General features: G+C 63.6%; 101 protein-coding genes. 74 read left to right on the top strand and 27 right to left on the bottom strand.

Annotated elements, in window-relative coordinates:
- The first annotated feature begins 45 nt into the window (after window positions 1-45).
- The 5 genes from C501_RS0111180 to pdxS all read left to right on the top strand — a co-directional run bounded on the left by C501_RS0111180 (window position 46) and on the right by pdxS (window position 4,829).
- Window positions 46-348 (top strand): putative quinol monooxygenase, encoded by a 303-nt coding sequence (locus C501_RS0111180; protein WP_018135719.1) that lies wholly within the window; start codon window positions 46-48, stop codon window positions 346-348.
- A gap of 137 nt (window positions 349-485) precedes the next feature.
- Window positions 486-2,501 carry a threonine--tRNA ligase gene (gene thrS, locus C501_RS0111175; protein WP_026174862.1) on the top strand — a complete coding sequence of 672 codons (2,016 nt, stop codon included), beginning with the start codon at window positions 486-488 and terminating at the stop codon, window positions 2,499-2,501.
- Window positions 2,502-2,559: 58 nt separating this feature from the next.
- A complete protein-coding gene (locus tag C501_RS0111170; protein ID WP_018135717.1) occupies window positions 2,560-3,120 on the top strand; it encodes an HIT family protein in 561 nt (186 codons plus the stop codon).
- A gap of 7 nt (window positions 3,121-3,127) precedes the next feature.
- The gene (pgsA, locus tag C501_RS0111165; RefSeq protein WP_018135716.1) at window positions 3,128-3,748 is read left to right on the top strand and encodes a phosphatidylinositol phosphate synthase; all 621 of its coding nucleotides are present in this window, start codon (window positions 3,128-3,130) and stop codon (window positions 3,746-3,748) included.
- 145 nt (window positions 3,749-3,893) lie between these two features.
- Window positions 3,894-4,829, top strand: coding sequence for a pyridoxal 5'-phosphate synthase lyase subunit PdxS (pdxS, locus tag C501_RS0111160; RefSeq protein WP_018135715.1), 936 nt, complete (start codon window positions 3,894-3,896; stop codon window positions 4,827-4,829).
- 88 nt (window positions 4,830-4,917) lie between these two features.
- On the opposite strand, the gene C501_RS0111155 is transcribed toward pdxS, so the two are convergent.
- Window positions 4,918-5,781, bottom strand: coding sequence for an SDR family oxidoreductase (locus C501_RS0111155; RefSeq protein WP_018135714.1), 864 nt, complete (start codon window positions 5,779-5,781; stop codon window positions 4,918-4,920).
- A 92-nt stretch (window positions 5,782-5,873) separates the two neighbouring features.
- Here C501_RS0111155 and C501_RS13325 point away from each other — a divergent pair, with 92 nt between their 5' ends.
- Complete coding sequence (locus tag C501_RS13325) at window positions 5,874-6,314, top strand: winged helix-turn-helix transcriptional regulator (RefSeq protein ID WP_211206376.1); 441 nt, start codon at window positions 5,874-5,876, stop codon at window positions 6,312-6,314.
- A gap of 210 nt (window positions 6,315-6,524) precedes the next feature.
- Here C501_RS13325 and C501_RS14335 read toward each other — a convergent pair whose 3' ends face one another.
- Complete coding sequence (locus tag C501_RS14335; protein WP_156807751.1) at window positions 6,525-6,935, bottom strand: hypothetical protein; 411 nt, start codon at window positions 6,933-6,935, stop codon at window positions 6,525-6,527.
- 162 nt (window positions 6,936-7,097) lie between these two features.
- Window positions 7,098-7,679: a sugar O-acetyltransferase gene (locus C501_RS0111135; RefSeq protein WP_026174861.1), complete on the bottom strand. Its 582-nt coding sequence runs from the start codon at window positions 7,677-7,679 to the stop codon at window positions 7,098-7,100.
- Between the two features lie 227 nt (window positions 7,680-7,906).
- Here C501_RS0111135 and C501_RS0111130 point away from each other — a divergent pair, with 227 nt between their 5' ends.
- Window positions 7,907-8,092 carry a YegP family protein gene (locus C501_RS0111130; protein ID WP_018135709.1) on the top strand — a complete coding sequence of 62 codons (186 nt, stop codon included), beginning with the start codon at window positions 7,907-7,909 and terminating at the stop codon, window positions 8,090-8,092.
- A gap of 21 nt (window positions 8,093-8,113) precedes the next feature.
- On the opposite strand, the gene ggt is transcribed toward C501_RS0111130, so the two are convergent.
- Together ggt and asnB are read right to left on the bottom strand one after the other, a co-directional pair.
- Complete coding sequence (gene ggt, locus C501_RS0111125; protein WP_083906627.1) at window positions 8,114-9,979, bottom strand: gamma-glutamyltransferase; 1,866 nt, start codon at window positions 9,977-9,979, stop codon at window positions 8,114-8,116.
- Between the two features lie 112 nt (window positions 9,980-10,091).
- Entirely contained in the window at window positions 10,092-12,776 is a 2,685-nt protein-coding gene (gene asnB, locus C501_RS0111120; protein ID WP_018135707.1) for an asparagine synthase (glutamine-hydrolyzing), read from the bottom strand.
- 146 nt (window positions 12,777-12,922) lie between these two features.
- Here asnB and pdxT point away from each other — a divergent pair, with 146 nt between their 5' ends.
- The 9 genes from pdxT (at window position 12,923) to C501_RS0111075 (ending at window position 22,858) form a co-directional block, all read left to right on the top strand.
- A complete protein-coding gene (pdxT, locus tag C501_RS0111115) occupies window positions 12,923-13,573 on the top strand; it encodes a pyridoxal 5'-phosphate synthase glutaminase subunit PdxT (protein ID WP_018135706.1) in 651 nt (216 codons plus the stop codon).
- A 29-nt stretch (window positions 13,574-13,602) separates the two neighbouring features.
- A complete protein-coding gene (locus tag C501_RS0111110) occupies window positions 13,603-14,385 on the top strand; it encodes a YebC/PmpR family DNA-binding transcriptional regulator (protein WP_018135705.1) in 783 nt (260 codons plus the stop codon).
- Between the two features lie 26 nt (window positions 14,386-14,411).
- Window positions 14,412-15,050, top strand: coding sequence for a crossover junction endodeoxyribonuclease RuvC (gene ruvC / locus C501_RS0111105; RefSeq protein WP_018135704.1), 639 nt, complete (start codon window positions 14,412-14,414; stop codon window positions 15,048-15,050).
- Between the two features lie 120 nt (window positions 15,051-15,170).
- Window positions 15,171-15,815 carry a Holliday junction branch migration protein RuvA gene (gene ruvA, locus C501_RS0111100; protein ID WP_018135703.1) on the top strand — a complete coding sequence of 215 codons (645 nt, stop codon included), beginning with the start codon at window positions 15,171-15,173 and terminating at the stop codon, window positions 15,813-15,815.
- Window positions 15,816-15,852: 37 nt separating this feature from the next.
- A complete protein-coding gene (gene ruvB, locus C501_RS0111095) occupies window positions 15,853-16,947 on the top strand; it encodes a Holliday junction branch migration DNA helicase RuvB (protein ID WP_051064541.1) in 1,095 nt (364 codons plus the stop codon).
- An 87-nt stretch (window positions 16,948-17,034) separates the two neighbouring features.
- Complete coding sequence (gene yajC, locus C501_RS0111090; protein WP_018135701.1) at window positions 17,035-17,460, top strand: preprotein translocase subunit YajC; 426 nt, start codon at window positions 17,035-17,037, stop codon at window positions 17,458-17,460.
- Window positions 17,461-17,600: 140 nt separating this feature from the next.
- Window positions 17,601-19,397: a protein translocase subunit SecD gene (secD, locus tag C501_RS0111085; RefSeq protein ID WP_018135700.1), complete on the top strand. Its 1,797-nt coding sequence runs from the start codon at window positions 17,601-17,603 to the stop codon at window positions 19,395-19,397.
- Complete coding sequence (gene secF / locus C501_RS0111080; protein ID WP_018135699.1) at window positions 19,397-20,395, top strand: protein translocase subunit SecF; 999 nt, start codon at window positions 19,397-19,399, stop codon at window positions 20,393-20,395. Before secD ends, secF begins: the two co-directional genes overlap by 1 nt.
- A gap of 99 nt (window positions 20,396-20,494) precedes the next feature.
- On the top strand, window positions 20,495-22,858 hold the full coding sequence (locus C501_RS0111075; RefSeq protein ID WP_018135698.1) for a RelA/SpoT family protein: 2,364 nt from the start codon (window positions 20,495-20,497) through the stop codon (window positions 22,856-22,858).
- A gap of 657 nt (window positions 22,859-23,515) precedes the next feature.
- Here the strand turns inward: C501_RS0111075 and C501_RS0111070 are convergent.
- A complete protein-coding gene (locus tag C501_RS0111070) occupies window positions 23,516-24,850 on the bottom strand; it encodes a DUF349 domain-containing protein (RefSeq protein WP_156807750.1) in 1,335 nt (444 codons plus the stop codon).
- Window positions 24,851-25,163: 313 nt separating this feature from the next.
- Window positions 25,164-25,916 carry a peptidylprolyl isomerase gene (locus C501_RS0111065; protein ID WP_051064540.1) on the bottom strand — a complete coding sequence of 251 codons (753 nt, stop codon included), beginning with the start codon at window positions 25,914-25,916 and terminating at the stop codon, window positions 25,164-25,166.
- A 417-nt stretch (window positions 25,917-26,333) separates the two neighbouring features.
- On the opposite strand from C501_RS0111065, the gene hisS reads away from it, so the two are divergent.
- Together hisS and aspS are read left to right on the top strand one after the other, a co-directional pair.
- On the top strand, window positions 26,334-27,686 hold the full coding sequence (hisS, locus tag C501_RS0111060) for a histidine--tRNA ligase (protein ID WP_018135695.1): 1,353 nt from the start codon (window positions 26,334-26,336) through the stop codon (window positions 27,684-27,686).
- 93 nt (window positions 27,687-27,779) lie between these two features.
- Complete coding sequence (gene aspS, locus C501_RS0111055; protein ID WP_018135694.1) at window positions 27,780-29,579, top strand: aspartate--tRNA ligase; 1,800 nt, start codon at window positions 27,780-27,782, stop codon at window positions 29,577-29,579.
- Here aspS and C501_RS0111050 read toward each other — a convergent pair whose 3' ends face one another.
- Window positions 29,580-30,272, bottom strand: a complete 693-nt coding sequence (locus C501_RS0111050) for an acVLRF1 family peptidyl-tRNA hydrolase (RefSeq protein WP_026174856.1) — start codon at window positions 30,270-30,272, stop codon at window positions 29,580-29,582.
- A gap of 108 nt (window positions 30,273-30,380) precedes the next feature.
- On the opposite strand from C501_RS0111050, the gene C501_RS0111045 reads away from it, so the two are divergent.
- From C501_RS0111045 to pyrF, 21 genes are all read left to right on the top strand, one after another.
- Window positions 30,381-31,745 (top strand): replication-associated recombination protein A, encoded by a 1,365-nt coding sequence (locus tag C501_RS0111045; protein ID WP_156807763.1) that lies wholly within the window; start codon window positions 30,381-30,383, stop codon window positions 31,743-31,745.
- Window positions 31,746-31,980: 235 nt separating this feature from the next.
- The gene (rpsD, locus tag C501_RS0111040; RefSeq protein ID WP_026174855.1) at window positions 31,981-32,607 is read left to right on the top strand and encodes a 30S ribosomal protein S4; all 627 of its coding nucleotides are present in this window, start codon (window positions 31,981-31,983) and stop codon (window positions 32,605-32,607) included.
- A 210-nt stretch (window positions 32,608-32,817) separates the two neighbouring features.
- Entirely contained in the window at window positions 32,818-33,183 is a 366-nt protein-coding gene (locus tag C501_RS0111035) for a DUF948 domain-containing protein (protein ID WP_018135690.1), read from the top strand.
- Between the two features lie 139 nt (window positions 33,184-33,322).
- Window positions 33,323-33,547 (top strand): hypothetical protein, encoded by a 225-nt coding sequence (locus C501_RS0111030; RefSeq protein WP_018135689.1) that lies wholly within the window; start codon window positions 33,323-33,325, stop codon window positions 33,545-33,547.
- A 72-nt stretch (window positions 33,548-33,619) separates the two neighbouring features.
- On the top strand, window positions 33,620-36,334 hold the full coding sequence (gene alaS, locus C501_RS0111025; RefSeq protein ID WP_018135688.1) for an alanine--tRNA ligase: 2,715 nt from the start codon (window positions 33,620-33,622) through the stop codon (window positions 36,332-36,334).
- A 53-nt stretch (window positions 36,335-36,387) separates the two neighbouring features.
- Entirely contained in the window at window positions 36,388-36,930 is a 543-nt protein-coding gene (gene ruvX / locus C501_RS0111020) for a Holliday junction resolvase RuvX (protein WP_018135687.1), read from the top strand.
- Window positions 36,931-36,939: 9 nt separating this feature from the next.
- Window positions 36,940-38,139 carry an endolytic transglycosylase MltG gene (gene mltG / locus C501_RS0111015; RefSeq protein ID WP_018135686.1) on the top strand — a complete coding sequence of 400 codons (1,200 nt, stop codon included), beginning with the start codon at window positions 36,940-36,942 and terminating at the stop codon, window positions 38,137-38,139.
- A 6-nt stretch (window positions 38,140-38,145) separates the two neighbouring features.
- Window positions 38,146-39,027 (top strand): shikimate dehydrogenase family protein, encoded by an 882-nt coding sequence (locus tag C501_RS0111010; RefSeq protein ID WP_018135685.1) that lies wholly within the window; start codon window positions 38,146-38,148, stop codon window positions 39,025-39,027.
- A 31-nt stretch (window positions 39,028-39,058) separates the two neighbouring features.
- Window positions 39,059-40,255 (top strand): chorismate synthase, encoded by a 1,197-nt coding sequence (aroC, locus tag C501_RS0111005; protein ID WP_018135684.1) that lies wholly within the window; start codon window positions 39,059-39,061, stop codon window positions 40,253-40,255.
- Complete coding sequence (locus C501_RS13315; protein WP_156807749.1) at window positions 40,252-40,896, top strand: shikimate kinase; 645 nt, start codon at window positions 40,252-40,254, stop codon at window positions 40,894-40,896. The genes aroC and C501_RS13315 overlap by 4 nt, the downstream gene beginning before the upstream one ends.
- A gap of 4 nt (window positions 40,897-40,900) precedes the next feature.
- Window positions 40,901-42,052, top strand: coding sequence for a 3-dehydroquinate synthase (gene aroB, locus C501_RS0110995; protein ID WP_018135682.1), 1,152 nt, complete (start codon window positions 40,901-40,903; stop codon window positions 42,050-42,052).
- Window positions 42,049-42,609, top strand: a complete 561-nt coding sequence (locus tag C501_RS0110990) for a hypothetical protein (RefSeq protein WP_018135681.1) — start codon at window positions 42,049-42,051, stop codon at window positions 42,607-42,609. The genes aroB and C501_RS0110990 overlap by 4 nt, the downstream gene beginning before the upstream one ends.
- 184 nt (window positions 42,610-42,793) lie before the next feature.
- Window positions 42,794-43,357 carry an elongation factor P gene (efp, locus tag C501_RS0110985; protein WP_018135680.1) on the top strand — a complete coding sequence of 188 codons (564 nt, stop codon included), beginning with the start codon at window positions 42,794-42,796 and terminating at the stop codon, window positions 43,355-43,357.
- Between the two features lie 2 nt (window positions 43,358-43,359).
- Window positions 43,360-43,818: a transcription antitermination factor NusB gene (gene nusB, locus C501_RS0110980; RefSeq protein WP_018135679.1), complete on the top strand. Its 459-nt coding sequence runs from the start codon at window positions 43,360-43,362 to the stop codon at window positions 43,816-43,818.
- An 88-nt stretch (window positions 43,819-43,906) separates the two neighbouring features.
- On the top strand, window positions 43,907-44,542 hold the full coding sequence (pyrR, locus tag C501_RS13310) for a bifunctional pyr operon transcriptional regulator/uracil phosphoribosyltransferase PyrR (protein WP_156807748.1): 636 nt from the start codon (window positions 43,907-43,909) through the stop codon (window positions 44,540-44,542).
- Window positions 44,542-45,567 carry an aspartate carbamoyltransferase catalytic subunit gene (locus C501_RS13305; RefSeq protein WP_051064537.1) on the top strand — a complete coding sequence of 342 codons (1,026 nt, stop codon included), beginning with the start codon at window positions 44,542-44,544 and terminating at the stop codon, window positions 45,565-45,567. Before pyrR ends, C501_RS13305 begins: the two co-directional genes overlap by 1 nt.
- Window positions 45,564-46,934 carry a dihydroorotase gene (locus tag C501_RS0110965; RefSeq protein ID WP_018135676.1) on the top strand — a complete coding sequence of 457 codons (1,371 nt, stop codon included), beginning with the start codon at window positions 45,564-45,566 and terminating at the stop codon, window positions 46,932-46,934. The genes C501_RS13305 and C501_RS0110965 overlap by 4 nt, the downstream gene beginning before the upstream one ends.
- Window positions 46,922-47,506, top strand: coding sequence for a PH-like domain-containing protein (locus C501_RS0110960; protein WP_018135675.1), 585 nt, complete (start codon window positions 46,922-46,924; stop codon window positions 47,504-47,506). The genes C501_RS0110965 and C501_RS0110960 overlap by 13 nt, the downstream gene beginning before the upstream one ends.
- Window positions 47,503-48,750, top strand: a complete 1,248-nt coding sequence (carA, locus tag C501_RS0110955; RefSeq protein ID WP_018135674.1) for a glutamine-hydrolyzing carbamoyl-phosphate synthase small subunit — start codon at window positions 47,503-47,505, stop codon at window positions 48,748-48,750. Before C501_RS0110960 ends, carA begins: the two co-directional genes overlap by 4 nt.
- Window positions 48,750-52,115, top strand: a complete 3,366-nt coding sequence (gene carB / locus C501_RS0110950; protein ID WP_018135673.1) for a carbamoyl-phosphate synthase large subunit — start codon at window positions 48,750-48,752, stop codon at window positions 52,113-52,115. Before carA ends, carB begins: the two co-directional genes overlap by 1 nt.
- Entirely contained in the window at window positions 52,108-52,956 is an 849-nt protein-coding gene (pyrF, locus tag C501_RS0110945) for an orotidine-5'-phosphate decarboxylase (RefSeq protein WP_018135672.1), read from the top strand. Before carB ends, pyrF begins: the two co-directional genes overlap by 8 nt.
- 96 nt (window positions 52,957-53,052) lie before the next feature.
- Here the strand turns inward: pyrF and C501_RS0110940 are convergent, their stop codons facing one another.
- Window positions 53,053-54,546: a DHA2 family efflux MFS transporter permease subunit gene (locus C501_RS0110940; RefSeq protein WP_018135671.1), complete on the bottom strand. Its 1,494-nt coding sequence runs from the start codon at window positions 54,544-54,546 to the stop codon at window positions 53,053-53,055.
- 324 nt (window positions 54,547-54,870) lie between these two features.
- Here C501_RS0110940 and mihF point away from each other — a divergent pair, with 324 nt between their 5' ends.
- From mihF to C501_RS0110910, 6 genes are all read left to right on the top strand, one after another.
- On the top strand, window positions 54,871-55,197 hold the full coding sequence (gene mihF / locus C501_RS0110935) for an integration host factor, actinobacterial type (RefSeq protein WP_026174853.1): 327 nt from the start codon (window positions 54,871-54,873) through the stop codon (window positions 55,195-55,197).
- A 97-nt stretch (window positions 55,198-55,294) separates the two neighbouring features.
- Window positions 55,295-55,909 carry a guanylate kinase gene (gmk, locus tag C501_RS0110930; RefSeq protein WP_018135668.1) on the top strand — a complete coding sequence of 205 codons (615 nt, stop codon included), beginning with the start codon at window positions 55,295-55,297 and terminating at the stop codon, window positions 55,907-55,909.
- Window positions 55,910-55,928: 19 nt separating this feature from the next.
- On the top strand, window positions 55,929-56,201 hold the full coding sequence (gene rpoZ, locus C501_RS0110925) for a DNA-directed RNA polymerase subunit omega (protein WP_026174852.1): 273 nt from the start codon (window positions 55,929-55,931) through the stop codon (window positions 56,199-56,201).
- 33 nt (window positions 56,202-56,234) lie between these two features.
- Window positions 56,235-57,548 carry a bifunctional phosphopantothenoylcysteine decarboxylase/phosphopantothenate--cysteine ligase CoaBC gene (coaBC, locus tag C501_RS0110920; RefSeq protein WP_018135666.1) on the top strand — a complete coding sequence of 438 codons (1,314 nt, stop codon included), beginning with the start codon at window positions 56,235-56,237 and terminating at the stop codon, window positions 57,546-57,548.
- A gap of 9 nt (window positions 57,549-57,557) precedes the next feature.
- On the top strand, window positions 57,558-58,763 hold the full coding sequence (gene metK / locus C501_RS0110915) for a methionine adenosyltransferase (RefSeq protein ID WP_018135665.1): 1,206 nt from the start codon (window positions 57,558-57,560) through the stop codon (window positions 58,761-58,763).
- 43 nt (window positions 58,764-58,806) lie between these two features.
- Window positions 58,807-60,906 (top strand): primosomal protein N', encoded by a 2,100-nt coding sequence (locus C501_RS0110910; protein ID WP_018135664.1) that lies wholly within the window; start codon window positions 58,807-58,809, stop codon window positions 60,904-60,906.
- A 26-nt stretch (window positions 60,907-60,932) separates the two neighbouring features.
- Here the strand turns inward: C501_RS0110910 and C501_RS0110905 are convergent, their stop codons facing one another.
- From C501_RS0110905 to C501_RS0110890, 4 genes are read right to left on the bottom strand one after another with little or no spacing between them, the layout of a single operon-like run.
- On the bottom strand, window positions 60,933-62,009 hold the full coding sequence (locus C501_RS0110905) for a glycosyltransferase family 4 protein (protein WP_018135663.1): 1,077 nt from the start codon (window positions 62,007-62,009) through the stop codon (window positions 60,933-60,935).
- Window positions 62,006-62,977 (bottom strand): alpha/beta fold hydrolase, encoded by a 972-nt coding sequence (locus C501_RS0110900; protein WP_018135662.1) that lies wholly within the window; start codon window positions 62,975-62,977, stop codon window positions 62,006-62,008. Before C501_RS0110900 ends, C501_RS0110905 begins: the two co-directional genes overlap by 4 nt.
- Entirely contained in the window at window positions 62,974-63,807 is an 834-nt protein-coding gene (locus C501_RS0110895) for an aldo/keto reductase (RefSeq protein ID WP_018135661.1), read from the bottom strand. The genes C501_RS0110900 and C501_RS0110895 overlap by 4 nt, the downstream gene beginning before the upstream one ends.
- 42 nt (window positions 63,808-63,849) lie before the next feature.
- Window positions 63,850-64,812 carry a sugar-binding transcriptional regulator gene (locus C501_RS0110890; protein WP_026174851.1) on the bottom strand — a complete coding sequence of 321 codons (963 nt, stop codon included), beginning with the start codon at window positions 64,810-64,812 and terminating at the stop codon, window positions 63,850-63,852.
- Between the two features lie 138 nt (window positions 64,813-64,950).
- On the opposite strand from C501_RS0110890, the gene C501_RS0110885 reads away from it, so the two are divergent.
- From C501_RS0110885 to glpK, 3 genes are all read left to right on the top strand, one after another.
- Window positions 64,951-66,750, top strand: coding sequence for a glycerol-3-phosphate dehydrogenase/oxidase (locus tag C501_RS0110885; protein ID WP_018135659.1), 1,800 nt, complete (start codon window positions 64,951-64,953; stop codon window positions 66,748-66,750).
- Window positions 66,751-66,823: 73 nt separating this feature from the next.
- Window positions 66,824-67,576: an MIP/aquaporin family protein gene (locus C501_RS0110880; protein WP_026174849.1), complete on the top strand. Its 753-nt coding sequence runs from the start codon at window positions 66,824-66,826 to the stop codon at window positions 67,574-67,576.
- Between the two features lie 65 nt (window positions 67,577-67,641).
- Window positions 67,642-69,165 carry a glycerol kinase GlpK gene (gene glpK / locus C501_RS0110875; RefSeq protein WP_018135657.1) on the top strand — a complete coding sequence of 508 codons (1,524 nt, stop codon included), beginning with the start codon at window positions 67,642-67,644 and terminating at the stop codon, window positions 69,163-69,165.
- Window positions 69,166-69,247: 82 nt separating this feature from the next.
- Here glpK and C501_RS0110870 read toward each other — a convergent pair whose 3' ends face one another.
- Window positions 69,248-72,769: a bifunctional proline dehydrogenase/L-glutamate gamma-semialdehyde dehydrogenase gene (locus C501_RS0110870; protein WP_018135656.1), complete on the bottom strand. Its 3,522-nt coding sequence runs from the start codon at window positions 72,767-72,769 to the stop codon at window positions 69,248-69,250.
- 379 nt (window positions 72,770-73,148) lie between these two features.
- Here C501_RS0110870 and leuS point away from each other — a divergent pair, with 379 nt between their 5' ends.
- The 5 genes from leuS (at window position 73,149) to holA (ending at window position 80,376) form a co-directional block, all read left to right on the top strand.
- Window positions 73,149-75,641: a leucine--tRNA ligase gene (leuS, locus tag C501_RS0110865; RefSeq protein ID WP_425393278.1), complete on the top strand. Its 2,493-nt coding sequence runs from the start codon at window positions 73,149-73,151 to the stop codon at window positions 75,639-75,641.
- Complete coding sequence (locus tag C501_RS0110860) at window positions 75,638-76,618, top strand: DegV family protein (protein WP_018135654.1); 981 nt, start codon at window positions 75,638-75,640, stop codon at window positions 76,616-76,618. Before leuS ends, C501_RS0110860 begins: the two co-directional genes overlap by 4 nt.
- A gap of 69 nt (window positions 76,619-76,687) precedes the next feature.
- A complete protein-coding gene (locus C501_RS13300; protein ID WP_083906622.1) occupies window positions 76,688-77,578 on the top strand; it encodes a ComEA family DNA-binding protein in 891 nt (296 codons plus the stop codon).
- Between the two features lie 89 nt (window positions 77,579-77,667).
- Complete coding sequence (locus tag C501_RS13680; RefSeq protein WP_156807747.1) at window positions 77,668-79,290, top strand: ComEC/Rec2 family competence protein; 1,623 nt, start codon at window positions 77,668-77,670, stop codon at window positions 79,288-79,290.
- A gap of 48 nt (window positions 79,291-79,338) precedes the next feature.
- A complete protein-coding gene (gene holA, locus C501_RS0110845; protein WP_018135651.1) occupies window positions 79,339-80,376 on the top strand; it encodes a DNA polymerase III subunit delta in 1,038 nt (345 codons plus the stop codon).
- 498 nt (window positions 80,377-80,874) lie between these two features.
- Here holA and rpsT read toward each other — a convergent pair whose 3' ends face one another.
- On the bottom strand, window positions 80,875-81,141 hold the full coding sequence (rpsT, locus tag C501_RS0110835; protein WP_018135649.1) for a 30S ribosomal protein S20: 267 nt from the start codon (window positions 81,139-81,141) through the stop codon (window positions 80,875-80,877).
- 318 nt (window positions 81,142-81,459) lie between these two features.
- Between rpsT and lepA the strand changes: the two genes are divergently transcribed.
- A complete protein-coding gene (gene lepA / locus C501_RS0110830) occupies window positions 81,460-83,328 on the top strand; it encodes a translation elongation factor 4 (protein WP_026174848.1) in 1,869 nt (622 codons plus the stop codon).
- Between the two features lie 3 nt (window positions 83,329-83,331).
- Window positions 83,332-84,561 carry a radical SAM family heme chaperone HemW gene (gene hemW, locus C501_RS0110825; protein ID WP_018135647.1) on the top strand — a complete coding sequence of 410 codons (1,230 nt, stop codon included), beginning with the start codon at window positions 83,332-83,334 and terminating at the stop codon, window positions 84,559-84,561.
- 1 nt (window position 84,562) lies between these two features.
- On the opposite strand, the gene C501_RS0110820 is transcribed toward hemW, so the two are convergent.
- Window positions 84,563-85,000 carry a DUF4870 domain-containing protein gene (locus C501_RS0110820; protein WP_018135646.1) on the bottom strand — a complete coding sequence of 146 codons (438 nt, stop codon included), beginning with the start codon at window positions 84,998-85,000 and terminating at the stop codon, window positions 84,563-84,565.
- Between the two features lie 41 nt (window positions 85,001-85,041).
- Entirely contained in the window at window positions 85,042-85,950 is a 909-nt protein-coding gene (locus C501_RS0110815; RefSeq protein ID WP_018135645.1) for a DUF3097 domain-containing protein, read from the bottom strand.
- Between the two features lie 217 nt (window positions 85,951-86,167).
- Here C501_RS0110815 and hrcA point away from each other — a divergent pair, with 217 nt between their 5' ends.
- From hrcA to C501_RS0110800, 3 genes are read left to right on the top strand one after another with little or no spacing between them, the layout of a single operon-like run.
- Window positions 86,168-87,181, top strand: a complete 1,014-nt coding sequence (gene hrcA / locus C501_RS0110810; protein ID WP_026174846.1) for a heat-inducible transcriptional repressor HrcA — start codon at window positions 86,168-86,170, stop codon at window positions 87,179-87,181.
- 52 nt (window positions 87,182-87,233) lie between these two features.
- A complete protein-coding gene (gene dnaJ / locus C501_RS0110805; protein WP_018135643.1) occupies window positions 87,234-88,364 on the top strand; it encodes a molecular chaperone DnaJ in 1,131 nt (376 codons plus the stop codon).
- Between the two features lie 20 nt (window positions 88,365-88,384).
- On the top strand, window positions 88,385-89,224 hold the full coding sequence (locus tag C501_RS0110800) for a 16S rRNA (uracil(1498)-N(3))-methyltransferase (RefSeq protein WP_026174845.1): 840 nt from the start codon (window positions 88,385-88,387) through the stop codon (window positions 89,222-89,224).
- Window positions 89,225-89,277: 53 nt separating this feature from the next.
- Here C501_RS0110800 and C501_RS13675 read toward each other — a convergent pair whose 3' ends face one another.
- Together C501_RS13675 and C501_RS13670 are read right to left on the bottom strand one after the other, a co-directional pair.
- Entirely contained in the window at window positions 89,278-89,961 is a 684-nt protein-coding gene (locus C501_RS13675; RefSeq protein WP_018135641.1) for a GerMN domain-containing protein, read from the bottom strand.
- A gap of 51 nt (window positions 89,962-90,012) precedes the next feature.
- Window positions 90,013-90,237, bottom strand: a complete 225-nt coding sequence (locus C501_RS13670) for a hypothetical protein (RefSeq protein WP_018135640.1) — start codon at window positions 90,235-90,237, stop codon at window positions 90,013-90,015.
- A gap of 273 nt (window positions 90,238-90,510) precedes the next feature.
- On the opposite strand from C501_RS13670, the gene C501_RS0110790 reads away from it, so the two are divergent.
- The 4 genes from C501_RS0110790 to era are packed head-to-tail and all read left to right on the top strand — an operon-like array spanning window position 90,511 to window position 94,413.
- On the top strand, window positions 90,511-91,581 hold the full coding sequence (locus C501_RS0110790) for a PhoH family protein (protein ID WP_018135639.1): 1,071 nt from the start codon (window positions 90,511-90,513) through the stop codon (window positions 91,579-91,581).
- Window positions 91,578-92,051 carry an rRNA maturation RNase YbeY gene (ybeY, locus tag C501_RS0110785; RefSeq protein WP_018135638.1) on the top strand — a complete coding sequence of 158 codons (474 nt, stop codon included), beginning with the start codon at window positions 91,578-91,580 and terminating at the stop codon, window positions 92,049-92,051. Before C501_RS0110790 ends, ybeY begins: the two co-directional genes overlap by 4 nt.
- 15 nt (window positions 92,052-92,066) lie before the next feature.
- Window positions 92,067-93,446, top strand: coding sequence for a hemolysin family protein (locus C501_RS0110780; protein ID WP_018135637.1), 1,380 nt, complete (start codon window positions 92,067-92,069; stop codon window positions 93,444-93,446).
- Window positions 93,439-94,413: a GTPase Era gene (era, locus tag C501_RS0110775; protein WP_018135636.1), complete on the top strand. Its 975-nt coding sequence runs from the start codon at window positions 93,439-93,441 to the stop codon at window positions 94,411-94,413. The genes C501_RS0110780 and era overlap by 8 nt, the downstream gene beginning before the upstream one ends.
- A 30-nt stretch (window positions 94,414-94,443) precedes the next feature.
- On the opposite strand, the gene C501_RS0110770 is transcribed toward era, so the two are convergent.
- The gene (locus tag C501_RS0110770; protein WP_018135635.1) at window positions 94,444-96,465 is read right to left on the bottom strand and encodes a M13 family metallopeptidase; all 2,022 of its coding nucleotides are present in this window, start codon (window positions 96,463-96,465) and stop codon (window positions 94,444-94,446) included.
- Between the two features lie 267 nt (window positions 96,466-96,732).
- Here C501_RS0110770 and leuA point away from each other — a divergent pair, with 267 nt between their 5' ends.
- The 4 genes from leuA to C501_RS0110750 all read left to right on the top strand — a co-directional run bounded on the left by leuA (window position 96,733) and on the right by C501_RS0110750 (window position 101,311).
- Window positions 96,733-98,478, top strand: coding sequence for a 2-isopropylmalate synthase (leuA, locus tag C501_RS0110765; RefSeq protein WP_026174844.1), 1,746 nt, complete (start codon window positions 96,733-96,735; stop codon window positions 98,476-98,478).
- 67 nt (window positions 98,479-98,545) lie between these two features.
- Window positions 98,546-99,310 carry a DNA repair protein RecO gene (gene recO / locus C501_RS0110760; protein ID WP_026174843.1) on the top strand — a complete coding sequence of 255 codons (765 nt, stop codon included), beginning with the start codon at window positions 98,546-98,548 and terminating at the stop codon, window positions 99,308-99,310.
- A gap of 73 nt (window positions 99,311-99,383) precedes the next feature.
- Window positions 99,384-100,178, top strand: coding sequence for an isoprenyl transferase (locus C501_RS0110755; RefSeq protein WP_018135632.1), 795 nt, complete (start codon window positions 99,384-99,386; stop codon window positions 100,176-100,178).
- A 50-nt stretch (window positions 100,179-100,228) separates the two neighbouring features.
- Window positions 100,229-101,311 (top strand): quinone-dependent dihydroorotate dehydrogenase, encoded by a 1,083-nt coding sequence (locus C501_RS0110750; RefSeq protein WP_018135631.1) that lies wholly within the window; start codon window positions 100,229-100,231, stop codon window positions 101,309-101,311.
- Between the two features lie 61 nt (window positions 101,312-101,372).
- Here the strand turns inward: C501_RS0110750 and C501_RS0110745 are convergent, their stop codons facing one another.
- Window positions 101,373-102,086, bottom strand: a complete 714-nt coding sequence (locus C501_RS0110745) for a DUF3043 domain-containing protein (protein WP_018135630.1) — start codon at window positions 102,084-102,086, stop codon at window positions 101,373-101,375.
- A 45-nt stretch (window positions 102,087-102,131) separates the two neighbouring features.
- Here C501_RS0110745 and C501_RS0110740 point away from each other — a divergent pair, with 45 nt between their 5' ends.
- The 6 genes from C501_RS0110740 (at window position 102,132) to C501_RS0110710 (ending at window position 108,296) form a co-directional block, all read left to right on the top strand.
- Window positions 102,132-103,586, top strand: a complete 1,455-nt coding sequence (locus C501_RS0110740) for a dipeptidase (RefSeq protein WP_018135629.1) — start codon at window positions 102,132-102,134, stop codon at window positions 103,584-103,586.
- Window positions 103,587-103,738: 152 nt separating this feature from the next.
- Window positions 103,739-104,107: a HesB/IscA family protein gene (locus C501_RS0110735; RefSeq protein ID WP_018135628.1), complete on the top strand. Its 369-nt coding sequence runs from the start codon at window positions 103,739-103,741 to the stop codon at window positions 104,105-104,107.
- Between the two features lie 302 nt (window positions 104,108-104,409).
- Window positions 104,410-105,288, top strand: coding sequence for an aa3-type cytochrome oxidase subunit II (gene ctaC / locus C501_RS0110725; protein WP_026174841.1), 879 nt, complete (start codon window positions 104,410-104,412; stop codon window positions 105,286-105,288).
- A gap of 12 nt (window positions 105,289-105,300) precedes the next feature.
- Window positions 105,301-107,070 carry an aa3-type cytochrome oxidase subunit I gene (gene ctaD, locus C501_RS0110720; protein WP_026174840.1) on the top strand — a complete coding sequence of 590 codons (1,770 nt, stop codon included), beginning with the start codon at window positions 105,301-105,303 and terminating at the stop codon, window positions 107,068-107,070.
- A gap of 21 nt (window positions 107,071-107,091) precedes the next feature.
- Window positions 107,092-107,493 (top strand): cytochrome c oxidase subunit 4, encoded by a 402-nt coding sequence (locus C501_RS0110715; RefSeq protein WP_018135624.1) that lies wholly within the window; start codon window positions 107,092-107,094, stop codon window positions 107,491-107,493.
- A gap of 35 nt (window positions 107,494-107,528) precedes the next feature.
- Entirely contained in the window at window positions 107,529-108,296 is a 768-nt protein-coding gene (locus C501_RS0110710; protein ID WP_018135623.1) for a GntR family transcriptional regulator, read from the top strand.
- 105 nt (window positions 108,297-108,401) lie between these two features.
- Here C501_RS0110710 and qcrB read toward each other — a convergent pair whose 3' ends face one another.
- From qcrB to ctaE, 4 genes are all read right to left on the bottom strand, one after another.
- On the bottom strand, window positions 108,402-110,138 hold the full coding sequence (qcrB, locus tag C501_RS0110705) for a cytochrome bc1 complex cytochrome b subunit (protein ID WP_026174839.1): 1,737 nt from the start codon (window positions 110,136-110,138) through the stop codon (window positions 108,402-108,404).
- Between the two features lie 2 nt (window positions 110,139-110,140).
- The gene (gene qcrA, locus C501_RS0110700) at window positions 110,141-111,184 is read right to left on the bottom strand and encodes a cytochrome bc1 complex Rieske iron-sulfur subunit (protein WP_018135621.1); all 1,044 of its coding nucleotides are present in this window, start codon (window positions 111,182-111,184) and stop codon (window positions 110,141-110,143) included.
- A 66-nt stretch (window positions 111,185-111,250) separates the two neighbouring features.
- The gene (gene qcrC / locus C501_RS0110695) at window positions 111,251-112,036 is read right to left on the bottom strand and encodes a cytochrome bc1 complex diheme cytochrome c subunit (protein ID WP_018135620.1); all 786 of its coding nucleotides are present in this window, start codon (window positions 112,034-112,036) and stop codon (window positions 111,251-111,253) included.
- Between the two features lie 94 nt (window positions 112,037-112,130).
- Entirely contained in the window at window positions 112,131-112,769 is a 639-nt protein-coding gene (gene ctaE, locus C501_RS0110690) for an aa3-type cytochrome oxidase subunit III (RefSeq protein ID WP_406566332.1), read from the bottom strand.
- Window positions 112,770-113,038: 269 nt separating this feature from the next.
- On the opposite strand from ctaE, the gene trpD reads away from it, so the two are divergent.
- On the top strand, window positions 113,039-114,058 hold the full coding sequence (gene trpD, locus C501_RS0110685; RefSeq protein WP_018135618.1) for an anthranilate phosphoribosyltransferase: 1,020 nt from the start codon (window positions 113,039-113,041) through the stop codon (window positions 114,056-114,058).
- Between the two features lie 31 nt (window positions 114,059-114,089).
- On the opposite strand, the gene C501_RS0110680 is transcribed toward trpD, so the two are convergent.
- Together C501_RS0110680 and C501_RS13285 are read right to left on the bottom strand one after the other, a co-directional pair.
- Window positions 114,090-114,371 (bottom strand): Lrp/AsnC family transcriptional regulator, encoded by a 282-nt coding sequence (locus tag C501_RS0110680; protein ID WP_018135617.1) that lies wholly within the window; start codon window positions 114,369-114,371, stop codon window positions 114,090-114,092.
- A 4-nt stretch (window positions 114,372-114,375) separates the two neighbouring features.
- Window positions 114,376-114,852: a DUF3054 domain-containing protein gene (locus tag C501_RS13285; protein ID WP_245532472.1), complete on the bottom strand. Its 477-nt coding sequence runs from the start codon at window positions 114,850-114,852 to the stop codon at window positions 114,376-114,378.
- Window positions 114,853-115,159: 307 nt separating this feature from the next.
- On the opposite strand from C501_RS13285, the gene C501_RS0110670 reads away from it, so the two are divergent.
- The coding region (locus C501_RS0110670; RefSeq protein WP_026174836.1) for a transposase at window positions 115,160-115,343 on the top strand (184 nt) is incomplete at its 3' end.

Here is a 115,343-nt window from a genome sequence, read left to right as displayed (position 1 = left end):
TCGGGGAAGCAGGCAGCGGAAAGCACAGAGGAATATCCTGAAGGCATGGTTTTCGTCAATGCCGGCACGCTCGGAGCCCGCCCTGGGAAGCGTGATGAACTCGTCGCCCAGCTCAGCCGGCGCAATCCGGTGCTGGCAGAGCTGGGTTGCCTGGCCTATGAGGTCGGTACGAATGACGACGAGCCGGATACCGTGTTCGTCGTCGAGCTCTGGTCGAGCGCCCAGGCGCATCGGGCTTCGCTCCAGCTGCCCGAAGTGCAGCAGGCGATCACCGAGGCGCGAGCGCTGCTATCCGGGACTTTCGGAGGCTTCAGATTCGAGGTCGCCGGATCCCCGTTACGAGAGTAGTTGGGGGACTATGAGGTGAAGTGACTTTGCTGGCAGGGTGCCGATACCATCGAGGAGGCCAGCCGGCCTGAGAATCCGAAGAGAAGAGAAAAGCCGTGCCGAACGAAGCAACCGCCTCCCGGGCGGAGGATTTCCAGATCACCGTCGAGGGCGAAACCCGGCAGGTCGCGCACGGCACCACTGGAACCGATCTCTTCGCGGATCAACGCGATATCGTCGTGATGTGGGTCAACGGCGAACTCACGGACTTAGCGCAGCCGGTTCCGGAAGGTGCCGAGGTCGCCTCGGTGCGCATCGGCTCTGCGGAAGGCCTTGAAGTGTTGCGGCACTCCGCAGCCCATGTGATGGCCCAGGCCGTGCAGCAGCTGCGCCCCGAGGCGACACTCGGCATCGGCCCGTACATCACCGACGGCTTCTACTTCGATTTCGATGTCGCCGAGCCCTTCACACCGGAAGACCTCAAGCAGCTCGAGAAGATGATGCTGAAGATCGTCAATGCCAACCAGCGCTTCGTGCGCCGGGAGGTCAGCGAGGCTGAAGCCATCGACGCGATGCGTGATGAGCCCTACAAACTCGAGCTCATCGGCCTGAAGAAGGACGGCGTTCAGGACGCCGCGGAGGGCGCTTCCCAGGAAGTCGGCAGCGGCGGTCTGAGCATCTACGAGAACGTTGATCGCGACGGCACTGTGGTCTGGCAGGATCTCTGCCGGGGCCCGCACCTGCCGAACACCAAGCTCATCTCCAACGCCTACGCGCTCACCCGGAGTGCGGCGGCATACTGGCGGGGCAACGAGAAAAACAAGCAGCTGCAGCGCATCTACGGCACGGCCTGGCCCAGTAAAGAAGAGCTCAAGGCTTATCAAGAGCGCTTGGCGGAGGCCGAGCGCCGCGACCACCGCAAGCTCGGTGCGGAACTGGATCTGTTCTCCTTCCCGGACGAACTGGGCTCGGGCCTACCGGTTTTCCACCCCAAGGGCGGTATCATCCGCAAGGAGATGGAAGACTACTCGCGCGCCCGGCACACCGAGGCCGGTTATGAGTTCGTGAACACTCCGCACATCACCAAGGGCAGGCTCTACGAAGTCTCCGGCCACCTGGACTGGTACCGGGACGGGATGTTCCCGCCGCTGCATATCGACGAGGAACTGGATGCGGACGGCACGGTTCGCAAGCCCGGCCAGGACTACTACCTCAAACCGATGAACTGCCCCATGCACAACCTGATCTTCGCCGCGCGCGGCAGATCCTATCGGGAGTTGCCGCTGCGGCTCTTCGAATTCGGCTCGGTCTACCGGTACGAGAAATCCGGAGTGGTGCACGGGCTGACCAGGGTCCGCGGGATGACCCAGGACGACGCGCATATCTACTGCACCCGAGAGCAGATGAAAGACGAGCTCACCGGAACGCTCAACTTCGTCCTGGGCTTGCTCAAGGACTACGGCCTGGACGATTTCTATCTGGAACTGTCCACCAAGGATCCGGAGAAGTACGTCGGCTCCGATGAGGCCTGGGAGGAAGCCACCAGCACCCTGCAGGAGGTGGCCGAGGCCTCCGGGCTGGAGCTCGTCCCGGATCCGGGCGGCGCCGCGTTCTACGGGCCGAAGATCTCCGTGCAGGCGCGGGACGCCATCGGCCGGACCTGGCAGATGTCCACGATCCAGCTCGACTTCAACCTGCCGGAGCGCTTCGAACTGGAATACCAGGCCGCGGACGGCTCCCGGCAGCGCCCGGTGATGATCCACCGTGCGCTTTTCGGATCGATCGAGCGCTTCTTCGGGGTACTCACCGAGCACTATGCGGGAGCCTTCCCGGCCTGGCTAGCTCCGGTGCAAGTACGGGCCATTCCGGTGGCCGAGGCCTTCGACGAGCAGATCCTCGATGTGGTGCGCCAGCTGCGGGCGGCAGGCATCCGGGCTGAGGCGGACCTCGGTTCGGACCGGTTCCCGAAGAAGATCCGCACCGCGAGTAAGGAGAAGATCCCCTTCGTGCTGATCATCGGCGGCGAGGATGCTGAGGCCGGGGCGGTTTCCTTCCGTTTCCGCGATGGCAGCCAGGACAACGGCGTGCCGGTCGCCGAGGCGGTCGAGCGGATCCGGATCGCGGTATCCGAGCGCTGGAGCGATGAGCAGATTCTGGGCGAGAATAGATCTTAGGACTGAGTAGGTAATGCGTAGGTAGGACCGGCAGAGCCGATAGAGGCAGGGGCTGAGGATGGCGGAAGATCATAACGCTGAAACGAGCGACGATTTCGCCCTGCCCGGAGTTCCGGATGCTTTCCAGCGCTTGTGGACGCCGCACCGACTGGCGTACATCAAAGGCGGTCAGGAGCAATACAAGGACCAAGAAGACGATTGCCCGTTCTGCCTCGCGCCGCAACGCTCCGATGCGGAATCGCTGATCGTCCATCGCGGGGAGTCCTGCTACGTGATCCTCAACCTCTTCCCGTATAACCCGGGGCACCTTTTGGTTTGCCCGTACCGGCACATCCCGGATTTCACGGATCTCACCGAGGCGGAGACCACGGAATTCTCCCGACTGACCCAGACCGCGATGCGGGTACTGCGGAAGGTCGCGAACCCTCAGGGCTTCAATCTGGGTATGAACCAGGGCGCCGTCGGGGGCGCCGGAGTCGCCGCGCACCTGCACCAGCACGTCGTGCCGCGCTGGCGGGGCGACAGCAACTTCCTGCCGATCATCGCGCAGACCAAGGCCATGGCGCAGACCCTCAGTGAAATGCACGAGCAGATAGCCGCTGCCTGGGCAGAGAGTTGAGTCTCCTATGCTGAACCGGTACGCCCGGGATTTCTTCGCTGCGATCTTCCGGCCGATCGCATACCTTCTGCTTCGCTGGGGCGTCTCCCCGGATACCGTGACCATCGTCGGCACCCTCGGCGTCATGGTCGGTGCGCTTGCACTTTATCCCCTCGGCCAGCTCTTCTGGGGCACGGTGCTGATCACGGTTTTCATCTTCTCCGACCTAGTCGACGGACTCATGGCCCGCAAGCTCGATCGCTGTGGGCCCTGGGGGGCCTTTCTGGATTCGACCCTGGACCGACTGGGGGATAGCAGCGTCTTCCTGGGTATCGCGCTGTGGTTCTTCCTGGGCGGTGCCCAACCCGCCATCGCCATCCTTGCTCTGGTCTGCCTGGTGCTCTCCAATCTGGTCTCCTACAGCAAAGCCCGGGCCGAAGGTCTCGGCCTCACCGCCGATGTCGGCATCGCCGAACGTTCAGAGCGCCTCGTGGTCACCTTGGTGGCTACCGGCCTCGTGGGGCTCGGCCTGCCGGAATGGGTGCTGCTGATCGTCTTGGTCCTGTTGGCTCTTGCGAGCGTGGTGACCGTGGCACAGCGGGTGCTGGCGGTCCGCGCGCAGATCTTCAATGCCGGGGTGCCTTCTTAGGCGGTCCGCAGCAGAGTAACTGGCCCTTAATGTTTCTTTTATGTCGATCCGGCTCTGAGTTTCCCGGGATCGAGCCTAAAATCGAGCTATAAGTGGACTGGTCAGAGCAGTCCACTTGCGATCGCATGTAAGCGAAGGAGCCACGATGACCGAGAACGCCGCGAACCCTATCCCGGGCGAGACCACCGCAGCCGCAGACAGCAGGGTCGGCAGCAACCGGGTCAAACGGGGTATGGCGGAAATGCTCAAAGGCGGGGTGATCATGGATGTGGTCACCGCCGAGCAAGCCAGGATCGCCGAAGATGCGGGTGCCGTCGCGGTCATGGCGCTGGAGCGGGTTCCCGCGGATATCCGGGCGCAGGGCGGGGTCTCCCGGATGTCCGATCCGGACATGATCGAGTCCATCATCGACGCGGTGTCCATTCCGGTGATGGCCAAGGCGAGGATCGGGCACTTCGTCGAAGCCCAGCTGCTGGAATCACTGAGCGTGGATTACATCGATGAGTCCGAGGTGCTGACGCCGGCGGATTACACGCATCATATCGACAAGTGGCGGTTCACGGTGCCTTTCGTTTGCGGTGCGACGAACCTCGGCGAAGCGCTGCGCAGAATCACCGAGGGGGCGGCGATGATCCGCTCCAAGGGCGAGGCCGGTACCGGTGATGTCTCCAATGCGACGACGCATATGCGCCAGATCCGGGCCGAGATCCGCAGGCTCTCCACGATGGCTGAGGATGAACTGTACGTTGCCGCCAAGGAGCTGCAGGCGCCGTACGAGCTGGTCCGGGAAGTCGCCGAGCGCGGTGAGCTGCCGGTGGTGCTCTTCACCGCGGGTGGTATCGCGACTCCGGCAGATGCGGCGATGATGATGCAGCTCGGTGCCGATGGCGTTTTCGTCGGCTCCGGCATCTTCAAATCGGGCAACCCCGAGCAGCGGGCGGCCGCCATTGTCAAGGCCACGGCGTTCTACGACGATCCGTCAGTGCTGGTGCAGGTCTCCCGCGGTCTGGGTGAGGCGATGGTCGGCATCAACGTCGAAGAGATCCCGGAGCCGCATCGGCTCGCGGAACGGGGCTGGTAAGCCCACCCCGGTATTGCTGCACTTGGGAGTAGTTGTGGCGGGTATTCAGCCTGAATACCCGCCACAACTACTCCCAAGTCGGACAGAGCTACTTCTGGAAGGCCTCCGCGAGCGTCTCGCGTAACGGTGTTGTGGGGCGGCCGATGAGGCGCGATAGCGTGCCCGGCTCCGGATCAGCGAGCTCGCCGCCGGCGATGGCGGTGTCCGTGCTGACGACGAAGTCGGCGGCTGCCTCGGGCAGGCCGGCGGCGATGAGTGCGGCGCGGTGCTCATCGGCGGAGACCTGCTGCACTGCGACGGGCTTGCCCGAGACGTCGGTGATGATGCGCGCGAGCTCATCCTGCGTCACGCCGGAGTCGCCGGCGAGCTCGTAGATCGCGCCCCGGGGTTCCTCGGCCGTGAGTACGATCGCTGTTGCGGTGGCGTAGTCGTCGCGGGACGCGGTGAACTGTTCGCCATCGCCAGCGTTGGTGAGCAGGGTTCCGCTTTCGGCTGCTTGCCGTGCGCCGGGGATGAGGTTTTCCGAATACCAGCCATTGCGGAGCACAGCGACGGTGAAGGGCGCAGCAGCGAGCAGCTTCTCGGTTTCAGCGTGTTCGGGTGCCACGGTCAGTGTTTTGGCGCTATCCGCGTGCAAGACGCTGGTGTAGGCGACGAAGGGCACATTGGCGCTCTTCGCCGCCTCGATCACGGCGGTATGCTGCGCCACGCGCTGGCCGATGGCGTTGCCGGAGATCAGCAGGAGCCGATCAACCCCTTCGAGCGCTGGAGCGAGAGTCTCGGGCTGATCGTAGTCAAAAGTGCGCACGTCGATGCCGCGTGCAGCGAGATCGCCGGCCTTGGCTGTATCGCGGGCGAGGGCGATGATCTGATCAGGGGCTGTGCGTGCGAGCAGTTCGTCGACGACGAGACGGCCCAATTGTCCGGTGGCACCGGTGATGGCGATAACCATGATGTGACTCCTCAGGTTGCTTACATTTCGTATGTGCTTACTAATCGTAAGTATACGATATGATGGGTGTCAACGGAATGGAGGATCACCGCATGGTGCAGCTTGCCGAATCTGATGGCCCCACGGCGTTCGACGCCTTCAGCGCCATGTGCCCATCGCAGTCCGTGCTGCGTGACCTCACGGGGCGCTGGGTACCATTGGTGATGATCGCCCTCGATGACGGTTCGACGCGTTTCGGTGAGATCCATCGCCGCATCGGTGGCTCGAACGAGAGGATGATCGCACAGACTTTGCGCATGCTAGAAGTCGACGGCTTCGTCGAACGCGCGATGGACGAAGGGCGCCCTGCCTACCGACTGACTGAGGGTGGCCGCCAAGTCACTGCCCGATACCGTGACCTGATCGAGGCACTGTATTCTCATCTCGCTGTTCAGGACACTGGCTCAGAAATGACACGGGGATCGGCAGAGTCCAGCTCTCAGCAGGTTGGGCATCCCGGCTCCGTTAAGCATCCAGCTCGATCCCGCCGCTGAGAACTTGCGGCCCAGGCCGGGGCCGTTCGGATATTTTTGGACTTTAGCGCACAGTCGGCCGAGGCTGAAGCCCGGCTTTTCGCTGCCGACTCAGCGTCTTGATCGGCTCTTCTGTCGCACTGATTCCGGTCACAGCTGCAACGCGTAGGGGGAGGTGCTATTGCGCTTAGGCGATATCGCCCTTCCCGCTGGAGCCGATCCTGCAGAGGCCTACTGGATGGATTGCCGTTCCGGGGCGCTGCTGCTCACGGCGCAGACCATCGCCGGGTTGTTCTGGTCAACACGCGCTGCATTGCAGGCTGTCGTAGCAGGCAGGGAACTGTCGGCCGCAACCGGCGTGGGCTGGCCGGCAGTTCGGAACGTTCGCTGCACATCGACATCGGCCGGAAGTACTTCGGCCCGGCCTGGTTCAAATTCAGCACCCTGCAAGTGCACTTCTCGGACAGCGAAGGCTTTCGGATCGAATCCCAGAAGCATCCCGACGTGGTCTCTGCCGAACGGCTGACCCAGCAGGAAGTGCGCGAGATCGTAGCCGCCCCGGTGACTCCTGTGGTTCGCGGTGCATCCTTGTCGATCTGGGGCGATAGGCCTACGGCGCAGAACGAGCAGCAAGTCGCTCAAGGGATCCGGATTCCGGATGCCTCTGCGCGCCATGGCCGAGCGGATCTGCTCGCCGGGGCAGCCTGCAAGCGGGTACTCGGAATTCCGGGCCTGCGCGGAGCGGATCGGCGACGCACCGGTGGTCGCCTGACCCCAGGCCGTTCCCGAACCTCTCTCGCCGCCTCAGATCTCCCGGATGACCTGGGCCGGATTGCCGACCGCCACGACGTTCGCGGGAATGTCCTTCGTGACGACGGAACCGGCGCCGATCACGCTGTTGTCCCCGATGGTCACGCCCGGGCAGACGATCACCCCGACGCCGAGCCAGACGTTCTCGCCAAGGGTGATCGGCTTCGCCGCTTCGAGTTTGTCCCGGCGCGGCTGGGGGTCGATGGGGTGAGTCGGTGTCAGCAGCTGAACATTGGGGCCGAGCATGGAGTCATCGCCGATCCTGATATCGACGACGTCGAGAGCGACCAGGTTGAAGTTGATGAAGACGCGCGCCCCGAGGTGCAGGTTCTCCCCGTAGTCGACGAACAGCGGCGGCTTGACGAACGCGCCCTCGCCCAGGCTGCCGAGCAGCTTGGCGAGCAGAGGCCGTGCCGCTTCCTCGTCCGCGACTGCGGCCCGATGATAGGCATCCGCGAGTTGCGCGGCTCGCTGTGCGATCCGTATGCTCTCCGGGTCCTGGCCGCCGATGTACAGATCACCCGCGAGCATCCGCTGCCGATGGCTCCGGGGATCGCCCGCGAAGTAATCCTTCATGCCTACGACCGTATCAAGGAACGGATCGCTCTTCGCTTGGGAGTAGTTGTGGTGGGTATCGAACTCGAATACCCGCAACAACTACTCCCAAGCGATAGAACTTCCAGGACTTCCTGGCAATTTCCAGGGAGTCTTCTGGGCGCCTTCCATTTCCTGGAATCGGCCATACACTGAGGGTGTTCGACTCCTCTTGTGACGGTATCGTCGCGTTTAGAAAGGGCTAGATCATGGCTGGAAAATTCGAAGTATACGAAGACAAGTCCGGCAGTTTCCGCTTCCGCCTCAAAGCAGGCAACGGAGAGGTGATCGCCACCTCCCAGGGGTACAAGACCAAGAAGAGCGCGATGAACGGCATCGATTCGGTGCGCCGCAATGCCGATTCCGAGGTTGTCGAGGTATCCAAAGCGGAATGACCTCCTGATCGCAGCCTCCGGTTAGCCCCCGGGGTTCGTCATTTGTGCACTTGTGCCGCCTCGGCGTTCTTTCTCACCCACCGCGATGACCATCGGCGCTGCATCGGGGCCGGGCCGGCTGAATTCGAGTGCGGCGACGACACCGATGGTTGGTGGAGTCACGCTGGCAGGGTTCTGATCGGGGGTAGGAGCCACGACGAAGGTGTAGCCCGCGGCTTTTGCCTGCTCCGCTTCCGGGAGTTCTTCGAAGGCCGGCTCAATGAGCGTGGTGGCAGAATTGCGCTGGGACGCTCTCGGCGCGGCAACCGCATCCTGCAATGACATACCGAGGTCGATCCGGTTCATCAGAACCTGCAGCACCGTGGTGATGATGGTTGATCCGCCGGGGGAGCCCAGAACCATATACGGTTTGCCGTCTTGGAGCACGATCGTCGGCGACATCGAAGACCGGGGTCGCTTGCCCGGGGCCGGCAGATTAAGACTCTCGACCCCCCGAGCAGCGGCGGCGAAGTCGAAGTCAGTGAGCTCGTTATTGAGCAGGAACCCGCGTCCTGGAACCAGGATCCCGCTGCCGCCGTAGAAGTTGATGGTATTCGTGTAGGAGGCCACGTTCCCTTCAGCGTCGGAGACCACGAAATGGTTGGTTTGCTGCCCCTCGACGGTTTCGGTGCCGCTGGCCACCGGCGCTGCAGAGCAGTCGGTGGCGGTCAAAGCGCCGGCGGGCTGGGGCGCGGGCAGGGCTTTGGCCGGGTCGATCAAGCAGGCACGCGATTTCGCAAAACCTTCTGACAGCAGTACCTCATCCGGAACTTCGACGGAGGCCCGGTCTCCGACATAAGCATTGCGGTCCGCGAATGCCAGTTTGCTGGCCTCCAGGAAACGCATCGTCGCCACCGCTTTGTTCTCATCTTTGAGCGGGAACTGTTCCAGAATGTTCAGCGCCTCGCCCACGGTCACGCCGCCGGATGAAGATGATCCCATGCCATAGTCGTCCAGGCCCCGGTAGCTGCTGCGGATGGGTTCCGCGTTCAATGCACTGTACGAGGCGAGATCTGCCATCGTCATGGTTCCAGTGGAGGCGGATTTACCGTCGGCTACCGGCGGGTTGGCGACCGCATCAATCATTGACTGGCCGATCTCGCCTCGATAGAACGCGTCAGTGCCTTCTGCTGCGATAATCCGGTAGGTCTGCGCCAGATCGGGGTTCTTCAGGATTTTTCCGGTTTCCAACGGCCTGCCTCCGGGAAGATAAGTCTCAGCGGTGTTGCCGAAGATGCCGAAGGTCTTCTGGGGATCCGCGATCTGGTTGTGCAGCGCGGTATTCACCGGGACCCCTTGTTCTGCCACGTCGATCGCTGGCTTCAGGGCAGAAGCCAGATCCTGCTTGCCCCACCGGTCGATGGCACGCTGCCACAGTGCAAGCTGCCCGGGGACGCCGACCGCGAGGCCGCCGATATTCGCCTGCTGGGTGCTGAGCGGTTCACCCGTCGCGGGGTCGATGAAAAGTGTTGCCGTGTCCGCCGCTCGGGCGGTCTCGCGCCCATCGATAGTGCTGACTTCTCCGGTTTCAGCATCGTAATACACCAGGTATCCGCCGCCACCAAGCCCGCCCACCAGGGGGTTCGTGACGCCCAGTACCGAAGCTACGGCGACAGCAGCATCTGCTGCGCTTCCTCCCGATGCGAGCACATCGATACCGGCCTGGGTCGATTGCACGGTGTCTGAAACCACCGCGCCGCCGCTTCCTTGAGCGAAATAACCCGGCTGAGCGGTGCCGGTCACCCCACCTTTTCCTTCAGGAGTCGGCCCGGAACATCCCAGCAAACCGACAGCCAGAGACAGAGCAAGCGCTGATGCCGCAGCGAGATTCAAAGATGAATGTTTCATGATCTTCCTCGATGGTGATCTGGTGAGAACTAGCTATAGTACAAAGTCGGGGCCGAAACAGTAAGACTGTTTCGGCCCCAGCTTTGTCCTGCGTGATCCGGGTTATCCGGGATCAGCTCTGCCGGAAGACCACCGACATCGGCGTGGTCTCGGTGCTCTGACCCTGCGGGTTATCCCGGAAGATGCCTTCCAATGCTGCTTTTTCTAGGTCGGTATCGTGGCCGAGGGCGACGACGCCGAGGTCATTGGCGTCCATGATCGCGGTTCCGCCGAAGTTCGCGGCGAGCTCAGCCGGCAGGGCGGCGCGGACCTTGGCGCTGAGCCTGCGGGCCACCCCGTCCGGATCCTTCGGCGCGTACTTCACCGAATGAACTGAGGTGCCCACCTGGTACGCTGCGGCACCGTCGATGGCGTTGATGTCATGTCCTACGACCTCGTAGAAGACCCCGTTCTTGCCTTGGAGTTTACCGATCACGGAACGTAAAGACGCCCAGAGGATCCGGGGCAGGCCGACCTCGTCGATGGCCAGCTGCATCGACCACGGGCTGGCCAGGCCGATGCCACCCGGGTTCTTCATCACGAACCGGCTGAGCAGCCGGGCCGCAGGGGAGACCTTGATGTCCCAGACCGGAATCGAGCGGCCCTGGGTCATCGCGACGATCTTCTCGGAGACGAAAAGGTACCAGGGCTTATCCGCGGTAGCCTGCCGATGCTCGGCGCCGGCGCCCGGCAAACCATCTGCGAAGCGCTGCACGTAGCTGAGGATCGCCGGATCCAGATCGGTCTGCCGGTAGAAGACCTCGGTGCGGATCGGGTAGCGTCGGTAACTGCGCCCGCCGTCCTCCGGCACCGAAATATCCAGATCCTTACCCGCATTGGGCTCGTAATCGCTTTTTACGGGAAGCTCTGCCTCGGTGTCCTGCGGGGCGTCGATGAATTCCCGCAACCACAGCTCGGTGTTCAGCAATCGCCAGAACACCATCGTGGAGCCGCTGTGATTGCCCGAGGTGTACCGTTCGAAGGCCGCGATCACTTCGTCTTTGTTCCAGTACTTCCGGCCTTCGAAGGCCGCGGACATGAAGATCTCGTAGATCTTCTCCTGCATCTTCAGGAACCATTCGGCCTCAGGCGTGGTGAAGCCGATCTTGTTCCGCCGGTTGGAGATCATCGGCGGCAGCAGGCCTCGGGTGGCGTCACGCAGGATCCGCTTGTTCCAGCCGCCCTTGATGATCGACTCATCGGAGAGGCTGAAAAGGTACTTCACCACGTCCTTGTCCAGGAACGGAACGCGCCCTTCCAAGGAGAAGCGCATCGTGTTCTTATCCTCGTAACGCAGCACTGAGGGCAGCGACTTATGGAAGATATCGTCGATAAGCCGCAGCTTGAGGTTGTCCGGGATGGTGCTGAAGCGCTCGGTTTTATGCTCGCGCCGGAACTGCGGATCCAGTAGCTCGGTGATCCCGGTCTCCTTACGGAACGTCAGCATTCCGAAGAGCCGGAAGCGGACCAGACGGAACAGGATATCCGTACTGGAGAGCAGTTCTTTAGCCAGTTTGCCGAACTGCCCGTTCTTCTTCAGCTGCCTCAGGTACGCGAAGTAATAGGGGATGTAACCGGCCATCATCTCATCGGCGCCCTGGCCATCCAGCAGCGCCTTAACGTGTTTGGAGGCCTCCTGCATCACCCGGTACTGGGCGTACGGGCCGGAGGAGATGATCGGCTCTTCCTGAGTCCGCACGAAGTCTTCTAGATCCTCGGCGAACTCTTCGGCCGTCGGTAGGATCTTATGGCTCGTGACATTGCCCTTGCAGATCTCAAGAACCGCGTCGGCGTACTTCTCTTCATCGTTGATGGAGTTCGGGAAGATCGCGGTGAAGGTCTGCTGGCTGCTGCCGAGGGAGTCCGTCGCCGCGGCATGCTCCGCCATGAGCTTATTGATGGTGACGACCACCGCGGAAGAATCCAGACCGCCGGAGAGCGCGCTGCCGATGGGCACCTCGGACTGCAGGCGCAGCCGTACGCCTTCGGTGAAGCGCTGCCGGTACTCTTCGATGATTTCGCGGGAGTACGGGGTGTCGATGGCGGAGAGCTCCCTCAGCTCCTCCGGAAAACGGGTGAACATGCTGAGTGCGTAATCGCCGGTCGTTGTATCCAGGACCAGCATCTGGCCGGGCATGAGCTTATCGATGCCCTCGAAGAACGTCGCGGCCTCTTCATCGTGGATTCGGAACTGCAAGTACCGGTAGAGGATCCGTTCGTTGACCTTCTTATCAATCTTCTCGGCCGCCAGGATCGGTTTGATCTCGCAGCCGAAGAGCAAGCCTGGTTTGCCCGTGCCGGTCTGCTCGGCGGACAGCGGAGCGAAGTACAACGGCTTAATGCCGAAGTGATCGCGAGCCAGGACCAGCCGCTGCTGCTCGGCATCGTAGATCGCCAGGCCGAACATGCCGTTGAAACGGTCGAAAGCCTCGGTGCCCCACTGCTCATAGGCCTGGAGTACCACTTCGGTATCGGAATTCGTGACGAAAGTGCGGCCCAGAGCCTCCAGCTCGGTGCGCAGGTCAAGGTAGTTGTAGACCTCGCCGTTATAGATCAGCACGGTCTTGCCGTCTTGGCTGATCATGGGCTGCGGGCCGTGCTCCAGGTCGATAAAAGCCAGGCGGCGGTGCGCGAAGCCCACCAGGCCGTCCGTGAAGTAGCCTTCACCGTCCGGGCCGCGATGAGCGATGGTCTCGCTCATCGTGCTGAGCATCGCCTCGTCCGCTTCATAGCCGTAGTACCCGGCGATTCCGCACATACGTCACCCTCACATCGAAGAAAAGTCCAGCCTCAATGGTACTTGTTGTGACCCCGAGTCGAGTGCATGACAGGGCGCAATAGGGCATAAGCAGGTATAAGACAGTATCGGGTCTGCCTGTCGCTGCCAGGACCTATGATGGCCTGATGATCTCCACCACGACTCTGACCGCCGGGGTACTGGCCTTGCAGGGCGATACCCAGGAGCATCTCCAGGTGTTGCGGGCCTGCGGGGTGATGGCCCGCCCGGTGCGTCGGGCGAGCGAGCTAGATGGCCTGGCCGGGCTGACCATACCGGGCGGTGAATCAACTGCTATGGATCGACTGATCCGGGCGTTCGAGCTGGAGCAGCCGCTGCGGGACTTCATCCGCTCGGGCAAGGCTGTGTACGGCTCCTGCGCGGGCATGATCCTGTTGGCGGATAAAGTTCTGGACCCGGCGCTTGACGGTTCGGGCGCGCCGCAGCGCACGCTGGGCGGTCTGGATATCGCGGTGCGGCGCAATGCCTTCGGGCGGCAGCGCGAGTCCTTCGAGACTGCGGTGCGGTTCACCGGGATCAGCGCGCCGCAGCGCCCTGTGCACGCGGTTTTCATCCGGGCTCCCTGGGCCGAACGAGTGGGTTCCGGGGTGGAAACCCTGGCCGAGGTTAGGATTGAAGGAGCGAACCGCGCGGTTGCGGTGCGCTCGGGGAACCTCCTAGCGACCTCGTTCCACCCGGAAGCCACCGGAGCCGATGGTGTAGCGGCGGAGCCCCGGGTGCATGAGCTTTTCGTGCGGATGATGAAGCAAGAACTCTAGATAGAAGCCAGCAGAAAGAAGCGCAAAGCATGTCCGGTCACTCCAAATGGGCTACTACCAAGCACAAAAAGGCGGTCATCGACGCCCGACGTGCCAAGTCGTTCGCGAAGCTGATCAAAAACATTGAGGTCGCCGCCCGGATCGGCGGTCCGGATGTGGCCGGAAATCCGGCGCTGGAACTCGCGATCACCAAGGCCAAGAAGACCTCGGTGCCTAATGACAATATCGACCGCGCCGTCAAACGCGGCTCCGGTCAGCTCGGCGAAGCCGTCGATTATCAGACCATCATGTACGAAGGCTACGGGCCCCAGGGCACCGCGCTGCTGATCGAGTGTCTGACGGACAATAAGAACCGGGCGGCCTCGGATGTCCGCCTGGCGGTGGGCCGCAATGGCGGCACGATGGCTGATCCCGGATCCGTGAGCTATCTCTTCACCCGCAAAGGCATCGTCTCCGTGCCCAAGGCCCAAGGGGCCGAGGCGGGTTCGGAAAGCGTCCTCACCGAGGACGACCTGCTGATGGCCGTGCTGGACGCCGGTGCCGAAGAGGTCAAAGAAGAGGGCGAGAACTTCACGGTGATCAGCGATCCGAAGGATCTGCCGGAGATCCGCACCGCGCTCAATGAAGCCGGCCTGGAGTACGACAACGATGAAGCAGGTTTCGTCCCATCGATGCATGTGCAGCTGGAGACCGAGAACGCCAAGAAATTCGTGCGTATCTACGATGCACTCGAAGATCTCGATGATGTGCAGAACGTCTACTCCAACGCCGATATGAGCGCCGAGGTCATGGCGCAGCTTGAAGAGGACTGAACACTGAACATGGTGAAGGTGGCTGAGTGGTGCGTGTCTTCGGCATCGACCCGGGGCTGACCCGCTGCGGTTTCGGAGTGGTGGATTCCGCGGCGAGCCGGAGGGTCGATCTGGTCGCGGTGGACGTGGTAGGCAGCTCCTCCGGTCAACCGCTTGCGGAACGTCTATTCGTGATTGCCGAAGCAACGGACCGCTGGCTGGAGCGATATCAGCCGGAAGTCCTGGCTGTGGAGCGGGTTTTCTCGCAGACAAATCTCTCCACAGTGATGGGGGTGGCCCAGGTCTCCGGCATTGTGATGGCGGCGGCGGCGCGTCATCGGATCCCGGTGGCCCTGCATACCCCGAGTGAGATCAAGGCCGCAGTGACGGGTAACGGCCGGGCGGATAAAACTGCGGTGGCCACCATGGTCGCCAGGATTCTGCGTCTGGATTCCCTTCCGCAGCCCGCTGACGCCGCTGACGCCCTGGCCCTGGCGATCACGCACTCCTGGCGAGGTGGCATCGGCGCGGCGGCTGCCGCGCTGGGGGAGACGGGAAGCGCAGGGACCCCCGGTCAGCGTGGGGCGAGGAGTGGGGAGTTGATGACTCCGGCTCGGAAGCTATGGCTTGAAGCGGAAGCCAAGGCACGGAAGAACCAGGAGCGCTCCAGCCGGCAATGGCGCTGAGGCGCGTCGTGCACGATGCTGGCGGATCAGCCGGTTAGGCTATTCGTAGATATGTTCTAGAGCTTCTGGATTCGCGCTGCTGCGCTTGACGGTGCTCTGACCACTTGACGAGGTAGGCAGATGATCAATTCGCTTCGCGGCACTGTAGCTCAGCTGGGCCTGGCTCAGGTGGTGATCGAAGTCGGCGGTGTCGGTTTCCTGGTTCAGGCCACACCCAAGACTTTGACGGGCCTGCGCCAGGGCGAAACTGCGCTACTGACCACCACGCTGATTGTCCGCGAGGATTCGCTGACGCTGTACGGATTCGCCTCAGCGGATGAGCTCGAGGTCTTCGACGCGCTGCTGACCGTCAGTGGCATCGGCCCGCGGCTGGCTCTCGCGGTCCTCGCGGTGCTCGAACCGGAGGCCGTTCGCGTAGCGGCCAGCACGGGGGACGAGAAAGCTTTCACCAAGGTGCCCGGCGTCGGCCCCAAGGTCGCGGGGCGCATTGTGCTCGAGCTTGCGGGCAAACTGCAGCCGATGCAGGTTCCGGCAGCCGGGGCTGCAGCAACCGCCCCGGAGTGGCGGCCGCAGGTCGTCGCGGCGATGATCAGCCTGGGCTGGAGCGAGAAGGACGCGCAGAACAGTATCGACCGCGCCACAGCAGATCAAGAGGAGATGCTCAAACACGGTGATGTAGGTCAGATCCTGCGGGCTACGCTTTCCTGGCTAGGCCAGGACGGCGGGAAGAAGGGCGCCGGTCTGAGAGCAGGGCAGCGTGGCTGAGCCGAAGCGTCAGCCCGCTCCCGACGAATCGCGGGAACTGGTCTCCCCGGTTGTCCCCGCTGGCACCGAAACCGAGGAACGCGCGCTCGAAGCAGCGCTCCGTCCCCGGAATCTGGATGATTTTGTCGGCCAGCAGCGTGTGCGTCAGCAGCTCTCCCTGGTACTGGAAGCCTCCCGGATCCGGGGCCGCACCGCCGACCACGTACTGCTTTCCGGGCCACCAGGGCTCGGAAAAACCACGCTGGCCATGATCGTCGCCGCTGAGATGAACGCACCGTTGCGGATCAGTTCCGGGCCGGCCATCCAGCACGCCGGAGATTTGGCCGCGATCCTTTCCTCGCTGACCGAAGGCGAAGTCCTCTTCCTCGATGAGATCCACCGGATGTCTCGCCCAGCCGAGGAGATGCTTTACCTTGCGATGGAGGACTTCCGGGTGGACATCGTGGTCGGCAAAGGTGCAGGGGCGACGGCCATCCCGCTCGACCTGCCGTCCTTCACTCTCGTCGGGGCGACCACCAGGGCAGGTCTTCTGCCGGGGCCGCTGCGAGACCGGTTCGGCTTCACCGGTCATCTCGAGTTCTATTCGGTAGCTGAGCTGGAATCCGTGCTGCGTCGCTCCGCGGGGCTGTTGGAGCTCAGACTGAGCAATGAGGGATTCACTGAGATCGCAGGCCGCTCCCGGGGCACCCCACGTATCGCCAACCGCCTTTTGCGTCGGGTTCGGGATTGGGCTCTGGTGCACGGCATCGACCACATCGATGCCCGGGCCGCAGCCGCTGCTCTGGATATGTATGAAGTGGATGCCCGCGGGCTGGACCGGCTGGATCGCTCCGTGCTTCGTGCGCTCGTGGAGAAGTTCGACGGCGGCCCGGTAGGCCTGTCCACCCTCGCGATCGCCGTCGGTGAGGAGCCCGAGACGGTGGAGACCGTCGCCGAGCCCTTCCTGGTCCGCGAAGGGCTGCTGGGCCGGACTCCGCGGGGGCGCATCGCGATGCCCGCGGCCTGGGATCACCTGGGCTTGGCGCGTCCGACAACCGGCACTTCGGCCCAGAACCTGCCGTTCTTCGGCGAGGATCGTGCCGGCGACGACACTGCGGAGTTCTGGACTGGAGAAGAAGAATGGGGTCGCTGAGCAGTCTCGCGTACACTATAGGAATGCTCTTTCCGGGAGACCCCGGCAAAGACCCTGACAGCTTCTAGAACGGATTTTGTAGTGGACGTGTCGCTCCTCCTTCCCCTCCTGCTCATCGCGGTGCTCGCCATGCTGATGTTCCGCCGTAGTCGGCAACAGCAGAAGACTATGACTGAGCTGCAGACTAAGGTGCAGCCTGGTGTGGATGTCATGACGAGCTTTGGGCTCTTTGGCCGGGTCGTGTCGATCGACGATGCTGAGAACCAGGTGGTCCTGGAACTGTCCCCGGGCAACAACGCCACGGTGCACCGCCAGGCGGTCACCAAGGTCATTGAGTCGGCGGACAGCACCGAGCCGGCCCCCGTGGTCCCAGACGATGCTTCCTCGCTGACAGATTTCACCGGTTCCGCTGACGCCGGCAGGCCGGATCGCGGCACTGCGAGCCCTGCCGAAGGAAGCGCGGAGGAGTCCCAGGTCCACGACGATAAGGAAAATCGCGGCCGAGAGCAGTAATATGCCTTGAAGGAGGCGCCGCCTAGTCTTTGATGAGGCGGCGTTCTCATGTCCCTTCCGGCGCTAGCCCCGCGCCGGGACGTCTGCGGGTCATCCGGTGTGAGCCGGGGAGCCCTCGAGAGAAAGCCCCGAGAACGCATATGGCAAACAACGGTCCGAGAAAAGGCCCGGTGGTCGAAGCCCGCAGGATGTTGCTGTGGTTGGGAGCGCTCATCGTGCTGCTGACTCTCGTCCTGGCTGGTGGCACTACATGGGGCTCGGCCAGCTGGGCGCCTAAGCTTGGCCTGGATCTCGAAGGCGGAACGCAGATGATCCTCGCGCCGAGGGTCGAGGGCAGCGCCGGCACGATCACCGATGAGCAGCGGGAGCAGGCGGTCTCCATCATCCGCCAGCGCGTGGACGGCTCCGGCGTGGCAGAAGCCCAGATCACCACCCAGGGCAGTAACAACCTGGTTGTCGCCCTGCCCGGCACGCCGACGCAGGAACAGCGCCAGCTCATTCTCGCCTCGGCGGCGATGTCCTTCCGCCCGGTGATCCAGATCGGCAATCCGACGCCGACTCCGCCGGATCAGCTGCCGCCTGATGACCAGCTGCCGCAGCCCAGCGGCCCGCCGCAGAATGCCAGCGACCCCAACTGGGTGACGCCCCAGCTGGCGAAGGATTTCCTTAGCTATGACTGCAGCCAGGAACCGGCACAGGGCCAGGACCCCTCGCAGCCGATGATCACCTGCGATGCCGAGGGGACGATGAAGTTCATCCTGGGCCCGGTGGAGGTCACCGGTCAGCAGATCAGCGAATCTAGCTACGGCTTGGTCCAGGGTGCCCAGGGCGCTACCATGAATCAGTGGGGCGTCAACCTCACCTTCAACGCTGAAGGTACCGCGACTTTCCGTGAGGTGACTACCCGACTCAACGGTATCTACACTTTGAATCCGAACGACCCCAGGGCCCAGTTCGCCATCGTGCTGGACGGCAAGGTGATTTCCGCACCGAGATCCCAGGCTGTGATCACCGACGGCCGTTCTCAGATCACCGGTAATTTCACTGAGACGACCGCTAAAGCTCTTTCCGAACAGCTCAAATTCGGTGCCCTGCCGATCAGCTTCGAGATCCAGAGTGAGGAGCAGATCTCTGCGACGTTGGGTGCCCAGCAGCTCGAACTTGGCTTGATCGCGGGCCTGATCGGCTTGATCCTCGTGGTCATCTACACGCTGATCCAATATCGCGCCCTTGGCTTGGTCACGGTGGCCTCGCTCGTGGTGGCAGGCATCCTGACATACTTGGCCATCGTCCTGCTCGGCTGGACACAGAACTACCGGCTCTCTCTCGCGGGTATTGCGGGCTTGATCATAGCGATCGGCCAGACTGCGGACTCCTTCATCGTCTATTTCGAACGCATCAGGGATGAGCTGCGCGAAGGCCGCGGCCTGGTGGCCGCCGTGGAGAACGGCTGGCAGCGCGCCCGGCGGACCGTGATCGCCTCCAAAGCGGTCAACCTGCTGGCCGCTATCGTGCTCTACTTCGTCGCGGTGGGCAACGTCCAGGGCTTCGCCTTTACGCTGGGTCTGACCGCCATCGCTGACTTGATCGTGGTCTTCCTGTTCACGCACCCCATGCTGAGGCTGCTGGCAACCCGCAAGTTCTTCGCCGAGGGCCACCGGCTCTCCGGATTCTCACCGGAGCGCCTCGGCGTGGTGCCTTTCTACCGGGGTGCCGGGCGCACCCGTGAGGCAGGCGATGCAGATCGCGCCGCACCGGCCCTGAAGGTCAAGAACACCGGTGCCCGTGGCGAGGCGGAGCGGCGCCAGACCATCGCCGAACGCCGCCTGGCCGAAAGGCAGCGGGAAAAAGACGCTGAAAAGGGGACGGTAGAAGAGACTCCGGGCAAGGCTGCCGGGAAAAACGCCGTAGAAGACTCGACGAAGGACGAAAAGTAATGCCACAGTGGGTCAATTTTTCGACATTCGGCAATGAGCTGTACACCGGCAAGCGCTCCTACGATTTCGTGGGCCGGCGCAAGAGCTGGTTCGCGATCGCCGCGGTCCTGGTAGTGCTCTCCATCCTGGTGCCAGTTTTCAAAGGCGGTTTCGCGCTGGGAATCGACTTCCGTGGAGGCAGCGAATTCACCATCACCAATGCGCAGACCACGGACACCACGGTCGGCCAGGATGCGGTGACCTCGGTGGTCTCCGGGCAGACGCCCCGGGTGAGTAATCTCGCCGGGGACACAGTGCAGGTGCAGACTGAGCGGCTCAGTGACGAGGAGACCCTCAGAGTCCGAGATTCCCTAGCGCAGGCCTACGGCGTAGGGGAAAATGAAGTCGCTTCAACCTTCGTCGGCCCGACCTGGGGCGAAGACGTCACCCGACAGGCCCTGTTCGGCTTGGTGATCTTCGTCCTGCTGGCGACGATCCTGATGGCCCTCTACTTCCGGACCTGGAAGATGTCGACAGCGGCGATCACGGCGATGCTGTTCGTGCAGGTCGTGACCGCGGGTATTTACGCGGTCTCCGGGGTGGAAGTGACGCCATCGGCGATCATCGGATTCCTCACCATCTTGAGTTATTCGCTCTACGATATCGTCGTCGTCTTCGATAAGATCCGGGAGAACACCGCGGATATCTCCACTTCGACTCGGCGTACCTTCGCCTCTGAAGTCAACCTGGCGATCAACCAGACCCTGGTCCGCTCGATCAACACCTCGGTCGTCGGACTGCTGCCGGTCGGGGCGATCCTCTTCATCGGCTCGTTCCTTTTCGGCGCGGGCACTCTGCGGGATCTTTCGCTTTCGCTGTTCATCGGCATCATCATCGGTGCTATGACTACGATCTTCATCGCCGCGCCACTGTACGCAGCGATCCGAGTGAGGGAGCCGGCCCTGGTCAAGCAGGCCGAGCAGGTCCGGGCCCGGCGCGCATCAGAAGCAGGTGAGTAGCCTTCGCTTCCTAGTGCAGGCATAGACTAGGTGAAGTCCTGGTTGATATACAGGAAGGTCACGTAACGGGCAGATCTGTCGGCACGGGAGGAGGGGACGATGCAAGAGCACGACCCGGCCTCTTCTGCGACCAGGCAAGATATCGACCCTGCTGGCACCACCGTGACGGGGCAGGACGCGGCACCCGGAAGTGGTGCCCAGCGAGCTTATCTGCCGAGCCGGCGGGAGCGCACACGGACCCGGCTGGCTCGGCTCACGGGGCGCTCCGTGAGCTACTCGCCGATTCTGGAGCCGCTGCTCCGAGTGGTGAGGGCCAATAACCCGCGCGAAGACTTCGAGCTCATCCGCCGGGCATATGCGACGGCTGAGCGCCATCATGAGGGGCAGAAGCGCAAGAACGGCGACCCCTACATCACGCATCCGGTGGCTGTGGCGACGATTCTAGCCGAACTGGGTATGACCGGCACCACCCTGGCCGCGGCCCTGCTGCACGATACCGTCGAGGACACGTCCTACACCCTGGCTCAGCTCACCGAGGACTTCGGCAGCGAAGTAGCGATGCTCGTCGATGGGGTCACCAAGCTCGACAAGATGACGTTCGGCGATGCGGCTCAATCCGAGACCGTGCGGAAGATGGTCGTGGCCATGGCCAAGGACATCCGGGTTCTGGTGATCAAACTCGCGGACCGGTTGCACAACGCCCGGACCTGGCGTTTCGTCTCCGCGGAGTCCTCCGCGCGCAAAGCCAGGGAGACCCTGGATATCTTCGCCCCACTCGCGCACCGGTTGGGCATGAACACGATCAAATGGGAACTGGAGGATCTTTCTTTCGCCGCCCTGTACCCCAAGGTGTATGAAGAGATCGTACGGATGGTTGAGGACCGGGCACCGGAGCGGGAGAAGTGCCTCACGGCGGTCCGGCAGCAGATCTCCGAGGACCTCCGGGCGGCGAAGATCCGAGCCTCGATTACGGGCCGTCCGAAGCATTACTACTCGGTGTACCAGAAGATGATCGTCCGCGATAAGGATTTCGATGATATCAATGATCTGATCGGTGTCCGGATCCTGGTGGACTCGGTGCGCGACTGCTATGCCGCCCTCGGTGCCATGCATGCCCGCTGGAGTCCGTTGCCCGGGCGTTTCAAAGACTATATTGCGATGCCTAAGTTCAATATGTATCAATCCCTGCACACCACGGTGATCGGCCCGGGCGGCAAACCTGTAGAGATCCAGATCCGCACCCATGAAATGCATCAGCGGGCGGAATACGGTGTCGCTGCGCACTGGAAGTATAAGAACCAGGCGGGCCGGGCTGCCGCTCATACCGTGGGCAGCGACAGTGATCTGAGCTGGCTGCGGACCCTCGTGGACTGGCAGCAGGAGACGAAGGATCCAGGGGAGTTCCTGGACTCATTGCGTTTTGAGATTAACGCCAGGGAAGTTTTCGTCTTCACACCCAAAGGCGATGTGATGGCGTTGCCCGCAGGGTCCACCCCGGTGGACTTCGCTTATGCCGTACACACCGAGGTGGGGCACCGGACTATCGGGGCCCGGGTCAACGGCAAGCTCGTGCCGCTCAACAGCGAGCTCAACCATGGCGATTGGGTGGAGATCTTCACGTCCAAAGCTGAAGGAGCCGGCCCCAGTCAGGACTGGCAGAACTTCGTCAAGAGCGCACGGGCGCGGAACAAGATTCGTCAGTGGTTCAGCAAAGAGCGCAGAGAAGAGGCGATCGACAAGGGCAAAGAGCAGCTGACCCGTGCGATGCGCAAGCAGAACCTGCCGTTGCAGCGCATGATGACGCACGAGGCCCTGCTTGCGATCGCGGAGGATCTGCGCTATCCGGATATTTCGGCGCTTTACGCCGCTGTCGGTGACGGACACGTCTCTGCTCCCAGCGTGGTGGAGAAGCTCGTCAGCTCACTGGTCAGCGATGATGTAGTCGAAGAGGAGATCAGCAGCACCCCGCTACCGGAGAACGCTCCGAGGCCCCGTTATTCGAGCTCCGGGGTGATGGTCCGCGGTGTTGAAGACGTTCTGGTCAAGCTCGCTCGCTGCTGCACTCCGGTGCCTCCGGACGAGATCATCGGATTCGTGACCCGCGGTTCCGGGGTCTCGGTGCATCGCCGGGACTGCCGTAATGTGCACGGATTGCAGGAGCAGCCAGACCGGATCATCGATGTGGAGTGGGCTGCGACTCAGTCTGGCGTGTTCCTGGTGGAGATCCAGGTCGAGGCGTTGGATCGTAAGAGCCTGCTCTCGGACGTCACTAGGGTGCTCGCGGAGAACCACGTTAACATCCTCTCCGCCTCAGTGCACACCTCTAATGATCGACTAGCGATCTCCAAGTTCTCTTTCGAGATGGGCGACCCCAAGTACCTTAACCATATTCTCAGTGCGGTACGCCGTATCGACGGAGTCTTCGACGTCTACCGGACGACGGGCGCTAAACGTAGCGACTGACCTCGCGGTTCGACAGAGGACAGCCGCTCCAGACGCTGTTCGGCTCGGCGCCTGAAAGGGGCACGCGGTTTGGTGAGCAGGGCGTGCTTCAGGAGCTTATAGCTCAACCCTAGCTCGGGCTGGCGGACTAGGGCGCGTAACGCCTGTTCGGTCCCGGGCCAGCCAGTGGGCCCCGATCTGAATCTGGCTGAACGGCGGTAGGGTGCCGGAACGACGTCGATGATCAAGAAGCGCGGTCACCCGGGGCGGGCATGCAGTGCCGGTATAGACCCAGGCGGAGCTGAACCGTCCGAGCAATAGCCGGGAGCGTAGCTGCGGAGGTAAGCACAGCGACATCGCGATAGCGCGGTGTTCGGGCTGCTCCGGGATATCCAGAGGTAGGAAGGCCCCGGCGAAGATCTGGCTGAGTACACCTTCATGCCGCATTGCCTGCAGCTCAACAGCGTGGAATCGACAGCCCGCGGCGAGCACATCACACGGTTCCGGTATCCGCGTAACTGGTGCCCCCTCGGACCGAGCGTGAAGCAAAGAACTGAGTACGTGGCTCTGCATCTCCTCACTCTGGCTGCTGGCAAGTGCCAGCGGAAGACCAAAGCAGCTTGATGTGGATAAATCCGCGGGCTTCAGCGCTGAGGTACGATCAGCTGACCTTCCGGATCAGCCGAGCTCGCCGGCCGATTTCTGAATCTGCGCCAGCCAGGCCTGCCTGGCATCAAGAGCATCCTGGGCGTCCTTAACTTTCCGCTCATTCCCTGAGGCCTTGGCCGCGGCCAGATCTGCTTCCAGGGCCGCGATCGCCGCTTCCAACTGACTCAGTACACTGTTAGTCCGCGCCCGGGCTTCCGGATCAGTACGCTTCCAGTGCTCGTTCTCAGCGGTGCGCAGCGCATCTTCGACGGAACGCAGCCCGGACTCCATCCGCTGGATATCGGCGCGCGGGACCTTACCTGCATCCTCCCAGCGATCTCGGATCGCCTGGAATTGCCGCTTGGCGGAGGCGAGGTCCTTGATGGGCAGCAGGGCCTTGGCCTCGCTTAGCAGCTGCTCCTTGACGAGCAGATTGGCCGAGTACTCCTGATCGATCGCATCATTGGCTGCTTGCCGAGCGGAGAAGAATGCATCCTGTGCAGCTCGGAATCGCCCCCACAGTGCATCATCGTCTTTTTTATTGCCCCGAGGTGCCGCTTTCCAGCGGTCCATCAGCCGGCGGTACTCCCCAGCGGTGGCCCCCCAGTCCGTGGACGAGGACAGCTCCTGCGCCTCTTCGACCAACTTCTCCTTGACCTGTTTGGCCTCGGTGTTGGCGCTGTCCAGCTCCGAGAAGAAGGCGCGCCGATGCCTGTCGAAAGTGGTCCGAGCCGCCCGAAAGCGCTTCCAGAGCACGTCCTCAGCAGCCCGTCCAAGACGTACGCCGCCGCGCTGAGCCTCTTTCCAGGACTCGAAGAGCTCGTTCATCCGAGTGCTGCTGGCCTTCCACTGCGTCTGTGCCGGATCCTGCCCGGCGAGCGACTCCACTTCGGTGACGATCGCCTCCCGTGCTGCCAGCTCTGCGGCCTTGGCGGCTTCTTGAGCCTGCCGTGCAGCCTGCTGCAAGTCCGTGATCCGTTCGGCGAGTTCTTCGAGCTGGGCTTCGGCGGTTTTGATATCCCCGACGGCTTTGCGCTCGGCCAGCTGCTCGCGCAGATGCGCAAGCGCTTTGGGCATGTCTTCACTGGGCGCTCCCGCCGCAATGCGCTGGCTGAGCAGAGCGATTTGACCGGTGATCTCTTCGAACTTGCGAGCGAAGTAGCTCAGCGCTTCGTCCGGTGTGGCGCTGGGGTACTGCCCGACCGGAATTTCTTCCCCGTCGATGATGACGAAGACGTGACCTTCTTGGTCCGCACGACCGAACTTCTTCGCCTCTGTCAGGGCTTGCTCCGACAGCTTCGGGCTGGCAGGCCGCGCGGCAACCCCCGCAGCCGCCGACTTGGTTGCTGCTTTGCCCGCCAGCATGGAAGGAGTGGGAGCCGGTCCGGGGCTTGGCGAAGGCGCTGGAGACGCTGGAACGGGAGCATTCTGCTCAGTCTCGGGCGTTTCGTCGGACTGCTGGCTTTCGGTCACCGCTAGAACTCTTCTCTTCTGAATCACCCCAGGGCCGTTGCCGGGATCCTGGAGTGCGCCTTATTTGGATCGCGTCTTATTCTCGTCGGTTGTGCTTTCATCTTGCCACGTCTTGCACGAGCTTCTGCTGTAGCCGCCGGAATCTGCGGGTTTCCGGTGATCCTCGGCGGATCATGATGGATCGCAACGTTTCCAGCAAGATAGCTCAATTCAGCGTAAACGAGTCTATCGTGATGGGTATATTGGGCTTTCCGTCGCTTTCGCCGCCTTGTACCCCGGCCTGCGCGAGCCCCGAGATCGTATCAAGACCATTGGTGACCTTGCCCACCACGGTGTAGCCGCCGGCGCTATCGGTGGGAATAGTGGTGTCCCGGTAGGTGATGAAGAACTGCGTGCTGTTGCTGTTGCCGTCACCGCCAACTCGAGCGATGGCGATAGTACCGGCGGGGTAGACATTATCCGAGGGAGTGTTCTCCACCGGCCCCCAGCTGAAATCGGGTACGTTCTGGCCGTTTTCATCGAGGGCCCCGCACTGCAACACGGCGAAGGATTCACCCGTGGTCAGCCGATGGCAGGACCTGTTCGTGTAATATCCGCTATCCGCCAAGACTTTTAGTACGGAAGCCGCCTGTGGAGCTTTGGTGCCATCCAGTTCGACCCCGAGATCCTGCTGATTGAGGCTCAAGGTGCCGGTGAGGGTCTGATCGCGGGCGACAGAAGGATCAGGCACGGCCGGCATATCCGGAGACTCAGTGGCGGCGGGGCTCTCCGCCGCTGCGCTTGTCTCGATATCCCGCTGTATTGCTTCCGTCTCATCGGCGGTCGGGTTGTTGACGAAAATCGCGATCTGCAGGATCACCGCTAAGGCGAGTGCCAGCACCGCCGCCGTGATCGCGATGCGGTTATCGCGCAACCGGCGCTTGCGCTGCTCTTCCCGCAGCTCCTGCTTCGCTTCCATCAGCTGCACGCGTCGGCGCTGTTTTCGCCGATCCTTATTACCCGTCACAGACGCTCCTGACGTATCCGACTATGGACATAACCATGGACATAACTGCCATCATTAGTGCCATTACTGAGACCAACACCCGGGAAATGACACACTGTCCCGGTACCCGACCCGCGCGTTCTATTACCGAGCTGGACGAATAAACTAAACCTGCTGCCTGAGCATCCGGAGATCCGGGCACTAGCCGTACAGATTCAACAATGCCTTAATAACAATGCCTTAATAGTGTATCGACTTCTGTGCTGATCTGGTGTAAAGGGTACCGTGAGATAGTCGGGCGGTCGAGCTGCCGGACTCCCAGGGCCACGCACTGGGGAGAAGAAACACTGACAAGATGCTCAAGAAACTACTGAAGAGAGAACAAGCCTGATGTCCCGTACCGCTTCGCTGTCCGGTTTCCCCGAGTTCCTCCCGCAGGAGCGAATGGTGGAACTGCATTTTCTGGATACGCTGCGCAGGGTCTTCGAGCTGCACGGATTCGCATCCATCGAGACCCGCGCTGTGGAGAGCGTCGAACAGCTTCTGCAAAAGGGCGAAATCGATAAAGAGGTTTACGCGGTCAGCCGGCTGCAGGCCGAGGAAGGGGCGGCCGGGCCGAGCCTGGCTCTGCACTTCGATCTCACTGTGCCGTTCTCTCGTTATGTCGTGGAGAACGCAGGCCACCTGAATTTCCCCTTCCGCCGCTATCAGATCCAGAAAGCCTGGCGGGGCGAACGCCCGCAAGAAGGGCGAGCACGGGAATTCACCCAGGCGGATATCGATGTCGTCGGCGATGGCGAGCTCTCGTTCCGTTATGACGTCGAGCTGGTGCTGGTAGCCGCCAAGGCGCTCTCCGCGCTACCTGTTCCGGCCTTCACGATGCGTGTGAACAACCGCAAGCTTGCCGAAGGCTTCTACCGGGGCCTGGGCCTGGGCGATACCGCCGGGGTGCTCCGCAGTATCGACAAGCTCGAGAAGATCGGCCCGGAGGCTGTGGCGAAGCTGCTCCGCGAGGAACTCGGAGCGAGCCAGCAGCAGGCGGAAGCTGCCCTGAAGCTCGCTGAGATCCGCACCCCGGATCTCAGCTTCGTGGATCGGGTCCGGGCCCTGGGTGTTCAAGATCCGCTGCTCGACGAGGGGCTCGAAGAACTCAGCCAGGTGCTGGAAGCTGCCATGCAGCAGGCTCCCGGCAAGGTTGTGGCGGATCTGTCGATTGCCCGGGGTCTGGACTATTACACCGGCACTGTCCTGGAGACCATGATCGACGGCGAGGAGTCGCTGGGCTCGATCTGCTCTGGCGGTCGTTACGACGCGCTTGCACGCAAAGGCAATCGGGTCTTTCCCGGAGTCGGCCTGTCCATCGGGCTGAGCAGGATCCTGGCCCGGCTCATCGGGCAGGAGTCCGTGCGTGCGAGCCGACCGGTGCCCAGCGCCGTGTACATCGCGTTGAACTCGGACGCTGATTGGGGCCGGGCGCACCAGTTGGCTGATCAGCTGCGGGCCCGGGGCATCGCCGTGGAGGTTGCGGTGAGCGCGGAGAAGTTCGGCAAGCAGATCAAATACGCGGATCGGCGCGGCATTCCCTTCGTCTGGTTCCTGGGCGCGGACTCGGCAGACCAGGAAAGCCACGAAGTCAAGGATCTGCGCTCGGGCGAACAGGTGGCTGCAGATCCGGCGACCTGGCTGCCACCGGAAGCGGACCTGCGCGTGCGGATCGAAGCTCGCAGTGCAGAAGAAGGCTAAAAGAAGAGTAGAAGAACCTAGAAGAATACTGGCCGGCATATCGCCGGTACACTCAGATGACGTATCTCTGATATTGCTAGTGAAAGGATCTCTGTGCTGCGCACACACGATCTCGGGACCCTGAACACCGATCTCATCGGCCAGACTGTTACCGTCGCGGGCTGGGTTTCGCGCCGCCGGGACCACGGCGGGGTGGCTTTCCTGGACCTGCGCGACGCCTCCGGGGTCTCGCAGGTGGTCGTGCGCGAGGAGAAGGACTTCCAGCACCTCCGCCATGAGTACGTGCTCCTGGTGACCGGCGTCGTGGAGCGCCGCCCGGAGGGCAATGACAATCCGGCACTGCCTTCCGGGCAGATCGAGCTCGTCGCCGAGGGCGTCACCGTGCTCAACGAGGCCGCGGCCCTGCCGTTCCAGATCGATGAGCACACCGAGGTCGGCGAGGAAGCCCGGCTCCGGCACCGCTATCTGGATCTCCGCCGCGCCCCCATGGCCCGCAATCTCAAACTGCGCTCGGAGGCCAATCGGGTGGCCCGGGAACTCCTCCACACGGAGGGCTTCACCGAGGTGGAGACACCCACGATGACCCTCTCTACGCCGGGCGGCGCCCGGGACTTCCTGGTGCCCGCGCGTTTGGCACCGGGGAACTGGTACGGTCTGGCGCAGTCGCCGCAGCTCTTCAAGCAGCTGCTCCAGGTCGGCGGGGTGGAGAAGTACTACCAGATCGCCCGATGCTATCGAGATGAAGACTTCCGTGCGGACCGGCAGCCTGAATTCACCCAGCTAGATATCGAGGCCAGCTTCGTCGACCAGGAGGACGTCCTGGCCCTCGCGGAGCGCATCACGGCGGCGCTGTGGCGACTCATCGGCATCGAGCTGGAGACCCCGTTCCCTCGGATCAGCTATGCCGAGGCAATGGACCGCTACGGCTCGGACAAACCGGATTTGCGCTTCGGGCTGGAGCTGACCGAGCTGAGCGACTACTTCAAGGACACCACCTTCCGCGTCTTCCAGGCCCCGTATGTCGGTGCCGTGGTGATGCCCGGCGGCGCCAATCAGGCCCGGCGCACCCTGGACGGCTGGCAGGAGTGGGCCAAGCAGCGCGGAGCCAAGGGGCTGGCCTACGTCCTCATCCAGGAAGACGGCGAGCTCACCGGCCCCGTCGCCAAGAACCTCTCCGAGGCGGAGAAAGCCGGGCTGGCCGAGACCGTCGGCGCGAAACCGGGGGACTGTGTGTTCTTCGCCGCGGGCGAACGGGGCGATGCGCAGGAGCTGCTCGGCGCGGCACGGGTGGAGATCGGGCACCGGGTCGGCCTGATCAACCCGGAGGAGTTCGCTTTCACCTGGGTGGTCGATTTCCCGATGTTCGAATCCGCTGCTGCGGCCAAGGCTTCCGGCGATACCGCGGTGGGCGGTGGCGAATGGACCGCCTTGCATCACGCCTTCACCGCGCCCAAACCGGAGTTCCTGGAGACTTTCGATATCGCCCCGGCCAGTGCCCTGGCCTATGCCTACGACCTGGTCTGCAATGGCAATGAGATCGGCGGCGGTTCGATCCGTATTCACCAGCGTGACGTACAGGCCCGGGTCTTCGCGCTCATGGGCCTGGATGAAGCAGAGCAGCAGGCGAACTTCGGCTTCCTGCTCGAGGGATTCAAATACGGTGCCCCGCCGCACGGCGGTATCGCCTTCGGCTGGGATCGGATCGTCGCGCTCATGGCGGGAACCGACTCCATCCGGGATGTGATCGCTTTCCCGAAGTCCGGAGCCTTCGATCCGCTCACGGGTGCTCCCGAGCCGATTACTGCCCAGCAGCGCAAGGAAGCCGGGGTCGATGCGGCTGCAAAGACTGCCGCGCAGAAGCCTTCGGTGGAACAGACGGAGAAGACGGACTGATCAGGGGTCGGTGACGTCGATCCGGATCGCGGCGGAGGTGCGCGCGACTTCTGCCAGCATCGCCCGCTTGGGGTCCGGCACGGCGCGGAACGCCAATCTGGGCAGTCCGTCCAGGGCTGCGGCGGCGGGCTGATCGAGGACTTCCTCAAGCAGTGCTTTATCGCCGCCAGGCAGCAGATAGTCCGCTTGCGCCAAGGCCAGTGCAGCAGCGTGCTCAGCCACGGCCTTGGCCATCGCGCTGGCCTGGTTCTCCCGCCTGCGGGCGAACCGCTGCTGCGACCAGCCCCCGGCCGCGGTGCGCGACTGTACATACCGGGTGCCGGTCTTCGCCGCCAGGAGTTTTCCGGAACGGGCGAAGCCGAGGGCATAGCCGCCGCGTCTGATCAGAATCAGTGCGATGCTCGCGGGCCGGCCGGCGCGCTCCGCGAGGATCGTGATCGTGGATTCCAGCTCCGTTTCCGCAAGAGCGGTTCCCGACCTCGCGCTATCTGCAGAACTCACGCGAGAACTGGCGAGCAGGGTGCTCATGTCATCCTCCGGCCACGGGGAGCTCAGCCTAGCGGCGCTGCCGTCCGCCGCCTCGAGCAGGAGAGCAGGTCCGTCGAGCCTTCCGATGTAGCCGCCATGCGAGGCGTCGAAGCGCTCCGCCCAGCCGCTCAACCGGTCTGCGGTCACCCAGGCAGTGCGTCCCATTCTGTCTACGCTAGCGGGTAGCGTAGAGATGTGAGTGATTTGTTCGCTGCTGCGGCAGAGTCGGAGGGCTCCGCCGCTCCGCGCGCCCGGGCCCCGCTTGCGGTACGCATGCGCCCGCGCAGCCTGGATGATGTGGTGGGCCAGCAGCATCTGCTAGGGGAGGGTTCGCCGCTGCACCGGCTCGCCGCAGCCCCCAGCCACTCCGCCGCGGGGCCGAGCTCGGTGATCCTCTGGGGGCCGCCGGGCACGGGTAAGACCACCCTGGCGCATGTCATCGCGCGCGGCCCGGGCAGATCCTTCGTGGAGCTCTCCGCCGTTACCGCCGGCGTCAAGGATGTGCGCCGGGTAATGGATGAGGCGCTGACAGCTCGTGATCTGCACGGCCTGACCACGGTGCTCTTCCTCGATGAGATACACCGCTTCACTAAGGCGCAGCAGGACGCCTTGCTGCCCGGGGTGGAGAACCGCTGGGTGGTGCTCGTCGCGGCGACCACTGAGAACCCTTCGTTCTCCGTCGTCTCACCCCTGCTTTCCCGGTCGTTGCTGCTGACCCTGCAGCCTCTCGGTGACGACGATATCCGCAAACTGCTGGAACGCGCTGTGGTGGAGCCGCAGGGCCTGGGCGGTACGGTGCAGGCCAGTGACGGCGCTCTGGATCATCTGGTGCGGCTCGCGGCCGGGGATGCGCGCCGTGCGCTGACTACCCTGGAAGCCGCCGCTGGTGTGGCACTGGAGCGGCACCGGGGCGAGCATCCGGAGGCTGCACAAGGCGGCGGTGAAGCTGCCGGGCAGAAGGACTCCGGTAGCACCGGCGACCCCGTTCCGGTGATCGAGCTCGTGGACGCTGAGCGGGCTGTCGATGCCGCGGTGGTGCGCTACGACCGGGCCGGGGACCAGCACTATGACGTGGTCAGCGCCTTCATCAAATCGATCCGCGGATCGGATGCGGACGCTGCCCTGCACTATCTGGCCCGGATGATCGAAGCGGGGGAGGACCCTCGGTTCATCGCCCGGCGGCTGATCATCTCCGCGAGTGAGGATATCGGCCTGGCGGATCCCACGGCCTTGCCGATCGCGGTGGCGGCAGCTCAGGCGGTCCAGCTCATCGGGATGCCCGAAGGCCGGATCGTGCTCTCCGAGGCGGTGCTGCACCTGGCCACGGCTCCCAAATCGAATGCCTCCTACCAGGCCATCAACGCCGCGATAGCCGATGTGCGCGCTGGCAAAGGCAGCGAAGTCCCGGCGCACCTACGGGATGCGCATTATCCCGGGGCCGGGCGGCTCGGCCACGGACGCGGGTACATCTACGCCCATGACGCCCCGCACTCCGTGGCAGCTCAGCAGTACCCGCCGCAGGATCTCCTCGGCCGCGACTACTATCAGCCGACAGGCAACGGCGCAGAGCGCGAGATCGGCCCCCGGCTCGATCGGCTGCGACAGATCGTCCGCGGCGAGAGCGGTACTGAAAGCTAGGGGAGCTGGGGAGAGCTAGTAAGAGCTGATAGACTGTGTGCCGCACTGGCAAGCCCCGGCTCCAGACTCGGCGAATATCCTCAGCAATCAGCAACACAGGATCCACGGATCCGCGCGCTGAATCATGGATTGCCGAGTATGCCCGGGGACTGTAGCACCAGGGAGTGGCAGCCCTGACTCTCCACGATGGAGGCCAGAAACCGTTCTGCCACGAGGAACAAAAGGACACTACACCGTGCCTACGAAGCCCCGTGTGCGCCGGCAGGCCCGCCTTTCGCGGTCCCTCGGCATCGCACTCACCCCTAAAGCCGCCAAGTACCTCGAGCGCCGTCCGTACGGCCCCGGCGAGCATGGCCGCGCCCGTAAGAAGCAGGATTCTGATTACGCGGTCCGGCTGCGCGAGAAGCAGCGTCTGCGGGCCCAGTACGGCATCCGCGAAGCTCAGATGACCCGGGTCTTCGAAGAAGCCCGCCGCACCAAGGGCCTGACCGGTGAGAACCTGGTCGAGCTCCTGGAGATGCGCCTGGACGCTCTGGTCCTGCGTGCTGGGTTCGCTCGCACCATCGCCCAGGCTCGCCAGCTCGTCGTGCACCGCCACGTGATGGTGGATGGTGCCCGAGTGGACCGGCCCTCCTACCGGGTCGCCGAGGGGCAGCTGATCCACGTGCACCCGCGCAGCGAGAAGCTCCCGCCGCTGCAGGTCGCAGCCGCCGGCGCGCACCGCGATGTGCTCCCCGATGTCCCGGGCTACCTCGATGTGCAGCTGGACAAGCTCCAGGCCCGTCTGGTTCGCCGGCCGCAGCGCGCAGAGATCCCGGTGACCTGCGAAGAGCAGCTCGTCGTCGAATTCTACGCTCGTTGATCCGTCTGACTCAGCCGGTAGCTGAACAGCAGTAACTGGTGAGTGAAGACGCCGGGAGGCCCGCGGTCTGAGACCGCGGGCCTCCCGGCGTCTTCACCGGCTGAGTCCGGTCGATGCGGCCCATGAGCTTCGGATAAAGTGATCGTGAGCCGTTCAGACTGTATCTGATCCAAATCTGATCCAGATCAGCCGTTTTCAGGAGGAGCAACCATGTCAGGTGGAGATATCGCCGGGCTCATCGCCGCAGGGGTCTTCGCGATCCTGGTCGCGATTCTCGCGGTACCGGTCTTCAAACTCGGTAAGGTCTTCGACGAACTGGGCCAGGTCATCCGCTCCATTGGGGATGGCACCACGCCGCTGATCGATGAAGTCACAGCGACGGTGAGCACCACCAATGAGCAGCTCAAGAAAGTCGATGGGATGACCTCGAACGTCTCCGATGCGACAGCCAATATGTCAGCGCTCTCCTCGCTGATCGCCGCTACCGTCGGAGGTCCGTTGATCAAGGTCGCCGCGTTCTCCTACGGCGTACGGCAGGCCTTCGCACAGCGCCGTACTCCAGTGAACCGACGCTAGCGCAGCTGGGTCCGTGGAAGGCCAGCGAGCAGGTCGTCCAGTTACTCAGCAGTACTTACTCACCAGTTACTCAAGGCTGCTAGCCGTGAGAGCCGCCGACAGGCAGCGCGAAACAGACAGTGGAAGGGGTAAACCCGCAATGATCGCAAGGATTTTCTGGCTAGCCCTGGGCATAGCCATCGGGGTTCTGACTTTTCGGAAACTCAACCAGACCCAGCAGAGCCTGAGCCCCTCGGGACTCAACAGGACCGTGAAACAGCTGAGCGAAGACGCCCAGGGCTTCTCGGCAGCTTTCCGCCACGGCATGTCGAGCCGGGAGAGCGAACTCCGCCAGGTCCTTGGCCTGCAAGAGCAGAACCGCTGACCGCTGGCTCTAGAATCCACCCTGAACCAGCCAGGACCAGACCATGAGCAAGGGCACAGGAGGCCGTAACGCATGAAAACCCAGGAGATCGCTCAGCGCTGGCTCGATTTCTTCGCTGCCAAAGGGCACACCGTAGTCCCTAGCGCGTCACTGGTTTCCAGCGACCCTTCGATCCTTTTCAATATCGCCGGTATGGTCCCCTTCGTACCGTACCTCACGGGCCGGGAGCCCGCCCCGTACCCGCGGGCCACGAGCGTGCAGAAGTGTCTGCGCACGGCAGATATCGACGAAGTCGGCAAGACCGCCAGGCATGGCACCTTCTTCCAGATGTGCGGTAACTTCTCCTTTGGCGACTACTTCAAAGAAAGCGCTATCCGATTCGCCTGGGAGCTGCTGACTAGCCCGTTGGCGGAGGGCGGCTACGGACTTGATCCGGAGCGGCTCTGGGTGACGGTTTACCAGGACGAAGACACCGGTGAAATCGATGAAGAAGCACGCGGTATCTGGCGCGATGTGATCGGCCTGCCGGAAGAACGCATCCAAGGCACCGGAAAAGCGGACAATTTTTGGAGCACCGGCCAGCCTGGCCCCGGCGGCCCCTGTTCGGAGATCTATTACGATCGCGGCCCCGCCTACGGGCGGGAGGGCGGCCCGGCCGTCGACGAAGAGCGGTACATCGAGATCTGGAACCTCGTGTTCATGCAGTACCGGCTCTCGGCCGTGCGGTCCAAAACCGATTTCGATATCGCCGGCGAACTGCCGCAGCGTAATATCGACACCGGCCTCGGTTTGGAGCGGCTGGCGATGATCTTGCAGGGGGTGGAGAACCTCTACGAGACCGATCAGGTGCGCCCGGTTCTGGACAAAGCCGCCGAACTGGCCGGAATCGAGTACACCTCCACGGAGGATCCGAACGATCCGCATCACACTCAGGACGTTCGGCTGCGAGTTGTGGCAGACCATATCCGGTCCGCACTGATGCTTATCTCCGATGGCGTCTCGCCGTCCAACGAGGGCCGCGGATACATCCTGCGCAGGCTTATCCGCCGGGCCGTTCGGGCCATGCGCCTGCTCGGTGTGGAGAAGCCGGTGCTGCCGGAGCTGATGCCCGTGTCCAAAGACGCCATGGCCGGTTTTTACCCGGCGGTGGCGGAGGACTTCGCTCGGATCAGCCGGATCGCCTACGCCGAGGAGAAGACCTTCCTGCGCACTATCGCCTCAGGTACCGCCCGGCTCGAGGAGGCCGTTGCGGAGTCCCTGGCATCGGGAAGCAAGACGCTTTCCGGCCAGGACGCTTTCGCTCTGCACGACACCTATGGGTTCCCCATCGACCTGACTCTGGAGATGGCCGAAGAAGCCGGTGTCGCGGTGGACGAAGGGCAGTTCCGCGCGCTTATGACCGAGCAGCGGGAGCGGGCCAGAGCTGATGCTAAGGAGAAGAAGAGCGCTCACGCCGATACCGAGGCCTTCAACGAGCTCCTCGCGCAAGGCGAAACGGTATTCACCGGTTACAGCGCACTGGAAGGCGAGTCCCGGCTCCGAGGGCTGCTCCGGGACGGCCAGCGCACCGGCTCGGCACGGGCCGGGGAGCAGGTGGAACTGGTGCTCGCGGAGACGCCTTTCTACGCTGAGGCCGGCGGTCAGGCCGCCGATACCGGGCTGATCTCGGGCGATGGATTCGTGGTGGAAGTGCTCGATGTGCAGCGGCCGGTCAAGGGCTTGAGCGTGCATAAGGCCATTGTCCGGGAAGGAGAGGTACCGGAGGGTGCCCTGGTGCGGGCCGCGGTGGACGCGGAGCGTCGGCATGCTGCTGAACAGGCGCATACCGGCACACATATCGTGCACGCGGCGCTCCGGCAGATCCTCGGCCCGGAAGCGACTCAGCGCGGATCCTTCAATAAGGCCGGTTACCTGCGCTTCGACTTCGCCTGGGGCGAACCGCTCAGTCAGGGTGCCCGCTCGGAGATCGAAGAGGTCGCGAACCTCGCGATCCGGAACAATTTCGAAGTGCGTTCCGCGCAGATGCCACTGGAAGAAGCTAAGGCTCTGGGCGCGATGGCGCTCTTCGGCGAGAACTACGCAAATCAGGTGCGCGTCGTCGAGATCGACGGCGCCTGGTCCCGCGAGCTCTGCGGCGGCACCCACGTGGCTAACACCTCGCTCATCGGCTCTCTCTCCTTGCTGGGGGAGCAGTCGGTGGGTTCCGGGAACCGCCGGGTAGAGGCTTTGGTCGGTATGGAGGCCTTCCGTCATTTCGCGGCGGAAAGAGCCTTGGTGACGCAGCTGAGCGATCTGCTGAAAGTGCCCTCGAATCAACTCGGCGACCGGATCGAAGCTACCCTAGCTAAGCTCAAGGCGACGGAGAAAGAGCTGGACCGGCTGCGTCGCGATCAGCTCTCCGCAACGGCGGCGGCCTTGTTGGAGACCTCCCGGGAGCTTTCCGGAGTGACCTTCATCGGACACGATGCCGGTGAGGTTAGCGGTGCTGATGATCTGCGAGCCCTCGCACTCGATTTGCGCGAGCGGTTGAGCGCCAGTACCGCCGCTGCTCCTAGCGCCGTGGCCGTGGCCGGCCGCAGCCAGGGCCGGCCGCTGATTCTGGTAGCGACCAATGAGGCAGCTCGGGAACTGAAGATCAAGGCCGGTGCCCTGGTGAAACTGGCCGCCGGAATCCTTGGCGGCGGCGGCGGCGGCAAGGACGATGTCGCCCAGGGCGGCGGCAGCGACGCCGCGCAGATCCCGACCGCGCTCGAAGCAATCGCTGCTGCGGTTCAAGAACGCGCTTAGGGATCTAGAGAGCGAAAAAGAGTCAGGAAAGAGTCAGGAATGGGTCGGAAAAAATGACCTCCCGCCGCGGGGTCCGTTTAGGGCTTGATGTCGGCAGCGTCCGGGTCGGGTTGGCGCAATCCGATCCGGATGCGCTCCTAGCCACGCCGCTGCGCACGCTGCAAAGGGACGCGCGGAAAGGCTCGGATCTCAACATCGTGGTCAAGGAAGCGCTTTCACAGCAAGTTCATATTATTTATGTGGGTCTTCCGCAGACCCTGCGCGGCTCCGAATCGGCCTCCGCTGAAGCTGCACGGTTGCTGGCTCAGGAGCTAGCCGGACGCTTGGCCGCTGCCGGTAGTACGGCGGAAGTCCGTTTAGTAGATGAAAGATTTAGCACGACAACGGCACACCGGCAGCTGCACCAAGCTGGCGTCCCGGGCAGGGCGCATCGTAAAGTAGTAGACCAGATGGCTGCTGCGGGGATTCTGCAGCACGCCTTGGAGATCGAGAAGTCAACCGGTAGCCCGGCTGGGCAGGCGGTACAGGCGAAGATCGGAACGGATGATGGCGGCACAGGGGAGTCCCGTGCCGGAGGCCACTCCGTTGCCGAATGATCGTGAGGAATGCATTATCAGCATCTTGACCCCGAGCTGCGGAGTTCTGCGGTGAACCCGATTTTCGATTCACCCGCGCAGATAGGGGCAGCGCCCGAAGCTGCCGGTGCGCAAGCACCCCAGACACGCCGTTCCCGCCGAACATCGAAGAAAGTCCAGCGTCGTCGCCGTACGGTACTGATCACGACGGTCCTGGCGGTGCTGCTGGGCGTCGGCGTCTTCGCGGTGCAAGTAGTCTCCCCGATGCTCGGACTCACTCCGGGCCGGGATTATCCTGGCCCGGGCGGTGCGGAAGTAATCTACGAGCTCCCGGCCGGGGCGAATACCCGTACGGTGGCCGCTGATCTGCGCAATCAGGATGTGGTCGCCAGCGAGAGCGCTTTCATCAGCGCGGTTTCCGAAGTCCAGGCGGAAGAACGGCTGATGCCGGGTACCTACCCCCTGCGCAAGCAGATGAAGGCCTCCGAAGCGGTCGAAGTGTTGATGTCCCCGCAAGATCAAGTCTTCTATTCGCCGATCCCGCAGAACCTGCGGCAGGGCGAAGTCTTCGAGAAACTCAGCAGCACCACCAAGATTCCGGTGAGCGAGTTCGAGCAGCTCGCGCAGGATCCCACCCAGTTCGGCCTACCCTCGCAAGCACCGTCTCTGGAGGGCTATCTGGCTCCCGGCGAATACCAGTTCCCAGTGGGCAGCTCGGCGCGGGAGATCCTTGCTCAAATGGTCCAGCGGACCATGGATGAATTAGCGGTAGCCGGTGTGCAGGGAGCGGATGATCAGTTCCGAGTGCTGACGATCGCCAGCATCATCGAGGCCGAAGGCAGCGAGAGGTACTATGCCGCGATCGCCGGGGCCATCGAGAACCGTCTCAATAAGCCCAATGAGGAGACTGGGCGCCGGATCGAATCCGATGCCACGGTGACTTACGGGCTGAACAGGAAGAGCTATAACGTCACCGATGCGGAGAAGCAGGACGCTTCTAATCCGTACAACACCTTCGCCAGGCCAGGCCTGCCGCCGGGCCCGATCGGATCGCCGAAGATGCAGGCCATCACCGCTGCGGCCGAGCCCGAGCAGAATCCTTACTACTTCTGGGTCACGATCAACCTGGACAGCGGTGAGACCCTCTTCGCGGCGACGTACGAAGAGCATCAGCAAAATGTGAGCAAGTACCGGGACTGGTGCTCGGCGAACTCCGGCCGGTGCGCCTGAGCTGCCATGCGTGCCGCGGTCATTGGCCATCCCATCGCCCATTCGAAGTCACCGGCGCTGCATGAAGCTGCCTATCGGTGCCTGGGCCGGTCCATCGACTACCGTGCGATAGACGTGCCTCCGGAGGACCTGCCGTCCTTCTTCACCGAGCTGCGCCGCGCCCCCCAGGAGTGGGCCGGGGTCTCCGTCACCATGCCGCATAAGGCTGCTGCGGTTGAGCTCATCGACCATCCGGATGAGCTGGTCACCGAACTCGGCGTGCTCAATACGGTGCTGGTCGACGAATCGGGCGCTTTGCACGGGAAGAACACCGATGTCATCGGCATCGTCCGGGCCTTGGCGCACGCCCAGCAGCAGGCGGGGCGGGAAGAATGCGAAGATGAAGATGTCGGTGCTGACGCTATGATCCTGGGCGGCGGCGGTACTGCCTCAGCCGCCCTGGCGGCTTTGCATGAGCGCGGTGCACGCCGCGTTCAGCTGGCTCTGCGTCGGCCCGAGCAGGCAGCCCCGCTGCGGGTACTGAGCCGCCGCTGGGGGATGGAACTGCGCGTGAGTCCGCTAGCCGAGACTGATTTGAGCTCGGCCCCGCTAGTGATCAGCACACTGCCTCCGCATGCCGCAGACGCTCTGGGCTCCGGGAGCCCAGGAGCCGAGGGTGCCCACCAGTCGCAGCTCAGCGGAGCATTGCTGCTGGATGTCGCCTACGCGCCCTGGCCCTCTGATCTCGCTCGGCGCTGGCAAGCGCATGGAGGTCGGGCCGTGAGCGGCCTGGAGATGCTGTTGTATCAAGCCGTGGCCCAGGTTGCGGCGTTCACCGGTGAAGATCTCACCGACCGCCCCGATGTCATCAATGTGATGTGTGACTCAGTTGGCTTGCTGAGGCGCTGAGTATGCCCTGTACTCGTGGCAGGATGGAGCTATGTTGCGATGGCTCACTGCCGGCGAATCCCACGGACCGGCACTCACCGGCATCCTCGAGGGCCTGCCCGCCGGGGTCCCGATCCGCAGCGCGGACCTTCAGGCGGCTCTTGCCAGACGCCGGCTCGGCTACGGCCGCGGCGCCCGAATGAAATTCGAGCAGGACGAGGTGAGCCTGCTCGGTGGAGTTCGTCATGGTTTGACCCAAGGCGGCCCGGTATCGATCCACGTGGGTAACACCGAATGGCCCAAATGGGAGCAGGTGATGTCCGCGGAACCGGTGCCTGAAGCGGAGCTGGCCGGGCTGGCCCGTAATGCGCCCCTGACCAGGCCCCGGCCCGGGCACGCCGATTTCACCGGAATGCAGAAGTACGGTTTCGCCGAGGCACGCCCCGTGCTGGAGCGGGCCAGCGCCCGGGAAACCGCGATGCGAGTGGCTCTCGGTACGGTGGCCGCCGCTTTCCTCGAGCAACTGGGCATCCGCCTGCTGAGCCACACCGTCGCCGTCGGGGCCGCTGCCGTGCCCGAAGGCACTCCTCTTCCATCGCCGGAGGACATCGCGGCTCTGGATGCTGATCCGCTGCGCTGCTTCGACGCGGAGACCTCTGCCGCGATGATCGCCGAAGTCGATGCGGCGCACAGCGCCGGAGAAACCCTGGGCGGAGTCGTGGAAGTCGTAGCCCTCGGCCTGCCGCCGGGCATCGGCAGCTATGTGCACTGGGACCGGCGGCTGGATGCGCGGCTGGCCGGCGCGCTCATGGGCATCCAGGCGATCAAGGCGGTGGAGATTGGCGATGGTCTGCGCACGGCGAGCCGCCGCGGTTCCGAAGCCCATGACGAAATGGTCCGCGAGGATCAGAAAGTCAGCCGGGTGAGCAACCGGGCCGGCGGCATAGAAGGCGGGATGAGCACGGGGGAGGTGCTACGCGTACGCGCAGCGATGAAGCCCATCGCCACCGTGCCCAGAGCGCTGCGCACGGTTGACACCACCACCGGCGAAGCCGCGAAAGCGCATCATCAGCGCTCGGACGTCTGCGCTGTCCCCGCAGCAGGAGTGGTCGCTGAAGCGATGGTGGCCCTGGTGCTCGCGCAAGCAGTTCTGGAGAAGTTCGGCGGAGACTCCTTGGCCGAAACGCAGCGGAACTTGCAGGGCTATCTGGCCGCGATCCCGGAGTACCTGGAGTCCGAGCCGTCGTGACAGAAAGCGTTACCCGGCACTCATCCGTTCGCAGCGTCGCGTTGATCGGGCCCATGCTGGTGGGCAAGAGCACCGTGGGGCGGCGGGCTGCCCAGGAACTGGGCTTGGCCTTCCTCGACGTGGATGCGGCTATCGAAGCCGAGCACGGCAGTGCCATTCCAGAGCTCTTCGCCGAATACGGCGAACCCTGGTTCCGGCGCGTCGAAGCCGCAGCAGTCAAGGATGCGCTGACCGGAAGGGAACCGGCCCTGCTGGCTCTGGGCGGAGGCGCCGTGATGAACGAGGCGAGTGCCAAGGCGCTCCAGGCCGCCAGGGCTTCCGGTCGATTCTTCGTGATCTATCTGCACGCCGATGCTCAGCAGCTCCGCACCAGGATCCTGGCCGCCACCGATCGCCCCCTGCTGGCTCCTGCGGGCGGGCCGGCTGCCCCGGACGCTCTGACCCGCTGGCAGAGCATCGCTGAGCGCCGAGAACCGCGGTACCGGGAGCTGGCTGATTCCATCATCACGGCCGGGGGGCAATCCCGGCGCCAGGTCACCGAGCAGGTCATAGCGGAAATCAGGGCCTGGCTGGAGCAGCCCGGGCAGCCAGAGCAGCCCGAAGAAACTGAGCCCGAAGAAACTGAAAGTCGAGGACGCTGAGGAGATGAGCATGAGTTCTGGCTCCACCACCACGATCGCCGTCACCGGAGAGCAGCCAGCGGAGAACTACGAGGTCGTCGTCGGGCGAGGGCTGCTTTCGCGCGTGGCGCCAGCCCTGGGCGAGAGCGTCCGGCGAGTTCTGGTGATCCATCCCAGAGCACTGCGGATGACCGGGGATGCGGTCCGCGAGGAGCTCGAGGCCACAGGTTTCACTGCGGTGACAGCAGAGATCCCGGACGCTGAAGAGGGAAAGCACATCCAAGTCGCAGCGTTCTGCTGGCAGGTGCTCGGGCAGAACGACTTCACTCGTTCCGATGCGGTCGTCTCGGTAGGCGGCGGAGCGGTCTCTGATCTGGCCGGCTTCGTGGCGGCTTCCTGGCTGCGCGGCGTGCCGGTGATCCACCTGCCGACCAGTCTGCTGGGCATGGTCGACGCCGCAGTGGGCGGCAAGACCGGGATCAACACCGCCGAAGGCAAGAACCTCGTGGGGGCCTTCCACCCTCCGGCAGCGGTTTTCGCCGATCTTGACGCCCTGGCCACGCTGCCCCGGAATGAGCTGATCTCCGGTATGGCGGAAGTGGTCAAATGCGGTTTCATCGCGGATCCGGAGATCCTGCGGATCATCGAGGCGGACCCGGCCGCGGCCAGCGACCCCGGCTCGGAGGAGTTCCGAGAGCTGGTGGAGCGGACCATCGCGGTCAAGGCGGCTGTCGTGTCAGCCGATCTCAAAGAGTCCGGCCAACGGGAGTACCTGAATTACGGGCACACCCTCGGCCATGCTATCGAGCATGTCGAAAGATACTCCTGGCGGCACGGCGCCGCGGTTTCCATCGGCCTGGTCTTCGCCGCAGAACTCGCCAGAAGCCTGGGCCGGATCGATGACGAGCTCGCGGACCGGCACCGCAGCATCCTGGAATCACTGGGACTGCCTACCAGCTACCGGGAGGATCGCTGGGCTGCTCTGCTCGATGCGATGCGACGGGATAAGAAGAGCCGGGGAGATGTGCTCCGCTTCGTCGTGCTCGACGGTCTGGCCAAGCCTGCCATGCTTCCAGCAGTGGATACTTCGCTGCTTTTTGCCGCCTACCAGGAGATCGCCCAAGGCACCGGCTCGCGCGGACTGCCGGGTTCAGGACCGACCAGGGGGCTGCTATGAACACCGGGTTGACGGGCCGCTCCGCAGCGCCGGACGCTCGTGTGCACCGTTCCGTCGATTGGCCGGGTGCGGGTTTCCCGGGTGTGGCGGTGAATCCGGAGACCTTGCGCCGGGAGGTCGTGGACGATGAGCTCTGCGCCGCCGCACTGGCGGAATCCACTGAGGACTGGCCGGGGATCGTCGTCTCCTTGGCCCGGAATCGGGTCAACGAGGCTGCAGAACTGGTTGCCGCAGCCCGGGTGGCAGACCCGGGGTCGATCCGACTTCAGCTCTTCGAGGCCGATGTTGCTGCGGCCGCCCACGACACCGACCGCGCGCTGAGGATCCTGCGCCTGCTTCAGGCGGATTATCGCGGCCGCCCGGCAGAATCCAGCATCAGCCAGCATTTGGGGCAGGCGTATTTCCTGGCGGGGGACTACCGCTCGGCGGTCAGCCACTTCTCGGCGGCCCTGGAGCTGCGAGTAGCGCACAGGGCTCCGGCGGAGCAGATCCACGTCTCCACGATCGCCGTCCAGCGGGCTAGGGAGCTGCTGGAGCGCCACTGCTCGGTGGCCTGATCCGACTGCTCGACCCGGTCGTCATCCAGCGGCCCTGGGCGGTGGCATTGAACGGCCGCAGGAACCCGGTAGAATGATTGCTGATTTTTGACAAGCTCCGGCGAGGCCGGCAGCCAGAACCGGAAAACCCACGATCCCGGGCTCAGCGAAGCCGGGTGCGATCAGGAGAGTGCAGGAGACAACTGTGGCGACCACAAACGACATCAAGAACGGAACGGTCCTGAATCTCGACGGCCAGTTGTGGAACGTCATCGAATTCCAGCATGTGAAGCCCGGCAAAGGCGGCGCCTTCGTCCGCACCAAGATCCGGAACATCCTCTCCGGCAAAGTAGTGGATAAGACCTTCAACGCCGGTGCCAAGATCGACACCGCTACGGTGGACCGCGGGGACTACCAGTACCTGTACCAGGACGGCGATGACTTCGTCTTCATGGACACCCAGGATTATGACCAAATCACGGTGCCCGGAACCGTCGTCGGCGACGCGGTGAACTTCATGCTGGAGAACCAGAACGTCACCATCGCCCTGCACGAAGGCACCCCGCTCTACCTCGATATGCCGCCTTCGGTAGTGCTGACCATCACGTACGCCGAGCCGGGTCTGCAAGGCGACCGCTCCTCTGCCGGCACCAAGCCGGCAACCCTGGAAACCGGCTACGAGATCCAGGTGCCGTTGTTCGTCGAGCAGGGCACCAGGGTCAAGGTCGACACCCGCGACGGCAGCTACCTCGGCCGGGTCAACGACTGACCGTGACAGAACCGACAGAAACAGAAGAGGCGAAGAAACCGGCCACCGGCAACAGCGCCCGCTCCAAGGCCCGTCGCAGAGCGGTTGAGGTTCTCTTTGAAGCCGAACAGCGTTCCTGCCCGGCGGAGGAAGTCCTGCAGCGCCGGCGTGAGAGCACCGAGCAGGTCATCAACCCCTACACCGAGCAGATCCTTGCCGGGCTGGCGGAGCGGCAGACCGCCATCGACGAGTTCCTGCAGACCTACGCCCAGGGCTGGACCCTGGACCGGATGCCCAATGTGGACCGGATCATCCTCCGGGTCGGGGCCTGGGAGCTGCTCTACAACGATGAGGTTCCGGATCCGGTGGCGGTCAGCGAGGCGGTGCAGCTGGCGCGCACTCTGTCCACCGATGATTCGCCTCAGTTCGTCAACGGCCTGCTCGGCAGACTCCAGGAAATCAAACCGACCCTGCTCGCCTGAGCTGCTGGCATCAGCGGCATCGTGGTACATTTCTTGCGGCAGATCATCCTTTAATTCCGTCCTGTGAGGCGGGGAAGGGGGCATCGGCATGATGAGTGCATCGACAGCAGGCGAGCCTGCTGCACCAGAAGCCGTTCCAGGCCGTGTGGTCCTCGGCAGCGCGGATATCGACCGTGCGCTGACCCGGATAGCTCACGAGATCCTGGAGTCCAATAAAGGCCCCGAGCAGTTGCTGCTCTTGGGCATCCCGCGGCGGGGCTACCCGCTGGCGATTCGGCTCGCGGCGAAGATCGCCGGCACCGAGCCAGGATTCGATCCGGAGCGCGCCACCGGCCAGCTCGATGTCACGATGTTCCGTGACGACCTCTCCCGTCAGCCGACCCGCGCGCCGCAGCGCACCCAAGTGCCCGCCGGCGGCATCGACGGCAAGACCGTGGTGCTCGTCGACGATGTTCTCTATTCGGGCCGGACCATCCGCGCCGCCCTGGATGCCATCGTGGATCTCGGCCGGCCCCGTGCGGTCCGACTCGCCGTGCTCGTGGACCGGGGCCATCGCGAGCTGCCGATCCGCGCCGACCATGTCGGCAAGAACCTGCCGACGTCCCAGGCCGAGCGCGTCCAGGTGCAGCTGGCTGAAACCGATGCCGGGGTGGAGAACGTCATGATCTACGGCCCCGCTGCTGCTTCTGCCAGTACTACTGCCAGCGATGAGGGCGGCCGATGATCCGGCACCTTCTCTCCACCGCGGATCTCGACGGCGCCGCGGCCCGGCAGATCCTCGACACCGCTGAGGAAATGGCCCGGGTGACCGAGCAGGAAGTCAAGAAACTCCCCGCTCTGAGGGGTCGCACCGTGGTCAACCTCTTCTTCGAGGATTCAACGCGCACCCGGGTGTCCTTCGAAGCCGCCGCGAAACGGCTCAGCGCCGATGTCATCAATTTCGCGGCCAAAGGATCCTCGGTGTCCAAAGGCGAATCGCTCAAGGACACCGCGCAGACGCTCGAGGCCATCGGGGCCGATGCCGTGGTGATCCGGCACCCCAGCTCCGGGGCCGCGCACCGGCTGGCCGCCTCGGACTGGATCGACGCCTCGGTGGTCAATGCCGGTGACGGCACGCACGAGCACCCCACCCAGGCCCTGCTCGATGCTTTCACGATGCGCAGGTACTGGGCGCGCAGCAGGGGAGTCGACCCGGTGGGCAGTGATCTTTCCGGGCTCCGGGTGGTGATCGTCGGAGATGTGCTGCACTCCAGGGTGGCCCGGTCCAATACTTGGCTGCTGCCCGCACTGGGGGCGGAGGTCACCCTGGTCGCCCCGCCGACTCTGTTGCCCGTGGGTGCGGAGAGCTGGCCCTGCAGCATCGACTACGATCTCGACCGAGCCCTGGCCGCCGGCCCGGACGTGGTGATGATGCTCCGCGTCCAGGGCGAGCGTATGAACGCGGCGTTCTTCCCTTCCGAACGGGAGTACTCCCGACTATGGGGGCTCGACGACACCCGTCTGGCGCAGCTGCTGGCCGAGAACCCGGAGGCCATCGTGATGCACCCCGGGCCGATGAACCGCGGGCTGGAGATCTCCTCAGCAGCGGCTGACTCCCCGCGCTCCACGGTGCGCGAACAGGTCAGCAACGGAGTCTCCGTGCGCATGGCGGTGTTGTATCTGCTGTTGAGCGGGGGCCTGGCACCGGCCGTGACAACTGGCGGAACTCCGGCTGCGGTGCAGCTGGCTCCCGGAACTCAGGAGGCATGATCATGACGGAACCCACAGCCGATCAGCAGCGGTACTTGATCCGAGGAGCGGATCTGCTCGGCGCCGGTCGTGCCGATCTTCTAATGGAAGATGGCCAGATCCGGCAGCGGGGCACCGGCCTGGAGGCCGGCGGCGCCACCGTGATCGACGCCGACGGGCTCGTGGCACTGCCCGGTCTGGTGGACCTGCACACGCATCTGCGCGAACCCGGCCGGGAAGACGCCGAGACAGTGCTCACCGGTTCCCAGTCCGCGGCCCGGGGCGGATTCACCGCGGTGCACGCCATGGCCAACAGCAGTCTCGTGGCGGATACCGCGGGCGTGGTGGAGCAGGTGTACCGGCTCGGCCACGAAGCGGGCTGGACCGAAGTGCGCCCGGTAGGCGCGGTGACCGTGGGTCTGGCGGGGGAGCGCCTTGCCGACCTCGCTGCGATGGCCGGTTCCCAGGCCCGGGTGCGTGTCTTCTCCGATGACGGCATCTGCGTTTCCGATCCAGTGCTGATGCGCCGGGCCCTGGAATATGTGAAGGCCTTTAACGGGGTCATCGCCCAGCACGCCCAGGAGCCCCGGCTGACCCAAGGCGCGCAGATGCACGAGGGGCAGGTCTCCTCGGTGCTTGGGCTGCCGGGTTGGCCGGCGGTCGCGGAGGAGGCGATCATTGCCCGGGATGTGCTTCTGGCTCAGCACGTCGGCTCCCGGGTGCATCTGTGCCATGTCTCCACCGCGGGCAGCGTGGAGATCGTGCGCTGGGCCAAGGCCAGGGGCATCGCGGTCACCGCGGAGGTCACCCCGCATCACCTGCTGCTCACCGATGAGCTGGTGCGCAGCTACGACCCGGTGTACAAGGTCAACCCGCCTCTGCGCACCGGAGAGGATGTGCTCGCTCTGCGGGCCGCCCTGGCCGATGGCACCATCGATATCGTGGCCACGGATCACGCACCGCACCCGGCCGAGGCCAAGGAATGCGAATGGTCGCAGGCGGCGATGGGGATGACCGGCTTGGAGACCGCGCTCTCCGTGGTTCAGCACGCGATGCTCGAAACCGGTCTGATGGACTGGGCGCAGATCGCCGCGGCGATGTCCCAACGGCCCGCGCGAATCGGCCAGCTGCCCTGGCAGGGCGGCGCGCTGGAGGTCGGCGAACCTGCGCATCTGGTGCTCGTCGACCCGGCCGCGCGCCAGGAAGTCGTTCCGGAGCGGATGGCGACCAAGGGGCGCAACTCGCCTTTCCGGGGGATGGAGCTGCCCGGCCGGGTGGAAGCCACGTTCTGGGCGGGTCACGCCACGGTGCGCGATGCCGAGCTGGCCGCGCCGCGGGCGACGGCCTCGGCTGTTTCGACGATGAAGGCGGGGTCATGGAACGCGTAGGCCCGGCACTGCTGCTCTTGATCCCGCTGGCAGCGCTGTTCATTCTGTTCTGGCTGGGCTGGCGCAACCGGATGAACCGGCAGAGCGCTCTGCTGCCAGAGCTGCCCGCCGTGCCGGAGCTCGGTGCCCCGCAGCACAGCTTCGAAGGCCAGTACGTCACAACCACGACCGAAGGCGACTGGCTGGACCGGATCGCCGCCCGGGGCCTGGGCCTGCGGACCACCGCGGATCTGGAAATACACCCTGGGCAGGAGGCCGCACCGGGCCTAGGATCAGCAGGGGTCCTGATCCGGCGCTCCGGTGCCTCCGATCTGTTCATTCCTGCGCAGACCCTCAGGGAAATGCGCACCGAGGCGGGGATGGCCGGGAAGTTCGTGGAACGCGACGGAATCGTCGTGGTGACCTGGGAGCTGAGTGACGGCGAAGACCGCCGGCAGAATCTAGACACGGGCTTCCGGTTGCGGCGCGCGGTCGAGCGCAGCGCGCTGGTGGAGGCCTGCCAGGAATTACTAGACCGGTACGGCAGTCAGCCGGGAACGGCGACCGCATCCGATGAGGAGAATCTGAGATGACGAGCGAGACGACAACCGCACCGGAGGCCGCCAGCCGGGCGGTGCTGCTCCTGGAAGACGGCCGGAAGTTCGACGGTTACGCTTACGGCGCCCGTGGCACTGCCCTGGGCGAGGCGGTCTTCGCCACCGGGATGACCGGTTACCAGGAGACCATCACCGACCCCTCCTACGCCCGGCAGCTGGTCGTCCAGACCGCGCCGCATATCGGCAACACCGGTGTGAACGACGACGATGCCGAGTCCCGGCGGATCTGGGTGGCGGGATATATCGTGCGGGACCCTGCACGGAGGCCGTCGAACTGGCGGTCCCAGCGCAGCCTCGATGAAGAGCTGGACGAGCAGGGGATCATCGGCATCCACGGCATCGATACCCGCGCGGTCACCCGACATCTGCGCGAGCGTGGCGCCATGCGCGCCGGAATCTTCTCCGGTGAGGCCCTGGCAGGTAAGAGCGATGCCGAACTGCTCGCCGAGGTCACTGCCGCCGAGCCGATGGAAGGTGCCCGCCTCGCCGAAGAAGTGAGCGTGACCGAACCTTATGTGGTTTCGCCCGCCGAGCACGGCTGGGAAGACGCCGAGGGCGGCAGCGAGCCCCGCTGGCGCATCGCGGCGCTGGATCTGGGCATCAAGTCGATGACCCCGCAGCGCTTCGCGGAGCGCGGGGTCGAGGTGCATGTGCTGCCGGCCACCGCGGATTTCGAGCAGATCCGGGAACTCGCCCCGGACGGGGTGTTCATGTCCAACGGCCCCGGCGATCCGGCCACCGCTGATGACCAGGTGGCACTGCTGCGCAAAGTACTGGAAGCGGGGTTCCCGTTCTTCGGCATCTGCTTCGGCAACCAGATCCTGGGCCGGGCCCTGGGCTTCGGCACCTACAAACTGCGCTACGGGCACCGCGGTATCAACCAGCCGGTGCTGGACAAAGCCACCGGTCGGGTGGAGATCACCTCGCAGAATCACGGCTTCGCGGTGGACGCGCCCAAAGAGCGCATCAGCGACGCACCGGAAGCCAGGTTCGGCCGGGTGGAAGTGAGCCACATCAGTCTCAATGACGATGTCGTCGAAGGCCTGCGCTGCCTGGATATCCCGGCGTTCTCAGTGCAGTACCACCCCGAGGCCGCCGCCGGGCCGCATGATTCAGCGTATCTTTTCGACCGCTTCATCGACCTCATGGAAGAGCAGAAGGAACTCCAGGAGAAGCCGGAGAAAGATGGGCGCGAGCAGCATGATGAGGAAGCACACTGATGTCTAAACGAGATGATCTTCGCTCTGTTCTGGTGATTGGCTCCGGGCCGATCGTCATCGGGCAGGCCGCCGAATTCGACTACTCCGGAACCCAGGCATTGCGCGTGCTCAAGGAGGAAGGCCTCCGAGTGATCCTGGTCAACTCCAATCCGGCGACGATCATGACCGATCCGGAATTCGCGGACGCCACCTATGTCGAGCCGATTACCCCCGAGGTCGTGGAGCGCATCATCGCCAAAGAGCGCCCCGATGCGGTGCTGCCGACCCTGGGCGGCCAGACCGCGCTCAACACCGCCATCGCCCTGGATAAGAACGGGGTGCTGGAGAAATACGGCGTGGAGCTGATCGGCGCCAATATCGAAGCGATCGAGCTCGGTGAGGATCGGGAGAAGTTCAAGGGTGTCGTGGAGCGCTGTGGCGCCGAATCCGCGCGCTCCCACATCGTGCACACCATGGACGAGACGCTGACCGCTGCCGCTGACCTCGGCTATCCGCTTGTCGTGCGGCCCTCTTTCACCATGGGCGGCCTGGGCTCCGGGCTCGCCTACGACGAAGCGGATCTGCGCCGGATCGCCGGTGCCGGGCTGCAGTACAGCCCCACCTCGGAAGTACTCCTCGAAGAGAGCATCCTGGGCTGGAAAGAGTACGAGCTCGAGATGATGCGGGACCGCAACGACAACGTCGTGGTGGTCTGCTCCATCGAAAATCTCGACCCGGTGGGCGTGCACACTGGAGATTCGATCACGGTGGCTCCAGCGATGACGCTCACCGACCGCGAATACCAGCGGCTCCGGGATATCTCCATCGCGGTGATCCGTGAAGTCGGCGTGGATACCGGCGGCTGCAATATCCAATTCGCGGTAGAGCCCGATACCGGGCGGATCGTGGTCATCGAGATGAACCCGCGGGTCTCCAGGTCCTCGGCGCTGGCGTCGAAAGCCACGGGTTTCCCGATCGCCAAGATCGCCACCAAGCTCTCCCTAGGCTACACCCTGGACGAGATCCCGAACGACATCACGCAGAAGACCCTGGCGAGCTTCGAGCCGACCCTGGACTACGTGGTCGTCAAGGTTCCGCGGTTCGCCTTCGAGAAATTCCCGGCGGCGGACCCCACGCTGACCACCACCATGAAATCCGTGGGCGAGGCGATGGCGATCGGCCGGAACTTCACCGAGGCGCTGCAGAAAGCGCTGCGGTCCCTGGAGCAGAAGGGCGCAGAGTTCGATTTCGAGCCGGTGTACCCGGAGTACGCGGGTAGGGCCGGCTGGCTGCCGGATCTGCTGGAGCAGGTGAAGCGCCCGACGGCTCAGCGGCTGGGGCAGGTGCAGCAGGCGCTGGCCGGCGGGGCCAGCGTCGAAGAGCTGTACCAGGCCACCGGGATCGACCCCTGGTACCTGGACCAGCTGCAGCTGCTCAACGAGATCGCCACCGAACTGCGCGGGGTCTCCGCTGCGGGCTCCGGGGCGCTCAATGCTGAACTCCTGCGCAAAGCGAAGCGGCACGGATTCTCCGACGGCCAGATCGCCAAGCTCACGCACAGCACCGAAGCCGTGGTGCGCGGAGTGCGGCAGGCCCTGGGCGTCCGCCCGGTCTATAAGACCGTTGATACCTGCGCGGCCGAATTCGCCGCGTACACGCCCTACCACTACTCCTCCTACGATGAGGAGGATGAGATCGCCCTGCACGAGAAGCCGTCGATCATTATCCTCGGCTCCGGGCCCAACCGGATCGGCCAGGGTATCGAGTTCGATTACTCCTGCGTGCACGCCTCGATGGCGCTGCGCCAGCTGGGTTATGAGACCGTCATGGTCAATTGCAATCCGGAGACGGTCTCTACGGATTACGACGTCTCCACCCGGTTGTACTTCGAGCCCTTGACCCTCGAGGACGTTCTGGAAGTCGTTGCGGCGGAAGAGCGTACCGGAGGAGTCATGGGCGTGTTCGTCCAGCTCGGCGGCCAGACCCCGCTGAAGCTGGCCGGTGAGCTGGCCGCGGCCGGGATCCCGGTGCTCGGCACCTCCCCGGAGGCGATCGATCTGGCCGAACATCGTGGGCAGTTCGCCCGGGTGCTGCAGAACGCGGGCCTCGTAGCGCCGAAGAACGGCACTGCGGTCTCCTTCGAAGACGCCCGCCGGATCGCCGAAGAGATCGGTTACCCGGTGCTGGTCCGGCCCTCTTACGTCCTGGGCGGCCGGGGCATGGAGATCGTCTACGACGAGGCCCAGCTCTCCCGCTACATCGCCAAAGCCACGGAGATCACCGAGGATCACCCGGTGCTCATCGATCGCTTCCTGGAAGACGCTATCGAAATCGACGTCGACGCCCTCTATGACGGCCAGGAGCTGTACATCGGCGGGGTCATGGAGCATATCGAAGAAGCCGGGGTGCACTCGGGCGACTCCGCTTGCGTGCTGCCGCCGCTGACGCTCGGCGCGCCGGTCGTGGAGCGGGTCCGTAACGCCACCGCGGCGATCGCCGAAGGCGTCGGTGTGCGTGGGCTGATCAATATCCAGTTCGCCCTGGCCTCGGATGTGCTTTACGTCTTGGAAGCCAATCCCAGGGCTTCGCGGACGGTGCCTTTCGTCTCGAAGGCCACCGGGGTGCAGCTGGCCAAAGCAGCCGCACTCATCGGCACGGGCCAGACGATCTCGCAGCTGCGGCATATCGGGCTGCTACCGGATTCCGGTGACGGCGCAGCTCTGCCGGCCACCGCCCCGGTCGCGGTCAAAGAAGCCGTGCTGCCCTTCAGCCGCTTCCGCACCCCCGAGGGCGTCGTGGTGGATTCACTGCTCGGGCCGGAGATGCGCTCCACGGGCGAGGTCATGGGCATCGACAAGCATTTCGACACCGCTTTCGCGAAGAGCCAAGCGGCGGCCAATAACGCACTGCCCACCTCCGGAACGGTTTTCGTCTCGGTCGCCAATCGGGACAAGCGCTCGGTGGTCATGGCGGTCAAACGGCTCGCGGATCTCGGCTTCGATATCTGCTCGACCGGTGGCACTGCCGAGGTGCTGAACCGGAACGGCATCGCCACCACCACGGTGCGCAAAGTCGGCGAAGGGGTCAGCGAGGAGGGCGAGGGCACCATCGTGGACCTCATCATCGACGGGAAGATCGACATGATCGTCAACACCCCCTCCGGTGGTGAGGCCCGTGGTGACGGCTATGAGATCCGGGCCGCAGCGACGTCCAACGGCATTCCCTGCATCACCACCGTGGCGGAATTCAACGTCGCGGTGCTCGGGATCGAGGCGATGCGCAGCTTCGAATGGTCGGTGACGAGCCTGCAGGAGCATGCGCAGCGGTTCACCGAGACCGCCGCTCCGGAATCCGCCGGGGCAGACGAGGAGCTAGCGGATGCCTGAGAACTTCGGCCGGCGCCTGGCCGAGGCGATGTCCGCACGCGGACGCTTGTGCCTGGGCATCGACCCGCACCCTGAGCAGTTGCGGCAGTGGGGGCTAAATGACGACGCCGCCTCCGCGGAGCGCTTCGCCCGCACTCTCATCGAAGCCGGTGTCGCTGAGGTGCCCGCGGTGAAGCCGCAGATCGCCTTCTTCGAGCGCTTCGGCGCGGCGGGTTACACCGCCTTGGAACGGGTTCTTGCCGATGCGCATCAGGCCGGTCTGCTCACCGTGGCCGATGCCAAGCGCGGGGATATCGGCTCGACTATGGCCGGTTATGCTGAGGCGTGGTTTGCCGAGGGCTCCCCGCTGCGGGTTGACGCGCTGACGGTGAGCCCCTACCTGGGGTTCGGCTCGCTGCGGCCAGTGCTCGACCTGGCTATCCGCAATGGACGCGGCGTGTTCGTGCTGGCGCTGACCTCCAATCCGGAAGGAATGAGCGTGCAGCACCGGGGGAGCAGCGAGCCGGAGGGCGCGGTAGCGCGCGGGATCGTCGCCGCGGCGGTCACCGAGAACCAGACCATTGCCGGTGATACCGGGGAGATGGGCCCGGTAGGGCTCGTGGTTGGCGCGACGATCGGATCCGCAGCGGAAGACCTCGATTTGCGGCTGGAATCGTTCAACGGGCCCATCCTGGCCCCGGGGCTGGGCGCCCAGGGAGCGGATGCGGACGAGTTGCGCACGGTCTTCGGCAGAGCTTACGCGCAGGTGCTGGCCCCGGCCAGCCGTCTCATCGCCGCCGCCGGCCCGGAGCCGGCCGCGATCCGCGAACTTATCCGGAAGGTCTCCGCGGAACTAGCCTGACTCAGCCCGCTGATTTTTGATGGTCTCCGTGACTTCTGAGGCCCTTCGGGGACCATCAGAAGTCACGGAGACCATCAAAAACGGGAGCAGAAACCGTCAGTGCCCGGCGACGGGTTCCGGCTTGCGGATGAACCAGGCGATGGCGATCGTCAGCGTGAACAGGATGGCGCCGACCATGAATGCCGAGCGGACGCCTTCCGCTGTCGCCGCCTCCGCGCTGCTCCCGGTCAGGGCGGCCGCAGAGGATTGGGAACTCATGATCGCCACGAACAAGGCGGTTCCCGCCGCTCCGGCGACCTGCTGAACGGTGCCCAGAGTCGCCGAGCCGTACGAGTAGAGCTTCGGCTCCAATGACCCCATACCGGCGCTGAACAACGGCGTGAAGATCAGGGCCAGCCCGGCGCTCAGCAGGATGTGCATCGACATCACCAGATACGGAGACGTCTCGGCGTTGATCGTGGAGAACAGCCACAGCGCTACCGACACCACGACGGTGCCCGGCACCAGCAGCGGCCTGGGGCCGTGCTTATCGTACTGCCGCCCCACCCACGGAGCGGCTAAGCCCATGACCAGGCCGCCGGGCAGAAGCAGCAAGCCGACCCATAGCGATTCCATCCCCAGCGAACCCTGCAGGTAGAACGGGAGCAGTATGATCGTGCCGAAGAGGGCCATCATGGCCAGGACCATGAGCAGCACCGCAGCGGTGAACGTCCGGCTGCGGAACGTCCGCAGATCCAGCAGCGCTTTGTCCTTCCGCTGCAGAACGATCTGCCGCCAGACGAAGGCGATCAGGGTGATGACGCCGATGCCGATGAAGAGCGCCAGGGTTCCGCCGCCGCCCACTGGGTGAGCCATCTGGCTGAGGCCGTAGACCAGACTGGAGAAGCCGACGGCCGCCAGGGCCACCGAGACCAGATCCAACGGCGCGGGTTTCGGCTCGTTCACGTTCCGAACGTATTTGATGCCGATCAAGAGCATGATGAGGGCGATCGGGAGCATCAGTCCGAACATTCCGCGCCAGCTGCCAACGCTCAGGATGATACCGGCCAGAGTCGGGCCGACGGCGGGCGCCACCGAGATAACGATACTGACATTGCCCATGGTCTTACCCCGGGACTCCGCGGGCACCAGCTGCATGATGGTGGTCATCAGCAGCGGCATCATGATCGCGGTACCGGTTGCCTGGACGATCCGGCCCACGAGCAGCAGGCCGAAGCCCGGGGCGATGAGGGCCAGAAGGGTTCCGGCGGAGAAGAGCGACATGGCCAAGATGAACACCTGCCGCGTGGTGAGGCGCTGCAGCAGGTAACCGGTCATGGGGCTGACGGTGGCCATCGTGAGCATGAATGCGGTCGAGAGCCACTGCACCGTAGATTCTGAGACTTGCAGATCATTCTTGAGCGGCACAAGCGCGACGCTCATGATCGTCTCGTTGAGGAAGACGACGAAAGTAGCGGCCAGCAACAGGCCCAGAACCGCCGTGGGGCGCTGCGTTTCAGTGCTCGTGGCAGTATCCGTCCCGGCCTCTGGGCCTTGTGGGCCCGAACTGCTCTGGGTGTTTTCCAGGCTGGCCTGGCGATTTTCAGTCATTGCTTCCCTTATGAAGTCTGGATATCGAGATGGGCGCCGGGCTGATATCTCCGTGCTGGAGCCCCCGTGGTGGAAGCGTTATCCTCCGGCAAGAATTCTAAACTCCCGGCGAGATGCTGATATTTCCCGAAACGCGCAATCGGATAGTTTTTTGCTGTTCCGGCAATTTTGTGCGGGTCTTCTCAGGCCCATCGTCCGCCTATCCTCTGATCAGAGGGGTGCAAGAGTGATCAGAGGGGAGCAAGAGGATTGATTTTGCCGAGCACTACCGGATAGGTTCGGGTTGAGGTCCGGTCCCCGTGGTAGATCTGAGTGAGGTAGCCAGTGAGTTTGAAACCTTTGTCCGCACGGGAGCGTGCAGCAGCACTGGAGAAGGCCACGGCGGCCCGGGCCATTCGGGCGCAAGCCAAGCAGAAGATCAAGTCCGGTCAGCTGGGCATGGCTCAGGTCATCGCCGCGGCGGATCGGGATGAAGCTCTTGGCCGCCTCAAAGTCTCTGAATTGCTCGAATCGCTTCCCGGTGTGGGGCAGGTCCGCACCGGCGCCATCATGGAGCAGCTGAACATCGCCCAGAGCCGCAGGCTTCGCGGCCTGGGAATCCACCAGCGGAAAGCTCTTATCAGCTGGTTCGAGGGGTTCCGCAAGGGCTGAGCCGCTCCATGAAGTGACGGGCAGGGCCGGTTGTCTTCTGCTCCGTGGCGTGATTTATCCTGGTAAGGTGCCCGCGTCATCATCCCCCGAGCCCAGCATGTCCGCCAGCGTTCCGCAGAGCAGTGACAGCTGCGCCGGACTGACCGTATTAGCCGGCCCCACGGCGGTCGGCAAAGGAACCGTCTCGACCTATATCCGGGATCATTACCCGCAGGTCTGGCTCTCCGTCTCTGCGACAACCCGCTCGCCGAGGCCTGGCGAGGTCGAGGGAGTGCATTACTACTTCAGAACCGTTGACGAGTTCGACCGGCTCGTCGATGAAGGCGCTTTCCTGGAGTGGGCAGTCGTCCACGGGAAGAACCGCTACGGCACGCTGCGCTCCTCCGTCGATAATGCCGTAGCGGCCGGTAGAGCGGTTCTGCTGGAAATCGATTTACAGGGGGCGCGCCAGGTCAAAGCCGCGATTCCGGAAGCGAGATTCGTCTTTCTCGCCCCGCCCAGTTGGGATGAGCTGGTGCGCAGGCTGGTGGGCCGCGGCACGGAAGATCCGGAAGAGCGGCATCGTCGCCTGGAAACCGCTAAAATAGAATTAGCTGCCGAGTCAGAGTTCGATCACACCATCATCAATGACAGTGTGGAGCGGGCCGCAGCTGAACTGGTTTCACTGATGGGTTTAGCCGGCGTTACCGGCGACCCTGATGGATCACGCTGAGTAGATTGTGGAGTATCCCGTGTCCTATCCTGCCGAAGGCATTGTCAACCCGCCCATCGATTCACTGCTGGAAGCGGCTGACTCGAAGTATGGCCTGGTCATTTTCGGAGCCAAGCGCGCGCGTCAGATCAATGCTTACTACGCTCAGCTGCACGAGGGGCTCTTCGAATACGTGGGCCCGCTCGTGGACACCAAGCTGAACGAGAAGCCGCTGTCCATCGCTTTGCGCGAGATCAACGACGGCCTGCTCGTGGCCAAGCCTGCGGCAGAGACCGCTGATCCGGCGAACTAAGCCGGGCCGGCAACTGACTGTCGGCGCAGTATCATGCGCATCATCCTCGGCGTCAGCGGCGGCATCGCCGCGTATAAAGCCGCTTCGCTTCTCAGGCTTTTCACTGAAGCAGGGCACTCCGTGCACGTGGTTCCAACGGATTCCGCGTTACGATTCGTCGGTTCTGCAACCTGGGAGGCGCTTTCCGGGCACCCCGTGAGCACCTCGGTTTTCGATCGAGTGGATCAGGTCAACCATGTGCGCTTGGGCCATGAGGCCGAGCTGATCGTCGTCGCTCCCGCGACCGCGGATCTGCTGGCCAAAGCGGCCGGCGGACACGCCGACGATCTGCTCACGACCACTCTGCTCATGGCCAGCGGGCCGGTGGTTTTCGCCCCAGCGATGCACAGCGAAATGTGGGCTCATGCGGCGACGCAGAGCAACGTCGAGACCCTGCGGGCCCGGGGCGCGGTGGTCATCGAACCGGCTGAAGGCCGGCTCACCGGAAGCGACTCCGGCCCGGGGCGACTGCCCGATCCCAAAGCCATCTACGCCGCGGCGCTATCCGCTGCCGAAGCAACTCTGGCGGAAGACGCAGGTCAGATGCAGGGCGGTGATCCGGCTCTGCCTCTGCGCGGCCGCCGCATCCTGGTGACCGCCGGCGGGACCAGGGAATCCCTTGATCCCGTCCGTTACTTAGGCAATCGCTCCAGTGGGAAGCAGGGGCTCGCCCTGGCCCGGGCAGCACGGTCCGCGGGAGCCGACGTCGCCCTGATCGCGGCGAATCTCGACCCCCAAGCGCTCAGTGATCTCGAGGCCAGGGGAGTCGAGGTGATCCCGGTGGAGAGCGCGCAGGGCCTTGAGCGAGCGGTAGCGCAGACTACTGCGGCCCAGAAGGTCGATGCGGTGCTGATGGCCGCAGCGGTGGCCGATTTCCGGCCCGCCGCGACGACGACGCAGAAAATCAAGAAACGCGACGACCAGGCGGATCCAGTGATCACCCTGGTGCGCACCCCAGATATCCTGGCAGGCCTCGTCCGGAGTCGGGATGAGGATCCGAGCCGGGCCGGGCAGCTGATCGTGGGGTTCGCCGCGGAGACGGGGGACGATCAGGGCGGTGTTCTCGAGTATGCCCGGGCCAAACTGGAACGGAAGGGGTGCGATCTCCTCGTGGTCAATGACGTCAGTGCGGGCAAAGTCTTCGGCGCAGACGACAATCACGTCGTGGTCCTGGATCGTCGGAACAGCTCGGACCCTGTTGCCGAACCCGAGGCCTTCGGAGGCACGAAGGACCAGGTGGCCGCACGGATCGTGGGGCTTGTCACGGAACGCCTTATTGAGTCTGCTCCCGAGGGGGCCGAGCAGTAGAGTTGGGGCGTGACCTCCTCCACTGAGCCCCTGCGCCTGTTCACCTCCGAATCCGTAACCGAAGGTCATCCGGATAAAATCTGCGATCAGATCAGTGATGCGATCCTCGATGCGCTGATCGCCGCGGATCCTGATTCCCGGGTAGCGGTCGAGACCCTGGCCACGACCGGTCTGGTCCAGGTCGCGGGAGAAGTCACCACCAAAGCCTATGTGGAGATCCCGCAGATCGTCCGGGAGACCATTCTGGGCATCGGCTACGACTCTTCCGCCAACGGCTTCGACGGCGCCCGCTGCGGTGTCTCGATCTCTATCGGCCAGCAGTCGCCGGAGATCTTCGACGGCGTCTTCAACTCGCTCGAAGTCCGGGAAGGCACCGCGAAAGATGATTACGACCGGCAGGGCGCCGGTGACCAGGGGCTGATGTTCGGCTATGCCTCCAACGAGACCGCCACCTATATGCCCACCCCGATCTTCCTCGCGCATCGGCTCTCCGAGCGGTTGTCTGAGGTGCGTCGCAATGGGACGCTGCCTTATCTGCGCCCCGACGGCAAGACCCAGGTGACCATCGGATACGACGGCGACCGCCCGGTGAGCGTGGAAACCGTCGTGCTCTCCAGCCAGCACGCAGAGGGCACCGATCTCGGGGAGCTGCGGGAAGGCATCGCCGAACACGTCATCACACCGGTTCTGGCTTCTTCGGGCCTGGACCTCTCTCGGACCAGGAATGTGTTGAACCCGGCAGGAGCCTTCATCGTGGGCGGCCCGGTGGGCGATGCCGGGCTGACCGGCCGCAAGATCATCGTCGACACCTACGGCGGGATGGCCCGGCACGGCGGCGGTGCCTTCTCCGGCAAAGATCCTTCGAAGGTGGATCGCTCCGCGGCGTACGCCATGCGCTGGGTGGCGAAGAACGTGGTCGCCGCCGGGCTGGCGGATCGCGCGGAGATCCAAGTCGCCTACGCGATCGGGCAGGCGCGTCCGGTCGGCACCTATGTGGAGACCTTCGGAACGGAGAAAGTCGATCCGGTGAAGATCGCCGAGGTCATCGAGGAAGTCTTCGATCTCCGCCCGCAGGCGATCATTAATGATCTGGACCTCAAGCGGCCGATCTACGCCCGAACGGCGGCGCATGGCCATTTTGGGCGCGAAGAACCGGATTTCACCTGGGAGCGCACGGACCGAGCGGATGCTCTGCGCCGGCACCTCGGCGGCTGAAGCCGTTTCGCGGCCTGTCAGTGCCTCGTGATTAACTGCTGAGATGAAGGCCGCAGAGCCCGCAGCACAAGCGGGTGCAGAGCAGAGCGCGATGCTGCCCGGGCTCGACCTGCCCGAGAGCCTTCCGCAGGCCAAGAACATGCAGGACGTACAAGAGGCCGATGAAGGTCCCGTGGCGCAGGTCATCGTGGACTCTTCGCTCCCGCATCTGGACCGCCTGTTCGACTACCGGATCCCGGCGGAGCTGGATGCTCAGGCGCAGCCGGGCGTCCGGGTGAAAGTCCGTTTCGGAGGTCAGGAACTCAGCGGTTACCTGGTGAGCCGCGGCGAGGCTTCCGCCAGTGGGCGGCGACTCAAACCGATCAGCCGCGTCCTCGGGGAGCTGCCGGTGCTCGCCCCGGAAATCCTGGATTGCGCCCGTGCCGTGGCCGAGCGCTACGCGGGCACGGTATCCGATGTGCTCAGGGTGGCGGTGCCGCCGCGGGTGGCCAGGGTGGAGAAAGACCTCGCGGTACCTGCCGCCGAGACTCAGGAACCGGCTCCGGAGAAATCGCCCGAAACAGCCACTGAGGCCGGATCACCGCTCGGTACGGCCTTCGCCGGGTACCCCCGGGCTGCGGCTTTTCTTGATCGTTTAGCTGCCGGGGAGTCACCCCGGGCTGCATTGCTGAGTGCCCGCGGGTACGGGCCGGAGGCCTGGCACCGGCAGCTGGCCGAAGCCATTGCCGCCTGCTATCTGAGCGGCAGGGGGGTGATCGCGGTGGTTCCGGATCAACGCGATCTGGAGCTGCTCTGCGCTTCAGTCGTGGAAGCACTCGGCCCGGAGAGCTTCGTCAGGCTGACCGCTGAAGACGGCCCGAGCGCCAGATACCGAGCATTCCTGCGTCTGGTGACCGGGGAGCGCCGGATCGCCCTGGGCAATCGCTCAGCGGCCTTCGCTCCGGTTCAGGATCTTGGGCTGCTGTGCTGCTGGGATGACGGCGATGATGTGCTCTTGGAGCGGCGCGCTCCCTACCAGCACGCCCGGGAAGTTCTGCTGATCCGGGCGCAGCAGCAATCAGCGGCTCTGCTGTTCGCAGGGTATGCGCGCACCACCGAAGTGCAGCGCCTCGTCGAGCGGCAGTGGGTGCAGCCCATCGAGCTTTCGCGCAGCGAGCTGCGCATGCTGACCCCGCGGGTGCTGAGCACTTCGGATAGTTACGAGCTCGGCGCAGACCCCGCAGCGGCTTCCGCGCGATTGCCGCATCGTGCCTGGCTCACGGCGCAACAGGCACTCGCGAGCGGCCCGGTGCTCGTGCAGGTCGCGCGCGCGGGATACTTTCCCGCACTGTTCTGCCAGCAGTGCCGTGAGCCGACGCGCTGCCGGGAGTGCGCCGGCCCCTTGGGGCAGCTCAGCCCCGCCGAGCCGCTCAGCTGTCGCTGGTGCGGTACGCCCGAATACGCCTTCCGCTGCGCATCCTGCGGCTCTGCGCAGTTGCGACGCGGAGCAGCCGGAGCGGGCCGGACCGCAGAAGAACTGGGCCGTGCTTTTCCCAAGACCAGCGTGATCACCTCCTCCGGCGATCACGTTAAGGACAGCGTGCCGGACCGGCCCGCTCTGGTCGTGGCGACCGTCGGGGCTGAGCCGGTCGCCGCCGAGGGCTATGCCGCAGCACTTCTGCTGGACGGGGATCGGTTACTGAGCCGGGAGAACCTGCGGACGGGTGAGGAGACACTCCGGCGCTGGCTGGCCGCCGCCGCTCTGGTGAGGCCGCGGGGTGCTGGTGGAATCGTGGTGTGCGTGGCTGCTGATGTCGCTGCCTCAGCCGCACTCGTGCGCTGGGATCCGGCGGGCTTCGCGGAACGCGAGCTGGCGCAGCGAATCGAACTCGGTTTGCCCCCGGCCGCACGAGTGCTCGCGCTGACCGGCCCGCTCGCTTCGGTCAGGGGCTTCACCGAGCGACTGAGCCTTCCCGATGAAGTGCGGGTGATCGGCCCGGCACTCGTCGATGAGCGCGGGGGGCTTTACCGGACTTTGCTGTTCATCCCGTATCAACAGGCCGCTGCTGTCCTTGTTGGTGCACGTGCGGCCCGGGCCAGCAGCGCCGCTGCCAGACTCGGTGAGCCGGTGCAGCTGCGTTGCGACGGCGTGGACGTGCTCTAGGCTGCTCCGGTTCTAGCCTGTTCGAGCTAGTTTTTGTTGCGAAGCGCGCGGACTTCCTCCGCAGCGGCAAGCAGCTCTTGTGCTGACTTCTCCCAGGAGTAACCGGCCGCCTGCTGCAGCGAGGCTTCGGCCCGCTCCTGCCAGACCGCGGGGTCCTCCAGTTCGCGGACGGCGGCGGCGAACGCCTCGGAGTCCTCGGCGTCCACATAGCCGGCGGCGGCACCGCCCACCTCCCGGAAGATCGGGGTGTCCGCCACGATGACCGGGGTGCCCAGCGTCATGGCCTCGACGAGGGGCAAACCGTAGCCCTCAGCGCGGGAGAGTGTCACCAGGGCTGTCGCCTCGCGGAGCAGCTGCTCGTATTCGGCGTCGCTGACGCCCTCATGGAAGACGATGTCCGCGGTCTCCGGGATGATCTGCTCCAGCGCTGCCCGCCGGGCCGGATTGATCCGGGAGAGCAGATGCAAAGTGTAGCCGGGCAGATGGGCCATGCCGCGGATCAGGCTTTCGACGTTCTTATACGGCATGAATGAGCCCATGTACACCAGGCTTTTCGTCGTAGCGGCAGAGGCCCGCGGAGCTGCTCCGGCCTGCGGGGCATTGCCGACGATCCGGATCGGGCGCCGGGTGAGCAGGTGCTTCTGCATAAGGGCCCGGGTGGTCTGAGATATCGTCGCGACGATATCGGCGCGGTTCAGGAGCAACCGCTGCGGCCAGTACGCCAGGTGGTAGAGCCGCCAGAGCGCCCGAACCGGCCACGGCAGGAATCCGGGGGGCCCCGGATGCTGGTAGTAGATCAGATCGTGCAGGGTCAGGATCAGGCCGTATCTGCGGCCCGCTGAGCCCATAGTCTGCAGCGGGCAGAACACGACATCGGGATTCAGCCGATTGATCTTCCGGGCGACGAAGAGCTCGCTGGGGGACAGCGGGCTGTTGATCTTGACCCACGGCAGATCGGGCAGCAGGGCCAGTTGCCGCTCATCGCTGATCAGCAGGGTCACGTCGGCCAGTTCGGCGAGTGCCCCGGCCAGGCTGGCACCGTAACGGCTGATGCCATCGTGATAGTCGGTGCGGGTGAATCGGGCATCGACGATGATCTTCATACCGGTTCTTCCCCTTGTGCTTTCCGTTCGGGGCCCGGGCGCAGGAATTCCTCGATGGCTACGGCTGCGGGGCCCGGTGTCTCATAGTGGATCAGGTGCCCGACCCCGTCGATGACATGCAGGCGCCCTTCCGGAAGACGGCGCAGCAAGCGGCGCTGTGCTGCCGGCGGCGCGATCTGATCTGCGCCGCCGGCGATCAACAGCGTCGGCAGCGCCAGCTGCTGCGCGACCTGGCCCACATGACTGGTGATGGACGCGGTGAAGGCTTCCAGGAGCATGTCCCGGTCCGCGAAGCTGCTGAAGTATGCATCGTGCTGCTCGTGGATGAAGCGGCGCAGTGGCTTGTTCCGAGTGACGGCCATGCCGACGCTCATCGCGCGGACGATCAGCGGACTCTGCAGCAGCGCTCGTCCGGCCCGCTCCGGGAGCCGGGCCGCGGCCCAGTAATAGGATTCCGCGATTTTGGACAGTGCGCCCTGTGGGCCTTCCAACGCGGGGGAGGCGATCGGGTTGATCAGGATCAACCGGCTTACCCGGCCCGGCTGCTCGGCCACGAAATGACTCGTCACGATGGAGCCAAAGGAGTGCCCCAGCAGAATGGTATCCGGGCCTAGGTCGAGGGCTTCCATGAACTCCGAAAGAACCCTGGTGTACCCGGAAATGTCATGGCGCCGATCAGGGAGGCGAGGGCTGCTGCCGAACCCCGGCAGGTCCGGCATGATGATCCGATGGCCCGGAAGCTGCTCCACGATCCGTTCCAGGCCGTGGTGGTCGCCCCGGAAACCGTGCACGGCCAGAATGGTCTTAGCGTCTGCGGCCTGACGAACCGGGGCGTAGTCCCAGTAGCGCACTGTTGTCTTCAGGTTGTTTGTCTTCAGGCGGCTATCGCTGCCCGGTTCCAGGCTCATCGCCTGCACCCTGCCGTTAAGACGCGGTGCATAGTGCGAAGGGGTCACGGCCGCGCTCATGAGATCTGCCTCGGGTCGGAGCCGACGCGCTGCCCCCGGTCCAGGCCTGCGATAGCCGTTTTCGCCTCCGTGGGTAATGCCGTGCCCGGCAGTTGGAGGTTCTCGAGAATCCGCGGCGGGCTGGAGGCCTTGGGGATCGCGCTGATGCCATCATCGCGCAACCAGCACAGCACCAGCTGCGCCGGGCTGATCCGCTGCTCGGCTGCGTGCTGAACGATCACGGGGTCATCGAGCACCCGGCCTCGGGCGAGCGGGCTCCAGGCCTGCGTGGCGATACCGTGCCGGGCATGGTACTTCCGGGCCTCGGTCTGCTGCAGCCACGGATGCAATTCGATCTGGTTCAGCGCCGGAACGATATCGGCATCGGCTAGCAGCCGTTCCAGGTGCTCGGGCAGGAAGTTGCTCGTGCCGATCCGCCGCACCGCCCCTGCCGTGGCGAGCTCTTCGAGCCCCCGCCAGGTCTCCAGGTACTTGTCCTGCGCGGGGCAGGGCCAATGGATGAGGTAGAGATCCAGATAGTCCAGCCCCAGGCGGTCCAGACTGTCCTGGAACGCCCGCTGGGCCTGGCGGTATCCGTGTGAGTCATTCCAGAGCTTCGAGGTGATGAAGAGATCCTCGCGCTGCACCCGGCCTTCGGCGATGGCCCGGCGCACGGCTCGCCCCACCGCGCCCTCGTTCTGATAGAACGCGGCGGTATCGATGAGTCGGTAACCCGCCCGGATGGCTTCCAAGGTCAGCTCCTCGGCGTCTTCCGGGGGTACTTTGTAGAGCCCATAGCCCTGCAAGGGGATGGCGGAGCTTTGCAAGGGGGCTGTGACCGGATGCGTCATACTCACGACTCTATCGGCTGCCGGCGCGGTTCCGGATCACAATTAGCCGGCATCGGCTAGGCGCCGGGCCGAGGCCTCATCGAGGATCAGTTCGGTGACCAGGCCAGCGGCGAGAGCCCCTTGCAGGCTGGCGGCCTTCGCCTGACCGGAGACGACGCAGACCCTGCGTCGGATGGAACGCAACAGCTCCAGCGAGGGCCCTGAGGAGCGCTCATTGAGAGCTATGCCCTCCGCGCTGCCATCGGCCCGGAAGAAGACCGTTGCGATATCGCCGACAGCGTCGTCCGCTTCGAGGCTGGCCCGGTCCGCAGCATCCAGATAGCCCCCGGCATAGACCCGGCTGGGCAACTCGGCTTCCACCGAGCCGACGCTGAAGATGACCATGCTCATCCGCTGCTGCCAGTCCAGGATCCGCTGCACACTGCGTTCCTGCCACATCGCACGTTTAGTACTGGCCTGGTCGAAGAAAGTCGGTACGGGGAATTGCACCACTCGGGCTCCGAAAGCGTGGCCGAAGCGGCCGAGGATCTCTGAAGCGTAAGCGATGCCGCTGGTTCGTGTGTTACCAGCTCCGTTGAGCTGGACGAATGTGCAGTCGTGGGTGGCCTTGGGCTGCAGATGGCGGCTGAGCGCGCTCAGCGTGGAGCCCCAGGCCAGTCCGATCACCGCATCAGAATCGATGAGCGGGCTGATGGTCCGGGCCGCTTGCATAGCCACGCGTTCGAGGACTTCGCCCTCGTTGAGGATGCCCGGCACCGGGACGACGTGCACATCCACGGAATACCTCTCCCGAAGCAGTCGGGCGAGCTCGGGTGCGCGATCGTGCCTCGGGCGGATCTGAACCTCCACGAGCCCGCTCTCCCGCGCAGCGGAGAGGAGCCGGGAAATCGTGGAGCGCGAGGTGCGCAGTTCCCGGGCGATCGCATCCATGGTCTGGTCCTGCAAGTAGTACATCTGCGCTACCCGCAGGCTATCGGCGGTATCGAAGGAAGAAGTGCGGGCCATGACCGGGGCCAGACCTTTCTGCACGTGCGTGCATTCAGCTTGACTGAATTTTCATTACTTTCGAAGAATACCTTGTAGCAGCCGGTGGTGATGCAGCAGCACAGCGCCGGAACACTATGTGACGCAGGAGGCAACACCATGTCTGACTCGGAAACGGCAGCTGAGCCGCAGTCCATCGCACAGCGCAACGAGCCGCAGTCCGCTGATGAGCGCTTCAGCGTCACGGCCCTGCGCAACCGGCCCGAAGCCCAAGTGCTCATTATCGGCGGTGGCATCAACGGCGTCGGCACGTTCCGGGATCTGGCCCTGCAGGGCGTCGATGTGGCCCTCGTGGAGCGCGGGGACTACTGCCAGGGAGCATCGGGGGCCTCTTCGCATATGATCCACGGAGGCATTCGCTATCTGGAGAACGGGGAGTTCCGGCTGGTCAAGGAGTCGGTGCAGGAGCGCAATCGCCTGCTGAAGCTCGCCCCGCACTACGTCAAGCCGCTGCAAACCACGATCCCGATTTTCTCCACCTTTTCCGGGGTACTCTCCGCTCCGCTGCGCTTCCTGACGCATAAACAGCAGGGCAAGCTGAAAGAGCGCGGAGCCTTCCTGATCAAACTGGGATTGAGCATCTACGACTCCTTCTCCCGGGACGGCGGTTCCGTGCCCCGGCATCAGTTCGCAGCCAAAGAACGAGCGCTCCAAGAGCTGCCTTGGCTGAACCCCAATCTGAAATACGCCGCGACGTATTTCGATGCCTCGGTACACAATCCGGAGCGGCTGACCCTCGATGTCCTGCGGGACGGTGTGGAGGCCGGCAGCGAGAACGGTAAGGCCCGGGCCAGCAACTACCTGGAAGTCACCGGAATCGATGATGCCGGTGTGCAGCTCACCGATCGGCTGACGGGGAAGCAGTTCAGCTTCCGGGCTCCGGTCATCATCAATGCGAGCGGTGCCTGGACCGACCTGACCAACGGCGCACTGGGCGAGCAGTCTTCCTTCATGGGCGGGACCAAAGGCTCCCATATCGTCCTGGACCACCCGGAGCTGCTGGCTGCCTGCGGCGGGCGAGAGCTCTTCTTCGAGCATACGGACGGCCGGATCGTTCTGATCTACCCCATGGGAGACAGGGTTCTGGTGGGGACCACGGATATCGACGCCGATATCCGCAACACCGAATCAAGCATCTGCACCGATGCGGAGATCGATTATTTCTTCGACCTCATCGGGCACCTCTTCCCGGATCTTCCGGTGACCCGCGAGCACATCGTCTACAGCTTCGCCGGAGTCCGGCCGCTGCCGCGGCACGATGACGCCCAGCCGGGATTCGTCTCGGGCGACTACCGCATTGAGCAGAGCACGCTGCCCGGGGCAGGGGAGCCGGTTTCTATGCTGAGCCTCATCGGCGGCAAGTGGACCACCTTCAGGGCGCTCAGCGAGCATCTGGCCGATGAGGCTCTCGCCAAACTCGGCAAGAAGCGCAAAGTCTCCACCGCGGAACTGACCATCGGCGGTGGAGCCGATTTCCCGGAGACCGAAGAGGACGTCTCGGCCTGGCTTGCAGCGCTCGAGGGCCAAGCCCGGGCGGCGCAGATCGACGAGGCCCGCGCCCGTGGTCTGCTCAACCGCTACGGCAGCCGGGCCGCGCAGGTGATCGGCTATTTGGGCCAGGGCGTAGACTCGCTGCTGCAGGCAACGCATGAGCTGAGTACGAGGGAGCTAGAGTACATGGTGGAGCAGGAGCAGGTTGTCCACCTGATCGATGTGCTGATCCGGCGTACCTCGCTGGCCTTCCGGGGCTTGGTGAGCATTGAACTTCTGGAAGAAATTGCTCAGGCTCTCTCCGGCCCACTGAGCTGGGATGCGCAGCGGGCCCAGGAGGAAGTGCAGCATGCCCGGGAGGTACTGGAAACGTTCCACCGGGTCTGTGTTCCGCAGCTGATCTCCTGACCGGAGTCGCCGGCGGACCAGCCTCCCTGACGGGCTTCTTTTCCTTTTATTTACATTTGAAGGGTCGATGACGATGAATCTACTGGAGATCTTCCTCTCCGAATTTTTTGGCACAGCCATTCTGATTCTCCTGGGTACCGGTGTTGTGGCCAACGTTGCGCTCAAAGGTACGAAGGGCTTCAGCGGCGGCACCCTGATGGTCAACTTCGGCTGGGGTCTCGGCGTCTTCGCGGGTGTCTACGTCGCGTTCAAGTCCGGTGCGCATCTGAATCCGGCCGTGACCGTCGGTGTGGCGATCAACAAGCTGCTCTCCGGCGAGCAGGAATTCATCCCCGGGGTAGCCATCAACGGCGGCACCATCGCGCTCTACATTAGCGCGCAACTGCTCGGCGCCATCGTCGGTGCGATCCTGTGCTGGCTGGCCTATAAGCAGCACTTCGACGCCGAGCCGGCGGCCGGGGCGAAACTCGGTGTCTTCGCGACCGGCCCGGCGATCCGCAACTACGGCTGGAACCTGGTCTCCGAGGTGATCGCCACTTTCGTGCTGGTCTTCGTGGTGCTGCTCTTCGCCGGAACGCCCACCGCGCTCGGCCCGCTCGCCGTCGCCCTGCTCGTTGTCGGTATCGGCGCCTCGCTCGGTGGCCCCACGGGCTACGCCATCAACCCGGCCCGTGATCTCGGCCCGCGGATCGCGCACGCCATCCTGCCGATCAAAGGCAAGGGTTCCAGCGATTGGTCCTACTCATGGGTTCCCATCGTCGGCCCGATGCTCGGCGGAACCATCGCCGCGCTCCTGGCGCCGGCGGTCTCGCTCTGGGTCCAGTGACCCGCGGCTGATCCCTTCCACTCCAGATAACAGCGACTACAGCAGGCATCACGAAGGAGCTCAGTATGCCGAAATATGTTATTGCCATCGACCAGGGCACCACGAGCAGCCGGGCCATCGTCTTCGATCACGCGGGCGATATCGTCTCCACCGGCCAGAAAGAGCACAGGCAGATCTTCCCCAAAGCCGGATGGGTCGAGCACGATCCGGTAGAGATCTGGGGGAATGTCCGGGAAGTGATCGGCACCGCGCTGTCGAAGGCCAACCTCACCCGGCACGATATCGAAGCCGTGGGTATTACCAATCAGCGGGAAACCGCGGTGGTCTGGGATAAGACCACGGGTGAGCCGGTGTACAACGCGATCGTCTGGCAGGATACCCGCACTCAGGACATCGTCGATGAACTCGCGGCCCAGGGCGGCGATGCCGGGCTCGAGCGGTTCAAAGACATCGTGGGCCTGCCACTGGCGACTTACTTCTCCGGAACCAAGATCAAGTGGATCCTGGATAACGTCGAAGGAGCCCGGCAGAAAGCTGAGGCGGGAGATTTGCTCTTCGGCACGACCGATAGCTGGGTGACCTGGAATCTGACCGGCGGAACCGACGGCGGCGTGCACATCACCGATGTCACGAACGCCTCGCGCACCCTGTTCATGAACCTGGAGACGCTCAGTTGGGATCAGGACATCCTGGAGGCCTTCGGGGTGCCCGCCTCGATGCTTCCGGAGATCAAATCCTCTTCCGAGGTCTACGGCACGGTGCACACTTCGCAGCTGCTGCGCGAGGTCCCGGTGGCCGGGATCCTGGGCGATCAGCAGGCGGCCACCTTCGGCCAGGCCGCTTTCGACAGCGGTGAGGCCAAGAACACCTACGGCACCGGCTGCTTCCTGATCTTCAACACGGGGGAGGAGATCGTCCGCTCCAAGAACGGTCTGCTGACAACCGTCGGGTACAAGATCGGCGACCAGCCCACCCACTACGCGCTCGAAGGCTCCATCGCGGTGGCTGGCTCGCTCATCCAGTGGCTGCGGGACAATCTGGGCATGATCTCCAGCGCCCCGGAGGTGGAGAAACTCGCCGCATCCGTCGAGGACAACGGCGGGGTCTACATCGTCCCGGCGTTCTCGGGACTCTTCGCCCCTTACTGGCGCTCTGACGCTCGTGGCGCCATCGTCGGGATGACCCGCTACGTCAATAAGAACCACATCGCCCGGGCAGCGCTGGAGGCCACGGCCTTCCAGACTCGCGAAGTCCTGGACGCTGTGAATGCGGATTCCGGGGTTCCCCTGACCGAGCTGAAGGTCGACGGCGGTATGGTCGCCAACGACGAACTCATGCAGTTCCAGGCGGATATCCTCGGCGTTCCGGTGATCCGCCCCCGGGTCACCGAGACCACAGCGCTCGGCGCCGCCTATGCCGCGGGTTTGGCCGTGGGCTTCTGGCAGGGCCTCGGCGAGCTCTCCGCCAACTGGGCGGAGGACAAGCGCTGGGAGCCGCAGCTGGAGGAAGCCGAGCGGGATCGTCAGCTGCGGCTCTGGAAGAAAGCAGTGGCCAAGTCCATGGACTGGGTCGATGAGGACGTGCGCTGACCGCTGAGACGGTTCTGAAGCAAGCTCTTAGACAGCAGCCGGCCCGGGGAATTCCCCGGGCCGGCTGCTGTTTTCTTCGTGCCTATGCCGTGGGCAGTACGGTATCGGAGATGTTATCGGGGTTGCCGAAGCGATGCGCCGTGATGCTCACCGCCTGCTCGTGCAGGAACGGGAGCAGTTCCACGCGCCCGGCTTCAGTGACGTCGCCAGTGTAGACCGCCAGCTCAGGGCTGCCGTCGGAGGCCTTCAGCAGTGCACGGTGCTCCTGCGCCTCAGCGTCTCCGATGAGCCGAACTCTGATAGCACCGCGTTGGGCGACCCGCTGAGCCCAGGCCGCGGTCTCCTCCGTCTTGAGCTCCGCGCCGAGCTGGATCAGTCCGTTGCGCAGCTGCTGGGTGGGCGCTGCGGCCAGGGAGACGCTGACCGGGCTCCCGGCCAGATACCCGGCCGCGGCGATGCGCAGCACCTGCGCGGGCGCGGCTGCCGAGCCGCCTCGGATCTCCACCGGCACGGGCAGGTAGCGGAAGACATTGCGCTCCGCGCTCAGGCCGGAGACATCCTTGGCCACGCCGAACTCAGCGGCCCACTGCACGGCATCATCGCCCAGGGCGCGGCGCAGAGATTGCGCTTCGGCGGTCTCGAGGCTGTCCTTGACCGCGGTGAAGGCCTGTTCGACTGCAGGCCGTAAAGGAACCTGCGCGCGGTCGGCGGGTAGTTCCTGCGGAGCCCAGTCGCCCAGATGCACGAGATAGTTCGGGCCGCCGGCTTTGGCCCCGGCGCCCACCGAGGATCGCTTCCAACCGCCGAAGGGCTGGCGCTGCACGATAGCCCCGGTGATACCGCGGTTCACGTAGAGATTCCCCGCCTGAGCCCGATCCAGCCAGAGCGTCAGCTCCGCCGGATCCATGGTGTGCAGGCCAGCGGTCAGACCATAAGCCGAAGCGTTCTGGAGTTCGATGGCCTCTTCGAGGTTGCGAGCCGTCATGATCCCCAGCACCGGGCCGAAGAACTCGGTGAGGTGATAGTAGCTGCCGGGCCGGACTCCAGTGCGCACACCGGGGGAGTAGAGGCGCCCGGAATCATCCAGTTTCCTGGGTTTCACCAGCCAGGACTCGCCTTCGCCCAGCGTGGTCAGAGCGCTGGCGAGCTTCCCCGCGGCGGGCTCGATGATCGGCCCCATTTCGGTTTCGGGGTGCTCCGGGAGCCCGACCTTCAGGGAGCTCGCGGCATCGATCAGCTGGTTCCGGAAGCGTTCGGATTCGGCCATCGAGCCGACCAGGATGACCAGGGAGGCCGCCGAGCACTTCTGGCCAGCATGGCCGAAAGCAGATTTCACGACGTCCTTGGCGGCCAGATCCGGATCCGCGCTGGGGGTGACGATGATCGCGTTCTTACCACTGGTCTCCGCGAGCAGCGGCAGGTCATCGCGCCAGGAACGGAAGAGCTCGGCGGTCTCGTAGGCACCGGTGAGGATCACCCGGTCTACGTTCTGGTGCGAGATCAGGTGCTGCCCGATCGGCCCTTCCTCGACATCGGCCAGGATCAGCACATCCCGGCAGACGCCGGAAGCGTCCAGGGCAGCCCAGATGGCTTTGACCACAATAGCGGCGCAGCGCCGTGCCTGCGGTGCCGGTTTGATGATCACCGCACTGCCGGCCGCGAGCGGCGCCAGGATGGACCCGGCCGTGATCGCGATCGGGAAGTTCCAGGGCGGAGTCACCACCGTGAGCTTCGACGGGACGAACCGGGCTCCAGACACCTGTTCCAGCCGCTCCGCGCTCAGCGCATAGTAATTCGCGAAATCGACGGCTTCGCTGATCTCGACATCGGCTTCGGCCAGGACTTTACCGGTTTCACTGGCAGAGACTTCGATGAGCTCACCGCGGCGAGCCGATAGCTCCTGCGCGGCCAGTCGCAGCACCGCGGCCCTGCCGGAGCCTCCGAGCTCAGCCCAGCCGGGCTGCACGTGCGCGGTTCGGGTGATCAGTTCCTCTACTTCTTCGCTGCTCTGATAGGCGGAGTCGGCCAGGGTGTCTTTGCCCAGGCGGGATCCTGGAACCTTGGCCAGAACCTCGCGCCCCCAAGCCCGCACCAGCGGCAGCGCCGGGTCCGAATCCGTGGCGCTGACGAATTCGCCCGGCCTCGACTCAGGAGCCCGGGCGAGATCCTGCTGCCGATTCGGCTGCGGTACCGGGCCGTTAGGGTCCATCTTCGCCAGCGAGGCCAGGAAGCGTTGCTTCTCTCGTTCGAACAGCCTCTGGTCGGTGCCGAGCTCGAAAACGGCCGACATGAAGTTCTCCGAGCTGGCGTTCTCCTCGAGTCTGCGGATCAGATAGCTGATCGCCACATCGAATTGTTGAGGCTTGACCACCGGTGTGTAGAGCAGCAGCGAGCCGACGTCCTGCCGGACAGCTTCGGTCTGATCTTCGGCCATGCCCAGCAGCATTTCGAATTCAACCCGATCAGTGACGCCACGGGCTTCGGCGAGCAGATGCGCATAGGCGATATCGAAAAGGTTGTGCCCGGCCACGCCCAGCCTCACCGCGGCGGCGTTCGCCGGCTGCAGAGCCCAGTCCAGGCACAGCTTGTAGTTGGTGTCGGCAGCCTGCTTAGACGCCACCGTGGCCAGTGCCCAGCCGTGGATATCCGCATCGACCTGTTCCATCGCCAGGTTCGCACCTTTGACCAGCCGGACTTTGATGCCAGTGCCTCCGGCAGCCTGCCGTTCCTGGGACCAGCGGGTGAGATCCTGCAGAGCTGCGAGCGCATCCGGCAGGTACGCCTGCAACACGATGCCCGCCTCGAAAGACTTTAGCTCCGGATGAGCCAGGATCTCCTTGAAGACCGCGACGGTGAGATCCAGATCCCGGTACTCTTCCATATCCAGGTTAATGAACTTGGGCGTTCCCGCGGCAGTGGCCTGAGCGGCTTCCAGATAAAGCGGCAGAAGACGCTTGGTGATCCGCTGCACCGATTCATCGAAGGCCCACATATTCAGCTGCGAAACCACCGAGGAAACCTTGATCGAGACATAGTCGACATCGGGGCGCTGCAAGAGCTGCCGGGTGCCGGCCAGGCGGGCATCGGCTTCCTTATCGCCCAGCACGGCTTCGCCGAGCAGATTGATATTGAGCCGGGTGCCCTCCCGGCGCAGTTTGGCGATGGCAGCGCCCAGCTGCCTGGGCCGGGCGTCGACGATTAGATGCGCCACCATGCGGCGCAAGACGGCTTTGGCGATCGGCACAACTACCGTTGGAAGCACGGGGGCGAGGGTGCCGCCAAGGCGAACCGCGGCTTTCATGTACCAGGGCAGGAACTCCGGGGTCTGCTGGGCCAACCGAGCTAGGCTGCGGGCGGCGACGCGCTGATCCTCCGGCCGGACCACGCGGTCTACGAAGCCGAGGGTGAAATCCAGGCCGTTCTGGTCTTTCAACACCTCGGCGAGGAGGGCCGCGGATTTAGTGGATCGCAGGCCTGGATTCTGATTGCCCTGCTGGCTCTTATGATTCTTGCTACTGGCATCGATCCACCGCTGAACGAGGACGGTAGCGGCGTCGCCCAGAGCAGTAGCAGATGAATCTAGAGAAGTTGGCGAAGAAGTCATTGATGTCGACCTTCTACTTACTCGGCCAAGGCCGCAGAAGTGATCACAGTGCGGGATGGCCTGATTGCCGTGGGAGCACTCCTCCTCGGCATGAGCAGGGCAGCTGGACTGAGACCATGCCTGCCCTACGCCCCTCTAGATTAGACCCTTCGCGCGCATGCGCGCGAACAAGGCGCGTTAGTGGTTATTAGTGGTCATTATTGGTCGTTAGTAGTATTAGGGCTGATAGTGACGGGGCTGTGTCTGACAGTCAGCACTGCAAGATAAAGACATGAAGATATGAGGAACACACGACGTGAGTCAGCAGGGAACTGAAGCCCAGCACAACACTGAAACACAGCGCAACACTGAAACACAGCGCAGTTACGATCCGTCCGCGATAGAGGCCCACTGGCTCCCGCTGTGGGAAGAGGCCAAGCTCTTCGCTCCGCTCGATGACGGCTCCCGAGAGCGCTACTACGTCTGCGATATGTTCCCTTACCCCTCCGGGGATCTGCATATGGGTCACGCCGAGGCCTTCGCGATCGGCGATGTCGTCGCCCGGTACCGGCGGCTCAGGGGCTTCGACGTCCTGCATCCGATCGGCTGGGATTCCTTCGGCCTGCCCGCAGAGAACGCGGCGATCAAGCGCAATGCGCACCCCGCCGAGTGGACCTACGCCAATATCGAGACTCAGGCGGCATCGTTCAAGAAGTACGCGATCAGCGTCGACTGGGACCGGCGGCTGCACACCTCGGATCCGGAATACTACCGTTGGACGCAATGGCTCTTCCTGCGGCTCTTCGAAAGAGGCCTGGCGTACCGGAAGAACTCTCCGGTCAACTGGTGCCCCAAGGACCAGACAGTGCTGGCTAATGAGCAGGTGGTTAACGGTGCCTGCGAGCGCTGCGGCACCCCGGTCACCAAGAAGAACCTGAACCAGTGGTATTTCCGGGTCACCGACTACGCGGACCGGCTGCTGGACGATATGGCACAGCTCAAAGGGCACTGGCCGGAGCGGGTCCTGGCTATGCAGCGGAACTGGATCGGCCGTTCCCAGGGTGCGAGCATCGACTTTGATATCGACGGGTTCAGCGACTCCGAAACCGGGGCCCCACGGCGCGTCACGGTCTTCTCCACGCGTCCGGATACGCTCTACGGGGTGACGTTCTTCGTCGTCGCCCCGGACACTGCCCTGGCCGAAGAGCTGGTGACCCCGGAACTCGAAGGAGAGCTCCGCGCTTATCAAGAGCAGGTCAAGCAGCTGACGGAGATCGAACGGCAATCCACCGAACGGCAGAAGACCGGGGTTTTCCTGGGGCGCTATGCGATCAACCCGCTGACCGGGGAGCGGCTGCCGATCTGGGCGGCCGACTATGTTCTGGCGGACTACGGCACCGGAGTGGTGATGGCGGTCCCCGCGCATGACCAGCGGGATCTCGATTTCGCCAGGATCTTCGACCTGCCGGTCCGCCTTGTCATCGAGGCTCAGGGAACTCAAGAATCCCAGCAGGCCGGGGAAGCCGGGGGAAGAGTAGCTGATCCCGCGCAGAGCGGCCAGGCCGCCTCGGGCGACGGTGTGCTCATCGGCTCCGGCCCGCTCGACGGACTGAGCACGGAAGAAGCCAAGCGCGCCGCCATCGAGCTGCTCGCGGACCAGGGCGTCGGCGGCTCCACCACGAATTACCGGCTGCGGGACTGGCTGGTTAGCCGGCAGCGCTTCTGGGGTGCTCCGATTCCGATCGTGCACTGCCCGGACTGCGGGGAGGTGCCGGTTCCGGACGAGCAGCTGCCGGTCCGGCTGCCGGAAGGCGTCAAAGGGGAGCAGCTCGCGCCGCAGGGCACTTCTCCACTGGCCGCATTGCGGGACTGGGTGGAAGTTCCCTGCCCTGCCTGCGGGGGCCCGGCGGAACGGGACACGGACACGATGGACACCTTCGTGGACTCTTCCTGGTATTTCCTGCGGTACACCTCCCCGGACGACGCTGAAGCCGCCTTCGACCCGGAGCAGGCCAATCGCTGGATGCCGGTGGATCAGTACGTGGGGGGTGTGGAGCACGCTATTCTGCATCTGCTCTACAGCCGGTTTATCACCAAAGTCCTGCACGATATGGGTTTACTCGAGGCCACCGAGCCGTTCCGGGCGCTGCTCAATCAGGGCCAGGTCCTCAACGGGGGCAAGGCGATGAGCAAATCGCTGGGCAACGGGGTGGACCTGGGGGAGCAGATCGAGCGCTTCGGCGTCGATGCGGTACGGCTCACCATGGTTTTCGCCTCCCCGCCGGAGGACGATGTGGATTGGGCGGATGTCTCTCCGGCTGCCGCGGTGAAGTTCCTGGCGAGGGCCTGGCGCCTGGCTCAGGACGTCAGCAGTCCCTACGGTGCCGAGCCCGGTGCGGGTGATCGCTCGCTGCGTTCGGTGACGCACCGGACGATTGCCGAGGCCGCGGAGCTCCTGGAGGCGCATAAGTTCAATGTGGTCGTCGCCAAAGCCATGGAGCTCGTCAACGCCGCCCGGAAAGCCATCGATAGCGGCCCCGGTGCGGCTGATCCCGCGGTGCGCGAGGCAGCGGAGGCGGTGGCGATCCTGCTGAGTCTCTTCGCCCCGTACACCGCCGAGGATATGTGGGCGACACTCGGTCATCAGGGTTTCGTCGCCAGAGCGCACTGGCCGGTGGTGGATGAAGCCCTTCTGGTGCAGAGCACGGTGACCGCGGTGGTCCAGGTTCAGGGCAAGGTCCGGGATCGGCTGGAGGTCGCCCCAGATATTTCAGAGGAGGAGCTGCGCAGCGCAGCCCTCGGCTCCGCGCAAGTGCAGCGATTCCTGGAAGGTCAAGAGATCCGCACCGTAATCGTCCGCGCTCCTAAACTGGTCAATATAGTCCTGGTGTGATCGTGCCAGCTGGTCAGCATCCGGCGAAGCCGCTGCCGTTCTGGCGGCGGCGCGGTTCTGCAGCGGTTGCGGCTGAGCCTGCTGGAGCCTCGCCCGCCGCGCCTCCGGCGGTCGCCGTGGTCACGGATTCGGCTGCTGCCTTCCCGCTGCAACAGCCCGGTGATGACCTTGTGGAAGGGCGGCTCAGCATCGTGCCGATGCCCGTGATCGTCTCCGGCGAGGTCTACCAGGAAGGCGATCCGGAGCTGTCCGGACTGCTGAGCGTAGCCCTGGCCGCGGGCTGGCCGGTATCGACTTCCCGGCCTTCACCAGGGCAATTCGAGAAGACCTACCAGGACTTGATCGCACTCGGCTACCGGAACATCGTCTCCCTGCATCTGTCCGCGGAACTGTCCGGAACCGTGGAGGCCGCCCGGCTCGCCGCCAGCCGGTTCCCCGACATTAGGATCGATGTCGTCGACTCCCGGACGGTGGCCCTGGCGCTGGGACTGGGAGTGCGCGCAGCAGTCGCTGCCGCGCGGCAGCAGGGCAGCGCCGAGCAAGTGCTGCTGGCCGCTCGGTCGGTCTGGGACAGCAGCGAGATGTTCTTCTCCGTGCCCTCTCTGGAGCAGTTGCGCCGGGGCGGCAGAATCGGTGCAGCGGCCTCCTGGCTCGGCACGATGCTGGCCATCAAACCGATCCTCGGCATCGCCGAGGGCAAGGTAGTTCCCTTGGAAAGAGTGCGTTCATCGGCCCGCGCCGAAGCCAAACTCGAGGAGCTGATCGGGGAGAGCTTCGCCAGGAATTCCGAGGAGCAGATCCTCGGGATCCAGTACTTCGGTAACCCGGAGCAGGCGCAGCAGCTGCTGGAGCGGATGCGGGCCAGAGTGCCGGCCGCGACCGAGACACTGCTGATACAGCTGCCTGCGGTGCTCGCTGCTCATGCCGGTATGGGTGTACTGGCCGGAGTGGTGGCAACTCCTGCACAGGCGCTCTGAGCACGGGTTTACCTCACATTTGCCCTCCGGGGTGCCTGGACTCCAGAGCCGCCTGCCTAAGCTGCCGGCATGAGCCCGCTCCCGCTGCTAACCGTGAAGAGGAGACGTCCTGGACGTCGCGTCCTAACCAACTCACCCCTGCCCACAGGGCGGCGGGTAGCGGAGCTCTTCCCGGAACTCAGCACAGAGACCACAGAGTCTCAGGATCCCCACTTGGATGCCGACTCGGCCATCCGGCAGCCGCAGGACGTCGGCCCCTTCCGGTGGCGAGTACGTCTTTCCGTCATGCTCACGGCGACGCTGATCCTGCTCGGTGCCGGCACTGCGCTCTGGCTGCTTCAGGGTCGGGATGCCGGAGCAGGCACTCAGGAGCGGCTGGTGGCTCAGGTGAGTCTCTCCGCCGGCCAGCCGACGTCTGATGATCAAATAAATAACCAGCCAGGTGAGCAGGGCAGTGATGGTTCGGTGAGCAGCGAAGCGGCGGTGCAACCACTGATCGTGCATGTTGCCGGCGCGGTCCAGCGCCCTGGAATCGTGACGGTATCGGCCGGCAGCCGGGTTTACCAGGCGCTTGATGCGGCGGGAGGGGTTTTGCCAGGAGCCGCACCAGAGCTGCTGAATCTCGCCGCCCCGGTACAGGACGGCGAGCAGCTGCTTGTCCTCACCGCGGAGGAGGCTGCCGACCAGGGCGCGCAAGCTACGGTGAGTTCTGGGTCATCCGGAGCCCAGGCTTCCGGGGACAAAGGGTTGAAAACCGCCGGCGACACCGGAAAAGTCAACGTGAATACCGCAACGGCGGAGCAGCTCACGGCTCTGCCGGGAATCGGCCCCGCGCTGTCCCAGCGCATTGTCGACTGGCGCGAGCGTTTCGGCCGGTTCACCTCTGCTCAGCAGCTCGAGGCCGTTAGTGGCATAGGGCCTAAGCTCCTGGAAACGCTGACCCCGCTGGTCAGCTGGTGACCGCAGCCGGCCCAGCCGGCCCAGCCGGCCCTCAGCCTGTTGACGCCAGGCTATTCCCAGCGGCGATATCGGCTTTCACGGCTTCCTCAGTGGCGGTTCGCATCGAAGCCGGTGCATCGCTCTTCCTGGCGTTGCTGCTGATCGGTATCAGCGTGGGCGTCTTCTGCTTCGCGGGGTTTCAGTCGAGAAGCCGCACGCGGTGGAACACCCTAGCGGTACAGCTCCTTTTCGTGCTATTGCTGGCAGCCATCGTGCTGGTGCTTTCTGCTATCGGCTGGCAGCGCATACCGGATGACTGGCAGCAGGCGATGACTGAGCGCGAGACTTTCCAGGCTGAACTCCGCGTGGATACCATTCCCCTCAGCACGGGCCCTTCCAGCAGCGCAGCGGGTGAAGGCACAGAGTTCCGGGCGACCCTGCTCATGGCGCGCTGGCCCGGTGCGGCAGTGCCGGGCTTCGGGAGCCCTGCCGCGATTTCGCTCCCCGTAGCCGTCCGGGCATCCGAGGCTGCTGCCTGGCGGGAGCTGAACCCGGGGGATCGCTTTCTGGTGCCAGGGAACCTGCTGCAACATCCATCGCCCCGAACTACTGCCGCAGCATTCGTCCCGCGCGGCCCGCCGCAGGAAATCACCAGGCGAGACTCTGCCGTCCTGCCTCAGCTGCGCCGGGAATTCACGCAGAGAACCAGCGAACTCTGGCGGGAGTGGCCGGAGGCCGCTGCGCTGTTGAACGGCATGGTGCTGGGAGACCGCTCCGCCCAGAGCGAGGAGCTCGATGAAGCCATGAAAGTAGCTGGGTTGACGCATCTGACCGCCGTGAGCGGAAGCAATTGCCTGATGCTCTTGGTCGGGGTGCTCGCGGTGGCGAGATGGCTGCGCCTGCCCCGGCGACTGGGAATCCTGATCGGGGGAGTGAGCCTGGCCGGATTCGTGGCGCTTGTCGGCCCGGACCCCAGCGTGATCCGTGCAGCGGTGATGGCCGCGCTGGGGCTCCTAGCGGTTCTTGGCGGACGCCGTGCCAGGGCCGGCCCGCTCTTATGCCTTGCCGTGATCGGTATGCTGCTGAGTGATCCGTGGCTCTCGGTCGATTTCGGCTTCCTCCTGTCTGTGGCGGCCACGGCAGGGCTGCTGGCGTTGGGCCGCCCGCTCTACGAAGGATTACGCCGCTGCTTACCAGACTGGCTCGCCTTGGCGGTCACGGCGCCGCTGGCAGCCCAGCTCTTCTGCGCTCCGCTGCTCGTACTGCTCCAGCCTCGGCTGACCCTCTACGCCGTCCCGGCGAATCTGCTCGCGGCAGCTGCGGTTCCTCCTGTGACCGCTCTGGGAATGATCGCGGTGCTCAGCTCATCGTTGCTGACGCCGCTCACCACTGCGGCATTATGGTTAGCCGGTCTGGGCGCGAGCTGGGTGGCGCAGATCGCCAAGATCACCGCGGTACTGCCAGGAGCGGCCCTGCCGTGGGCCGAGGGCAGCGCGGGGTTCTTCTTGATGCTGCTTCTCAGCGGAATCATCATGATCGGCTTCGCGGCTTTTGGGCCGTCCCGGAGCAGGATGAGAGAAACCGGGACGCGCTGGCGGGCATGCTTCGGCCGAACTCGCGCGGGTACGATGCTGCTGCCACTTCTGGTGACCGGAAGCGCGGCCCTCGCCGGATGGGCCGGTTACGTTCTGGCCCGGGGTTCCGTCCGGATATTCTCTGGCTTGCCGTGGTGAAGGTGTCGTGGGTTTCGGTTTGTCGGTGCTTCATGATTGGCTAAGAGCGTGTCTCCCGCCAGCAGATCCGCAGCTTCCGAATCCGGGAAGCGCGCCGCCTCGAAAACCGCCGCTCGCGTGGTTTCCTGGCAGCAGATTCCTGAAGCACCGGTGATCCTGATCCAGGGTTCCGAAGAATACTTGGCCTTGCGCGCGATGGACGCCTTCCGGCAGTCGCAGCGACAGGCACATCCGGATCTTGAACTGAGTCGTCTGGATGCTTCGACGTATCCGTCTGGAGAGTTGTCGAGGCTCAGTAGCCCGTCGCTTTTCGGCGAAGCCAAGCTCATCGAGATCAGCGCAGTGGCCACGATGAACGATGCCTTCCTGGAGGAGGCTCTGGCCTATCTTGAAACGCCCGCGCCGGACTGCGTGCTGGTACTGCACCATAGCGGCGGGGTCCGGGGCAAGAAGCTGCTCGACGCGATCAAAGCTTCCGGAGCTCCGGTCGTCGAATGCCAGCCCATCAAGAAAGAGTCTGAGAAAGTAGAGTTCGTCAAAGCCGAGTTCGCCGCTTTCTCCCGCCGGATCGAGCCGGACGCGGTCCGTGAGCTCGTCACTGCGGTGGGCGCGCAGATCAGCGAGCTGGCCACGGCCTGCCATCAGCTCATGGCCGATGTCGAAGGAACCGTTTCGCGGGAATCCGTGGAGAAGTATTATGGCGGCCGCGTCGAAGTAACCGCCTTCCGGGTTGCTGATGCCGCGATCGCGGGCAATGCTCCCGCGGCGCTCTCCCTGCTCCGGCATTCCCTGGCCACCGGGGTCGATCCGGTGCCGATGGTCGCAGCCCTGGCCATGAAAGTCCGTTCCGTCGCGAAAGTGCATGGCGCCCGTGGCTCAGCGGCTTCTCTCGCCAAAGAACTGGGTATGGCCCCTTGGCAGGTTGATCAGGCGCGCCGCGAGGCGGATCGCTGGAGCGAAAGCGGCCTGGCGAGGGCGTTGCGAGCCCTCGCCGATGCTGATGCGCAGGTCAAAGGCACCGGCCGGGACCCGGTCTACGCGGTGGAGCGCGCCGTCACGGTCATCGCACTGGCCGCTCACGACTGATCATGGGGCAGCGGGTCGCTGGGGCAAAGCGGGAAAATCTGCGCCCCTGAGCCATAACCAAGTCACCCCTTGGGGCCCAGGGCGCATATAGTCGGCCGGTGCCCCGCCGAGCGGCTCGATCAGACTCATCGCCACGTCTTCTCCCGTTGAGCTTGGGTCGTTGTCCCGAGCATGAGGTGGAAAAGTGATCCGCGTCCCGAGCGTTCCCAGATCGTATCGATTGTCGTCGTAGACAATGCATACGCTTTGCGGGCTTTCTACCCAGGCCTCCGCACGATGATCGTGGAGCTGGGTTCTTCGCTGAGCGTTTTCAGCAGTTCCGCCAGAACCACTTCAGCGTCACGGTTCTGGTTCATAGAACAACTATCTCCGGAGGCAAAGCCCGCAAGCAACATCATTAGTAGCCATCATTGGAAAAGTGCTTAACGAAAGAAGCGGCGAGATATCACAGAACCTGTGATACCCCGCCGCTTCAGATGTAGCTCTGCGGTCCGCTGATCAGCCCTTCAGGCCGTTGACCTTCTTGGCGATAGCAGATTTGCGGTTAGCAGCCTGGTTAGCGTGGATTACGCCTTTGCTGACTGCTTTGTCCAGTTTCCGGCTGGCAGTCGCCAGGGCCGTGGAGGCTGCTTCCTGGTCACTGGAGGCAACCGCCTCGTTGACGGCGCGTACTGCCGTGCGCAGCTCGGATTTGACGGCGACGTTGCGCTGCCGGCGCTTCTCATTGGTGAGAATGCGCTTCTTCTGGGACTTGATATTAGCCACGTAAAGAACTCTCTTGTCTAAGGAAATGGGTCTAGAGGGCGTTGGAGGCACTCCGTTGCAGAGTGGGGACTCGATGCGGTGAACGCCGAAGAACCTCCACGGTGCTCGCCAACCCGCGCGATCACACAAAGGAAAAGTTTAGCAGATCTTACGAGCGTTCGTAGAAGCTGTTCAGTGCGTTTTTGATACCTTCCGTGACTTCTGATGCCGTTCGAAACCCATCAGAAGTCGCGGAAGGTATCAAAAAACCGGCAACAGAGGAAAGAAAGTCATGGGAGAATAGATGGAAAACCGCAGCACGATGAGGAATCTTAACTAGTGTCTCCTATGGCCCGCACCGCGCCGGTGCCCGCCGCGACCGATCCGGCGATCATCCGTAATTTCTGCATTATCGCGCACATCGACCACGGCAAGTCCACGCTTGCGGACCGGATGCTGCAGCTGACCGGGGTGGTCGAGCAGCGGGATATGAAAGCCCAGTACCTGGATCGGATGGACATCGAGCGGGAGCGCGGCATCACCATCAAGTCTCAGGCGGTCCGCCTGCCCTGGGAGGTCGACGGCGTCAATTACTGCCTCAATATGATCGACACGCCCGGGCACGTCGATTTCACCTACGAAGTCTCCCGATCACTGGCTGCTTGCGAAGGTGCGATCCTGCTGGTCGACGCGGCCCAGGGCATCGAGGCCCAGACCCTGGCTAATCTCTACCTGGCCATCGAGAACGACCTCACTATCATCCCGGTGCTCAATAAGATCGACCTACCGGCGGCTCAACCGGAGAAGTACGCGGCCGAAATCGCGGGCCTGATCGGTGTGGAGCCGGAGGAGGTGCTCCAGGTCTCCGGTAAAACCGGCCAGGGCGTAGAGGCTCTACTGAACCGGATCGTCGAGACCTTCCCCGCCCCGACCGGCGATGCCGAAGCTCCCGCGCGGGCGATGATCTTCGACTCGGTCTATGACACCTATCGAGGGGTCGTCACCTACGTGCGGGTGGTCGATGGCAAGCTGAGCCCGCGGGAGCGGATTCAAATGATGTCCACGGGAGTCAGCCACGAACTCCTGGAGATCGGTGTTAGCTCACCGGAACCGACGCCTTCCGCGGGCCTCAGTGTTGGTGAGGTGGGATACCTGATTACCGGCGTGAAGGATGTTCGGCAGTCCAAAGTCGGCGATACCGTGACCAATGCCGTTAAACCGGCGCAGGAGCAGATCGGCGGTTACCAAGACCCGAAGCCCATGGTGTTCTCTGGCCTGTACCCGATCGACGGCTCCGACTATCCGGCTCTGCGTGAGGCGCTGGATAAACTCAAGCTCAACGACGCCGCCCTGGTCTACGAACCGGAGACTTCCGCAGCGCTGGGCTTCGGCTTCCGAGTGGGTTTCCTGGGTCTGCTGCATTTGGAGATCGTTCGGGAGAGGCTGGAGCGGGAATTCGGCCTGGACCTGATCTCCACCGCGCCGAATGTGGTCTATGAGGTCACCCTGGAAGATAAGAAGAACGTGACGGTGACCAACCCGAGCGAATTCCCGGCCGGAAAGATTGCCGAGGTCCGGGAGCCCATGGTGTCCGCGACCATCATCTCGCCCAGTGAATTCGTCGGTGCGATCATGGAGCTGTGCCAGTCCCGGCGCGGTCAGCTGCGCGGAATGGATTATCTTTCCGAAGACCGGGTGGAACTGCGGTACTGGCTGCCATTGGCAGAGATCGTCTTCGATTTCTTCGACTCCCTCAAATCCAAGACCCGCGGGTACGCTTCTCTGGACTGGAAGGCCGATGGCGAGCAGTCCGCCGATCTGGTCAAGGTCGACATCCTGCTCCAAGGAGAGACCGTGGATGCGTTCAGCGCCATCACGCACCGGGATAAGGCCTACGCCTACGGAGTGATGATGACCGCTAAGCTCCGTGAGCTCATTCCGCGTCAGCAGTTCGAGGTGCCTATCCAGGCAGCCATCGGCTCCCGGATTATCGCGCGTGAGAATATCCGGGCCATCCGCAAGGACGTGCTGGCCAAATGCTACGGCGGCGATATCACGCGTAAGCGGAAACTGCTGGAGAAGCAGAAAGAGGGCAAGAAACGCATGAAGATGGTCGGCAGGGTGGAGGTGCCGCAAGAGGCCTTTATCGCTGCGCTATCCTCGGACTCCGCATCGCCGAAAGACGCCAAGGACAAGGCGAAGAAGTAAAATATGCCCAGCGCTCTCCCCGATGGCGAGGTGCCTCCGGCTGACGGCTCCCTTCCGGAGAGCGTCCAGGACGGAGCTCAGCAGCGTCACTTCGGTCTTTATGTGCATATTCCGTTCTGCTCGGTGCGTTGCGGATACTGCGATTTCAATACCTATACCGCCTCGGAACTCGGTGGCGGTGCTTCGCAACGGGAGTACGCGGGCACTGCCAGCAAGGAACTGGACCTGGCGGCAGCCGTGCTCGCTCGGGCAGGATTACCGGAGCGCGCTGTCACTTCGGTCTTCTTCGGCGGCGGCACGCCAACTCTGCTGCCCGCGGCAGATCTCATCGCTTTGCTGCAGCAGGCCGAAACGCAGTGGGGTCTCGCGCCCGGGGCTGAGATCACGGTCGAGGCGAACCCGGATTCGGTGACCCCGGAGTCTCTGGCGGAGCTGGCGCGCGGCGGGGTTACCAGGGTCTCCTTCGGCATGCAGTCGGCGGTTCCCGAAGTGCTTCGCGTGTTAGATCGAACCCATGCCCCGGAGCGGGTTCCGGAAGCAGTGCGCTGGGCCCGGGATGCGGGTCTCCGGATCTCCTTGGATCTCATCTACGGTACGCCCGGAGAGAGCATGGATCAGTGGCGGCGCTCTTTGGACGCAGCGATCGAGTGCCAGCCGGATCATCTTTCCGCGTACGCTTTGATCGTCGAAGCGGGCACGCGCCTGGCTGCGCAGGTTCGGCGCGGTGAGATCGCTGATATCGACGATGACGACCATGCGGATAAATACCTTATGGCGGAGGAGGTGCTCAGTGCAGCGGGCTTATCCTGGTACGAAGTCAGCAACTGGGCTAATACCCCGGACGACGCCTGTCAGCACAATCTCGCCTACTGGCGCGGCGACGACTGGTGGGGGATCGGACCGGGCGCGCACTCTCATATCGGCGGGGTGCGCTGGTGGAACGTCAAGCATCCTCGAGCCTATGCCCAGCGCTTAGCGGAGCAGCTATCGCCCGCGGCGGGGCGTGAGAACCTCAGCGATGCAACCCGCCAGCTAGAACAGGTGATGCTCGGCGTCCGGCTGGCTGGGGGCCTGGCCATCAGCTCCCTTTCCACACAGAGCCGTAGCCGGATACCCGGATTGATCGCCAGGGAACTCATTGAACCGAAAGCGGTTTTCCAGAGGCGGCTAGTGCTGACGCTTCAGGGCAGGCTCCTCGCGGATGCTGTAGTGCGGGAACTGCTGGATCAGTGATTCAGCGGATGATCCGGAGATTCAGGGGGTAGCGGTACGGATTGCCGTTATTGACATGAATCGCGGCGATGAGCGCGGAAACCGTCAGGTATCCCCAGATCAGCACCGAGACCAAAGCGAAGACCCCGCCGATGCTGGGGAAGACCCAGGCCAGGATATTGGCGATGATCGCGAGAATCGTCAGCGGCAGCGTGAAGTTGAGCGCTTCTTTGGATTCCTGAGCGGTGAACGGGCCCCGGTCCTTGAAGATCAGGTGAATTACCAGCGCTGGGATAAACCCGAGGATCCCGCCGCAATGAGCGAGGAAAGCGTACTGCTTATCCTCTGTTGCGGTGAGCGGCAGAGCATTGGCTGCGGCCGGTTCGAAATACGGCGTCTGGCGTGCGGGGCGCCGGGTCTTTTCCCTGCTATCCCGTTCGGTTCCATTCACCGTTGCCATCCTCCGGATTCTGAATGCTTCTCATTTAACTCTCTAAGAATTTAGGATACTCCAGCAGTCAGGAAATCAATCATTTCCTCGACACGGCCCAGCAAGCTGGGTTCTAGATCGGCGTAGCTCTGTACTGAACTGAGGAGTCGTTGCCAGCCCTGGGCAAGATCGGCGGGGCCGGCATGAGGCCAACCGAAGGCTTGCATGATCCCGATTTTCCAGGGCATGGAGCGAGGGATCTCGGGCCAGGACGGGATTCCGAGAACTTGTGGCCTAATCGCTTGCCAGACATCCACATACGGGTGACCGACGATCAGCACGTTCCCGACGGACCCCGGCAGACGCATCGTCTCCTGAGCTATCCGGTTCTCTTTGCTGCCTGGCACCAGGTGATCCACCAGGATGGCCAGGCGCCGCTCCGGGCCGGGGCCGAACTCGGTGACCACCGCCGGAAGATCGTCGATGCCTCCCAATGGTTCGACTACGATTCCCTCGATGCGCAGATCATCGCCCCAGACTTTCTCCACGAGTTCTGCGTCGTGCTTTCCCTCAACCCAGATCCGGCTCGCTTTGGCTACTCTGGCGCGTTGCCCGTGGACCTTGACCGAGCCGGATGCGGTGCGCTGCGCTGAGCCTGCAGAGGTAGCAGAAGTAGAAGGAGTGGTAGACGCGGCTGCTACGAGCTCGACAGGCTCGCCTTCGAAGAGAAAGCCGAAGCCCAGCGGAAATGAACGGACCTTGCCAAGCCGATCTTCCAGGACCACGATATGCATGCCGCCGGACCGCTCGGTGCGCAGCACCGCGCCGACCCAGCCGCTCTGCACTTCCTCGACCACGATGCCGGCAGATGCGGACAGCTGGGCGGTTCGCGGCTTCTGGCGCTGCTGCCGTAATGCCCTCAGATCCTGAGGCCCCCAAGGCGAAGCGGTGCTGGCTGAATGATTCGGGGGATTGCTCACCGATCCAGTGTGCCGGACCACGTACCGCTTTATGCTGCTGACACGCCAGCCAGCCCAAGGGGGTGATTCGCAGTGTTGCAGAAAGTACTAGACTTAGCACTTGGGTCCAGTGAGTGCTAATCGCTCTTGGCTGCCCGCAGGCCTGCGCAGTCTTCAGAGCCTGCGAGTCTCACAGGCCTGATCGACCAGCATGCGGAAAGGAGGCGGAGTCGTCACGATGAGTGAACAGCGACGTCTCGATGTGCTGCGTGCCATCGTCGAGGACTACGTCTATTCCCGTGAACCGGTGGGATCCAAAGCCCTGGTGGAGCGGCATCAGCTGGGCGTCTCCAGCGCGACCATCCGCAATGATATGGCGCTCCTCGAGGAAGAGGGGCTGATCGCAGCTCCGCACACTTCTGCGGGCAGGATTCCCACCGACAAGGGCTACCGGACTTTCGTGGATCGGATCACCGAGGTCAAACCGCTTTCACTCGCTGAACGCCGGGCCATTCAGCGCCTGCTTGCCGGAACCGGAGACCTCGAAGACACCTTGGCGCGCACCGTACGGGTTCTGGCTCAGCTCACCGGGCAAGTAGCCCTGGTCCAGTACCCGAGCTCCACCACCGGTTCGCTTCGCCATGCAGAATTCGTCCAGGTCTCGCCTCATAAAGCGCTGATCGTGCTGATTCTGGATAACGGCAAAGTAGAGCAAGGGGTTACTGATCTCGGCCAGCAGCTATCCGCGGATGAACTGAGCTCGTTGCGCAGCAGCTTCTTGGAAGCGCTTGCTGACCTGCCGGTCACTGAGCTAGAACCCGTCATCAACACCGTGGTCGCAAACGCTTCGGACTGCCTCAAACCCGCTGCCGCCGCTCTGGCCCAGAGCCTTGCGGGGCTTTCGAGCGCGGCCCGGGATGACCGAGTCGTGGTGGCTGGTATGGCCAATCTGGCTCGTTCCACCGAGGATTTCCCGCTCAGCGCCGGCCCGGTTCTGGACGCCCTGGAAGAACAAGTCGTGATGTTGCGTTTACTTTCTGAGATAGCGCAAGATTCTCGGGGTATGGCGGTGAGCATCGGGCGCGAGAACGCTCTGGATTCCTTCGCCGAAGCGTCCGTGGTCGCTACGAACTATGATCGGGACGCCTCTGCGAAACTCGGGGTGATCGGGCCCTTGCGGATGGATTACCCCGGAAGCATGGCTGCGGTGCGTGCGGTGGCCGGTTACCTTTCGCGCATCCTCACCGGATGAGCTGAAGGAGAACGATTCGATGGACCTGCAACAGAAAGCGAACTGAAACGCCGTGAGCAATCATTATGAGACCCTAGGCGTCTCCAGAGATGCGACCGGGGAAGAGATCAAGAAGGCTTATCGCAAACTGGCCCGGAAGTACCACCCCGATGTTTATCAGGGCACCGATGGCGCGGAAGAGTTCAAAAAGGTGAGCCACGCTTATGAGGTGCTCTCCGATCCGCAGAAGCGCCGGGTCTACGATGCCACCGGTAACGCCAACGGCATGGAGAATGGTTTCGGATCCGGTGGTTTCGGCGGTGCGGGCTTCGCCTTCCAGGACATCTTCGAGAATTTCTTCGGCGGTCAAACCGGCGGCCAAGGTCCGATTCCGCGGACTCGGCGGGGGCAGGACGCCCTGCTCTCCTTGCGAATCGAGCTGCGCGAGGCCGTTTTCGGCATCAACAAGAAGATCGAAGTGGAAACGGCAGTCATCTGCGGTGTCTGCCAGGGGTCGTGCTGCCGGGAAGGCACCACGCCCCGCACCTGCGATATCTGCCATGGCCGCGGCCAGGTGCAGCGCCCAGTGCGCTCACTGCTGGGTCAGATGATGACCGTCACAGCGTGCCCCGGCTGCGAAGGTCACGGAACGGTGATCCCGGATCCCTGCAACGAGTGCCTCGGTGAAGGCAGAGTCCGCTCCCGGAAGAGCCTGACGATCAAAGTTCCCGCAGGGGTTGATACCGGCACTCGGATTCAGCTCTCCGGTCAGGGCGAGGCAGGGCCCGCCGGCGGTTCCAACGGGGATCTCTATATAGAGATCCGGGTCAACCGGGATGCGCTCTTTAGCAGGGAAGGTGATGACCTCCACGCCACGCTGACGGTCCCGATGACGGCTGCTGCGCTCGGAACCGATGTGGAGATCGAGACTTTCGACGGCACCCAGTCGGTGGAAGTCCGCCCCGGCACGCAATCCGGAGAGACCGTAGTGCTCCGAGATCTCGGTGTGAACCGGCTGCGCGGGAACGGCCGGGGCGACCTCAAGGTGAAACTGGTGGTGGAGACACCCACGAAAGTGGATCCGGCCCAAGAGGAACTGCTGCAGCGTCTGGCCGAGCTGCGCGGCGAGAACTACGCGGCGGGAAGGCTGGTCTCCTCGAGCGGCGTCTTCGCGAAACTCCGCGATAAATTCGGCCAGCTCTGAGCGGACGGAGCCAGCCGCTCATGACACTGCCATTGTTCTACGCCGAGGATCTTGCCGCAGTGGGCCTTGCCCTGGAAGGCTCCGGCCCCGTATCTGCAGCATCGCGGAGCCGGGAATATCTGTTGACCGGTTCGGAGGGCCACCACGCTGCGATAGTGCGCAGAATTGGACCGGGCGAGCAGGTCATGCTCTCGGACGGAGCAGGCCTGGTTATGCACGGCACGGTGCTCAGCCCCCAGGCTGAGGATCCGCGAGCATCGCTGCGCGTCCGTGTGGATGGGCTGAGCCAAGAGCCTGAGCCCAGCCCTCGACTCACCCTGATTCAGGCCCTGGCGAAGGACGGCCGGGACGAAGCCGCTATCGAAGCCGCTACGGAACTCGGGGTCGATTGCATCATTCCCTGGCAGGCGGATCGTTCTATCGTGCGTTGGAAACCGGAGCGCCAGGAGAAGGCCATGGCTAAATGGCGGCATGTGCTGACCTCCGCGGCCAAACAGTCCAGGCGGCCCCGGGTTCCGGGACTGAGGCCATTGCTGGATACTTCCGCGCTGCTCGCTTCTCTGCAGCAGCCGGCAGGACAGACCGCCCAGGCCCTGACGGCGGTGCTTCATGAGGAGGCGGAGCAGAGCATCCCGCTTTTCCTGAGTCGCAGCGGCCTCGGCGCTGCTAGTGCGCCGGAGATTCAGCTCTGTGTCGTGGTTGGCCCCGAAGGGGGAATGAGCGAGCGCGAGGTCACGGGTTTCCGCACCGGAGACTCAACGGAACTGGTGCGTCTGGGGCCTCAGGTTCTGCGCTCTTCGACCGCGGGGCCGGCGGCTCTGGCGATCTTCGCCCAGCTGCTCGGCCGCTGGGATGTCTAAGCTGAAGCACCGGCGCTGCCGGGAGCTATTTGCTCGGGTTTCAGCAGTGGAACTCAGGATTCGATGGTGAAGCTCTTCTTCTGCAGACCCTGTTGGCGTCCCGGATCGTTAGGATCGACCCAGTAGGCTTCTACTGCATACTCACCCGGGGCTAAGTCCAGCAGGGCGGAGAATGTTGCGAAATCGGTGCTCTGGACCAAATCCGCGGTGCCCTCGGCAACGACGTCCTGCTGGTCTTGGTTGCCCTCCTTACTGTTCTTCTTCCGCACCGTCCAGGAGGGCGCAGGCGTGCCCGGCCTTACTCTGCCGTTGACAATCACCGGTGCGTCCTTGTACACCGAGCTCTGCTGCGGGTCAGTGAGCCAGAGTGCGGCCTGCGCTTCAGGGACCCTGGTCAGCGGACTGTCCAGCTTGATCTTGTCGAAGGCTTCGTACCCGCTGTGCCCGTCGACGAGGATCGTCACGGGGGTCTCTTGAGCCGACTCGAGCAGGGAGGCGTTCACCGCTGCGGCCGTGGCGGTGTAGACGAGCTGCTGCAACGCCAGCTCGGCGGTGCTGCGATCCGTGCTGCGGCTGAAAGCATCCGCGGAGACATCGACGGTGATGCCTCCCTGGGCAGAGATCGATGCCGCCAATTTCGAAGGCTTCGACCAAGGGGTGCTGTAGCTCTTATCGAAAGGGGCTGAGGTCATCATGTAATTCAGCGCCGAATTGATGGGGTCGTTGCCCGGGTCCAAGGGGATGTACTCCCGGTAGAGGGCCAGCCGGTTGTCCTCCGGACCGATCCACTAGACCGGCATCAGTGATTGCGCCCGATCTGACTGTTCCGCGACGGCCCCAGTGCTCGGCGCAGTGTTGCTCACACTGAGCGGAGGAGCAGTAGGCCTGGATTCCAGGCCTGGCCCGCTGCATGCGGCAACGCCGAAGAGCACGCCGGTGACGATGGCGCAGCGCAGCACTGAGTGATAGGCGCGTCGGGAGAAAGCGATGTCCGGCTCCTTCCGGCTCGACAACAGGGCGCAGCCCTATCCCGGATCAGCCGGCCAAGGCACTTGTGACAGCTTGGAACACCCGCAGGGCCGATTTACCCGATGTTCCCGGATCGAGACAGGATCGATACCATCTTGAGACCTCTGTAATTTCTTCTCGGGTTTCCAGCGGAAAGCGTAACCGCGGAGCAGAACTGCCCTTGTCTGTGCTGAGCCGGGCCGACGCAGCCTAAGATAGATGTTGTACGGTCTCCCCATTAACCGGAAGCGAGCTGAAGACCCTCCGCGGTCTGGACTATGACTGATTTGCCTTCTTCGCACAACGATCCTGAAGCCGGAGTGCGGTACACCATTGATGATCGCAGGACCGAGTCGATCAACTTCGATTCACCCGAGCAGATGGTCGCCTCCTTGGGCAGCCACGATCAAGCCCTGCGCGCCATCGAGAAGCACTTCCAGGGCATCGATTTCCACGTCCGGGGGAACGAGCTCTCGGTTTCCGGGCCCCGGAGCGAAGTTCCCCGGATCATGCGCCTTTTCGCCGAGATCCAGGCTCTAGCGCGCCAGGGCAGCGTGATCACCCCGCAGCTGGTGGAGCAGTTGGTCTCCATGCTCCGAGCGCAGGCACCGGAGGACCCTGTGGGAGTGCTGTCGCATAACATCGTCACCAGCCGGGGCCGTTCGATCCGGCCGAAGACGGCCAACCAGAAGAGCTATGTGGATGCGATCGATCACCAGACCATCGTCTTCGGCATCGGCCCCGCGGGCACCGGCAAAACCTATCTGGCGGTGGCCAAGGCGGTCCAGGCTCTGCAGCAGAAAGAAGTCAGCCGCATCATCTTGACCCGCCCTGCGGTGGAGGCAGGGGAGCGCCTTGGCTTCCTGCCGGGAACCCTCAACGACAAGATCGATCCTTATCTTCGTCCGCTTTACGACGCTTTACACGACATGATTGACCCGGAGCTCATTCCCCGGTTCATGGCCTCCGGGACGATCGAGGTCGCCCCGCTCGCTTATATGCGTGGACGCACCCTCAACGATGCTTTCATCATCCTGGATGAGGCTCAGAACACGACCGCCGAGCAGATGAAGATGTTCCTCACTCGGCTCGGCTTCGGTGCCAAAATGGTGGTGACCGGTGATGTGACCCAGGTGGACCTGCCCCGTGGGGTCCGTTCCGGGTTGCGCGTTGTCGAGGAGATCCTGGGTGGGGTGGAAGACATCGCTTTGTCCCATCTGGGGTCTTCCGATGTCGTCCGCCACCGGCTCGTCAGCGAGATCGTCTCCGCCTATACCGTCTGGGATGAGAAAACCGGGGTGTCCGGGCGCAGTGGCCAGGGCACAGCACGTGATCAGGAGGACAGATGAGCATCGAGGTCGCCAACGAATCCGGTATCGAGGCTGATTCCGAGGCCATCGTCCGGCTGTCCCGCTATATTTTCGATGCGCTTTCACTGCATCCGCAGACAGAGCTCTCTGTGCTGCTCGTCGACGAAGAGGCCATGGAGCGGCTACATCTGGAACAGCTCGATGAGCCCGGGGCCACTGATGTGATCTCGATTCCGATGGACGAGCTGCGGCCGGGTACCGCGACGAGCCCCGCGCCGCAGGGCCTGCTCGGCGATATCGTGATCTGCCCCCAAGTAGCGCAGCGCCAGGCAGCTGCGGGGGGGCACACCACGGATGATGAGATCCTGCTGCTGACGACGCATGGCCTGTTGCATCTGCTCGGGTACGACCATGAGACTGAAGCCGAACGGGATGAGATGTTCGCTTTGCAGCGGCGGCTGCTCAGCGACTTCCTGGGGCGCCCGGCACCAGCCGAGACCGTGAGCTAAGGACTGATTGCACCCGTGAGTATCATCCTGCTGGCGGCCATGGCGTTGCTTTTCATCGCTATGGCGGCAATCCTGACGGCTGCGGACGCCGCTTTGACGTACCTGCCCCGGCAGGAAGTCGACCGCTTGCGGACGGAAGCGGCAGAAGAAGAGACAAGCGTTTCCCGCCCGAGTCGCGGACGTCGTCGCCGAGCCGCTTTGCGGACGGTGCTGGACCAGCCGATCCAGCACGATAACGCGCTGTCCTTCTGGCGGATCTGGTGCGAGATGGCCGCCGCGGTGGCCGTGACGCTCGTGGTCTATCAGATGGTGCAGCACACCTGGCTCACGGGCCTCGTCGTTACTGTGGTCATGGCCGGGGTCGGTTTCGTGCTGGTGGGCGTCTCGCCGCGTCAGGTGGGCCGGGAGCATCCGCTGCGAGTGGCATTGAACACCGCGTGGTTGGTGCGCCTGCTCTGCATGATCCTGGGGCCGGTGCCGCGCGGGCTGGTGTCCTTGGGTCGATCGGTGACCCCGGGTAGAGCCGGCGGCAGCGGTTTCATGAGCGAGGAAGAGCTCCGCGACTTCGTGGATCGGGCGAGCGCTGCCGAAGCCATCGAGGACGAGGAGGCTGAGCTGATCCAGAGCGTCTTCGACCTCGATGAGACCCTGGTGAGAGCGGTCATGGTCCCTCGCCCCGATATCGTCTCCCTGACCAGGGGCAGTTCTCTGCGTCAGGCACTGGCCTTGTTCATCCGTTCCGGTTACTCCCGGATCCCTGTTTTCGGCGAGTCTAGTGATGAAGTACTGGGCGTGCTATACCTCAAGGACGTAGTAGCGGCTCAGCAGCGTTTGGCTCCCGGAGAAGAGGCTCCGCCGGTGGAGCAGGTGTTCCGTGAGGTCCGCTATGTACCGGAATCCAAGCCGGTTGGGGAGCTGCTTCGCGAGTTGCAGGGCGAGTCCACACACGTGGCGATCGTCATCGATGAATACGGCGGTACGGCGGGCCTGGTGACGCTCGAGGACTTGATCGAGGAGCTGGTCGGGGAGATCGTCGACGAATACGACACTGAAGGTCCGGAGGTCGAGGATCTGGGCGAGGGTCGGTACCGAGTGAGCGCACGGATGAACATCGCGGATCTGGGTGAAATCTTCGACCGGGATCTGATCGATGACGAAGTAGATACGGTCGGTGGACTGCTGGCCAAGATTCTGGGGCGAGTTCCGATTGTCGGCAGTGAAGCCGCCGTGGACGGTATCGTGTTACGGGCTGAACGGCTTGAAGGGCGGCGCAACCGGGTGAGTCATCTCATCGTGAGCCTGGCTCAGTCGGGGGCTACAGAATCGGAATCCGGAGATTCACGGTCAGCGGAGGTCATGATTGGCGTGGGAGAACGGGAGCACAAAGATGACTGAAGGCAGCGCGGATCGCATCGGATCCGAAGCAGAATCTTCGGCAGAGGCGCCGTTCCGCGCCGGGTTCGCGGTGCTCGTCGGCAGGCCCAACGCGGGCAAGTCGACGCTGACCAACGCTCTGGTGGGGCAGAAGGTTGCCATCACCTCGGCGAAACCGCAGACCACCAGGCACACCATCCGCGGCATCGTGCATCGAGAGGATTTCCAGCTGGTGCTCGTGGACACCCCGGGGCTGCACCGGCCGCGCACTCTCCTCGGGCAGCGGCTCAACGACCTCGTCGAGCAGACGCTAGCTGAAGTGGATGTCATCGGGTTCTGCGTGCCCGCCCCGGATAAGATCGGCCCCGGGGACCGCTTCATCGCTGCGCAGCTGGCCAAAGTGCATCGCAAACCCATCATCGCGCTCGTGACCAAAACCGATCTGATCGGTAAAGCCGCCCTGGTGGAAAAGCTCATGGCAGTAGACGAGCTGGGCCGGGAGGCCCTGGGCGGTGAAGGCTTCGCCGAGATCGTCCCGGTTTCCGCGGTCCGCGGCGATCAGGTGGACACCGTGGCAGAGGTGCTCTCCGGCAGACTTCCGCTGTCGCCACCGCTCTACCCCGATGGCGAGCTCACTGATGAACCGGAGGCCGTAATGGTCGCAGAACTCGTCCGTGAAGCCGCTCTGGACGGGGTTCGCGAAGAGCTCCCGCATTCGCTGGCCGTCGTCGTCAACGAGATCGTGCCACGGGAAGGCCGGGATGAAGGCCATGAGCTCCTGGACGTCCGCGTGGATCTCTACGTTGAGCGGTCATCGCAGAAAGCCATCATCATTGGCAAGAGCGGTTCCCGGCTGCGTGAAGTAGGCACCAGGGCGCGGCAGGGCATCGAAGCGCTGCTCGGGGCGAAAGTCTATTTGGATCTGCACGTCAAAGTTGCCAAGGACTGGCAGCGAGACCCCAAGCTGCTGGGCCGGCTAGGGTTCTAAAGCAAGTTCCACCGGCCCAGCACGCATCGCTTACCAGATGCTGACGCGTTGTTCAGGGTCGAGCCAGAGCCCATCGCCCGGGGCGGTGGTGAAGGCCTCGTGGAAGGCGTCGATGTTCTTCACGACCTGATTGCAGCGCCATTCCACGGGGGAGTGCGGGTCGATCGTGATCCTCCGGACCGCATCGTCGTGCCGACTCTTGGCCCGCCAGCATTCAGCCCAGGAGAAGAAGAAGCGCTGCGGGCCGCTCAGCCCGTCGATGGTCTCCGACTCTGCACTGTCCTGACCTGGGCTCTCCTGTTCTGCGAGATCCAGGAGCCAGGCCTGATAGGCGATGGATAGCCCGCCCAGATCGCCGATGTTCTCACCCAGGGTCAGCTCGCCGTTGACCTTGAGTTCCGGCGCGGCAGCGGGGCTCAGCTCGGCGTATTGCGAGACGAGCTGCGCAGTACGCGCCTCGAAGGCCTCGCGGTCCGCCTCAGTCCACCAGTTCCGCAACGTTCCATCGCCGTCGAACTGCGAGCCCTGATCATCAAAGCCGTGGCCAATCTCATGGCCGATCACCGCTCCGATACCACCGAAGTTCGCCGCATCGTCCGCCTCGGCGTCGAAGAACGGCGGTTGCAGAATGGCCGCCGGGAAGACGATCTCATTGAGCACCGGGTGATAGTAGGCATTGACCGTCTGCGGCGTCATGAGCCATTCTTCGCGATCGATGGGTCGGCCCAGCTTGGCTAGCTGTCGGCGGGTTTCGAACTGCGCCGCCCGCCGCACGTTCCCCACCAGGTCCTCAGAGGAGATCTGTAAGCCGGAGTAGTCCCGCCAGCGGTTCGGGTAACCGATCTTCGGGACGAACCGCTCCAGCTTCGCGAGCGCCCGGGCTTTGGTCTCCTCGCCCATCCATTCCAGCTCCTGGATCGAGCGCTGGTACGCTTCGATGAGCCGTGCCACGAGCCGCTCCATCCGGGCTTTGTGCTCCGGCGGGAAGTGCTCGACCACATAGAGCTGGCCGATGGCCTCACCCATAGCGTCCTCCACCAGGTCCACACCGCGTTTCCAGCGCTCACGGATTTCCTCGGTCCCGGTGAGGGCTCTGCCGTGGAAGTCAAAGTCGGCGGCGACGAAGTCCACCGATAGGTAGGGGGCTGCTGCGGAGATGAGCCGTGCAGCGAGCCATTCCTGCCAGGAACGCAAGGGGAATTCGGTCAGCAACTCGGAGAGCCGGGCGAAGTAGTCGGGGGTCAGGAGCACCATTTCGTGCAGATTTTCCGGGCTCAGCCGCTGGCCGGTTTCCGGGTCAGTCAGGAAAGCTGCGAACCACGGACCCAATCGTGGTGCCAACTCGTGCACCGCCGCATCCGTCATGAGGTTGTAGCGCTTCTGCGGGTCGCGCAGGGTGACCTTGTCCCAATGCGCTGCGGCGAGTTGGTGCTCCAGGGCCAGGACTCGTTCCGCCGCCCCCACAGGGTCCTCGTGACCACTGAGTTCCAGCAGGCGCTGCAGGTACTCTTGATACTTCTGCCGCTGTTCGGCGAACTGCGGCTCGCGATAATAGGCTTCATCGGGCAAACCGAGCCCGGCCTGGACGAGATGCAGAAGATAACGGTCTGGCTGGCCTGCATCGTTGCTGATATAGCTGCCGAGTAGACCCGGTACGCCTTCCCGCTGCCAACGGGCAGAGAGCATGATCAGCTCCTCGACGCTCTGCACGGCGTAGAGCTCTTCCAGATCGGCTGCGACCGGCTCTATACCGACCGCTTCGATCGCGGCTTCATCCATGAAGCTGTGGTAGAGATCGCCGATCGCCTGGCTCAGCGTCCCGGTCTGCGCGTCCGGGCGCTCAGCGGATTCCTGCGCACTCGCGGCGCGTTCGATGATCTGCCGTACGGCCAGCTCGGCGTTATCCCGCAGCTCCCAGAAAGCACCGCTGGAGGCACGGTCGGCGGGAATCACGGATTCCTCGAGCCAGCGGCCGTTTACATGCTGGAAGAGATCGTCCTGCGGGCGGACGCCGGGGTTGAAGTGGCTACTGTCGATACCTGATGCCGTCATGGTTGTCCTTTCGACCTTACGACCTCTGCTGGGACAGCGATCATAAACTGCGATACGAGCACTTTTTCATCCTATGCGCCGTGTTAGGCTTCCCGTGTGCGCGCATCATGGATTCTTCTTAGCCGCCGCGACGGGGCCATAATCCGCTGAGTTCGCAGCCTGGAACCGGGAACCCCGGGGCAGGCGATGCTCAGCGGAAGGGTCGGAGCCCTGTCGCGGAGACTTGTCGTCCCCGGCCGGACCAGGACACTCAGGGAAGCAGGCAGCGTGCGCAAAATGCAGAAACCATCGGGGATGCCCTTTCATCGGTACACTCCGTTCCAAGAGCAGATCAATGTCGAGCTGCCGGACCGCAGCTGGCCGGATCGGCAGATCACCACTGCACCCCGCTGGTGCGCGGTGGACCTCCGGGACGGGAATCAGGCGCTGATCGACCCGATGAGCCCGGCTCGGAAGCTCAAGATGTTCCAGCTCCTGGTCTCGATGGGCTACAAGGAGATCGAGGTGGGGTTCCCCTCCGCTTCGCAAACCGATTTCGATTTCGTCCGGCAGCTGATCGAAGGCGATCTGATCCCGGACGATGTCACCATCCAGGTGCTCACCCAGGCCCGGGAGCACCTCATCGAGCGCACGTACGAAGCGATTCAGGGGGCCAAGCAGGCCATCGTGCACCTCTACAATTCGACTTCGGTGCTGCAGCGCCGAGTAGTCTTCGGCGAAGATCAGGACGGCATTCTGGAGATCGCTCTTCAAGGTGCACGGCTCTGCAAGAAATATCAGGAGACGCTCGGAGAGACCGCGATCACCTATGAGTACTCCCCGGAGTCGTTCACCGGAACTGAACTCGAATACGCCGCCCGGGTCTGCAATGCGGTAGCCGAAGTGCTCGAAGCCTCGCCTGAGCACCCGGTGATCATCAATCTGCCGGCCACGGTGGAGATGTCCACGCCCAATCTGTACGCCGACTCAATCGAGTGGATGAGCCGCCACCTGATTCCGCGCGAAGGTATCATCCTCTCCCTGCACCCGCATAACGACCGGGGGACCGGGGTGGCTGCGGCGGAGCTGGGCTATCTGGCCGGTGCCGACCGGATCGAAGGCTGCCTTTTCGGCAATGGCGAGCGGACCGGCAATGTGGATCTGGTGACACTCGGCTTGAATCTCTTCAGCCAGGGCGTAGACCCGATGATCGACTTCTCCGATATCGACGAAATCCGCCGGACGGTGGAGTACTGCAATCAACTACCCGTGCCGGAACGGGCACCGTACGGCGGCGATCTGGTCTTCACCGCTTTTTCGGGTTCCCACCAGGACGCTATCAAAAAAGGCTTCGAAGCCCTGAAGTGTGAGGCGGCCGCGGCGGGCCAGCCGGTGGCGGAGTTCCCTTGGGCGGTTCCCTACCTGCCGGTGGACCCCAAAGACCTCGGCCGCAGTTATGAGGCAGTGATCCGGGTGAACTCGCAATCCGGTAAAGGCGGTGTGGCCTATCTGCTCAAATCCGAGCACGGGCTCGAGCTGCCGCGGCGGGCGCAGATCGAGTTCTCCGGGGTGATCCAGCGCCGCACCGACACCGCCGGAGGCGAAGTCAGCGCCGCCGAGCTGTGGGAGATCTTCAGCGATGAGTACCTGCCGTGCCCCGCGGGCGACCCGGAGCGACAGTGGGGGAAGTATGTTCTGGGCTCGATGAACGCGGCGACCGATGAGGACGCAACGGTGAAGCTCGATGCCAGGATGCGCATCGGCGGCCGGGAGACGGAGCGCAGCGGAACCGGTACGGGCCCGATCGCGGCCCTGCTGGACATCCTGACTCAGGATGGCGCCGATGTCCGAGTGCTGGATTACACCGAGCATGCGCTCTCCGAGGGCGGAAGCGCGCTGGCTGCAGCCTATGTCGAATGCGCTGTCGGCCAGCGGGTGCTTTGGGGCGTCGGCATTGACGCGAACACCGCGGTCTCCTCCCTCAAAGCCGTGATCTCTGCGGTGAACCGGGCGATCCGAGAAGCAGGGGAATGACCCCGAACATCGGCTGACACCGGCGCGGGTCCGGCGATACCGGTGCCGATGGTGAGAGAATATCGCAGTGGCCAGGTCCTCAGGTTTTGCCGCTCGCACATACCGCACCAGTGCGGTAGTGCTGCGCACCCACAATCTGGGCGAAGCCGACCGCATCGTGACCCTACTGAGCAGTGAGCACGGCCAGATCCGGGCCGTGGCTCGCGGAGTGCGGCGGACCAGCAGCAAATTCGGCGCCCGGCTGGAGCCGTTCATGGTCACGGATCTCCAGCTGATCTCCGGGCACAGCCTGGACACCGTGACCCAAGCGGTATCCCGGAGCAGTTACGGCCAGCCCATCGCCGCGCACTACGAGAAATACACGACCGCCACCGCGATGGCCGAAGCCGCGGAGAAGCTCACCGACGTGGATGCCGAATCGGCTTCAGCGCAGTACCGGCTGCTGATCGGCGGCCTCGGTGTGCTGGCCCGCGGGGAGCACGCTCCGGGACTCATCCTGGATTCTTATCTGCTGCGAGCCCTGGCCACCGCCGGCTGGGCCGCCAGCTTCGACAGCTGCGCCCGGTGCGGCGAACCGGTGCCCATCGGAAGCCAGATGGCTTTTTCCGCAGCCCTGGGCGGTACTGTCTGCTCGGCATGCCGACCCCCGGGTTCCGCCGCACCCGCGCCGGAGACGATGCAGCTGCTGGGGGCGCTGATCTCGGGGAACTGGGACGTCGCCGATGCTTCAGCTCCGGAGCACCGGCGCGAGGCAGCCGGGCTGGTAGCGGCCTTCGTCCAGTGGCATCTGGAACGCTCGCTTCGCTCGCTCCGTTTGATCGAAAGAAGCTGAGCGGTAGAGACTATAAGGCCAACGCTCGCACAAGAGACCACAGACTCCGGAACTTCCTGGAAAGAGAGCAGCAATGCCCCGTAGCGCAGCCAAATCGCCTGTTGTCGCGCCCTGGCCGCACCCCTCCGGAGCCCAGCCGCCGGCGATTCCGGTCGATTTGGTTCCGCAGCATGTGGCCATTGTGATGGACGGCAACGGCCGCTGGGCCAACCAGCGTGGACTGCCCCGGGTGGAAGGGCATAAAGCCGGGGAGCCGGCGCTGCTCGACGTGATGGCCGGTGCCATCGAACTCGGCGTCAAGTACGTCACCGTCTACGCCTTCTCCACGGAGAACTGGCGGCGCTCACCGGAAGAGGTCCGATTCTTGATGGGCTTCAATCGGGATGTGCTGCGCAGGCAGCGCGATCAGCTCGACGCCTGGGGGGTCCGGGTGCGCTGGGCCGGCCGCACACCCCGCTTGTGGAAGTCTGTGATCAACGAATTGGAGCTGGCCGAGGAACGAACCGCCGATAACGACACCATCACCCTCACGATGTGCGTCAATTACGGCGGCCGGGCGGAAATCGCGGATGCGATGGCAGCCATCGCGCAGGAAGTCGCCGCAGGGCGGCTCAAACCCTCGGCCATCAACGAAAAGACCGTGCAGCGTTACTTGTACTGGCCGGACCTGCCGGATGTGGACCTTTTCCTGCGCTCCAGCGGGGAGCAGCGCCTTTCGAACTTCCTGCCCTGGCAGAGCGCCTACGCCGAGTTCGTCTTCCTGGATACGCTCTGGCCCGATGTGGATCGGCGCACGCTCTGGGATGCTGTAGACCTCTATGCCAGCAGGGACAGGCGCTACGGCGGCGCGCTCGACGCCGCACGCTGAGGCTCAGCGCACGGTTTGCCCGCGGGCTGCCCGGCGGCAAGACTAGAGGTATGCGCATTTACCCCGCTTTCTTCCGCTTGGCTTTTTCCTGGATGGATGCCGAACGTGCGCATCAGCTGGGCTTCGGCGCGATCCGACTGTCTCACCGTCTGGGCATCGGCGCCCTGCTGCAGCGCTTCTGCGCACCTGATCCGGCTTTGCGCACTGAAGCGCTAGGGCTGGTTTTCCCCTCTCCCTTCGGGCTAGCCGCCGGCTTCGATAAAGGAGCGCACGGTATCGAGGCGCTCAGCCAGCTCGGATTCGGCCATGTTGAAGTAGGCACCGTCACCGGCCAGGCGCAGCCGGGGAATCCGCGCCCGCGGCTCTTCCGCCTGATCCAGGACCGCGCAGTGATCAACCGGATGGGCTTCAATAATGACGGCGCCCAGGCCATCGCACCCCGGCTGGCCGCCGCGCGCCAGGCTCTGCAAGACTGGACCGAGAAGCGCCCCGCACCGCGCCCCGTGATCGGGGTGAATATCGGCAAAACTAAAAATGTCGAAGTGGACGACGCGGTGGCGGACTATCTGCTCAGCACCCGTGCCGTGGCCGGTTATGCAGACTACCTCGTAGTCAATGTCTCTTCGCCGAACACCCCTGGACTGCGTCTGCTGCAGAACGCCGATTCCCTGCGCCCCCTGCTGCAGGCGGTGCGCGCCGCCGCGAATGAAACTGCGCAGCGCGCAGTGCCGCTGCTGGTGAAGATCGCTCCGGACCTCAGCAATGAAGACCTTCAGGAGATCGCCGAACTCGCCCTGGAACTAGAGCTCGACGGCGTGATCTGCACCAACACCACCATCGCCCGGGAGGCGCTGCGCACTCCGGCTGGAAAAGTGGCCGAATGCGGCCCCGGCGGACTCTCCGGATCGCCGCTCAAAGCCCGTTCGCTCGAGGTACTGCGCCAGCTGAAGGCTATGACGGGGGATCGGCTCACTTTGATCTCGGTCGGGGGAGTCGAGACAGCGGAGGACGTCCGCGAACGTCTGGATGCTGGAGCCGCCCTGGTCCAGGGGTATACGGGCTTCCTCTACGAGGGGCCCTTCTGGGCTGCACGGATCAATCGACGGCTCAGCCGGGAACTCAACCGCAACTAGACGCTTTTTCCGGGGGAGAATTTCCGGGACAGGCGAAGTTCGTGGCGGCTTAGCCGTGCCGTCAGTCTTCCAGCTTCTCGCCGCGCCGCACCTGCGGCTTGGGCAGCCGCAACCTGCGGAACTGGATAGAGCGCATGATGCCGTACCAGACGACGCCCCGTTCAATGGCATCAGCGCCGAACTTCGCGGTGAGCTGCTTGCGGATCCTGCGGGCCAAGAGGTAGGAGTCGATGACGACGATCAGCAGTATGAGCCAGAAAGCCATGAAGACATAGCTCTGCACCTGGACATTCGTCGGCATGAACAAAGTGCCGATGGCAATTACCAGCATGACTATCATCACGAACTCGCCTGGCCCGGTGCGCGCGTCAATCAGATTCCGGACAAAACGGCGCTGCGGCCCTTTATCCCGAGGCGGTAGGAAGCGCTCATCCCCGGTGTCCAGGGCGGCCCGGGTGCGCATCTGGCTCTCCCGGCGCGCTTCGCGCTCCGCCTGTTTTGCGGCGTTGCGGTCGTTCGGCACGAGCGGGCGCTTCCGGGCTGCCTCCTGCTCTTTACGGGTAGGGGTGGGTGCGCCTTTGCCCGCCCGAGGATCGCGCTGCTCAGGCGATTCTGCGGATACTTCGGGTTGCTGGGTCTGGGCCATGGTCTTATTTCTGCCGAACACCCCACCAGAATACCGGGTTCCGGCGATACCGGGCATCTCCGCAGGCATCCCGGCGGACGCCTGGCCCGCAGCGTGCCGGGGATCGCCGCGCACAGGATCCCTCAGCATCGCTCACGGTATTCAGGGCTGAAGCGGTGGAGTAGTCTTCAGAGCATGGTTTCCCCAACACCTTTTTCAGACACTCCTGCAACGACCTCTTCGGCCCTCAACGGTAATTCCCGAGGGGCGAATCCCGATCCGGAATTGCTGGCTCAACTGGAATCAGCCGTGCAGCGCCGCTTCCCGGAGACCATCGAGCAGCTTATCGAACTCGCCAGGATCCCTGGTATAGCCTGGGAGATCTTCGACCCTGCCGAGCTGCAGCGCAGCGCCGAGGCAGTGGCAGAGCTGGCCCGCAGTATCGGCCTGGATGATGTGCAGATCCTGCGTGAATTCACCGAAGACGGCAAACCCGGAGGCCCTGCGGTCATTGCGCGACGACCGGCCCGGCCAGGCAAGCCCACGGTGCTGCTTTACGCCCACCATGATGTTCAACCGCCGGGTGATAGAGCGCTCTGGGAAAGCGATCCCTTCCAGCCGGAGCAGCGCGGGGAGCGACTCTGGGGCAGGGGCGTGGCCGATGACAAAGCAGGGGTTCTGGCGCATATCGCGGCGCTGAGCGCGGTCACCGAGGTCCTCGGCGAGGAGCTGGGCCTGGGCGTCACCCTCTTCATCGAAGGTGAGGAAGAAGCCGGCTCGCCGACCTTCCGCACTTTTTTGGAAAAGCACCGGGAGCTTTTGCGCAGCGATCTGATCATCGTGGCGGATTCAGTGAACTGGAAAGTTGGCACCCCGGCGCTGACGACGAGCCTGCGCGGCCTGGTCAGCGGTGTGGTGGAACTGGAAGTACTCGATCATGCAGTGCACTCCGGGATGTACGGCGGCCCGGTCCTGGATGCGCCGACGCAGCTGGCCAGGCTCATTGCCACGCTCCACGACGCCTCGGGCGAGGTCGCGGTAGCAGGCCTGCACCGCGGCGAGGAGCCGACTATCGACTATCCGGAGGCTGATTTCCGTCAGGACGCCGGTGTTCTGGAAGGTGTGGAACTGGCGGGCTCGGGCTCTCTGGCCTCTCGGCTCTGGGCTCAGCCGGCGCTCTCCGTCATCGGAATCGACGTGACCGATGTTGCGAGCAGCTCGAACACGATCCTGCCCAGCGCCAGGGCGCAGCTGAGCCTGCGCTTGGCCCCCGGCGATGATCCGCAGACCGCGATGACGGCCTTGCAGCAGCATATCGAGAAGCACGCTCCGGCGACGGCGTGCGTACGGTTCATCCCGGGGGAGCAGGGGCAGCCTTTCCGCACCGATATCGACGCGCCGGCTGCTCAGGCGATGCTCTGGGCGCTTCAGGAAGCCTGGGGAAATGAGCCGGTGGCGATGGGCATGGGTGGATCCATCCCGTTCATCGCGGATCTGACCGAGCTCTATCCGGAAGCCGAAATCCTGATCACCGGCGTCGAGGATCCGGACTCACGCGCGCACAGCGCCAATGAGTCCCTGCACTTGGCCGAGTTCCAGAAGGCGATCCTGGCCGAGGCCCTTCTGCTGGCCAGGCTGAACCAGCCCTGATCACGGTTCCCGCCTTGGCAGCTGGGAAGCTAAGGGAAGAAGAACGTGCCGATAGGTGTTGTACCCGGTGACCAGGGTCGCTGAGCTGGTTGCTGTGCTAAACGCCTAAGCCGGACATACCATGGAAGCAGCCGAGAAGTAAGGAACCTGAGATGACTACGACGACCGAGAACACTACTGAAGCCGAGCTGCCATCGCACGGAGTGAGCCTGACCGACGAAGCCGCTGGAAAAGTGCGCAGCCTGCTCGAACAGGAGGGTCGCACCGATCTGCGACTGCGCGTAGCGGTTCAGCCCGGTGGCTGCTCAGGCCTGATCTACCAGCTGTATTTCGACGAGCGGATGCTGGACGGCGACGCTGTCCGGGACTTCGACCAAGTCGAAGTCATCGTGGATAAGATGAGCGCTCCGTATCTCGATGGCGCCAGCATCGGCTTCGAAGACACGATCTCCAAGCAGGGCTTCACCATCGACAACCCGAATGCGGGAGGCTCCTGTGCCTGCGGTGATTCTTTTCACTGACGATTGATCAGAGGCTGCAGCGGCTCGCGCCGCCAGGATCTCAGCTGCGAGCCCGGGAATTCTCCCGGGCTCGCAGCTTTTTCGTGGCGGGCTTCGCGTAGCCTTCCGCTATCGCATAGCATCGTCACAGCGGGATTCTTCAGTTGCACGATGCAAAGGATTCTGACGCGCTAGACACAGTGTGCACAAAAAGTTCCCAGCCGGGGTAAGCTCTAAGGGAATGCTCTCTACACGCAGTAGTAGAACTAAGTCGTTGTATTAGAGCTGTGGAGTTAGCAAGAAGCGACAAGGAAGGGCCGTCTGTGAGTTCGCAGCACCGAACTGGTAGCCGCCGCATGAGGGTTATCACCGCCACCGCGGTGGGGATCGTGAGCGCATTAGTGCTCTCGGCATGCACCCCCGAGATGCGGAACGGCTGGTTACCTACTGAGCGGAATACGACGAACCACACCGGGAGGATCATCGACCTCTGGGTCAACTCCTGGATCGCGGCTATTGCCGTAGGCATCATTACCTGGGGCCTGATCATCTGGTGCATCATCGCCTACCGGCGCCGCAAGGGAGCCACGGGGTTTCCCCGGCAGATTTCCTACAACCTCCCGCTGGAGGTCTTCTATCTGACGATCCCGCTGTTCATGGTGCTGGTCTTCTTCTACTTCACTGATCGCGACCAGCAGGCTATCGATGCCAGGGTCGACAACCCGGACGTTACCATCAACGTCCAGGGCAAGCAGTGGGCCTGGGACTTCAATTATCTACAGGGGCCGGTCATCCCTGAGGACGTCTACGAAGCGACCGCCCAGGTGCCTCTGGACGGCCAGCCGGTAGATCCCGAGAAGATTCCCACCCTGTACCTCCCGGTGAACAAGTCGGTTGAATTCGTGCTGGAATCCCGTGACGTGATCCACTCCTTCTGGGTTCCCGCTTTCTTGCAGAAGCGTGACCTCATCCCGGGCAAGACCAACTACATCAACGTCACTCCTCAGCAAGAGGGTAGCTACGACGGCAAATGCGCCGAACTTTGCGGTGAGTACCACTCCGAGATGCTGTTCCGGGTCAAGGTAGTATCCGAGGCAGAATTCCAGCAGTACCTGCAGAGCCTCAAGGATGCCGGCAATGTGGGCACCCTGGACGAGCAGTTCAACCGTAATCCGAACCTCAACGACACAAGCGCGCAGTAAGGGGCCGGGAAGTTGTCAACGACGTATCAATACTCCACCCCCGGTGAGGTAGAGACACCGGAACCCAAGGTTCCCGTCTCCAAGGGCCGGATTGTGGTCAACTGGATCACCTCCACCGACCACAAGGTCATCGGGTACATGTACCTGATCGCATCCTTCATCTTCTTCTGCCTCGGCGGAGTGATGGCTCTGGTCATCAGGGCGGAACTATTCGAGCCTGGTATGCAGATCCTGCAGACCAAGGAACAGTACAACCAGCTCTTCACCATGCACGGCACGATCATGCTGCTGATGTTCGCAACTCCTCTGTTCACGGGCTTCGCCAATGTGATCACGCCCCTGCAGATCGGTGCCCCGGATGTCGCCTTCCCACGGCTGAACGCCCTGGCCTTCTGGCTCTTCCTGTTCGGCAGCGTCATTGCGGTTTCCGGCTTCTTGACCCCGCAGGGCGCTGCCTCCTTTGGCTGGTTCGCCTATGCTCCGCTATCGAATACCACCTTCACCCCGGGCGTTGGTGGTGACTTATGGGTCTTCGGCTTGGCATTAACTGGCTTTGGCACCATTTTGGGTGCAGTGAACTTCATCACGACTATCATCTGCATGCGTGCACCGGGCATGACCATGTGGCGCATGCCGATTTTTACCTGGAATACCTTGATCACTTCGATCCTGGTGCTGATGGCTTTCCCGCCGCTGGCGGCCGCGCTCTTTGCGCTGGGGGCGGACAGGCGCTTCGGAGCGCATATCTTCGATCCGGAAAACGGCGGAGCACTGCTCTGGCAGCACTTGTTCTGGTTCTTTGGACACCCAGAGGTCTACATCATCGCGCTACCGTTCTTCGGCATCGTCTCCGAGATTTTCCCGGTCTTCAGCCGGAAACCGATTTTCGGATATAAGGGTCTGGTCTATGCGACGATCGCGATCGCCGCGCTGTCCGTAACGGTATGGGCGCACCACATGTACGTCACCGGTCAGGTTCTGCTGCCGTTCTTCTCGTTCATGACCATGCTCATCGCGGTGCCTACCGGCGTGAAGTTCTTCAACTGGATAGGTACGATGTGGCGAGGGTCGCTGACCTTCGAAACACCGATGCTCTGGAGCCTCGGCTTCCTAGTCACCTTCCTCTTCGGCGGCCTGACTGGCATCATCCTTGCATCGCCTCCGCTGGACTTCCACCTCTCGGATACCTACTTCGTGGTGGCGCACTTCCACTACGTGATCTTCGGCACCGTGGTCTTCGCGATGTTCGCGGGCTTCTACTTCTGGTGGCCCAAGTGGACCGGTAAGATGCTCAACGAGCGTCTGGGCAAGATCCATTTCTGGATGCTGTTCATCGGCTTCCACGGGACCTTCCTGGTTCAGCACTGGCTGGGTGTGCTGGGTATGCCGCGTCGTTACGCGGACTACATGCCGGAGGATAACTTCACCTGGATGAATCAGCTCTCCACGATCTCCTCCTTCCTGCTGGGTGCTTCGATGATCCCCTTCTTCTGGAACGTCTACATCACCTGGCGCTCCAAGAAGAAAGTGGATGTTGATGATCCTTGGGGCTTCGGTGCCTCCCTGGAGTGGGCCACTTCTTGCCCACCGCCGCGGCACAACTTCACCTCCCTTCCGCGGATCCGGTCGGAGCGGCCCGCCCTGGATCTGCACCACCCCGAGCTGGCGCAGTGGCACACCGCCGATGAGCTAGCGCAGATGGGCTCTAGCGCAACCGCAGGTGTTGGCGCTGTGCTCGGCAACGCTGATCAGGCTGATAAGTCTGATCGGCCGAAGAAATAGACGAAGAAGAGGAGCGCAGCCATGCGAATAGAAGCCAAGCTTTTTTATCTCCTTCTGCCATTTTATTTGCTGGTCGGAGTAGTCTACGGATTTGTTACTGGCTGGAGTGAATGGGTGGGGATTCTAGCTCTGCCCCTGGTTGGCGCTCTAGCAGGAATGATTGGGTTTTACCTAGCCTTTACCGGCCGGAGGATCGGCCTTCGACCCGAAGACCGTAACGACGGCGAAATCGAGGAAGGCGCAGGGGAACAGGGGCACTTCAGCCCTTGGTCCTGGTGGCCCATGGTGGTCGCCGGTGGCGCCGCTGTAGCCTTTCTGGGCCTCGCTGTGGGCTGGTGGATCTTCTTCATCTCCGTCGGTATCGGTGTTGTCGGCCTCATCGGCTGGACCTTCGAATACAGCCGCGGAGATCACGCGCACTGAGTGATCTCTGATCCTGATCCTGGGTGGCTGAGCCCATGAGTCTGGACGCTATCGTCGGTGTATCATTCAAGCGAGGCGATCACCGGATACCGGTATACCAGCAGCTGGCTCGCGTATTGCGTGACTATGCTCAGCAGCAACCGCCAGGGTCGATCATCCCTTCAGAGCGGGAGCTTGTGGAGCGCTTTGGCGTTGCCAGGATGACTGTTCGCCGGGCCATCGAAGTGCTTATCGCCGAAGAGACCCTTGACCGGGTCGTGGGTGTGGGCACTTTCGTGCATCGGCCTAAAATGGACCTCCAGGTCCGGCTGACCTCATACTCCGAAGAGATGCAGCGCCGTGGCATGGTCCCGGACGCTAAAGTTCTCGATTTCGAGCTCATCCCCGCTGGCGCAACGGTGGCCAGGGAACTGCAACTGAACGAAGGGCAGTTCGTGGTGAGGTTCCGCCGTCTGCTGATTGCGGACGAGGAGCCGATGAGCGTCGATGAGAATTTCGTCCCCGCATATCGCGTCCCCGGCCTAACCGATGGCCCACCGCCCACCTCGCTTTACAACGTTCTGGGGGAGCGCTACGGCCTTGTCATGGAGTGGGGCGAAGATATGATCGAAGCCGCAGCGGCGAGCCCGGCAATGGCCCGGCAACTCAAAGTGGAAAGCGGTGCCCCGCTGCTGAAGATCCAGCGCCACGCTTACGTCTCCGGGATCGTTGCCGACTATTCGGTCTCATACTACCGGGCGGATCGCTACAAGCTCTGGGTGCCGCTACAACGCCCCGGAGTTAGGGTCTCCCGCCGGCGCTGAAGTCCATTCTCAGCTCAGCTTAAAATGCTACTGCTGGTGACTTCTGAGGATCTACGTAGATCCTCAGAAGTCACCAGCAGTAGCAGAAACTACCGTCACTGGAGATCAGCGGCGCTCTAGAGCTTTCTGATTCTCCTCGAGAGCCTTGTTATCGGGGTGCTCCTCGTGAGCGGAGTGCTCGAGCGCTGCCTGATGCTCTTCCGGGGTCACCGGAGCAACACGGTCCTCGAAGAACCACTTGGAGAGCCAGGCGCGCTGCTTCTCCTTCCGAGTCACGATGCCCTTCTCGTTCGGCTCAGCAGGAAGCGGCTTGGGGGAGTCGAAACTCACCAGGCGGTAGCGCTTGTACTCACTGAGCTGCTCGTGCTTCTCCTTGTACTCGCCATGTGGCAGGCGGATGATCCGTCCGGTTTCACGGCCGTGCAGCACGATCTCCCGATCTTTGCGCTGCAGAGCCAAGGCGATGCGCTTGGTGACCTGGTAGGCGATTACCGGGCCGATGAAGAACAGCGCGCGGAGCCAGTAGGTGACATCGTTGAGCGATACGTGGAAGTGTGTCGCGATCAAGTCAGAGCTAGCAGCCGCCCACATCACGCAGTAGAAGACGATCCCGGCAACGCCGATAGCGGTGCGGGTGGGAACGTTGCGCGGACGGTCCAGCACGTGGTGCTCTTTGTTGTCCTTGGTGATCCAGCGCTCGATCCAGGGCCAAGCGAACATCAGGCCGAACAGGATGATCGTGGGGACCATCGCTGCGCCGATGACGTTGAAGCTGAAGGTATTGACCCCCCACGGGAAGGGGATCTCCCATTCGAACGGGAAGTTCCACATCCAGCCGGGCATCAGACGCAGCGCGCCATCGAACATGCCGATGTACCAGTCCGGCTGGGTGCCGGCGGATACCGGTGAGGGATCGTAGGGGCCGTAGTTCCACACCGGGTTGATCGTGAACAGTGCAGCCATCGCGGCGACCACACCGAAGACGATGAAGAAGAAGCCGCCGGCTTTCGCCGCGTAGACCGGTCCCAGCGGGTAGCCCACGACGTTATTGTCATTCCGGCCCGGCCCAGGGTACTGGGTGTGCTTGTGGATGACCACCATGAACAGGTGGATCGCGATCATCAGCAGGATGATGGCGGGCACGAGCAGGATGTGCAGCACGTAGAGCCGGCTGATCACCATGGTGCCCGGGAACTCGCCTCCGAAGAGGAACAACGAGATGTAGGTTCCGACCACGGGGATCGACTTGAGGATGCCGTCGATGATACGCAGGCCGTTACCGGACAGCAGATCGTCGGGGAGCGAGTAACCGGTGAACCCGGCAGCCAGCGAGAGCATCAGCAAAGTGGAGCCGACGAGCCAGTTGAGTTCACGGGGCTTACGGAAGGCGCCTGTGAAGAACACACGGAGCATGTGCACCGCGACCGAGGCTACGAACAGCAGTGCCGCCCAGTGATGCACCTGACGCATGAAGAGGCCGCCGCGCACGTCGAAGGAGATGTTCAGCGTGGAGCTGTAGGCCACGGACATCTCGATGCCCTTCAACGGCACGTAGGAGCCTTCGTAATGAGTCTCAGCCATCGAGGGGTCGAAGAAGAACGTCAAGAAGGTCCCGGAGAGTAACAGGATGACGAAGGTGTAAAGAGCGACCTCGCCGAACATAAAGGACCAATGGTCCGGGAAGACTTTGCGCCCGAACTCCTTGAGGATCTTGGAGCCGCCGACGCGCTGATCCACGAAGTCCGTGATCCGGCCAGCCCTAGTGGCCGGCGTGTAGACGGACTCGGTCCCTGCCGTGGACGGGGAAGTGCTCGCTGTACTAGTGCTAGTACCAGTGCTCATGATCAGCCACGCTCCCAATAGCTAGGACCAACGGGTTCATGGAAATCGCTCTGCGCCACGAGGTAGCCTTCGCTGTCCACCGTTATCGGCAGCTGCGGCAGCGGCCGGACGGCCGGGCCGAAGATGACCTTGCATTCCTCGGTGACGTCGAAGGTGGACTGATGGCAGGGGCAGAGTAAGTGGTGGGTCTGCTGCTCATAGAGCGCGACGGGGCAGCCCACGTGGGTGCACACCTTGGAGTAGGCCACGATGCCCTGGTAGTGCCAGTCTTCCCTGCCCGGAGTGATCTTCAGCTGTTCGGGAGGAATGCGCATGACGAGCGTAACTGTTTTGGCCTTGGCGTCGAGCTTGCCCTCGGTCACCTGGTTGAGCCCATCCGGGATCACGTGGAAGGCCGAGCCGTAGGTGACATCGGCTGCCTTGATCGGCGTGCCGGTGGGGTCACGGACCAGTCGGACTCCGGTATCCCACATGGTGTGCCGCAGTAGGTTAATGTCCAAGTTCTGAGAAAGATCGCGGAAGATCACCACTGCGGGCAGGGGAGCGATGGCTAGGGCTCCGAGAAGCGTATTGCGGATCAACGGACGACGCTTGATGCCGCTTTCCTCGGCGATGGTCTCGACGATCTTGACGGCGTCCTGACGGTCTGATTCTTCGCGCAGCGGATGCCGCTCTTCGACCACTTCGTGATCCGGCATGAGGGTCTTGGACCAGTGCACGATGCCGGTGCCGATGCCGAGCATCGCGAAAGCGGTGCCAAGGCCCAGCAGGAGGTTCTGCACGCGCAGCGTGCCGATCGTCTGATCCAGCTCAATGAAGAAGTAGCCGTAGAAGAAGAGCACGGTGCCCAGGATGGAGATGATAAATAGCCAGACAACCTGGCGCTCAGCTCTCTTGGCCGCCCGGGGATCAGTATCAGCAAGCCGTGGCCGGTGCGGTGGCAGGCCCGGGTCGGTGAACTTCTCCGGGGCTCCTAGAGTCGTGTGAGCCTCAACCTCCGAGGGACCCTCCGGTTTCACCGGCTGATCGTCACTACGGTCGCTCATGATCCTTCTTCCTTTGCTTGTCCCGTACAGGCGGGAGAAATATCAGCAGAAATGTCGCTCAGCGGGTCAAGAAACCCTGGAGGTCAGCCAGATCGTAAAGGCAATGATCACGCTGAGTCCTGCGACCCAGACGAACAGGCCTTCAGAGACCGGGCCCAGGGAGCCTAGATCAGCACCACCCGGAGAGCCCTGCTCAATGGTCTTCAGGAAAGTGATGATGTCGCGTTTGCCTTCTGGGGGGATATTCGCATCGCTGAAGACCGGCATGTTCTGCGGCCCGGTCACCATCGCCTCGTAAATGTGCTCGGGGGTCACACCGTCGAGCGCGGGAGCAAATTTGCCCTGAGTCAGCGCACCACCGGCGCCGGCTGCGTTGTGACACATGGCGCAGTTCATTCGAAAGAGCTCGCCGCCCTCAGCAGCATTGCCCTGAGCATCAAGGTACTCCGGATCCGGGATAGCCGGGCCGGCACCCAGGCTGGCCACATAAGCGGCGAGCTGCTTGGTCTGCTCGTCATTAAACTGCGGGGGCTTCAGGAAGGCCTGAGGGCCTTGCATCTGCATCGGCATGCGCCCGGTGCCCACCTGGAAGTCCACCGCAGCAGCACCCACACCGACAAGCGTCGGGCCTGCGGGTGTACCACCTGCGTTCATGCCGTGACAGGTTGCGCAGTTTGCGACGAAGAGCTTCTGCCCCTGCTCGACGTCACTGGCGGTGAAGCTGGCGGTATCCGCCCTCGCTTCATTCACCGAGGTAGCCAGCGTGTACAAGCTACCGGTAACCAGCAGGCCCAGGATCATCAAGGCAAAGATCGCCAGCGGATGCCGCCGTCTCTGGGAGAGTGCTTTCACGGGTGGTGCCCCCTGCTTATCTTCTCGGCGAGTGGGAATCCCACCAGCTCTGCTATCGGTCGTTCGGAGAAAGTCTTAGTGCTCATATGCAGTTTTACTTCAGGATGTAGATGACGACGAAGAGGCCGATCCAGACAACATCGACGAAGTGCCAGTAGTACGAGGTGACAATGGCGCTCGTGGCCTCGAAGTGACCGAATTTCTTGGCGGCATACGATCTACCGATCACCAGGAGGAAACCGATCAACCCACCGATCACGTGTAACCCGTGGAAGCCGGTGGTCAGGTAAAACACCGAGCCGTAAGCGTTAGAGGACAGCGTGACGTTCTCAGAGACTAGAACTGCGTATTCGTAGCTCTGACCTGCGACGAAGATCGCGCCCAAGGCGAAGGTCAGCAGGAACCACTCGTTCATACCCCACTTGCTGATGGCGAAGATCCCGCCGGTGCGTCGGGGCTGCAGGCGCTCGGCAGCGAACACGCCGAACTGGCAGGTGAAGGAGCTGGCAACGAGGATCGTCGTGATAGTCGCCGCAAAGGGGACATTCAGCTTCGCGGCCTCCTCGGCCCAGAGCTCCCCGGAGGTGGCTCGCAGCGTGAAGTACATGGCGAACAGGCCGGCGAAGAACATCAACTCGCTGGCGAGCCACACCACGGTGCCAACCGACACCATATTGGGACGGTTCAGCGTCGGGTGCGCCGGGACATTATTTGCGTGGGTCACAGTTGTCACATAGACATTATGTCTATAAAACCCTCCAGTGCCCAATGCGAAATGCCCGCATCTGCGATCTTATTTCTACAGAGCCACGAAAAGTCCCGGATTCTCGCGGGGAACTCGAAGTAAATACGTCGATCAGGCAAAGATGAAATGGTGCCGTCGAAGGCGTGGCTAGCTCGTGAGGGACCTCTCCGGATAGCATCGGGAGCGTGCACGAGCCCGAATCTCGCCCTCTTTCCGCAGCGAGCCCATCTCCGACCGACCCTGCGCCGTCATGGCCCATGGTGCTGAGTGCGCTGCTCGATGGCCAGGACCTGAGCCGACAGGCCACGGGCTGGGCCATGGACCGGATTATGAGCGGCGAAGCCAGTGATGCGCAGATAGCAGGCTTCCTGGTGGCCCTGCGGGCCAAGGGGGAGACCACCGCTGAGCTCGGCGCATTGGCGGATTCGATGCTGGCCAAGGCCCGTCCGATACCCTATGCGGGCGAGGCCCTGGACATCGTTGGGACCGGGGGCGACCGACTTAATACTGTGAATATCTCCACTATGGCGGCGCTGGTGTGCGCAGGTGCCGGGGCAGTGGTCATCAAACACGGCAATCGGGCCTCATCGTCTGCAGCCGGCTCTGCCGATGTGCTGGAGACTCTTGGGGTTCGCCTGGATCTTTCGACCGAAGCGGTCGCGGCAGCAGCCAAGGCGGTCGGCATCACTTTCTGCTTCGCCCAGGTCTTCCACCCGTCTTTCCGATACACGGCAGTGCCGCGCAGGGAGATGGCGATCCCCACCGCCTTCAACTTCATGGGTCCGCTCACCAATCCGGCCCGGGTGCCGGCCACGGCTATCGGTGTGGCTAATGCCAGAATGGCGCCTTTAGTGACCGGCGTACTGGCGGCCCGTGGCGGTCGGGGGATGGTTTTTCGGGGGCAGGATGGTTTGGACGAGCTGACGACGACGGGGCCTTCCCGGATCTGGGAGTTCCGAGAGGGCCTGATTCAGGAGTTCGATTTCGACCCTGCGGGGCTGGGCATCCCGCGGGCTGAGATCGCGGAGCTGCGAGGGCAAGATGCTGTTTTCAACGCACAGGTGGCGCGGAACCTGCTCGCCGGGCAGCGTGGCCCGGTGCGCGATGCGGTTCTGCTGAACGCTGCCGCGGGGCTGGTGGCCTACGAAAAATCGGCCCAGGGCGATTTCACCGCGAGGATGACTCATGCCCTGGAACGCGCCGAACGAGCCGTCGATGATGGCTTTGCCGCCGCGGCGCTCCAGCGCTGGATCGAATTCACTGCGCTGTCAATATAGTCGATATGACGATAACGGCGTGCCCGTGAGGTCAGTCGTCTAGCCCCAGCGAGAACGCGGCATCGAGGTCGTGCTGAGAGTAAGCGCGGAACGAGATGTGAGTCGTTGTCGCTTCGACACCATCGATCTTCGAAAGCCGATCCGCGATGACATCGGCCAGCAACTCATGCCGGGGGACTCGGACGATAGCAATGAGATCCCATTCCCCGGTGACTGAGTAGACTTCGCTGACGCCCTCGATCTCCGAGATCTCCTGTGCCGCTTCAGGGATCCGGTCACCGCGGGTTCTGATGAGAGAAAAGGCCGTGATCACCAGATCAGCTTAGCCCATCGCGTTGCTCAGGCCGTGTACCACCCGATGATTGGGAGCGACGCTTTGCCCGGCGGTCGACGACGATTCCGGCGATGGCTCTGTGCCCTAAGAGGAAAAGTCCTAATACCGCGGTGGCGACGAGGACGAAACTCCACTCCGCGGTCTTCCCGCTGAGCAGGCGCAGAGCCATGCCACCGACCACCGTGATCAACCACAGGCAGACTCCGTGCGGCCATAGTTTGAGCGGTGCGCACCAGAGTCGGGCAGCTACCCATCCGAGTACTGCGGCGACCAGAAAGGGCCAGGCGGTGCTGAGCACTCCGAGCACCGGATCCGCTTCATCATGACTAGCTCTGCCCAGAGCGGCGAAAATCAGGATGAGCAGCGCATCTGCTGCAAGGGCATAACCGACGAGACCGGTGCTGAGGCGCTGTTGTTTTTCCTGCAGTGCTTCACCGTGGGGTTCTTGCGCCATGCTCATCGTGGCAGAGTACCATTCACGGCTACTGGAAGGTTGTGGGGGCAGAAAAAGAGCTCTCTGCCCCGTGGATATGATCTGCAAGCCCCGGTAGCCGTAGCTGTTGACGCTGTTCTGCGCATCGGAAGGGCCGCTGTGGAAGTATCGTCATGTTTTGCCTTCTGCCTGTGTCGCGGCAAGAGGCCCCAGCGCCACTAAAAGGTGATCTGAATCATAAAGCAGATCAGTTGAGGGCAACAGGGGGGGTCTGCCCCGGGTTTGGTTGACATCTGATCTGTGAGGATTCGTCCTCGCTGGAAGGATGTATCTCTTGCCCAAGCCCTATCCGAAAGAGTTCCGTGACGATGTCGTGGCTGTGGCCCGTAAAGCCCGGGCCCCGTTATCGCAGATTGCGAGAGACTTCGGGATTTCCGAAGCCTCGTTGTTCAACTGGCTGAAGAAAGCAAACATCGAAGACGGGCGCGTGCCGGGCCTGACCGAGGACGAGCGTAAGC

The organism is Acaricomes phytoseiuli DSM 14247, assembly GCF_000376245.1.
Lineage (GTDB): Bacteria > Actinomycetota > Actinomycetes > Actinomycetales > Micrococcaceae > Renibacterium > Renibacterium phytoseiuli.
The sequence above is the reverse complement of the archived record's forward strand: the minus strand, read 5'-3'. Positions and strand labels throughout refer to the sequence as shown.

What these genes read in the sequence shown, in the direction of transcription:
- carA (WP_018135674.1), top strand. Translation starts at nt 47,503, where the DNA reads ATGACGAGCGAGACGACAACCGCACCGGAGGCCGCCAGCCGGGCGGTG.
- pdxS (WP_018135715.1), top strand. Translation starts at nt 3,894, where the DNA reads ATGACCGAGAACGCCGCGAACCCTATCCCGGGCGAGACCACCGCAGCC.
- C501_RS0111045 (WP_156807763.1), top strand. Translation starts at nt 30,381, where the DNA reads ATGCGCCCGCGCAGCCTGGATGATGTGGTGGGCCAGCAGCATCTGCTA.
- C501_RS0111010 (WP_018135685.1), top strand. Translation starts at nt 38,146, where the DNA reads ATGCGTGCCGCGGTCATTGGCCATCCCATCGCCCATTCGAAGTCACCG.
- ggt (WP_083906627.1), bottom strand. Translation starts at nt 9,979, where the DNA reads ATGAAACATTCATCTTTGAATCTCGCTGCGGCATCAGCGCTTGCTCTG.
- C501_RS0110890 (WP_026174851.1), bottom strand. Translation starts at nt 64,812, where the DNA reads ATGGCCCGCACTTCTTCCTTCGATACCGCCGATAGCCTGCGGGTAGCG.
- C501_RS0110770 (WP_018135635.1), bottom strand. Translation starts at nt 96,465, where the DNA reads ATGACGGCATCAGGTATCGACAGTAGCCACTTCAACCCCGGCGTCCGC.
- era (WP_018135636.1), top strand. Translation starts at nt 93,439, where the DNA reads ATGACTGAAGGCAGCGCGGATCGCATCGGATCCGAAGCAGAATCTTCG.
- ruvX (WP_018135687.1), top strand. Translation starts at nt 36,388, where the DNA reads ATGACCTCCCGCCGCGGGGTCCGTTTAGGGCTTGATGTCGGCAGCGTC.
- C501_RS0110715 (WP_018135624.1), top strand. Translation starts at nt 107,092, where the DNA reads ATGCGAATAGAAGCCAAGCTTTTTTATCTCCTTCTGCCATTTTATTTG.
- hemW (WP_018135647.1), top strand. Translation starts at nt 83,332, where the DNA reads ATGCCCAGCGCTCTCCCCGATGGCGAGGTGCCTCCGGCTGACGGCTCC.
- C501_RS0110960 (WP_018135675.1), top strand. Translation starts at nt 46,922, where the DNA reads ATGGAACGCGTAGGCCCGGCACTGCTGCTCTTGATCCCGCTGGCAGCG.
- gmk (WP_018135668.1), top strand. Translation starts at nt 55,295, where the DNA reads ATGTCCGCCAGCGTTCCGCAGAGCAGTGACAGCTGCGCCGGACTGACC.
- C501_RS0111110 (WP_018135705.1), top strand. Translation starts at nt 13,603, where the DNA reads ATGTCCGGTCACTCCAAATGGGCTACTACCAAGCACAAAAAGGCGGTC.
- C501_RS0110740 (WP_018135629.1), top strand. Translation starts at nt 102,132, where the DNA reads ATGGTTTCCCCAACACCTTTTTCAGACACTCCTGCAACGACCTCTTCG.
- C501_RS0110880 (WP_026174849.1), top strand. Translation starts at nt 66,824, where the DNA reads ATGAATCTACTGGAGATCTTCCTCTCCGAATTTTTTGGCACAGCCATT.
- C501_RS13300 (WP_083906622.1), top strand. Translation starts at nt 76,688, where the DNA reads ATGAGCCCGCTCCCGCTGCTAACCGTGAAGAGGAGACGTCCTGGACGT.
- aroC (WP_018135684.1), top strand. Translation starts at nt 39,059, where the DNA reads ATGTTGCGATGGCTCACTGCCGGCGAATCCCACGGACCGGCACTCACC.
- C501_RS0110900 (WP_018135662.1), bottom strand. Translation starts at nt 62,977, where the DNA reads ATGAGCGCGGCCGTGACCCCTTCGCACTATGCACCGCGTCTTAACGGC.
- secD (WP_018135700.1), top strand. Translation starts at nt 17,601, where the DNA reads ATGGCAAACAACGGTCCGAGAAAAGGCCCGGTGGTCGAAGCCCGCAGG.
- C501_RS0110885 (WP_018135659.1), top strand. Translation starts at nt 64,951, where the DNA reads ATGTCTGACTCGGAAACGGCAGCTGAGCCGCAGTCCATCGCACAGCGC.
- C501_RS0110755 (WP_018135632.1), top strand. Translation starts at nt 99,384, where the DNA reads ATGCCCCGTAGCGCAGCCAAATCGCCTGTTGTCGCGCCCTGGCCGCAC.
- C501_RS0110820 (WP_018135646.1), bottom strand. Translation starts at nt 85,000, where the DNA reads ATGGCAACGGTGAATGGAACCGAACGGGATAGCAGGGAAAAGACCCGG.
- asnB (WP_018135707.1), bottom strand. Translation starts at nt 12,776, where the DNA reads ATGTGCGGAATCGCCGGGTACTACGGCTATGAAGCGGACGAGGCGATG.
- qcrA (WP_018135621.1), bottom strand. Translation starts at nt 111,184, where the DNA reads ATGAGCGACCGTAGTGACGATCAGCCGGTGAAACCGGAGGGTCCCTCG.
- pyrR (WP_156807748.1), top strand. Translation starts at nt 43,907, where the DNA reads ATGATGAGTGCATCGACAGCAGGCGAGCCTGCTGCACCAGAAGCCGTT.
- C501_RS0111065 (WP_051064540.1), bottom strand. Translation starts at nt 25,916, where the DNA reads ATGGAAGCGAAGCAGGAGCTGCGGGAAGAGCAGCGCAAGCGCCGGTTG.
- C501_RS0110710 (WP_018135623.1), top strand. Translation starts at nt 107,529, where the DNA reads ATGAGTCTGGACGCTATCGTCGGTGTATCATTCAAGCGAGGCGATCAC.
- C501_RS13325 (WP_211206376.1), top strand. Translation starts at nt 5,874, where the DNA reads ATGGTGCAGCTTGCCGAATCTGATGGCCCCACGGCGTTCGACGCCTTC.
- C501_RS0111135 (WP_026174861.1), bottom strand. Translation starts at nt 7,679, where the DNA reads ATGAAGGATTACTTCGCGGGCGATCCCCGGAGCCATCGGCAGCGGATG.
- pdxT (WP_018135706.1), top strand. Translation starts at nt 12,923, where the DNA reads ATGATCTCCACCACGACTCTGACCGCCGGGGTACTGGCCTTGCAGGGC.
- mltG (WP_018135686.1), top strand. Translation starts at nt 36,940, where the DNA reads ATGCATTATCAGCATCTTGACCCCGAGCTGCGGAGTTCTGCGGTGAAC.
- trpD (WP_018135618.1), top strand. Translation starts at nt 113,039, where the DNA reads ATGGTGCTGAGTGCGCTGCTCGATGGCCAGGACCTGAGCCGACAGGCC.
- C501_RS0110790 (WP_018135639.1), top strand. Translation starts at nt 90,511, where the DNA reads ATGACTGATTTGCCTTCTTCGCACAACGATCCTGAAGCCGGAGTGCGG.
- pyrF (WP_018135672.1), top strand. Translation starts at nt 52,108, where the DNA reads ATGCCTGAGAACTTCGGCCGGCGCCTGGCCGAGGCGATGTCCGCACGC.
- C501_RS0110965 (WP_018135676.1), top strand. Translation starts at nt 45,564, where the DNA reads ATGATCATGACGGAACCCACAGCCGATCAGCAGCGGTACTTGATCCGA.
- C501_RS0111155 (WP_018135714.1), bottom strand. Translation starts at nt 5,781, where the DNA reads ATGGTTATCGCCATCACCGGTGCCACCGGACAATTGGGCCGTCTCGTC.
- C501_RS13285 (WP_245532472.1), bottom strand. Translation starts at nt 114,852, where the DNA reads ATGAGCATGGCGCAAGAACCCCACGGTGAAGCACTGCAGGAAAAACAA.
- C501_RS0110910 (WP_018135664.1), top strand. Translation starts at nt 58,807, where the DNA reads ATGAAGGCCGCAGAGCCCGCAGCACAAGCGGGTGCAGAGCAGAGCGCG.
- C501_RS0111050 (WP_026174856.1), bottom strand. Translation starts at nt 30,272, where the DNA reads ATGGGACGCACTGCCTGGGTGACCGCAGACCGGTTGAGCGGCTGGGCG.
- C501_RS0111030 (WP_018135689.1), top strand. Translation starts at nt 33,323, where the DNA reads ATGATCGCAAGGATTTTCTGGCTAGCCCTGGGCATAGCCATCGGGGTT.
- C501_RS0110800 (WP_026174845.1), top strand. Translation starts at nt 88,385, where the DNA reads ATGACACTGCCATTGTTCTACGCCGAGGATCTTGCCGCAGTGGGCCTT.
- carB (WP_018135673.1), top strand. Translation starts at nt 48,750, where the DNA reads ATGTCTAAACGAGATGATCTTCGCTCTGTTCTGGTGATTGGCTCCGGG.
- ybeY (WP_018135638.1), top strand. Translation starts at nt 91,578, where the DNA reads ATGAGCATCGAGGTCGCCAACGAATCCGGTATCGAGGCTGATTCCGAG.
- C501_RS0110870 (WP_018135656.1), bottom strand. Translation starts at nt 72,769, where the DNA reads ATGACTTCTTCGCCAACTTCTCTAGATTCATCTGCTACTGCTCTGGGC.
- C501_RS0110905 (WP_018135663.1), bottom strand. Translation starts at nt 62,009, where the DNA reads ATGAAGATCATCGTCGATGCCCGATTCACCCGCACCGACTATCACGAT.
- pgsA (WP_018135716.1), top strand. Translation starts at nt 3,128, where the DNA reads ATGCTGAACCGGTACGCCCGGGATTTCTTCGCTGCGATCTTCCGGCCG.
- glpK (WP_018135657.1), top strand. Translation starts at nt 67,642, where the DNA reads ATGCCGAAATATGTTATTGCCATCGACCAGGGCACCACGAGCAGCCGG.
- C501_RS0110750 (WP_018135631.1), top strand. Translation starts at nt 100,229, where the DNA reads ATGCGCATTTACCCCGCTTTCTTCCGCTTGGCTTTTTCCTGGATGGAT.
- hisS (WP_018135695.1), top strand. Translation starts at nt 26,334, where the DNA reads ATGTCCCGTACCGCTTCGCTGTCCGGTTTCCCCGAGTTCCTCCCGCAG.
- aroB (WP_018135682.1), top strand. Translation starts at nt 40,901, where the DNA reads ATGAGCATGAGTTCTGGCTCCACCACCACGATCGCCGTCACCGGAGAG.
- C501_RS0111180 (WP_018135719.1), top strand. Translation starts at nt 46, where the DNA reads ATGGTTTTCGTCAATGCCGGCACGCTCGGAGCCCGCCCTGGGAAGCGT.
- secF (WP_018135699.1), top strand. Translation starts at nt 19,397, where the DNA reads ATGCCACAGTGGGTCAATTTTTCGACATTCGGCAATGAGCTGTACACC.
- ruvA (WP_018135703.1), top strand. Translation starts at nt 15,171, where the DNA reads ATGATCAATTCGCTTCGCGGCACTGTAGCTCAGCTGGGCCTGGCTCAG.
- hrcA (WP_026174846.1), top strand. Translation starts at nt 86,168, where the DNA reads ATGAGTGAACAGCGACGTCTCGATGTGCTGCGTGCCATCGTCGAGGAC.
- coaBC (WP_018135666.1), top strand. Translation starts at nt 56,235, where the DNA reads ATGCGCATCATCCTCGGCGTCAGCGGCGGCATCGCCGCGTATAAAGCC.
- C501_RS0111075 (WP_018135698.1), top strand. Translation starts at nt 20,495, where the DNA reads ATGCAAGAGCACGACCCGGCCTCTTCTGCGACCAGGCAAGATATCGAC.
- alaS (WP_018135688.1), top strand. Translation starts at nt 33,620, where the DNA reads ATGAAAACCCAGGAGATCGCTCAGCGCTGGCTCGATTTCTTCGCTGCC.
- C501_RS0111130 (WP_018135709.1), top strand. Translation starts at nt 7,907, where the DNA reads ATGGCTGGAAAATTCGAAGTATACGAAGACAAGTCCGGCAGTTTCCGC.
- qcrB (WP_026174839.1), bottom strand. Translation starts at nt 110,138, where the DNA reads ATGAGCACTGGTACTAGCACTAGTACAGCGAGCACTTCCCCGTCCACG.
- C501_RS0111170 (WP_018135717.1), top strand. Translation starts at nt 2,560, where the DNA reads ATGGCGGAAGATCATAACGCTGAAACGAGCGACGATTTCGCCCTGCCC.
- C501_RS0110990 (WP_018135681.1), top strand. Translation starts at nt 42,049, where the DNA reads ATGAACACCGGGTTGACGGGCCGCTCCGCAGCGCCGGACGCTCGTGTG.
- C501_RS0110895 (WP_018135661.1), bottom strand. Translation starts at nt 63,807, where the DNA reads ATGACGCATCCGGTCACAGCCCCCTTGCAAAGCTCCGCCATCCCCTTG.
- C501_RS0110735 (WP_018135628.1), top strand. Translation starts at nt 103,739, where the DNA reads ATGACTACGACGACCGAGAACACTACTGAAGCCGAGCTGCCATCGCAC.
- C501_RS0110745 (WP_018135630.1), bottom strand. Translation starts at nt 102,086, where the DNA reads ATGCTGAGGGATCCTGTGCGCGGCGATCCCCGGCACGCTGCGGGCCAG.
- C501_RS0110940 (WP_018135671.1), bottom strand. Translation starts at nt 54,546, where the DNA reads ATGACTGAAAATCGCCAGGCCAGCCTGGAAAACACCCAGAGCAGTTCG.
- C501_RS0111070 (WP_156807750.1), bottom strand. Translation starts at nt 24,850, where the DNA reads ATGCTGGCGGGCAAAGCAGCAACCAAGTCGGCGGCTGCGGGGGTTGCC.
- C501_RS0111035 (WP_018135690.1), top strand. Translation starts at nt 32,818, where the DNA reads ATGTCAGGTGGAGATATCGCCGGGCTCATCGCCGCAGGGGTCTTCGCG.